Genomic DNA, 115,343 nt, shown 5'->3' on the forward strand with positions numbered 1-115,343 from the left:
CGAACAACTGCTGTGCCTGCTGTATCCGGCGACCGAGATCGAAGCGTTCGCGCTGGACCAACCGAACGACATGAGTTCCGACGTCAAGGCCGCGCTCGCCCCTTTCGGTGAGGAGACCCGCATCGGCGGTGTGCTGGTCGATCTGGTGGAGGACTACCTGCGCCGCTACACCGGGCCCGACGGCGAGCCGATCTTCGCCAGCGGCTCCTATCTCCGCTGCGGCGACGGCAGCCCGCTCAGCGCGGCGCAATCGGCGGTGGAGGTGGTCGACTCCTATTCGATGTCGCTGAGCCTGTGTATCGCGGCGCTGCGGTTCCTGCGCGGATTCCTGCGATTCGTCAGCGGTGAGGTCCGGCGGGAGGCCCGGCAACTGCGCGAGCGGATCCCCGCGGTGATCGAGCAGATCAGCGCACGCCTCACCGCCGCCATGGCGGGCCTGGTCCGCAGTTTCGTCATCCACACCCCCGAGCCGCACACCGAGTTCGGGCAGTCGATCGTCTACATGCTCAACCAGACCCGCACCTCGCCGGACGAGATCATCGAACGGCTGTCCACGCAGCTGGAACGCCTGCGGGTGCAGGCGGCCAACGAGGTCAGGCTCAGCCAGACCACCGAGATCGATATCGCCGACGACGGGCGGCTGTTCGAATGCGGATGGAGTTGGGGCATCGTGCGCAGCGCCGAACCCATCGACCTGGTGCCCGGCAGGACCAGCAGCGTGGCCGGGCACGCCGAATCCCGCCCTTACCTGTATTTCACCGCCGTCGCCCTGGACGGCATCCTCGACCTGTCCTCGCAACGTATCCGGGAACTCGACCTGCTCACCGACGAGCAGCGCGTCCTCGCCGACGCGCTGCAGCTGCGGTTGGAGCTGACGCGCAACTACTGGTCGAGGGTCGCCCGCTTCGGCAGCGGCCGCTGGCCGCTGGAGGACATCCCGTGGCGCACCGCCGACGGCGAGGAATCCGAGTACTTCAGTCTCGTGATCACCGCGATGCTCATCCAGGACCTGGTCTACCGGGACAGCACCGAAGATCTGGCGCGCACGGTGGCCGTGCTCGACCAGCTCGGCCGCCGCGGGCGCATCACAAGCCGGTTCACCGTCGACGACCCGGCCGCGCCGCTGCACTATCCGGGCGTGCGGCTGGGCTTGGCGGGCAGCGAGGAGGTGGCCGAGGGAGTCCAGTTGGTCTGGTACGTGCCGGATTTCGCGACCTTGCTGCTCAAACGCTGCCTGCAAGCCGCGCGCCTGCGCACCGACGTGGACACCCGCGACCAGTTGATGGCGCTGGCCGAGTCCGCGATGGACCACCTCGACCAGCGCGTGCTGCGGGAGGGTCCGGTTGTCGGTCTGTGGGACGACATCGGCCGGGTGGTCGGCGCGGCGGACGCGCTGCCGGAAGGGCCGTCCTGGTTCGTCACCGAGCGCATGATGGAGTGCCTGGTCATCGCGTACAGCACGTTCGAGCAACCCCCGCTGGCGCCCCAGGCGATGGTCGCCCGCGCCGTGGATCTGCTCAGCGAGGCCGAGCATCTGCTGAATCAGGAGGAACTGGAGGTCGAAGGCCAGGACCTGTCGCCGAAACAGGCCGCGGTGAACCGGATCCGGCAATCGCTGGACCGGGCCCGGCGCGTGCTGCGCGAGCGACCCGGCACCGCGTACAGCCTGGCCACACAGGCGTTGGTCCAGCTCGACGAACTGGCGTACGCCCGCCGGGACGCGACACGGTAGGGGGCATCGTGCTGGTGTTCTCCACCTCCGACAAGGGCGGCACCGGACGGTCGGTGACCAGTTGCAACATCGCCTACCGGCTGTGCCGCTCCGGTCTCAACGTCGCCTACGCCGACTTCGACCTCGGCTCGCCCACCGCCGGTGCGCTGTTCGAGATCAGCTCGACCGAACGCGGCGTGCCCCGCGGCGGCGTGCATTCCTACCTGCTCGGCGAGAGCGGAACCGTGGCCCGTATCGACGTCGGCGCGGCGACCGATCGGCCGGAACTGCGCCGCATCGGTCCCAACTCGGGCAGGCTGGTGCTGCTGCCGGGGGACGAGGGCGGCGCCGAATTTCTCACCGACGACGACGCGGTGGTGCAGCGGTGCGTCGAACTGCTGGTGGCGCTGGATCAGGAATTCCGGGTCGTGATCGTGGATCTCAGCGCGGGACGCTCCGCGGCGCTGCAGATCGCGCTGCAGGCCACCGCCTTGCCGCAGTTGCGCGAGCGCACCGCGCGCTGGCTGATCTTCCACCGCTGGACTCGCCAGCACATCCTGGCCGCCGCCGGCCTGGTGTACGGCTCGCACGGATTGCTGAAGGCCGGCGCCGAATGTGGTCACGACCCGGAGGAGTTGCTCGGCTCGGTGCGTTACGTGCGCACCGCGGTACCCGACGCCAATTGGGACGGAGTCGCCCAGCGCCCGGCGCAGGCGGCGTGGCTGCAAGAACAGGACACCGCGTTGCGGCGGCTGGCGACCGCCAAACGACTCGGTACCACGGCGGTGCTCGGCTCCACCCCGATCGAGCCGGTGTTGCAGCGGCGCGAACAGCTCATCCTCGACGCCGACGTCAACGCGCAGATCGCCAACGAGGGCACCGCCCTGGCCTATGCCGAACTGGCTCGCCGACTGATCGACATCGCCACGTGGGAGAGGCTGTAGATGCGGGATACACAGGGCTACAGCGAGGCGACCGAGGAGCCCCGAATCGCTTCCATCCCGTTGTCGCACTTGTCGATCGAGGTCGGGCATTTCTATCCCAACGACATCACCTCCGATATCGAACGGGTCGGTGCGGAGTTCCGCCGCATCGTCCCGCTGGTCGCGGCCTTCGTCGAGTCGGCCAAGGTGCAGTACGGTCCGAACGCCAGGGTGAGCACCTGCTACCTGATCGACGACTACTTCCAGCCCGACACCGACCCGTCCGCCATCCTCGCCAAACTGCTGGCCGCCGCGGAGGAGTCCGGGCTGGTCATCGACTATCTGGCGCGCGAGTCGGGTTGCTGGCGCGCCGCCAGGTTCGTCGACGGTGTGGCGTTCGGTGAGCCGATCCCGGTGGCGGAGCTGGTGGCCGCGCGCATCGTCGCCGAGCCCGCGCCGCCGAGCACCGGCCGCAGGCCACCCACCGCGGAATCGGGGTGGTTGTGCAACGGCCGCCGGTCCTCGGAGGACGAACGCGGCCAAGCCATGCGCCAGCGCAGTTATCAGCCGCCGGAGGAGTTCGGCCGCCGGGAGCACTCGATCTTTCTCGACGTGGAATTGTGGAGCAAGCACGTCGTCGACGGGGTGACGGTGACCCGGTGGTCGTGCCCGTTCCTGGCCGCCGTCTGGCATCTGCTGCGACTCGGCATGCTGCGCTATCACGGTGACGCCGTGGTGGATCCGCAACCATGGCACCGCGAGGACCTCACACCGCGCCGCTGGCACGAGATCCCACCGGTGGTGCAGCTCAACCCGGCCGCGGCGCCCTTCGCCGCCTACAAGACCTTGTCGATGCTGCCCAAGCGATACATCGGCATCGAGCACGCCGTGCGGCTGGTGCTCGACCACCTCGATCTCGACGACGACGTGCTCGAGCAGGTCATCGGCCGCGGCGCCGGGGAGGTTCCGCCCGTGCCGGTGCCGCGCCAGGTCAGCGAGCGGCTCTCCCACCTGCTGCTCGACGGGACCTGACATGGCCGCGACCACGCCTCTGGTCGTCCTCGGTGAGGTGCGCACCTGCCTGCTGCCGTCGGCGACCGCGCTGACCGGTGCGGAGGCCTGCGATCTGCTCGCGCTGATGCCCGGCTGCACGGTGCGGTGGCGGGAGCGGCCGGGCACGCTGGCGGTGTCACCGACCACCGCGGTCGGCGTCGACTGCGATCTGTCGCTGGGCGAGCAGACCGCGCACATCGTCGGCACCGTAGCGACCAGTGCCGTCCTGTCCGGTGGACGCGTGCTGCAGTCCACCGCGCGTACTCAGGTGATCCGTGCGGGCAGTCGGCGCAGGCAGACCTGGTCGCACTACCTCAGCCGGAAGGGCGTGACGGAGGTGATCAGCCGCATACCCGAAAGGGCCACCGCCGCCCAGGCTTTGGCCGAGGGATATCTCACCGGGCCGGTCGGCGACGACACGTTGGACCTGGCCTCCATCAGCGAACGCCTGCTGGCTCGACTGCGCGCCGACACCAGGCTGGACCAGAAGCCGCCGGTGCGAGCCGGAACCACCCGGCTGCGCTGGACCGCGCAGATCGGGGGAAGCGCGGGTCCCGCGGCCGCGCTCTACCTCGACGACGCCGCCCTCCGCACGGTCCGGATGATCGTCCGCGACGAAACGGATCTGGAGGCCGCGCAACGGTTCTGCGAGGACTTGGCCGCGCACGATTGGCTGCTGACCGTGGTCGCCGACGCGCTGGCCGAGGCCGACCGCTTCCCGTCGCACAGCCGGGAACGCACCGATCTGCTGGCCCCGGTGCTGGAAGACCTCACCGGGCTGTGGATGCCGGGAGCCCACACCCCGGCATCGATGCGCGCGTTGTGGCGGGATCTGCAGGTCGATCCCGGGTTGTCCCGCCAGTGGAGCGCCCTGGTCGCGCGGCTGCGGGATCGTATCGCGGTCGCGACGCTTCATGCGTTGCAGCACAAAGCCTTCGACACCGAGTGGTAGCGGCGGAAACTACATCCGGAACCATTTGCGCACCAGCAGCGCGAAGAACACCGACATCGACACGGCGCCCATCCACGCTTCCGCCGCGAACAGCGGCCGGGCGGCCGGGCGCAGATTCTCGGTGTCACCGGGCCCCAGCGGATTGATGAAGGCAGTCACGCAGGTGTAGACGGTGGCGGCCGGGGAGGGGTCGCCGTTGAGTGCCAAAGCGGCGGTCGTGAACAGCAGTAACTGCACGGCCACCCAGCCGAGCAACCACGACGGCCGGTAACCGTGGCCGCACAGCACGTAGGACAGTTGCCCCGTCCAGCGCCGCGGGCCGGGCGGCAGCGCGAGGGTGCGGGCCCTGGCCAAGCGCAGACCGCAGCGATCCTGGGCTTCGTCGTCCTCGTTCATCCGATACAGCGCGGCGCCTCGCCGGTAGGCCAGCGCCGCGTGAGCCGGCAACCCCGCCGCCGAGAGCTGCGCGCCCAGCTGCTCGTACTCCTCGGCCAGCATGGTGTTCTGCCTGCTGCTCAGCCGCAGCGGACCACGGAATTCGATCTCGGCCGCCAGCAGCGCCGCCGGGATCGCGCTCGGCACCCGCCAGCCCGCTTCGTCGGGCGCCGGTTGCCGTGCGGCGGTGTAGAGATGCCGGAAGACCAGGGAGTCCGAGTGGCGCCGGGTACTGGGCGGGTCGTAGTCGGCCAGGATGGCCTCGACATGCGCGGTGAAGCGCTCGAGTTCTGCTTGCTCGGAACGGCGGCCCCGATCGATCTCGGCGGTGTATTCCACTGCGCGCCTGGTGATCCGGGTCGAGACGGATGCGACGAAGGGTGAAAGCTCCCCCATGTCACGAGTCTAGCGGGCGGCTCCTCAGCCGGTATTCGAAAACGTCGCGCGGCTCGCCGGGCCCGAAGTACCTGTCGTCGTGCTCGACGAATTCGAATCCCGCTCGTTTGAACAGGTTGCTGGCGTGCTGATTGTCCGGCCGCACGGTCAGGTACACCACTTCGGCTCCCACCTCCCGGCAGGTTTGCAAGGTGCGGCTCAGCAGGCCCCGCCCGAATCCTCCGCCCTGGTACCGCTTGGCCACCGCGAAGGTGAACAGCAGTGCGCGACCCTTCTTCTCCAGGGTGAGCGCGTACCCGATCACCGTCCCGCCCAGCTCTGCGACCAGCCATTCGGATCCGTGCAGGTCGAACAGCTGGCGCAGCATCAGATACAGGTACGGCTCGGCGAACACCTCGGCCTCGATGGCCGCGATGTCGTCGAGATCGGCGAAGCAGGCCTGCCGGTATTCCGGCTGAGGCGCTTTGGCGATGTTCATCCGCTCCCTATTGCCAGGGCATAAGCCGTCCGATTCCAGCTTAAACGTCATTCACCGAGCGGGGTCAGTGTAGAACCAGCGGAATCGGTCCCCGGCGCAGCGGGTCGTCACGTGTCGCGATGCGCCCTTATCGCTCTGGGCTGCGGGCGAAACCATGTGCGCAGAAATTCCATACTTCGGACGCGGTGATCGGATGCTGCGTCTGCTCGTCGAACGCTCCCGCGGACTGCGCGATGCACATGACGGTCTGTATGACCATGGCTGCCGTCCGGCGCGAGTCGACCTCGGGGCGCAGTCGGCCTGCCTTCTCGGCCGCGTCGATGAGCTCGGTGAACAGTGCCAGCATCGGCGCGTGCGCGACCCTCACATGGTCGGGATGCGAGATCAGCAGCCGCGATGCGAAATCGGTGAACAGCGGCCGCTGCGCCGAAGGGTCCGGCCGGCACAGCTCGAACAACAACTCGACGGCCACCTGGAGCTTGTCCAACGGGTCGATCCGCCCGTCGGCGGCGGCGCGCAGCCGGCCGGACGTGCGGCTCATGGCGTCCTCGGTCAGGGCGAGTAGCAGCTCGTGCTTGCCGTCGAACTGCAAGTAGAAGCTGCGCAGTGATTGTCGTGAGCGGTCCACGACCTCCTGCACCGTGAAGTCCGTACTGCCCTTCTCGGTGATGATCGCCTGGGCGGCGTCCAGGAACCGCTGCACACGCTCCTCGGCGCGCAGCTTCGCGGTGCGTAGCGAGCGCTCGACGGCGCGCTGCTTCCATGCCGGATTCTCGCCCAGGCTGGTCACGGGCGCCTCGGTCCTCGGTCATATGAAGAGAACATGAGTGCACTGTACCGGAGAACGGTGTGCTTCCGGATACTAGAAGCCTTGTTCGCGCCGAGCGGAACTCTCCTTTTCGACGCCGAGAGCAATACTCTGGGCGTCCCTCAGAGTCCGCGCCCGCAGATCACCCGCCGTCGGGTTGCCGATCTCCGGAGTCGGTGGTTCATCGCCACAGTCGCTGACAAGGCATGGGCGGCAAAGCCTCCCGCATATCCTGGTCGATTCGAATGGTCGCCATTCCCCGTTCGCATGCGGCCTTCGCGAACGTGTGGGCTGCTACGGAGTCGGCCCGGTAGTGCATCGGCGGCCAGCCCGGGAATTGGACTGTCACATGGCATTGCATTACTTCGGTCCCGAACGCAGCTGTTCCGACGTTCCGGGGCGCCGCGGCCCTGTCGTTCATTCGCCGTCCAGGATCGGAAGGAGCAGGCGCGAACTGGAGTGCACCGTGTTGACGCCGGCCATGCCGACGGGGGCATGACTGAACAGCAACATGGGCTGGAAGTCTTCCCGATTGTCGTCGCTGGTCAGGATCAGCCGGATGCGATGCCCGCGCCGGAACCGGCGAGCATTGGCTACCAGCGGGATTCGGTAGTCGACCGGCTCGCCCGGAGGGACGGGGATCCGCGCCCGCATCGGGAGCACGGGCCGTCCCGTCTCGCTCGCGTCCTCGTCGACATGGCGCATGCCGGCGCGGAGCCAGCCCTGGGTGATGTCGGCCGCCGCGCCGTCCGGGTCGACGTCTTGCAGGAGCAGGATCCATGCCGTGTCGGTCGTGCTGGTGGTGGCGGTGAGCCGCAGTTCGGGGTGGCCCACCATGTCGATGTCCTCGGGAAGGGGGTCGCTGGTCCAGCACAGTTGTCCGGGCATGGGCTCCGCGCCGTCGGTGGCGTAACGGCGTTCGCCCGGCCGCTCGTCGGCTGTGAGGGACCCGTCGGCGTTGAGGGCCAAGGCGGTGTGCCCGGCCGGCGGAGGCCAGGAGTCGGCGGTGCGCCATTGTTCGGCCCCGGGCAACCAGTAGCGGATGGCGGGGCCTTCGAGAATGCCGGTGTCTCGTCCCTTGAGCCACTGGTCGAACCAGGCGAGGGCCTCGATGTGCATGCTTTCCCATGGCCAGGGCAGGCTGTGCTCCCCGAGCACGGCCATGCGCACGTGCGGGTTGCGCGCGAGGGCATTCCAGGCTTCGAAGAGGCCGGGCAGATGGAGCGGGACGTTGGACCACTCGCCGCCGAGATAGACGGGTATGTCGACATCGGCGAGCAATGCGGTCAGGTCACGCTCGTCCCACCACTCGTCCCGGACGGGATGCTCGGTCGCCACTGCGCGCAGCAGGGCCTCCCATGGGTGTGCCTCGTGGCGGAAGCGGCTGACCAGCCGCAGGCCGCGGGTCGCTTGGACGCCGTCGGTGTGACTGAACCGGCGGTGGACGGCAGGAAGGGCGAGAACCTTGCGCAGGAGGCGGGACAGGCCCTTGCGGTAGAGGCGGTCGCCGTGGGCGGACAGGACGCCCAGGGCACGGAACCAGGGGGTGATGAAAGCCTCGCTCAACAGTCCGTTGTGGTAGGCGGCTTCCCAGGCCTGGACGGTGACATTCCACGGGAACAGGGCCCTGAGGTGCGGCGGGCGCCGGGTAGCTGCCTCCATCTGGGTCATGGCGTAGTAGCTGATGCCGATCATGCCTACGTTCCCGTCGCACCACGGCTGCTCCGCGACCCACTCGACCAGGTCGAACAGGTCCGCGCGCTCCTGCTCGTCGAAAAAGGTGTAGACGCCGCCGGACCCCACCGTGCCGCGAAGGTTGGCGATCACGTGGGCGTAACCGCGCGGCACCCAGAAGTCGCCTGCGCCGGCCTCGATGACGGCCGCGGGGGCGCCCAGGTCCTGGAGTTGGCGGGGATAAGGAGCCGCCGCGACGAGGGCGGGGTACCTGCCCTCCGCGTCGGGCCGGTGGATGTCGGCCAGGAGTCGGGTGCCGTCCCGGACCGGGACCGGCACGTTGTCCTCGCGGGTCGTGCCGTGCACAGCCGGGGACAGGTTGCGGTACCGACGACCGGTGGTCTGGGGTCCGTTGAGCCGGCGCTGACCGGGCTCCACTCCGGCGGCCTCGAATCGAGCCATGACACTCTCATTTCCACATGTACGGAAATTAACTGTTCTCACGGTACGCGCGCCGGCCCGCCGCGGGCAAGGCTAATTCCCATAGTGCGTGAAAATGCCCGGCGGTCGGCGAGGTGTCGGCGAGGAGTCGCTGCCGATCAGGCGTGCGCCGGGACGTCCCCGCCGAGGGGGCCCGTGAGGTAGTGCTGCACAGTCGGCGCGATCAGGTGGACGACCTGCTCCGAGGGGATGTCGGCGATGCGGTCGATCGCCCAGATATAACGTGTCATCGCCAGGCCGACGATCTGTGTGGAGACCAGATCTGCGCGCACCTCGGCCTCGTCGTCGGGAAGGCTCGCCGACACGACCTGCAGGACGAGCGCGGAGAAGACGGAGCGGAGCCGCTCCATGGCGAAGGGCTCGTGACTGGCCGCCAGGATGATCGAGCGCAGGACCTCCGCGGTGGCCGGGTCGTCCCACATCCGCAGCGCCGCCTCCACGAAGGCGCGTCCGCGCTGCTCCAGCGGTACCCGGGCTGCCTCGGCGATGCCCGCACCGAAGGCTTCCGGCGGCTCCAGCGCCGCCTTCAACAGTCCCGACTTGTTGGTGAAGTAATAATTCACCAGGGTGGGATCCACGTCGGCGGCCTGGGCCACGGAGCGCAACGAGGTTCCGTTGTAGCCCCGCTCGGCGAAGGACTTGCGGGCCGCCGTCAGAATGCGGTCCGCCTGCGCGCCACGTTCCCCGCGCGGCCCCCGGCCGGCTCGTGTTGCCATGTCCCGCTGTCCCTCCGTCGGTTTCGTGATCGCTTACGGGTGCCGGGTCGACAAATGATGAGACTTATTTCAGTATAAGGTGAAATTAGACCTGGCTCGAACGAGTTCGCCGAGCGTGGGCAACGAGTCGTTCCTGCCTCGCGCTACCACCGGCCCGGCAACCCCCCCACCACCATCTCGCGCGAGGCGGGCACCGCACCACTGGGGACAGTCGTCGAGCTGGGCCACAATACGTCGCGTGAACGCAACACGCCCCGGTCCTGATCGAAGCCGACCTCGCGGCCAGGCGCCCGCGCCGCGGGCCGCTGTTCCGGACGAGGCGGGGGAGAACCGCCTCGCCCTGGCCGCGACGACCGACGCTCTGATAGCGCTGATCGTCGGATTCGCGTTGTCGCAACGCGTCTTTCATGCCTATGACGGTGTCGCGGAATTCCTCGGCGCGTTCGTTCCGTGCCTGCTTGCGGTGTCGTTCGCCAACCACGTGCTCGGCACACTGCTGTTAGGTGGCAGTTTCGCGAAACTGCTGTTCGGAATGCGGGTATTGCGATGGAAGGACGGCCGGCGTCCACGTGTATGGCAGACGGTCGCACGATGGTTGTTCGGGTTCGTGGTGATCGGACTGCAGTACCTGCTCGAAGGCGCGAGTGTAGGCCAAGCCTGCGGGTTGCGCACGGTGCGCCGAAGCGGCCGGCGCCGCCCGGCGTAGGAATCGGCGGCAAGCCGTCGAAAAGACGCTGCGCCGCAGGCCGAGACTCGGCCCATGCAGCAACGGTCCCTGCCCCAGCACCGCTCCGAGCCCGATGATCAGTGGCAGCCGTGGCGGTGTATATCTCCGGCAGGTGCCGTATTCGCAGGTCGTCGCGACGTGGGGTCTCGGTTCACCGAGCGTCGATCTGGCGGTGCGGCCCGGTGCGGCGCAAGCATCCGGTTCGCCGGACGGGGTCTTCACCAGCGGAGCGGTCGCCGACCGCAACGGATCACCGATCGGCGAGGTGATGTTGTGGGTCGAGAACGGGTGGCTCAGCGGAATCGAGTATGCGTGGTACACGGACGAACGCCCCCGCGCGTTGCCCGAGCCTGATCAGATCGAGGTTCTCTAGCGCGAGTCGACGTTCGGCGGGCGCGTGGCGTCGCCGTGGTCGTATGATGTCGCTGCCACGGATGCCGCCGCGATCACCCAATTGCTGAACTCGCATGCCAGGTGCCATTGGTGCTGGTGAATGAGCCTGGCGGGCAGGGTGGCGGGGAACTGCACCGTCAGCACTGCTTCGAGTGTTCCGTCGCGGTCACGGAATTGGTGGCGGACGCCGCCGATCACCAGGCCGTCGTCCAGCAGGGCATGGCCCGCGATCTGGATGGGATAGTCCGGATCGACGGGGATGGTCAAGGCTTCACTTCTGCTGTAGTCGACGAGGAATCGGGACGCGGCCGGGGATCCGCCGGTGGTCTCGACGACCTCTTGACGGCCGTTGCGCCGCGCCCTCGAGGATCTGCGTGACCCGCACGTAGTAGCGGTAATCGGCGATCGGGAAGATCGGCACGCCCAGCGCCGGGTCCGGCTCTCTCGGCGGCAGGGGTGTGAGCTGGGGCTGGTGCAGGTACAAGTCGCCGCTCGCGATCGTATTCACCTCATCGCGCTCGACTCGCAATGTGCCGTCGTAGTGGACCGGCAGCCCGACCGTCGCGTGCGGCGTCGGCGTGTAGCGCAAGAGATAGCAGCCGGCCCGTAACCGGCGCGGCTGGGGGAACGGGAGGTCTGCCGGCGGCGCGACCGGCCGCGGGACGTCTTCGGTCAGGATGTCGGCGATGTCTGCTCCAGCGACGTAATCGGGTAGAGGCGGCGACAGCACGCGCCCGTCACCCCGGTGGCCCGGCGCGAAGGGCGCCTCCGGCGTGCGGCTTCCAGGCACGCCAGCGCTGCGGTTGACTTGCTCGGTCGACACGATGTCCTCCTCAGCTCGAGACTTGCAGGCATGGCGCCGCACGGCGGCGGGCGACGAATCGGACATATCGAGCAACCGAAGTCGCCCGTATGCTCTTCGGCCCGAAACCGCGAGCGGCGACGCTTTTCAGCTTCGTGACGGCACCGTCGACCAGCACGAGTGGCCGACTACTTGTCTTCACGCCGGGGTGAGCACTGCAGCGGGTAGCGCCGCCGACAAGCCCACCACAGTGAACGGGAGGCGGGTCATTCGATCGGCCGCCTTCGATGGTCGAAGCACGGCAGCAAGTAGTGAGCTACTTGTGATGTTTGGGCTGTTCCGGCGACCTTCCCCGAGGCCCGCCCCGGTCCGGTGGCGCCGGTGTCGGTCTGTTTCCGAGTTCGAGCAGCTTGCGGTGGGCCTGAGTGATCCCCGACGGTGTGTAGTGCGCGATCACGACTCCTTCGTCGTTTTCTCGGTCGTCGACGTGCGCACGCAGGTAATTGTAGGCGTCGGGCAGAAACAGGGTAGGCGTGCCCAAGGTGTGAACCGCGTAGTTGAGCGCAGATTGATCCTCGATCGGCAGCGGACGGGCACGATCGCGCCACAGCTTCGCGGCGAAGGCGAACAACTCTTGGTGCGCGCGGCGATTCGCGATGAACACACCCGCGTTGAAGTACGTATCTCGGGGTAGGTCGCTGTCGTACTCGGGATAGAGCCCGATGAATTGATCACGGACGCAGATGAATTCGTCGCGACCCGCGAGCGCTGTGACCTGCCAGGGGCGCAGCACGACAGCGTCGGAATCCAGATAGAGGATCGTGTGCGCCTCGGCCAACTCGAACAGCCAGAGTTTGACGAAACCGGGGAACGCGTCGCGGGGAAACCCCGCCGGAGCGTGCTCGATGACCCGGAATTCCAGGTCGGTCATGGCCTCAGCGCGCGATGCGCTCAGTCGCGCGGTCTCCCGATAGTCACCGAGACCTAGCATCACCCCGATCATCAATTCGAAGATACTGCGCCGCAACGCTTCAGCGGTAGGGTTGAGCTCGTGAGCGAACACAGTGAGCGAATCGTGTTGCGTAGCGCTTCGCGCCTCGCCGAGCCCGGCTTCGGCGGAGCGCAGTCATGAGCGAACTCCTGCGCTTCCCGACCGGTGCGGACGGCATGGTCGTGGTCGAGGCGGACCCGTCCGACACCGGTGTACAGCGGGTCGGCCGTGGCGGGGTCGTCGAGGTGAAGCGGCGCTTCGAAGATGCTCTGGCCGATATCCAACACGCAGCCGCCGCGGCATTGGCGGTTTTCCGCGACGGCGAGCTGAAACCGGATGGCGTGGAGTTGGAGTTCGGCATCAAGCTCAACGCCGAGGCGGGAGCCGTGATCGCCAAGACTTCCCTGGAGGGGCATCTGACGGTGAAGCTGTCCTGGAATCCGGGAACCTGACCGTCCCCGCATGTGCGCCGTCCGTGCGGTCTCATCGTTCGCACATCGTCAGGATGTGCACGGCACCGGCCGCCTCACCGCACGCGATACCGCCGTCCGGCAGCGCCGCGATGGCGGTGATCCGGCCGTCACCGCTGAAACAGGCGGTTTCCGTCGCCGACCCCATGTCGTAGACGGTCACGCGGTCGCCAGCGGCGATCGCGAGGCCCCGGTCATCGCCCAGTGCGGCGATCGCGCGCACCGGTTCGCTCATTTCGGCGATAACGCCGAGCGGCTCACCGTCGGATATCCGCCAGGACCGCACGGCGCCGTCGCCACCGCAGGTCACTACCTGTTGCCCGACCACGAGAATGCCGGTCAGTAGCGAGTCGTGGGCGTGCTGCTCCCAGACGGGTTCGGCCATGTCGAGGCACCACGCCGACAGTACTCCCGAGACGCATCCGGACAGGATGCGATGCTCGGTGCAGGCAAGGCTGATGACCGGGCCTCCGGTGCCGCGATAGCACCGAGTTCGCTCTCCGGTTCTCACATCCCAGACGCCGACCTGACCTCGCACGCCACCGACCACGATGTGGTGGTCCTCGAATCCGGGCACCGATATGTGTGGGGGCTCGGTCAGATCTATCTCGACTATAGAACCGGCCGGATTCGACATCGCACCGGTCAGGTTCACAAACCGCAGTCCGGCAGTTGTCGCCATGGCCAGATGGCCGGCGCGGACGACGACCCCGCACAACTCCCTTCGGAAGCCTTCCGTGCCGGTGTCGTGCCACGGATCGATCCGGGTGTCGTTGTCCGGCAATGGAAGGGACGAAGCGTCACCGCCTCGGCCGAATACCCGCCAACCAAGTCGAGGTACCTCGACCACTGCCACGGCTGGTGACGCGGTGACCGAGTAACCCGTCCTTCGGCCGGTTCGAAGATCCCACGTGGACATCGATCCATCGTCCGCGGTCACTACGAGTGTTCCAGCGTCGACAACCGTGAGCGATCCGATCCAGGCCGCATGCGTCGAATCCCTCCGCCCTGCTGCCGCTGTCACATCCCAGACCCGCAAGGTCGGCTCCTGTGCCGCGGACACGACGCGAGTGCCGTCGGAACTGAACGCGGCTGAGGCAATCCACCCGGTGTGACCGCGTAAGGCCCGAGCCGGCGATTCGGCCGTGAACCGTTCGCGCAATCGCAGGATGCCGTCGTCGGCACCGGACAGCACGTGACGTCCGTCGGGTGACAAAGCCACCATCTCAACCCACCCGGTATGTCTCCCGAGCTCCACGGTGTCGAGCCCCGGTCCGATGTCCAGAAGCTCCACTGCACCCGAGGCGCTGCCGAGGACGGCGGTGGAGCCGTCCGGCGTCACCTCCAGCGACCACACCTGTCCTCGGACGGGGTTCCGGTCGGCCCCGAGGGACGTCCCGTTGGTGTGATCCCAGCAATGTACGACGCCGTTGTCGGTAGCGAACAGGACATGGCGATCGGTCAGCGCCATGGCGCGTGACTGCACGCCATAGTGGGCGGTGTCGAAACACCACTTCGAGGAGAGATCGCGAACATCCCAGACGCGAAGCGTTCCATCCTCGGATTTCGACGCTATCGTGGTTCCGTCGGGGGCGGCGCGCACCGTGTAGACGATTCCGCGATGGCCCTCGAGCACGCCCTTCGCGGTGGCGGTCGGCCAATCCCACACTCGCACAGTGCCGTCCACCGATGCCGAAGCGAGCAGCGTGCTCTTCGGCACGAGCGCGATCGACCACACCGCGCCGTCGTGACCACGCAGGACATTGCCGAGACTGCCATCTGTCAGATCCCAGACCCGGATCGTGCCGTCGGCGGATCCCGACAGAACCCAGCGCCCGTCAGGAGATACGGCGAGACTCCAGATGCCTCCCTCGTGGCCACGCAGGTGGTATAGCTCTCGGCCATCGTCGGCCAGGTCCCAGACCCTGATGCTCCCGTCCCAGCCACCGGACACCGCGTACCGGTCGTCCGGCGTGAGCACCACCTCACGAACCGAGCTGGTGTGCCCGACCAACGTGAACAACAGTGGGCCGCCCGGAGCGGTCAAGCCGGCGGATCGCGGTCGCAGCCATGGCTCGCCCTCCCAATTCCGGGCGGCCGCAACGAGCTCCTGGACCTGCGGCGATACCGAATCGCCGAGGCGCCCGACAAGCTGCGCGGGGAGCTGCGCCCGGCTTCGAGTCAGGGCATGGCTACTCAACCGCAGGGCATCACCGACCGTAGCGATCGGGTCGGTTCGGGGCAGTAGTCGGTACGCGGCAAGCACTTCCGTCGCATTCGCCGCCCCCAAAACGGCCTGCAGCCAGCCCAGTTGCGTCAACAGACCGCGCAGCTGGCCGATCTCTCCGGCGGCGACGAGGTGATGCGGTAGGGAACGATGAAAATATCCGTCGTCCGGACCGTATTGCCACCCGTCCGGAGCCTGAGCGCGATACGCCGCCACGAGCAGTTGGTGCAACCCGGCCATGTCGGCGACCTGGCGACGCAGATAGTCGATCTGTAAATCGTGCAGGCCGAATCTGTCATCGCCTTCGAACCGGATCAGCGATCGGTCGGCGAGGCGGTCGAGTAGCTCCGTCACATCCAGGTCGTCGAGTCCAGTGCGCTCCCATAGCGCTCGCGCCGCGCTGACAGTGGGTTCGCGATCCGCGAATACCGCCAGTTCGAGGTAGCGCTGCCGGTCGTCCGGGTCAAGGGCGTCCACGCCGACGCTGATCGCGCGAAGCAGATCCGGATAGGGGTAATTGCCGAACTGCTGGGTGATCTTGCCGAGATCGGCCTCCCGCAATCGTCGCAGTACCCCGCGCCAGCGCTCCGATCGACCCGCGACCATAGCACCGGCCATTGCCATGGCCAGGGCGAGATATCCACATTCGGCGGCGATCTCCGCGGCTTCGCGGGGGAGTGCCTCCACTGTGGTGCGTGCCCATTTGGCCAGCAAGGACAGAGATTGGCGCAGGGGGAGTTCCTGCACCTCGAAGCACGATGACCCGAGGCCCCGTGCGATGGCGGCGTCGCGCGTGGTGAACACCAGTCGAGCGGGTGCTTCGACGACATCCAGATCGCCGAGATCCGTCGCGGACCAGACATTGTCTACGACGAGGAGATATCGACGTCCCGTCAGAAGCCGGCTCAGCAGTGCTCGGCCCTGCTGAGCGTCGGCGAAGACCGTCCCGGTGTGCCCGAACGCGGCCGCCACCTGTGCCTGCCTGGTCGGCAAGACCGGGTGGGGTCCGAGTTCGACCCAGACGACACCGTCGGGGAAGTCCGCTCGTACTCGGTCATCGCGGCATACCGCCGCTGTCAGAACCGATTTTCCGGCCCCGCCCATACCGACGACCGCGACGCGTCCACCATCGGACCCATCCCCTCGCAACGCCGAAATGACCGCCTCCACTTCGGACCGAATGACGAACTGGGGTGGTAGCACCGGAACATTCGAGAGCGTGGCGGCCGTGCTGACCGACCGGTCGACCTCGACGCCCACGTCCCGCAGGGTGCGGGTAAGGAGCGAAGTCGGGAGCATGAAACCGATCTTGCGGGCGGCGGCGCGATCGCGCGCGACTACCATGCCGACAACTCGATCGGCTGTCTCGTCGTACACCGCACCACCGCTGAAGCCGGCTTCGATAGCGGAACCGGGCACCTTGACGTCTTCGAGTTGATACCAACCGCCCCTCACACGATCACTGATCACACCTCCGGCCCACAGACCCGCGTCGTGGCCGTCAGGGAAGCCGTACACCCGGAACCGGTGGCCGCGGAGGGTGTCGGAGTCGAGTAGCTGGATCGGCTCGATCGGCGGCGGCGCTGCGAGCGTCAGTACCGCGATGTCACCGCCCTCCACATCGGATACGGGTGACCAGCCGACGACAGCTGCGGACATCGGTGCGATACCGCGGGCTTGCGTGAATTCGACCGACAGATCGGCAACCGGCCGCCGCACCGCCGAGGCGTCCACTCCGGTTGCGTCGCCGACGACGTGAGCGCAGGTCAGGACGAATCGCGGGGCAACGAGGAATCCGGCGCCGACGGTGACACCGTCGGCAGTGCGTACCGCGACCAATGCCCGCCGCCAGTCAGCTCCGCGCATTCCAGTGCTCCTCGTTCAGCTCGCACCATCCGTACCGCAGGTCGCCGTCCACCGTGCAGACGAAGATGTCCAGCCGTCCCGGACGCCCCGAGCACACGGCAGGTCGACCGACCGAGGCGATTCCATCGGTGACGACCTGGACAACCGTCGACGACGCGCCCGCGTCCAGGATGCGCGTCGTCACCCAACCGACCGTTCCGGCCGAGACTCCGAAGAACGCATCGATGCGGCACGGACTTGCCGCGACGGCCACCGGATCGGAGAGTGCCGGGGGCGCAGTCAGCACTTTGTCGCAGTGCCCGGTCCGCCACAGTCGCTCGGCTCTGGGTTCTAGCTGGAGGAGCTGATCATGATGTCGAGCGAAGGCAACGAGTCGATTCTCCGTCGACCCGAGACCGCGGCACCACACCATCGTCGGATCTCCGGTACAGCTCAACGGTTCTCCCGTCGCCGCAGCCACGGCCGGACCGATATCGAAGGTAGCTCGGCCGGGCAGCATGGGTGTCGACGTCCATTCGTGGGCGCGTTCTTCCGGGACGTGGAATTGACGGCGCAGCACCCCGTCGTCACTCCCGCGTGCGACCACCTCCACCCCGTAGAGACTCGTGACTACAGCAGCCGGCTGTCCGACCACTTGGCCGGCCAGGCTTTCCGGCCCCATGAGCCCGATCGGATGTTGATACCAATAATGCTCGAGCATCCCGGCGGCGCCGGTGGCGAACAGATCGAACCGGCCACGGCTCCAGCTGACGGCGCTCGCGTCCGACACCGCGCCTTCGGAACGGACGAGCCGCCACATCCCCCAACAGCCGGTGTATTCGCAATGCCACAGCCGCGTCTCGGCGTCGCGTATGAACAAATCCAGACGGTCCGCACCCCAGCTCACGAGCGTCGGTCGACCTACCGGCCGGGAGGGCACCGCGACGTGTGCGGTGGCGACAATGGTGTCGTTCTCGATGACGAGGTGAAGCAAGTCGTGCTCGGCTCCGAGTACGACCACATCGACACACCGCGACCGCCGCGCCACGGCCACCGGGTCGGCGACGATACCGGTGGCGAGCACCGAAAACGGCGGAACCGTCACCAGCGGAATGTCGTTCACTCCCTGATGATGCTACCGCCGCGCGATCGGCGCAGCGCTGTGGGCGAACTTGTCGGGCGTACCGAAGGTGAAGCGCCACGGAACGCCGGGCCGCTTCGACCACCGGGATACACGACACGGCGACTCGGCCGATCTCCGCCTCCACTGCACTGGGGCTGATCGTGGTCCGGCTTCCGTTCTCGTCGGTGTATCGGCCAGGGGACGGCTGGTGAAAACCTCTGTACTCGTACTGTTTCGGCGGTAGCATCCTGGCTTGGAGAAGCGACTCCGAAGAATCCGTGTCCGGGGAGGACCGTGGATCTGATGACGACCAGCGATTCGATACCTATTCCGCGGCGCACGCTACTGCGTATGGCTGTAGGAGTCGGAATAATCACTGCTGCCGGTTATTTCGGGATAGAGAACGCTGGGCCGGCCTCGGCAACACAGCGCCTGTGGAGAAGGTGTGCGCGTTGTAGTGGACTCTGGTTCTCGGGCAACGGTACGCGCGGTGGCTGCCCAGCCGGCGATATCTTCGACGGCGGCCACCATGAGGATGGAACCGGCGACTACATCCTCAAGGAAGACCCCGACGGCGGACAGGGCCAGTCCGACTGGAGATGGTGTCGGCAGTGCCAAGGACTCTGGTTCGAAGGGAATTTCGGCTTTCACGGAATCTGCCCTGCACCGCAATTCGGTGAGCAACCCGGTCACGTGGCTTTCGGATCCGGCAACTACCGACTGGAAGACGTGACCAATCGAGACGGGGTAGGCGGAGAACAAAAGTGGCGCTGGTGCCGCAAGTGTTCGGGCTTGTTCTACGACGGCAAGACTCCAGCAGCCTCGGGTGTTTGCCCGGCCGACCATCAGCACCACGACATCATCGGGAGCGGCAACTACGTTCTCCGCGCCGCGGATTCCACACGTCTACCGTCGCCGCCCTACTGATCTCTGCGGCTTGCGAGATCGGATCACTCTTCGCGATGGTGACTGATCGGTCCAAGTCGCTATAAGGTCCCACTATGTGCCCCGTCTTGGCGCGGCGGGGGAGCATCACAGAGCGGCGATTCTGGTCACGGCCGCCCGGGTATCTACTGCCTCCTGCGTCGGCATGCCGTGTATCGGCATGCTCGCCTGGACTCGGGCTGTCGCCGCGCAGCCCAGACCCTCGCCGGAGCGTCTGATCCGTCGAACGTTCCGAAAAGGCCGGTGCATGCCGGCTCGGTCCTCCCGCGATGTCGCGTGCCGTCGCTCCGCAGCTGAGTATCCCGAGATCCTTACGATCGACCGGCTTCCGGGGGACTCGGCCTCCGACCGCCCACGATGCGTAACGCGAGGTCCGCGTAGTAATCGCCGATGTCCTCCGGTGACCAGGAACCACCCTCGTGATACCAGCGCGCGATATCGATTCCCAGCGAAAGCAGGGCGGTCGCGGCCATATGGATGTTCGAATTCTCGAACACCCCGGCATCCGCCCCTCGCTCGATCAGGTTCCGGACCTCTCCTTCGATCGCACGCCGGGTTTCCTTGATCTCCTGCTGGTGTTCCGGGCTCAGCGCGGCGAGCTCGTAGTTGATGATCCGGGCGACGGTATGGGCGCGTGCGTGATGGATCGTGAACTCTCTCATCACGGTGATCAGTTGTTCGGCGGGGTCTTGTGCCGATGCGATGGCAGCGCGGACGCGCTCGAGGGTGTCCAGGTGACCGGCGCGCGAGATCTCGTAGAGCAATTCTTCCTTGGAACGGTGGTACACGTAGATCGCCCCCGTGCTCACTCCGGCGATCGATGTGATGTCGCGCGTCGTCGAGCCGTGGAAGCCGCGTTCGGCGAAGGCGACCACCGCCGCGTCGAGCAGCCGCGCTCGGGTCTGGTCCGCGCGGGAGCGGTCCTCTGTATCGGTCACCTGGACAGTATGGCGCTACACAGCGAGCACGAGTTTGCCGGTGTTGGCACCTGTGAACAGCATGTTCAAGGTTTCACCGAAGCGGGCGACACCGCCGTCCACGACATGCTCCCTGCTCTTGATCCTGCCCTCGGCCAGCCAATCGGAGATCTCCGCGACCGCCTCACCGTAACGATCCGCATAGTCGAAAACGACGAAGCCCGTCATGGATGCCCGGTGGACCAGCAGCGACATATACCGCGAAGGTCCCGGAGGGAGTCTTTCCGCGTTGTACGCCGAGATCGCACCACAGAGGACGATGCGGGCGCCACGCCGGAGGTTGGCCAGCGCGGCATCGAGGATGTCACCGCCGACATTGTCGAAGTAGACGTCGATCCCCTCCGGAGCCACCTCCCGCAGCCGCAGCAGGACGTCCTCACTCCGATAGTCGACGGCCGCGTCGAAGCCGAGTTCCTCGGTCAGCATCCGGCACTTCTCGGCGCCGCCGGCGATCCCGATGACTCTTGCCCCTTTGATCTTTGCGATCTGACCGGCGATGCTGCCGACGGCGCCCGCGGCCGCGGACACCACCACCGTGTCTCCGGCTCGCAGTTCGCCGACCTCGAGCAAACCGAAATACGCTGTCATTCCCGGCATTCCGAGCGTCCCCAGCCAGGTCGGACCGGCCGCCGCACGCAAATCGACCTTGTGCACCCCCCTGCCGTCATGGATCGCGTATTCGGTCACGCCGAAAGTTCCGCTGACGGCGTCGCCGACGGCGAAGTCCGGATGCGTCGACTCGACAACGGTCGCGATGTCCAGCGCCCGCATGACCTCCCCGACACCCACCGGCGGGACATAGGAGCGCACGTCGTTCAGCCATCCGCGCATGGCCGGGTCGAGCGAGATGAAATCCACCTCGACCAGGATCTGGCCCGGGGACAGCGCGGGCAGTTCCTCGGTTGTCAGGTTCCATGTGCCCGCGTCGGGCAGCCCCGACGGCCGTTTCGCGAGCCGCACCTGCCGGGTTGTTGTCACGTGATCTCCTCTTGTTCGCCGAACAGATCGGCCCCGAGTTCCGGATCGCTCATCACGGCACCAGCACCGCGACCGTCTCGGCCACGCACGCGGGCTTGTCCGAGCCCTCGAGCTGCACGGTCACTCGGGTCACCGCCTGTGACCCGATCGTGCCCGGCACGAGCGAGACCAGTTCCACACCGGCTCGAACCCGGGATCCGGCCGGGACCGGCGTCGGAAATCGCACCTTGTTGGTGCCGTAGTTGACGCCCATCGACAAGCCCCGCACCGCGTACACCTGTCCGGCAAGCATCGGCACCAACGAGAGGGTGAGAAACCCGTGGGCGACGGTGGTGCCGAACGGTCCGGCGGCGGCTTTCGCGGGATCCACATGGATCCATTGGTGATCCCCGGTAGCTTCGGCGAAGCGATCGATCTGTTCCTGGGTCACCGTGTGCCACTCGCTGTATCCGAGGTGGGTCCCGACTGCGGACTCCAGCTCGGACAGGCCCTGAAATACCTGCACAGCTCTCCTTCCTCGCTTCAGTTCCGCGGGCCGCCGGCCACGTAGATCACCTGGCCGGACACGAATCCGGCGCCCTCGCTCACCAGGAAAGACACGGTGTGCGCGATGTCGGCGGGAGTGCCGGTACGGGCGACCGGGATCTGGGCGGCCATCGCCGTCTTGAGTTCCTCGAAGGAGATGTTCATCCGTGCCGCCGTGGCCGCGGTCATCTCCGTCTCGATGAAACCGGGGGCGACCGCGTTCGCGGTGACGCCGAACTTGCCGAGTTCGAGTGCGAGTGTCTTGGTGAATCCCTGCAGTCCGGCCTTGGCGGCCGCGTAGTTGGCCTGGCCACGGTTGCCGAGGGCCGACGTGCTGGACAGATTCACGATGCGACCCCACTTCTGCTCGATCATGTGCGCCTGCACCGCCCGGGCCAGCAGGAACGAGCCGCGCAGGTGCACGTTCAGGACGGCATCCCAGTCGTCGACACTCATCTTGAACAGCAGATTGTCGCGCAGGATCCCGGCGTTGTTGACCAGCACCGTCGGTGCGCCGAGTTCGGCGGCCACCCGATCGACCGCCCGGGTGACGGCGGCCTCGTCGGCAACATCGACACCGACCGCGAGCGCGCGGCCACCGGCCGACTCGATCTCGTCGACGACCGTCTTGCAGGCGGCCTCGTCCAGGTCGAGCACGGCTACCGCCATACCGTCGGCGGCCAGCCGCCGGGCGACGGCGGCGCCGATTCCGCGTGCGGCGCCGGTGACGACCGCGGTGCGCTGTGTCGGATCGGTCATGAATACTCCTCGAAGATGTGATCGGAAATTACTCAGGGTGTGTAGACCACTCGGCCGACGGTCTCGCCGTCCGCGAGTCGCTGCACGGCGTCGGCGACGTCCTCCAGCCCCAGCCGAGCGCTGACCAGGGGACGGATCGCACCGTCGGCGGCAAGTGCGGTCAGCGCGCGGTGACATTCGGCGACGGCGGCCGGATCCTGGGTGTTGTACAAACCCCAGTGCAGACCGAGGATCGAATAGTTCTTGACCAGTGCGTGATTCAGTGCGGCGGTCTGGATCTCGCCGCCGGCGAATCCGACGACTACGATGCGTCCTTCGAAGGCAACGCATTTCGTGGACCGCTGGTACACCTCGCCGCCGACCGGGTCGTAGATCACGTCGGCACCACGACCGCCGGTTACGTCCTTGACGACGTCGACGAAGTCCCGCCGGCGGCGATCGATGACCACATCGGCACCCAAAGCCTCGGCGTAGGCCGCCTTTTCAGCACCGCCGACGACCCCGATCACCCGGGCGCCCGCGGCCTTGCCGAGCTGGATCGCGGCGCTGCCCACGCCACCCGCCGCGGCATGCACCAGGAGGGTCTCGCCCGCTGACAATCCGGCGCGCCGATGCAACCCGAACCAGCCGGTCTGGTAGCCGATGAACAGCGCGGCCGCCTCCGCGTCGTCCAACGACGGCGGCGCGGGGAAGGTCTGGGTGGCCTCCAGCACGGCGAATTCCGCGAAACCACCGTGGGGCAGCGCCGCGCCTCCGAGCACCCGGTCGCCGACGGCGATCCCGGTCACGTCGGCACCGAGCGCCACCACTTCGCCGCACACTTCGACGCCCGGCGTGAACGGCAACGGCGGCCGGACCTGATAAAGGCCGCGGCACATCAGTACATCGGGAAAGTTCGCCGCGGCGCCGGAGACGCGCACGACGACCTGGCTCGGGCCGGGCTCCGGAACTTCCACGTCGTCGAGCCGGAGCACGGTGCCCGGTTCGCCCAGCTCGTGGACTCGCCACGCCTTCATCCGCGCCATGTCAGACCCCACCGGTCAGCGTGACGCCACCGTCCACGACCAGCAACTGCCCCGTCAGCCAGCTCGCGTCGTCGGAGAGTAGAAACGCCACCACACTGCCGATGTCCTCGGGCACGCCGAGCCGCTTCAGCGGGTAGGCCGCGGCGACCTCGTCCTCCCTGCCGTCGTAGAGAGCGGTGGCGAACTTCGTCTTCACCACTGCCGGGGCGACGGCGTTGACGCGCAGGTGCGGGCCGAGTTCGACCGCTAGTTCCTGGGTGATGTGCGTGAGCATGGCCTTGCTCGAACCGTAGAAGCCGATGCCCGGCGCCGGCTTGAGACCGGCGACCGACGATACGTTCACGATCGCGCCCCCGAAGTCCTTCATCCAGGCCCGGTACGTTTGCTGCACCCACGACAGCGCGGCCAGGCAGTTGACCTCGACGATCTTGCGGGCCACATCCAGCGGCAGATCGACCATCGGCCCGAACGCCGGGTTGATGCCGGTGTTGTTGACGAGGAGATCGGCGCTGCCGAACGTGTCGATCGCGCGCGCGACGGTCTCCGCCTGGTGATCGACGTCATCGGCACGGCCCGCGACGGCCAGCGCGCGGTCCGGCCCGCCGAGTGTTTCCACCGCTTCGTCGAGGGCGTCCTGTTTGCGGGCGGTGATCACCACTCTCGCCCCCTCGTCCACCAAGCGCTGTGCGATGCCGAGCCCGATGCCTCGGCTCGCGCCGGTGACGATCGCTGTCTTGCCTTCGAATCTGTTCATCAATGCGTCCTTTTGTGGAGTCAGCGGTTACGACAGGCGCTCGAGCACCATCGCCATGCCCTGGCCGCCGCCGACGCACATCGTTTCCAAGCCGATCTGCTTGTCATGGAACTGCAGGGAGTTGATCAGGGTGCTGGTGATGCGGGCGCCGGTCATGCCGAACGGGTGACCGACCGCGATCGAGCCGCCGTTGATGTTGAGCTTGTCGAAGTCGACGCCCAGTTCCCGCGCCGAGGGAATGACCTGGGCGGCGAAGGCCTCGTTGATTTCGACCAGGTCGACGTCGTCGATGGTCATCCCGGCTCGGGCCAGCGCCTGTTTCGACGCTTCCACCGGCCCCAGACCCATGATCTCGGGCGACAGCGCGCTGACTCCGGTCGCGACGATCCGAGCCAGCGGCGTCAGGCCGAGCTCGGCGGCCTTGGTGTCGGACATGATCACGACCGCCGCCGCGCCGTCGTTGAGCGGGCAGCAGTTGGCGGCCGTCACCGTCCCGTCGGGCCGGAATACCGGCTTCAGTTCGGCGACCTTCTCCAGGGTGACGCCCGGCCGGGGGCCATCGTCCTTCGAGACGACACTGCCGTCGGGCAGGGTGATCGCGGTGATGTCGCGCTCCCAGAACCCGTTGGCGATGGCGGCCTCGGCGAGGTTTTGGCTGCGGACACCGAAAGCGTCCTGCTCGGCACGGCTCACGCCGCAGAGTTGCGCCACGTTCTCCGCGGTCTGCCCCATCGCGATGTAGATGTCGGGCAGCAGATCCTCGGTGCGCGGGTCGGTCCAAGCCTCGCCTCCCGCAGCGAATTTCTCGGTCCGGCGCACCGCGGCGGCGAATGCGGGGTTCTCGGTGCCGGGCATCCCGTCGGCACTGCCCCTGCCGTAGCGGCTCACGGTTTCCACACCGGCGGAGATGAACACGTCGCCCTCGCCGGCTCGGATCGCGTGCAGCGCCATCCGGGTCGTCTGCAAACTCGACGAGCAGTACCGATTGACCGTGGTGCCGGGCACTCGATCCAGGCCCGCCAGAATCGCCACCACCCGGGCGAGATTGAAGCCCGACTCACCGGCGGGCTGGCCACACCCGAGCATCAGATCGTCGATGCCGTTCGGTCCGAGGGCGGGCACCTTCGCCAGCGCGGCCCGCACGATCTGCGCCCCCAGGTCGTCGGGCCGCAGATCCCGCAAGGAACCCTTGCCGGCGCGACCGATCGGTGACCGGGCGACAGAGACGATGACGGCTTCGGGCATGACTGTTGTACCTCTCGAGCAAGTTACTGAGCGCTTGTTAACCTCCCGCCACCATGCTGGACAGATCGGCGGTGGTCAATACGTCACAGCAGATTCGGACTGTGACACAGAGCACATCTCGGGGGCGAAGGGCTGCGGAGCCTCCTGCGGCACGTTGTGCCCGATGCCGTCGAGCACCCGGTGCTGGTAGCGGCCAGTGAATCTGCCGCGGTAGGCCGGGCCGTCCTTGGCCGCGCCGTCGAAATCACTGGCCAGGGTGATGGTCGGCACCGCGATGGCCGGAGCGGCCGCGAGCTGCTGCTCGTAGCCGTCGTACTGCGATTCGCCCGGTGCCAGTCCGAGGCGCCAGCGGTAGTTGTGGATGACGATGTCGACGTGGTCGGGATTGTCGAACGCCGCCGCGCTGCGGTCGTGGGTGGCCTCGTCGAACTCCCACTGCGGTGAAGCGTTGCGCCAGATCATCGATACCGAGCGCGTCCATGAGATCGACCACGTCGCGGGCGATCGCCGACTGCTGGCCGTTGCGCACGGTCCGCTCGGATCGGAAGGTCGTCGGCCCGTAACCGCGCAAGTAGGGCACGATCACTCGGTAGCCCGCCGTCGCGAGCAGCGGCCCGACGTCGGCGTAGCTGAAGGGATCGTTCACGCGATGCGTGCGAATCCTCGGGGGATGTGTGGGTGTGGCGCAGGCCTGCGGAGAGTCAGCGTGGGTCGACAGGTCGGTCCACGCGGGGAGCATCGGGATCGCCGCTGAAACCACTGTCGGGCTCGCCTCCGGTGCCTGATCTCTCGCCTGCACCTTTTCCTATTCGGCGCGGTTTGGCCATGCGCCGGATACCGGCGGCCGGAGCATCGTCACCAGCTCGTTTCCGCCGCAACGCGTCGAGGTCGATGACACTCCCGCCCGGCTGGGCACTGCCCGGATCATCCGCGGGAGCCGAGTGCTGCGCCGCGCCGGGGTCGACCGGCCACCACCCTGTCTCCCGCTGCAGTTCCGATCGCAGTACGGGCTTGGTCGGTGCGGGGTCGTAGACGGAACCACGTTCCGAGCGCCAAGTCTTGTGGAGACGCTCGCCGGCCTCTTCCGCCACACGCCGCGGGCGTCGCGGTAGTCGGGTGACTTTCGACGTGCCGTCTCCTGCTCCGGGAATCTCCACAGCTTCCAATCCTTCTTCCAGCGTCCTACGCAACCGTTTCAGCTCGTCGAGGAGCCGGCGAATGCCACCGCACCCGTCGCCGCCGCGACCGCCGGAACGCCGAGCTGATGTTCGGACTCCTGGCTGATTGCGTCGCTCACGTCTGTATTCTCCCTCGAGCCGTCCGCCGAGAGCACGCGGCCGCCACGCACCAGCACCCGGTCCAGCGTGCCGCCGGGGATGAGGTCGGTCACAATAGTCACTTCTGTCCGGTTTTCGGGACGCTCGCGGTCGACAGAGCGGCGGCTACGGCGGCGAGGGCGGACAGGAGCAGGAAGGTCGTGGCATAGCCGCCGAGGACGGATGCAAGAGCGGCGGCGGCGAACGGCGCCGCGGCCATGGTGATCATCAGCGGTGCCGCGAGCAGACCGGTGAGGTGCCCGTAGTGCCCGGTTCCCCAGCGGTCGCTGACGGCGGTGGCCTGCAACAGGGTGAACACTCCGCGCGACATGCCGGCGGCTATCGCAGCCGGGATCAACGTCCACGCGGTGGTGAAGACACCGAGCAGCGCGGTGGTCGCGGCGATGGCCAGCAGAATCACCACGGTGCGAGTGCGGATGCTGGTGCGCGCGGCGAACGCGGAGTAACCGATCCGGCTGGCGACCTGCCCGGCGCCGCCGAGCCCGAGCGCGACCGCCGCCAGGCCGTTGCCGAGACCGCGTTCGGTCAGCAGCGGAACCAGGGTGACCACCACCGCGAACGACGCGAACCCCGCGGCGCTCAACGCGAGCGCCAGCGTCAGGAAGCAGCGGCTACGCGCGATCGGGCCGGGATCGGTGAGATGCGCGTGCTCGGGTTCCGCGACCGGGCGGGGTGGCCACGGCAGCCGCAGCCCGAACCAGTGCCCGGGCACGGTGACCACGGCCAGAATCGCCATGAGCACCAAATAGGTCGCCCGCCAGTCCACGTGCGCGGAGATCGTGGCGGTCAACGGGGCGAATACCGTCGAAGCCATGCCCCCGGCCAAGGTGAGCACCGTGAGAGCACGAACCCGGTCGGGGCCGTGCCAGCGGGTCAGCGCGGCGAAGGCGGGGGGATACAGCATCGCTGCCATGGCTATGCCGGTCAACAGCCAGCCGGCGAAGAACCACACCGGGTGCGCTGCGGTCGCGACCACGGTCAGCGCCGGGATCGCCAGGATCGAGCCCGCGCTCATCACTCCACGGGGACCGTGGCGGTCGATCCAGCGCCCGATCGGGATCCCGGTGAGGGCGGCGACGAGTTGTCCGGCGGAGAACGCCGCGGTGAGCGTGGTGGCCGGCCATCCGGTGTCGGTGGTGATCTGCCCGAGCAGCACGGGAAAGGCGTAGAACAGGATTCCCCAACTGGTGATTTCGGTGACGCACAGCACCACCAGCACCCGGCGCAGCCCGGCCGGGGTCACCACCGGCTGTGGTGCGGCGGAAACAGCCTCCATGGCGCGCCCCGGACGAGCTGTCAAGTCAGCCCTCCGTCCGCACGGATGTTCTGGCCGGTGACCCATCGGTTGTCCGGATCGACCAAGAGGGCCACAAGGTCCGCGATGTCGGTGGGCCGGCCGATGCGTCCGAGCGCGGTCATCGCCGCGGCCGCGTCCAGAGCGCCCGGTTGCGCGCTGGAGCGGAGCAGGTCGGTGTCGGTCGGACCGAGGGAGAGGGTATTGGCCGTGATGCCTCGGTGTCCGAATTCGCGTGCGGCGACGCGGGTGAGCTGTTCGACTGCCGCCTTGCTCGCCGCGTAGATCGCTTCCCCGGGACTCGGCCAATGAGTGCCGACCGTGGAGAGGGTGAGAATCCGTCCCCCGTCGCGCAGCCGCGGCGCCGCCTGCTGAAGGGCGAGGAACGTACCGCGGGCGTTCACGGCCATCACACGATTCCACTCCTCGATGCCCGCCTCGGCCAGTGGCGCACTGGTGAACACACCGGCGTTCGCCACCAGGATGTCGAGCCCGACACCGCCCTGCTGGAACGCGGTGTCTGCGGCGGCGAATGCTGCGGTGACCTGGTCGGGATCGCCGAGATCCAGCCGCACCACCGACGCGCGTCCGCCGCGTGCGGCGATCTCGGAAACCAACGTCTCGGCAGCTTCCGACCGCGTGTGATAGGTGAACACCACAGTGGCACCCGAGGCAGCCAACTCGGCTGTGATGGCGCGACCGATACCGCGCGATCCTCCGGTGATCAGGGCGCCGCGACCGGCCAGTGGCCGGGAGGAAGTGGCAGGGGGACTCATCGAAGTGGTCATGCGGGAAACAGTGGCAGTTATAGCGGCACGAATCGCTCCGCGATGGATGAGAGGCTGATCGGCATGGTGGATACCAGTGTCCGGCTTTTGCGGCTGCTCGGTTTGCTGCAGACCCGGCGTTGCTGGACCGGGGTCGAGTTGGCTACTCGTCTGGGCGTGAACACCCGCACGATCCGTGTCGATATCGCCCGGCTGCGTCGGCTCGACTATGAGATCGACGCTACGCCCGGCGTGGCCGGCGGGTACCGGCTCCGGGCCGGTGCCACGTTGCCGCCCGTCCGATTCGAGGACGACGAGGCCGTGGCGGTCGCGGTGGCTCTACGCACCGCGGCGCGCGCGGGCGTGGTCGGTATCGGTGACGCCGCCGCCCGGGCCGCCGCCAAACTGGAACAACTGCTCCCGCCGCGGCTGCGTCACCGGCTGCACACGGTGCAGGCGGCGACCGAACCGGTACTCGATGCAGGCAACCTGGTGGACACCGACGTTTTCCGGGCTGTCGCCACGGCGATCGAGCGCACCGAGATACTCCGATTCGACTACTCCGATCGGCACGCGAAGACCAGTTGTCGTCGAGTCGAACCACACCGGATGGTGCACAGCAGCGGACGCTGGTATCTCGTCGGCTACGACCTCGATCGCCAGGATTGGCGCAGCTATCGCGTCGATCGCATCGACCCGAAGACACCGACCGGGCCCGGCTTCGCGACCAGAGAACTTCCCGGACCGGATCCGGTGACCTTCGTGACCCGCGGGCGGATGGCGGCACTGTGGAGCTACACCGCGCGAGTCACCGTTCACGCGTCCGCCGACACGGTCGCAGCCCGTATCCCCACCGGCATCTGGACCGTCGAACCGATCGACGCACACAGCAGCGCGCTGGAAGCCGGAGCTCAAAGCCCGCAACTGCTCGCGGCGTACCTCGCCGCGATGGACCTCGACTTCCACCTCGACGTCGAACAGGCGCCGGAACTCGCAGCCGCCGTCACCAGAATCGCCGCACGCTACGAGGCAGCTACGCGCAGGACTCGAGCCGGCGCTCGCGACGCGCTCGGGGCAGATACCCGACCAGAGCACCGCTGAGACGCCGCGCCGCAACACAAGGCTCCTGAGGCGCATCGGGCTTCAGATTCCGTGTGACGAATGCGACGAGGCCGTCCGGCACCGGAATGCCGATGTAGCACCCGATCTCGTTCGTGTCTCGGGCCGCGCGATATCGGTAGGCCGCTCGGTCGAATTCCCTCTACCAGACATTTGCGATGCTCCCTCGGTGCCAACTGCTTCCGGGAGCACCGATGCCCCGCCCACTAGCTGGTTCCGGTCACGACCATGACCTCGGTAGCTGTATCGAGCACCGGTTTCCGCCCGGTGCCAACTCCAAAGTGCTGCGTCACAGTGGAAGAGGATCGTTCGGGCGCGGTATGCCGGGCTTCATGCTGATCACTCCGGCGAGCTGGGCCGGCAGCTCGTGCAGCAGCATGTCGATCGGTGTGATCGGTGCGGCTCCATGCAGCTGTTCGTCGATGGTTTCCTTCCGCACCCGTGGTCCGGCAGGCAGCCGGCCGTAGGCGCGGTATCGCCACGTCCAGGATGACCCGCTCGTCTCGGAAGTCCGAGCGGAAGCGGAGCGGTGGCTGGACGTTGACTACGCTGACGCGGTGTCCCAATCCGTGCCACTGACGAGACTTCTCGATGACGCGGGCTTGTTGTCGCTCGAACACCGGCTGCACCTCGAAGAGGTGCTCGGCGCACACGTGTGGGAGGTCGACCTGGAAGGACGCCGGCTCGAATTCCTCGGCGACGAGCGCTCCTTCGTGTGCACCGACGTCCACCTGCTCGGCACCGCCGACGCGGAGACGTGGCTGTGGGGATGGGTCAATCCGTGGGATTACCCGCCGTCGTTGCTGCGTGCCGCCGAGACAGTGCGCCGGTTCGGGTTGCGGTACGGCGTGGCCGAATTGTGTTCGGCCGAACTGCCCGTGGTGCACGGGGGCGCGGCGCCGGAGCCGTATCAGGTGGCCGGCTTGATGGCGGATGCCGCGAAAATCGTATGTGGGCGCTGGAACTCCTACTGCGGGATCATCGACGGCGCGTGCGTCGCGTTTCTCGTCGACCACCCGGCGTTCGAGCTGCCCGCGCCCACCGCGTCGGGCCTCGCTCGCGTCCTGGCCTATGGATTCGGGGCGCTGCCGCTGACCGATCATCGGCGTGCCGTGCACAGCTACCTGACGCGGCGGGGGCTTGTCACCGAATTCCTCGACGACTACCGGTGGCTGGAATTCGGCGGCGACGGTCTCGCGGGGGAGGCCGAGTTCGACGCCTCCGGCCAGATCGCGCACCTCGACATCCGGATCGCCGTGGCGGAGAGTGACTCGCCCGTCGCGGCGAAAACCCAGCCGGCCCCTTCGCGCTGAGCACGGGAGGGCGTCGGGCCCGCCGGTCAGCTCGGCGGGAACTGCTGCTGGAACCAGCCGAGAATCTCGGGCAGTGCGGCCCGCGCGGTTCCGCCGTGGTCGAGGTCGCCCAAGTCGCTCAGCGTGGCATTGCCGCTGCCGAGAGCTCGCAGGCAGTGTTCGGCATTGGGATACGGGACCGCGCGATCGCCGCGGGAAGCGTAGAGGTGGACGGGCACCCGCGGAGTCCAGTCGCAGGTACCGTCGCTCTCGGCGACGGCCTTCGCGGCGGCGCCGCTCGGCTCGGTGGTCAACTGGAGAAATTGCGGGGTCAGCAGTTGCGCGGGGGTGGTGGCCAGCGAGGTCACGATGGTGATCTCGCTGTGGAAGCCGTCGAAGAGTTCTTCGACCTTGTCGGCATAGGGCAGCTGGAAGGCTTCCGCCGGATCGTCGTAGAGGTGGTGGATCCGGTTCATCGAGGTGATCCAGTAGGCGAGGAACAGCACCGCGGCGCCGGGAACGATCCGTCCGTCGAGTGCGGCGGGCGCCTGGACGCGCTGGAGGTCGTAGGGCCCGCTGATCGGGGCAAGGGCAGCGACACCGAAGCCCGGGATCGTCCCGGCGTGCAGTGCCTTGCCGAGGGCCATTGCCGCGTGGCCGCCCTGGGAGAAGCCGGTCACCAGCACGTTCGGGTCCAGCTCCCGGCCCTGTCGGAGCGCCAGCGCACCGGCCGCGCGCAAGAGGTCGGCCGACGCGCTGATCTCCGAGGGCGCGTGGGTGTAGGGATGCGGCCCCGGACCGTTGCCGAGACCCAAGTAGTCCGGTGCGGTCGCCGCGTAGCCCGCGGCCGCGAAGGCGACCGTCCGTAGCCGTTCGGGGAGGTTGCGCGTGTCGACCGAGGGAGCGTCGCTTCTGAGCGTCATGGTCCCGTGCTCGTAGCTGACCAGGCGCAGCCGCCGGGAGTCGGTGCGCGGCAGAACCACCAGGCCGGTCGCGGTGGTCGGTTCGCCCTGCGGGGTGATCGTCCGGTATTCGATGCGGAGGGCGTCGACACCGTTGCGGACGGGGGTATGGATTCCGCCGTTGCCCAGAAGCGTCGCGGTCTCCTCGACTGCCAGCCCCATCAGCGGCGTGGTCGATACGACTTCCCCTCGATCATGCGGCACTTCGTGTTCGGAGTTCCCGCACCCGGCGGCGCCCAGCAGGACGACCACCGCGATCAGGCAGCGCGTCAGACGGTGCATCCGTCGGTCCTCTCGGTGGTGATCGGCTTCGCTCCATCATCGCGCTTGCGCGGCCGATTCATCGAAGAGACCGGCGGGCTACCGGATCGGCGGTCGCGGCAGGTGGCGCCGGAGACGCGCGACCGCGGATGGAGCGACTCGCCGCCGTCGTCCGAAGCGGGGCCCGGTATCAAGCGTTGTGGTACGGACCGATTGCTGTCCGGAACGGCGCACGTCTGTCGACGCCATCCGGCCGGAACTGTCCGGTTGGCGTGGGCAGGCGATGGCGGCTGATCGAGGGTCACTATCCGAGCAGTGGGCATGGGCACGCTACCGGCGAGCGCGACTACCGGAATCTATTTCCGTGCGGCGGCCGCGACGCTGGTCGAGGCCGCGACGGTACTGGCGGATCTCGGATGCTCCCCGGTCGATGTGCCCGGGATTCTCGATCGGCTGCACCGCGTAGAGGACGCGCTCGGCGTGGTCATCGGCAACCTGTCCACTGCTCTGGCGTCCGAGCTTCTGGCCGCCGATCACGCGCCCCTGACCGAACTCGGGCGTGCCCTCGGCCGCCTCGTCGAGCGGACGCGGGCGGCCGCGGCGGACGCCTGCGTCGTCACGGCGGTGCCGGACGAGGTGCTGGAAATCGTGGTGACGATCGGTCGCTGCGCACACCTCACCGCCGCGGCGCTGACTGCCTGCGACCAGCCGCTGCTCGGGTCGTATCGCGCCGAACTGCTGCGTCTGGCGGTGCACGCCGAGCGGACGTTCACCCGGTGCTCGCTGTCGCGGCCGCGCGGCGGCGAGGATCCGACGGCCCGGCTCGGTGGTGCGCTCGTCTCCGTCGTCCACGCGTTTCTGGCGGTGGGGCATGCGGCGGCTGTGGTCATTCCGGCATGAGCGAGCTGTGCCGGAGGCGCTGCCCACGTCGAAAGGTGAGCGCTAAGTGTCCACACATTCTTCTGCCAAATCCGCTTTCAGTCTGGTGAAACACGTCTTTAGTTAGTGGTTGTTCATCTCTTGTGATAGAACTCACTGGCGACACGAAGGGACCTGTTCGAGATGGAACCAACGGCCAAGCAACGCGCGGCGATGAACAGCATTTGCGACACCTTCAACCCGGGCGACGGGTTGACGCTACCGTCGGCGAGCGCGCTCGGCGCCGTCGATACCGTCTTCCAGATGCTGGGACGCAATCCCCGCGAGGCCGAGCAGAAGCAACTGGCCACGCTGCTGAATCTGTGGGATTCCCGGCTGACCGGTTTGCTCACCGGCAGCGGTCCCCGGCGCTTCTCGCGCCTCTCGCAAGAGGAACGGGAACGGGCGTTGCTGCGGTTGGCCGATTCCCGCTTCGAGGCGGTGCGGGTGATCTTCCAGGCGCTCAAGCAAGCGTCGCTGTTGTCCTACAACATCACCCCCGGGCCGTCGGGCACCAATCCGCTGTGGAAGGAGATGGGGTATCCGGCGCCGGACGGGCCGCTGCAGACGGCGCCCGCGCCCGCGCTGACCCCGCTGCGCTACCGCGAGACCACCGAACTCCGGTGTGACGTCGTGGTCGTCGGCTCCGGCGCAGGCGGCGGTGTCGCGGCCGCGGTCCTGGCCGAAGCGGGTCTCGACGTCGTCGTCCTGGAACGCGGAAACTACTACGACGATCGTGATTTCGGCACCGGCGAGCTCGGCGGGCTGCAGCACCTGTACGCGCCGGGCCCGCCCGGCTCCAGTGAAGGTCAGATCACCCTCGTCGCGGGCACGTGCCTGGGCGGCGGGACGGTCGTGAACTGGAGCACGTCGTTGCCGACGCCGCCCGGCGTCCGCGCGGAGTGGGCCGGGCTGGGCGCCGCCCAGTTCGCCGAGACGGAGTTCGACGAAGCCCTCGGGGTGGTGCAGCGGCGGCTCGGCGTCACCGAGCGGCGGTCGGTGTTGTCGGCGCGCGACGGCGTGCTGGAGCGCGGCGCCACAGCGCTGGGCTGGGAAGTGGACACGTTGCCGCGCAACGTCACCGACGCCTGCGATGCCGGTGTGGAGTGCGGCCGATGCGGCTACGGCTGCCGGCTGGGCGCCAAACAGTCGGTGACCAAGACCTGGCTCGCCGACGCGGCCGAGCGGGGCGCGCGGCTGGTCGTGGACGCCGACGTGCGGCGGATCACCGTGCAAGGCGGCCGGGCGCAGGGTGTTTCGGCCGTCACCTCCGACGGCGTGGAGATCGAGGTGCGCGCTCGTGCGGTGGTGGTGGCAGCCGGCGCGATCCAGACGCCGGCGTTGCTGCGGCGCTCGGGATTGCGCAACGACAACATCGGCCGCCATCTGCGCCTGCACCCGGCCGCCGCGGTGTTCGGTGTGTTCGAGGAGGAGATCCGGCCGTGGGAGGGCGGATTGCAGACCCGGATCTGCCGCGAGCACAGCGACTTGGACGGCAACGGCTACGGCGTCATCTACGAGACCGGTCCGATCCATCCCGGGCTCGCCACCGGATTCATGAGCTGGCGCGGCGCCGCGAATCATCGCGCCGCCATGCTCGACTTCGCGCGGTCGAACGCGATCGGCATCATCACGCGCGATCGTGATTCTGGGAGGGTGTCGGTCGACCGCAGCGGTGAGCCGATCGTCGACTACCGGTTGTCCGACTACGACGCCGCTCATCTGCACACCGGGATCGAAGGTGCGGCGAGCATTCTGGAGGCCGCGGGCGCACAGCGCATCTTCTCCGGGCACCAGGCCGGCGTCTCCTATGAGCCGGGACGGCGCGGCTCGCACGCCGAGTTCGCCGCCGCGTGCCGGGCCGCCGGATACGGCCCGGGACAATGCTCCCTCGGCGCGCTGCACATCATGGGCTCGGCCCGGATGGGCGGCTCCCCGGACACCTCGGCCACCAACCCGGACGGCGCCACCTGGGAGGCGGCGAACATCGTCGTCGCGGACGCCTCCTGCTTCCCCACCTCCTCGGGCGTCAACCCGATGGTCTCGATCGAGGCGATCGCCTACATGAACGCGAAACGGCTCGCGGCGCAAGTGGTCTGAGCGGTAACGGACGATCAGAGCGCGCGGATGCCGTCGAGTACCGCGCGCAGCAGGCCCAGATCCGATTCGGGACCGGTCGGCGGCTGGGCCGACCGGATGATGAGCCTGCCGTCGTCGAGCAGGTCGCCGATGAGGACTTTCGTCATCGTCAGCGGCAGGCGCAGGCGCGCGGACACTTCGGCCACCGACTGCGGAGTGCGGCACAATTCGATGATTGCCGCGTATTCCGGTTCGGTACGCCGCAGCGCGGTTCCGGGCGCTGCGTCGACCACCAGGGTGATCAGCTCGAGTTCCCGGCGCACCGCACGACCCCGGCCGCGGGTGATGGCGAAGAGCCGGACCAATGGTCCGGCGTCCTCCTCGTACCAGGAATCGTGCTGATCACTCATGGTTGTGTCGAAGGCTGCGGACGCGTGTCGACCGACAGGTGTGTTCCGACTCGTTGCACCGTCTGGTTCATCTCGTAGGCCACCATACCCATGTCGGCGGTCTCCGACGCCAGCAGCGCCAGACACGCGTTGGCGCCGGCCGTGGTGACGAACAGCACCGCGCGGTCGAGTTCCACCACGGTCTGACAGACCCCGCCCGCGTCGAAATGGTGGCCCACACTGCGGGACAGACTGTGCAGAGCCGATGCCATCGCGCAGAACCGCTCGGCGTCGGCCTTGTCCAACCGGGCCGAATGACCGATCATCAGCCCGTCCGAGGACAGCAGCACCGCGGACTGGGCTCCGACCAGTCCGGTGACCAGCTCGTCGAGCAGCCAACCGATGCCGGTTCCCTGGGAAGTAGTCATCGTCGCCTTCCGAACGTGGGTGGGGGAATTGCGGACTAGTCGAGGTCGGGACGCTTCCGGCGCCCCTGGCGGGTCCCGTTCTCGATGGCACTCATCAGATTGCGTGCTTCATCGGCGGTCCGCTGCCGCACCGGAGCCGCGGCGGGCTGCGCCGTCTCCGTCTGGTCCTCGGCAGATCGGCGGCGGCGGCGGGGCAACGGCGGCCGGGCATCGGAAGCCGGACCGGGATGCGGTGCGGAGCCCATATCGAATCCGCGGGTGTCGTTGTTCGGAATCGGTGCCGGGGATTGCTCGGCGGGGGAGGTGAACCACGCCGACCGTCCCGTCGTCGGCACAGGTCGAGACGGTGTGCTGTCGGGCACCGGTGCCTGCGCGGATTCGAGACGATCGGCGTCGTTCTGCTCGCGTGAGGGCGTCTCCGATTGCAGCAGCGCGCTCGGAATCAGCACCACCGCCCGGACACCGCCGTAGACGGATTCCCCCAGACGCACCGAGACACCGTGGCGGTGAGCCAGTTTCGCGACCACGAACAATCCCAGCCTGGTATCGCTGGACAAGGTCACCACACTGAAATCGGGTGGATTGGCCAGCATTTCGTTCCGCGCGGCGAAGTCGGCCTCCGACATGCCGAGACCCTGGTCGATGATCTCGATCGCCACACCGCGCCCCACCACGACGCCGGTCACCTCGACCCGCGCCTGCGGGGGCGAGAAGGCTGTCGCGTTGTCCATCAGTTCGGCCAGCAAGTGGATCACGTCGGCTACCGCGTTGCTCGATACCTGGGCCTCCGGCAGCCTGCCGGTCTGGATCCTGGCGTAGTCGAGACTTTCCGCGACGGCGGCGCGGACCAGGTCCAGCAGCGGCACCGGCTTGCGCCAGCGCCGGCCCGGCTTCTCGCCACCGAGGATGATGAGGTTCTCGGCGTTGCGCCGGGCCCTGGTCGCCAGATGGTCGAGCTGGAACAGCAGTTCGAGCTGGTCGGCGTTCTCCTCCTGGCGTTCGGCCTGGTCGAGCAGGGCGAGCTGACGGTGCACCACGACCTGGCTGCGATGCGCGATGTTGAGGAACACCGCGTTGACGCCCGCGCGGGTCTTCGCCTCCGCGACCGCGGCCGATACGGCCGCGACATGGGCGCGGTTGAAGGCGTCGGCCACCTCGCCCAATTCGTCGGCACCGAAATCGAGCCGCGCCACTTCGGCCTCGGAGTCGAGACTTTCACCGCGCTCGAGTCTCTGCATGAGCTCGGGCAGCTGCTGGTCGGCCAGTTCCAGTGTGTCGCTCCGCAAGCGCCGCATGCGTGCGATGAAGCGATTGGCCAGCACCAGCGCCGCGACGAACGCGAGCGTCGTGACCAGCAGGACCGCCGCGCCGCCGAGCATGGAGTGCCGTGCGGTCTCGTCGCCGCGCTCGCGAGCGATGGCGTGCGCGTCGTGACTCTGGTCGTCCCACAGTTTCAGCAGGGCCGAACCGACCTGACCGGAAGCCTCCTGCCAAGCCGCGACGTTCATGGGCAACGGTGTGGTGCGCGAGGTCGCGCGGTCGCTCTGGGTTCTACCGGACTCGTCGGAGTCGCTGCCCGCTTCCACCGGCCCCCGCAGCAGCACCGCGTCCTGCATCGCGATCACCTTCTGGTAGGCCGGTCCGCCGGTGATCTCCTGGAGCTGGGCGAGGCGGGTGCCCTTCAACACTCGGGCGGAGTAGGCGACCTGACTGCGGAATTCCCCGACCAAGCGGCTGAATTCGGTCAGTTGCGCGGGCGTGTGCTCCTCGACGGTCAGCGCCACCGCGCCCAACGTGTCCGCCATCGACAACGCTTCCGCCGCGCGCAGCGGCTCCACGCCGTAGCTCAGTTCCATGGCGATGTCGGCTTCCGGCGCCACCCGGGCGGCGAGCGTCGACGCGGCGATGATCGTGCCGATGATCTGGCTGAACGCGCCGAACACCTCGTTCGGCGCGGCCTGCCGTGCGTCTACCCCGCCGCGCAGCGTCGGCACCAGCGCGAACAGCTTGTTGTAGCCCTCGATCTCGGAGGCGGACCCGCCGGGGTTCAGCTTGCGAGCGGCGTCGCCTTTGGCGATGACCGCCGCGAGCGCCGCGTCCGAGCGTTGGCGCGCGGCGGCGAGCCCGCGGGCGACTTCGGTGTCGCCGGCCAGATACAACAGCGACAGGCGGCGCTCCTCCTCGAACGACTGCACCATGAGGATGGCCGGTACCGTCGTGCTGCTGGCCAGCTCCGCCCATTCCTTCGCCGCCTGCGCGGAGCGCACCAGGTAACCCGCCGCGCCCACACCGATCGTGAGCAGCGTGACGCTCGATATCAACACGATCGCCAGCAGCCGCACCCGGACACTCACTCGGCCACGGACGTCACGCCGGCTCGGGCGGATCACTCCCACAGCGGATTCGCGTAGCTCAGACCACTTGCTCACGGCTAGAAAATGCCTACCTCTGACACGGCCCGCCCGACCCGGGCGGCACCTCACCTGTACCCGTCCGAAGAATAACGGAAGCGTAGCGGTTCGATCGCGAATCACACGAATTGATGACCCACAACAAGTGAACCGCAATTATTCCTGAGTTACATAGCGCATCCCGGAGTGCGACCAGAACGGCGCGTGCCGCGCAATTCGCCGAGTAGCCGCGACCGCAGCCCTTGTGATAGGCGAGGTGCTCTTCCCGCATATCCCTGGCTCGAAGCGATCCACTGGTGCTAACTTACCGCCTGTTCTGATCGTTTTCCGAAGTGGTCTCGACGCCGGAAGTGGTTGGCCGCGCTGCGCGATGGACCGGCCCGCGATGTGCGGTTCGCCTGGATGCCCGCGCAGCAGAGTTACTTACCTGTGCGAGCGGGATCCGGGTGATGATATAGCGCTGGTTTCGAAATCGATTTCCCGCTGTTGGCGACATTCGGGCGTCCGGTGGCTTCCCGGTACCGGCGTTGTTCCCCTCCACCCGGGCGTCGGTACCGAACTGTTTCGCCGCGCCGCTGTGCGCGTTGTGCTCAGGCGGCGCACCGTCTCGGGTATCTGCTGCGCGACCGAGGCGATGTGACCGGCGCGGAACAGGTGTGCAGCGGGGTCGAGCCGGCTCAGATGCCCCGCTGCTCGAGCGCGGCGGCAACACAGTGCAGTGTCTGTACGGGATCCAGCCCGGGGGAGCGGCGATTCGGGTGATCCGTGACCTGCTTGCCCGCGTTCCTTTCGGCCCATGGCTCGACGACGTCGGCTGAGCACTCGAGATGGAGGCCACCGGGAACGGTTCCGGTGGCCCGGCAAGTTCGGAAGAACGCGCGGATTCCGTCGATGACGTCATCGATACGGAAAAACGGCACGTGGCCGAGCCGTGTTCGGGGGGTCGCGGGCATCGGATCGCACATCCAGCAGACCGGGGTCTCGCACGCCGCGGCCGCGGCGAACAACGCGGGAAGTGTGTCGAGGGTCCCTGCGACGCCGAGCCTCGGGACGAGAGTGAGCTTGCCCGGCTGCTTCCGCGGGTTCAGCGCTCGGCACAGCAACTCGATGTCGTACGGTGTGGCCGCCGGACCGAGCGCCACCGCGACCGGGTTGCCGACACGTGCGGCCGAACGCATCCGGTCGCGCGCACGGTTACCGGTGTGGTCGCCGATCCACAACATGTGCGCCGAACGGTCCCACCATTCCCCGTGCGGGGCCTGCCGGGTCGGCGCGGCCTCGAACGGCTCGTACGGCTCCCGCGAGATACGCGGGGGCGTCAGCGAAGTGTGCAGTTCGTGTGCCCCTGGTGGCGTCGTCGCGGCGGCGGGCAGCAGCCCGCCGACCGCCCGGAGCAGATCGCGACGCATCGGGTCAGGGCACCGATCCGCCGCTTGGCGGAGCATGGTCACGCATAGTGTGATGGGCAGGCGGTCGCCCGGCCACTCGGCGAGCATCGCGGCGGCGCGCGAGGATCCGGGGTGCCGCTTGGGCGCTCGCTCGATGGTGACGGTCGCTGCGCCCAGTCCGTGCGCCATGACCGCGGCCGTGGCATACATCAGCGCCCGGTGGGTGGCGACCGTCCGGGTTTCGCCGCCGCACGCGGTGTCGTCCCGGCCACCGAGGTGCAGCGCGAAACCCTCTCCGCGCGCCGCCTTCGCCAAAGCGGCTGTCAGCGCGGCGCATTCGGCCGGATGGACCGGTGCGGGCAGAAGCCTCGAACGCCGGACGCGGTCGAGCAGTGGTGCGGATAGCTCGCGCCGCTGCTCACCGACCCCGGGCTCGTGCGCCGCGAAGACCTCTCCCGGCACATCGAGCGATTTCGCCCACGTGGGTTCCGGTTCGTCCGACCACGGCGGATCGTCGCCGGGCGCAGCGGCGTACTCGGGCGGGATGACGTCGGGATTGAACGATTCGCGGATGTAGCAGACCGGTCGATCGCCGAGCAGCATGACGTAGGACCGCGTGGCGCACAGGCGACCGTCGGGCCATCTGATCACCCCGGTCCGCAGCAGCCGCCGTCGCTGGGACACTCCGCGGGAGATCAGGCCCGATCCGATCGGTACGCGCACATCGTCCACGCCGGAAGCGGCCGCGCCCGCACGCACGGCGACGACATAGTTGACGGATGCGGTGACCAAGTCGGCGTTGACCAGGCACGAGCGTCGGACGATGAGGCGATCGGTACCGGACACGCGCAAGACGTCGGTGACGATGTCCGGCAGCCGGGCCGCGGCGATATCGTCTTGGCGCAGTACCCGCACCGTCAAGTCGGTGCCCAGAATTGCCGCGAGCGCGGGCGTGGTGAATCCGTCGCTCGCCAGCAGCGCTCTGGTCAAGGGATGGCCGAACCGGCCGATTGCGTCGTGATTCGGGAAACCCGAGCCACCGGGCGAGCAATCACCCGGTGGCTCGGGGCCGGTGTGCGTAATCGTCACGACCGGCTCCGAGCGGTGGCTGTCACGGGAAACCCGTTGGGTACCGGTGCTAGGAGGTGGTGGCGCCGGCCGCCGTCGGGGGAAGGACGGGGCGAGCCACGGCTGCGACTTCCTCGTCCGTCCGGGGCCGGCCGGTCAGCCCGAGGACCGGCTCGGTCGTGATCCGCAACTGTTCGGTCGTGGTGTCCGCCAGAGGATCACGCCAGTGGTCCCACACGACGGACATGTCCAGGTGACCCATGTATTCGAGATTCGCCGACTCCGCGTGCAGGCGTTCGGCCGCGGAGATGATGGTCTCGGTCGCGGTGCGCGCCTGTGCTCCCGAGGACTCGTCCATGTCGGTGAGACCCGCCATGATCTCGGTGAACTGAGCCTGCTTGGTGTCGCCGCTGTGCCCGGTCGTCAGGGTGCCCGCGTGCGCGAAGTATTCCTCCGAGCCGACGTACTGCTCGTACATGCGCGAAACCAGGACCAGGAATCGCGTATAGGCCCGGCGATAGGCGTGCTCGTAGAAGCCGAGGGCGTCGGACTCGCTCAGTTCGCCGCGCAGGATCGTCGCGATCGCCGCCGCGGCGACCAGGCCCGAGTACGTCGCCAGATGCACGCCGCTGGACAACAGCGGATCGAGGAAGCACGCCGCGTCGCCGACGACGACCCAGCCGGGGCCGCAGAACCGATCGGAGCTGTAGGAGTAGTCCTGCTCCGCCTTGACCTCCGCGACCCGTCGCGCACCGGCGAGCAGCTTGCCCATCGCCGGAATGTCGCCGATGGTCTCCAGGTAGTACGCCTCTCGACCTTGTTCCCGAAGCTTCGGAGCGGCCTTGCGCGCGGAGACGACGTAGCCGACGCTGTGGCGGCCGTCCGAGAGCGGAATGTTCCAGAACCAGCCGCCCTCGGGCGTGGACACCACATTGATCGCACCTTCCGGACTGTCCGGATGTAGTTGTGCGCCTTCCCAATACGACCAGACGGCCACGTTGCGGAAAGCCGGGTGCTGCTGGCGATCGATGACCTGGTGTTTGGCGAGTACGCCGGCCCGCCCCGAGGCGTCGACGAGGAAATCGAACTCGGTGGTGCGCGTCCCGTCGTCACCGTCGACGGTCCATTCGACGGCCGTGGGCCGGTCGCCCTCGAACAGGACGTTGGTCACCGTGGCCTGCTCGATCACCTGCGCGCCCTGCTCGGCGGCGTTGCGGAGCAGCAGTTCGTCGAAGACGTCGCGTTGCACCTGCCAGGACCAGGCTTCCGCGTCCACCAGCTTGGACCAGTCCAGCAGCCAGTCGTCGTTCTGCCACTGGAAGTGGCCGCCCCGTTTGACCTGGAAGCCGTGCGCGGCCACCGCGTCGTAGGCGCCGGAGAGACGCAGGGTCGACAGAACCGATGCCAAGAGGCTTTCGCCGATGTGGTAGCGCGGGAACTTATCTCGTTCCAGGAGGGTCACCCGGACCCCGGATTTGGCGAGCAGGGCTGCGGTGGTCGACCCGGCTGGGCCGCCGCCGATGACCAGAACGTGCGGATTGTCCATAGCGAACTCCCTGGAACTGCCGACAAGGATGGTGCGCCCGCTTCAGCGACGGAAGAACCCCCGGGGCGAGCCGCGGTCTTCGACGCGCCCGGAAAAATATTGCCGCTGATTAGCTATGCTAACGGTGCACGGTCCGATTGTAGCAATTCATAGCGAAAGCTCAATAGTCGCAAGCTATTTGGCAACTGCAAGACTATCGGCGGCGAGATTGCTAAAGGGTTGCCAAAATACCCGCATGAGACGGTTCCGGCTGGCCGCGGGCGGGCGGCGAGAACGGCGAGGTCGAAGGGTGCCGACATCGCGTCGTGTGTGGAAGCCGTTGCGGGGGAGTGATTTTCGCCAGCTCATTGCAGCCATGGCTGGGAAGGTGGGGGGTCTGGGGTAGGCGGCGATGAGCTGAGTCGTACGGTCATCACCCCTCTTTCCCTACGGATTCAGGATACGGGGGACGCTCGTGTCGCACGAGCCGTTCATCCAGAGTTACCCTGCCGGTGGACCGGTCTGCACTCCGGCCAACTCCGGGCGACGGTCCGCAGTAGCGGATCATGTTGCGGCGCGGTTGATTTGCCCGGCCTCGTGACCTGCGCGGAATGGAATGGCGCGGTGTCGGTGGATGGGACACCACGGCGTGATCCCGCGGCATGTGTGAGGGGCTTCGAGTCGGTACCTTATGCCGAGAGGCGCGCTCGGTCCTCGTTCGGAAGGTCGCCAACGGCGACAGGTGGTGGTCGAATTTCGTCGGCTGCGCGGACGGGATTCCGCGGTGCGGTGCTCACATCTCGGGCGTAGAGATGGGGCTCAGTGAGTTTCCGGCGCTTCGTAGGCGCGCAGGAAGGTGTCGACCGCCGCCGTGGCCACTGCGTGCATCTCGGCGGTGGAGATCTTGCGGGTGCCCAGTCGCGAGCGGCCCTCCATCGGACCGGTGATCAGCACGAGGAACTGTTCCGCCGCGGTCGCCGGATCGCACGCGCGCAGGCGGCCGGACAGCGACAGGCGCGCCAGCCGGTCGGCGAGTGCTTCGGCCAGTCGGTCGGATGTGCGGCTGACGACGATGTCGATCAAGTCGGGGAATTGCGCGACCTGGCCGTAGGTCAGCCATCGCAGCGATCGGGACCGCTCCGCGCAGCACACCCGGATCAGCCGGTAGGCCACGTCTTCCAGGGTGGCGCGCAAATCGGGGTCCGGATTGCGCAACCGGTCCACCACGGAGAGATTCTCGGCCAGCACCGCATCGCCCGCGGCCGTCAGCGCGTGCCGGAACAACGTCTCCTTGTCGTTGAGGTGGTTGTAGATCGTCGGTTTGGCGACGCCGGCCTCCTCGGCGATCTCCTGCACGCATGCCTGCGCGTAGCCCCGGCGCGCGAACACCACGAACGCCGCGTCGAGTATCGCCTGCCGCTTGTCGATCCGCCCCCGCGAAGCCCGCTGCCCGACCGGCGATGTCACCTCTGCCACTGTCGCAGTGTAGCGAACCCTCGGCATTGCCTTTTTCCGACTGGTTCAGATTTCTGAACCAGTCACCGATGATTTCTGGCAAGCCGCGGCGTCGTTGGTTGTGGAGTATTCCCGACCTGATCCGAGGAGAATCATGACCGACGACCGTGCTGCCTGGACGGCCGTTCCCGAGTTGCCCGACGTCCCCGAGGTCGCGACGGCCGCTGTTCGCCGTCGCGTCGCACCGGCTGAGATACGGGACTTCTTCGATCGATCCTTCCGGACGCTGCCGCAGGTCGTCGCGGGGCAGGGCGCGACGATCACGGGTCCGGCGTTCTGCTTGTACCGCGTGGAGTCGGCCGCCGAGCTGGATCTGGAGGTCGGGTTCCCGGTCGATCGGGCCGTGCGCCCGGAGCGCGACGTCACGGCCGGTTGTCTGCCCGCGGGCCGCGTGGCCAGGACGGTGCATGCCGGGGGATTCGACGGATTGTCCGCCGCCTGGGAGAACCTGCGGTCTTGGATCGCCGAGCAGGAGCTCACGCCGGGGGCGCTGCGATGGGAGGTCTACCTCACCCGGCCCGCGCCGGACATGGACCCCGCGGAACTGCGCACGGAGCTGAACTGGCCGGTGCTGCCGCGGTGACCCACGTCCACACCGGCCGCAGCGGCGGTCCCGATCACACCGCGCACGGCCACTGCGGCGGGGCGTCGCGACGTTCCCAGTAGTGGCGAACTCCTGGCTATCGATCGGCCTATCCTGCTCGGCAGTGGCCGGATCGGGCTTCGAGCGGGATGAACGCCTGGTCCGTGCGGAAAACTACGTGTTGGACAGGCGATGACGCGACTGGTGCACTTCGTGGGCAGCTTGCCCCCGGCATTGACGACCGATGACCGTGACGTGCTGGAATGGTTCGTACGGCGCAGCCGAGGCCACCGGCTCACCGGTGTACCGCGGGATCTGGATCCCACCTGGGTCGTGGAGTACCTGCGCGCGCGGGACGAACACGACGACGTCTTCGAAGTGGTGCGCAGTGGTGACTTCGCCGACTACGCCGACATGCGCGTCTACGGCCTACGCCGGGGCGCCGTCCTCGAACCTCGCCACGTGGCGATGGACCGCGTAGACCGCATCGGCGCGGCCGTCACCGCGTTTCGCGCGCTGCGGGATCGGCATCCGGAACTCGCCGAAACGAGATTGCAGATCAGTCAACCCAATCCGCTCGACCTGGCGCTGTTCGTGTTCGGCGGCGCCGCGGTGGCCGACGGCCTTCCACTCGGCCGCGCGCTGCGCCACTTCCCTGCGGTCACTCCCGCGCTGCGCAACCTGCCGGTTTTCGTCGAGGCCGTGCTGGCCGAGATGGCCCAGGCCGTCGCGGATCACGGCGACGTGATCACCTGGCAGGTGGAGTCGCCGATCGCTCAGCTCGCACTCGTGAAGGCGGCGCGACTCGGGGTGCGGGCTCCGGTCGGCCTGCTGGTCGCGCGGCAGTTGGCCGGCTTCCTCGAGCGGGCGCACGGCATCGGCGCACAGACCGTCCTGCATCTCTGCTACGGCGACTACCAGCACAAAGAGTTGCTCGCGCCGCGTAATCTCGCGCCGGCGGTGGAACTGTTGAACGCCGTCGCAGGAAACCTGCGCGCTCGCGGCGTGCCGCTCCCACCCGCGCACATCCCTTGCGCTTACGGTGCTCATCCGGCCCCGCTGGACCCGTCGTTCTACCGGCCGTTGCGCCGGCTGCACCCGGACTGGCGCGTGATCGCCGGGGTCGTGTCGCCGGCGGGAGCGCGAGACAGTATCCGCAGCCTGGCTTTGTTCGAAGCAGCCGCAGGCCGGACCGCATACGGTGTGGCGACGGCCTGCGGCCTGGGCCGGTGCACCGTCGAGGAGGCCGAGCGCGCTGCCGCGGCCACGGTCGCGACCGCCGAGGGCGCACCGAGCGAAGTGGCGGGAGCGTGACCGCTCGCAGCCGGTCGACCCGGGGCAGATACGCAGCAGCGTCGACTTCCCCACGCCGCTCGGGCCGGTCCCCGCGATTCTCTCGGGACCTCGGATCACCAGGTCGACGCCGGTGAAGATCGTCCGCTGCTGGTAGCGGGACCGGATGCGCTCACCGGCGAAGACCGTTCGACCGGCCGGAACGCCGGGGCCGGGTAGTTCCAGCACGATCTTCTGTTCCTCGCGCACCGCGCGCTCGGCCTGGTCGAGCCTGCTTTTCGCGGCTCCTACGCGGGCGGTGTGCGTCTCGTTCGCTTTTCCGGCCGATGTTGCGTTTCATCGTTCCTGCGAAGATCTTCGGCAAGCCCGCATTGCCCAGGTTGCGTGCGGCGTTGCTCGCACAGCAGGCGCTGCCGCGGCGGTCTGGGCGGGCCCGGTGTCACTGTGGCTGGGGGCCGAGTCCACGGTGCTGCGCGGCCGCGGGCCGGCAATGGGGGGATTTCACCGGTTGACCGCTCCGCCGCACGGCCAGGCGCGGCGGGTGCTTCATACCAGGCGAACGCTTCGCCGACGCAGTTCCGGTTTGCCGACGCCGACGGCTGATAGATCCAGGACCGGGTCACGGGCGAGGTTGCGGCTCGATCGGATGAGCAGCAACGGCTCCTGCGCCCGGTGCAGCTCCCAAGAACTCCAGTGGCTTACGTCGCAGCAGCGCAGGATCACTATTCTCCGGACCGGCGGGGAGAATATGGTGTGCGGTATGGGTGTACGTGTCGGTGACAGAGTGCGGCTTGTCCCCGACGGTCAGCAAGCTTTCCGGGTACTCGAGATCGTCGGCGCGTTCGCGCTCATCGCGACCGAACCCGACCTGAACGGCGGCAGGCAGTTCGGAGTGCTGACCGCGAGCCTGATCCCGAGCGACGAACAGGCGTGAACGCTCCGGATAGACGGCCGTCCCGGTCCTGTGCGCGTCGGCGTCTGCCGACTCCAGGCCGCGCCTGAGGAGCGGGCGCCTCAATCGGCGTCCAGAACTTTGCGGGCGCGGTGGTAGGTCTCGTTGCGCTCGGAACTGCCGTTCGAACCGCCGTTGATCGTTCGGGTGATGGCGTCGAAGTCCGATTCGTCGGCCTGCTCGTTCAACTTCTCGGCGTCCCAGAACCAGCCCGCCGTGGCGAAGGCGTACTTCGGATCGGCGGCCAGTCCGGGATTGCCGACGAGATCGACATCGAGGGCCTCGCCCGCGTCCCGGTAGTTGTCGCGTCCGGTCAGCTGCATGCCGCCCCGTCCGTGAAAGCGGGCGCCATCACCGGGATGTTTGTTGCCGAGGCTCGGCCCGACACTGGAGCCGGGCCCGTAGTTACGGTTGAAGTACGACGAATCACCGTATTCGGTGAGCGTTTTCAGATTGTCTGTTTCCACTCCGAGCTGGGCGAGGAACGCGGCTTCGCGCTTCGGGGTGTCTATCCCGTAGTCGCGCATTGCCTGGTTGAGGTAGGGACGATATTTCCGCAAGGTCGCAGGCGATGTGCCCGGGAATATGCGCTCCAGTTGCTCCAGAGTCATCGGGCCCATGGTTGCCGCCCGATCGGCGTTGTGCCCGGCCACGGCGGCGAACTTCGTCTCCACCCGCACGAGTGTGGCGACGACTTCGGTCAGCAGCGCCTTGTCCTCGGCCGGCGTCAATTTCTCCGATCGCGCCGAGACCAGCACCGCGGCAGCTCGCAGGATCGGTGCGAGGCGCGCCGCTTCGTCCCTGATCGTCTTGACCAACTCGATGTGGTCTTCTGCCGCGTCTCCCACCTTGCCGGAGACCTTCTTCTCCTGTGCCGTCAGATCGGTGGCGAGCCGCGCCAGCTTTCCGGACTTCTCGTTGTACCGCGTGGTCACGATGGATTGATTCGCGACGTCGTACAGGTCGGCCTCGTCGAGCAGCGCGATCATGTCCGGGATGTCTCGGGTGTGCCCGGTGCCGAGTTGATCGACCATGAGGTCGAATGCCGCTCGGGCGACCTCGATGACCTCGCGCGCCGTGGCGGAGGCTTGCGGTGGAGGGAGGAGAGCCGCGATCTGTTCCCGGGCATCGGCGATCGCAGACGAAGCCGCCGTGCTGGATTCCGGCACGGATGCCTGCCCCGGGACCTTGGCCGGTAGCGCGAGCAGACCGTATCGAGCCCGCCCCCAAGGATCCGCCTCCAACGGATCGAATCGGGAGCCCATGTCCCGATTCTCACATGTCCGGCCCCGCGGTCGTCCCCGCTTGTGACAGGCGATCGGAGCGGCCGCAAGCCCCCGGTGCAAGGGGCATGCAATGAGCCACAAGGGCGGCGCAACCCGTGCCTCGCACAGTGACTTCCATGAACGAGACATGTGAAGTGGTGGTCGTGGGAGCCGGGCCGGTCGGGGTGATGCCGGCGTGCGACGCCGCGCACGTGCACTCACCTTTCGGAGGACAGGGGCTGAACCTCGGCATCGGCGACGCGCTCGACTTGGGGCTGGAAGCCGGCCGCCGTCGTGCGCGGCTGGGCACCGGAAGGCATGCTCGCCACCTACACCGCGGAACGCCATCCGATCGGCGCATGGGTGCTGGATTGGACGCGGGCGCAGGTCGCGCTGATTACGACCTCGGCGGTGGACACCCGTTGGTCGGATCGGCCACTCCCGACATCGAATTGGCCGACGGCACCCGTCTCGGCGAGTACTTCACCGGGCCCGAGGCCGTCCTGCTCGACCTCCCCGATTCGGCCGACCTGCGCTCCCGCGCCGCGGGGTGGGCCGCGCGAGTGCGGGTCGTCACCGCGAAACCGGCTCAGTCGCGCGAGCTCTCGGCCCTGCTGATCCGTCCCGACGGCTGCGTTGCATGGGCTGCCGACCGCGGCGACCTGGACGGTCTGGAGGAATCGCTGGTCCGTTGGTTCGGCGCTCGCACCCACGCCTGACGCTCGTTTCCGACCGTGCCGCTGCCCGGTCGGCGCCGACCGGGCAGCGGCACGGCGGCTGTGGTCCCGCTCCGGGACGACCGCCGTAGCCGTCGCGTACCCCCGAGGGCTGCGTGAGGTGGCATCGCCGGTGCGGTCAACTCAGCAGCCGCTGTTCCAGTTGCGCGAGAACGGCTCGGTTGCGCTGCGCGTCCAAGGCCAGTGCCGCGGCCCAGACGTGCGCGGAGATGACTCCGGTCTGGACGCGGTCGATCCAATCGTGAATGGTGCTGCGCCGGTCGAGGGTATCGCTGTCGAAGGTGATGGGCTCGAGCTCGGGCAGGTGGACATAGCGTAGCTGCGTGATCTCTCTCCCGCGGGCGTCGAAAATGCTCGCGGCCCAGACCTCCTCGGTGGTGGAGACTTCCTCGGATCCGTCGGGAGAGGCGCTCGTCATGTCCGGCTGATCGTCGGTCCCGTGCACGATCGTGTCCGCGGCCGCCTGGTGTGCCAGCCCGAACCCCCACAGTCTTCCGTGCATACCCGCCATCATCCGGCCGGCGATGTCCAGGATCGGAGAACCGGCGACCGTGGGGATGTCATTCGGTGAGAGTTCCGCGAAACCTGCCGCGCTCGCGGAGTCGTCCTCGCCCGTGCCGGTGAAACCCCAGATGTGCACCAGGCCGGTGTCGAGGCTCGGCGCGCTGCTGCGGCGGGTGATCATGGCGGGCAGCAGCATGTCGAGGACGGAGCGGGCCGGATACCGGATGGCCGGTACGGTGTCCGGGCGACGGGTGCTGCTGTTGCGCTTGTGGTTTCGTCGGCCGGACATAAGCTTCTCCGTCGAAGTGTGGTTTCGGACAAGGCATCGACCCGGTGATAGTCAGCGCTGTCAGTGTAGATAGCTCGACCGGTGACATTGTCGACAACCGCGCATACTCGTGCAGTGCGCAGTCCGGTTGTCCGGTGGGGGTTGCTGGGCGTGCCGACACGGGACTGCCTGCGATGCGACCTCCCTATCGGCGTCGGCGGCTCAGCCGGAAAGCCGGTCGTGGGGAATCAGACGCGTGATCGAGAGATCTTCGTCTGGCTACGCCGGGGTTGTGCGAGTGGACCGGGCGGATCGCGTCCACGACGTTCACGCACGTCAGGTGATCGGCCGGATGCAGTCCGTCGGTGCGCCGGAACCGGACGTGCGCTGCGCCTTTCGCGGGCCCCCAGATGATGAGCCGATGGAGACGTACCACAACGTCTCCTTGTCGATCGCGAATTTCTTCGACCGACCGCCGGTCCGGCGGGCTGGTGCGCGGCCCCGAGTTGTCGGCGGAGAGGTCAGGCGGTGCGTTCCAGTGGCGGTGCGGAATGACCGATGGTGGCGCTGGTTTCGCCGATCAGGCGGTGCAGGAAGGCTTCTTGCTGCTGCCGGCCGTGGACGGCGGCGCGGTCGAGCCCGCCGGGGGTCAGGTGGGTATAGGCGGTGCGGACTAGATTGACGGGAATTCGCAAGGCGGGGTACCACGGCGGGACGTAGGCGGGCAGCCCGAGCGTCCGCATCGCTCTCGGCCCGAGGAAGGCACTGCTGACGGACAGATGCTGGGCGCGGGCCAGACGACCGCGCAGCGCGGGCAGGTTGGGGTAGGACCAGTTCAGCGGATCGTCGGCCATGGGCCGGGCGAGCTGGCGGCTGGTCTCGTCGGGGTTGGTGATGGCGGTCAGGCAGTGGTCGAGGATGGCGATGCCGTCGCGGAAGCCGGTGGGCAGCCATCGTTCCTCGACGCCGATGAGCCAGCCCACGTAGCGGGTGAGGTGCGCGGCGGCCGTCAATTCGCGGGGGGACAGGATGACGCCGAGCGCCATGCCGCCGACGACCGGCGCGAGCAGCGCGCCGACCAGGGTGGCGGCCATGTCGGTCTGGTTGATCGGCAGGCCCCATTCCTCGGTGCGCCAGTCGGGCATGGCGCCGACGTGCCGCCGGACCAGCGAGTGGATGAGCCGCACGTGCAAAGTGGAGCGGTAGCCGACGCCGTATCGGTCCATGCCGTTCTCGGTGGACACGTCCATCGCCCACTGCAGGGTTTCGGCGAACCGGCGGGCGGGGCCTTTCTCCAAGGCGCCGGTGCGCAGCAGCGTCTTGTTGAAACCGGAGGCCAGATAGCCGCCGATGAACGAGACGTCGCGAGCGAAGTACAGCCCGTCGATGCCGCCGGAACGGAATACCCGCTCGCCGTCGCGCAACAGGGCCGGGTCGACCCAGGCCGGGGTGTCTTCGACCACGCCGAAGAATTCGCGCAGCGGCGCGGGAGCATCGGGAATGCTGTCGACTCCCGATCGGAGCGCCCGCTCGAACAACGGCCGCGTGACGGCCATGCCTTCGGCGTACATCCACTCGACCAGGCGGTCCATCGGCTCGTCGCCGACGAGGAGGGATTCCCCGAGCAGTTGCCAGCGCTGCGGGGACGGTCTCCCGATGCGCAGCAGCGCGGAGAACGGGCCGAGGCCGGGGGCCTTACGGGGCCGGTCGGGGTGCCGTGCCGGGACGGTCGCGGACGTGGTCATGGGTGAGCTCCTCGTCGGGGCGGGTGATGCCGTGTTCGATCAGCGGCACGATGGTGGTGCGGACGAAGGCGCGGGCGCGCTCGTCGTCGGTGAAGTCGACGCTGCCTCCGCCGGGAGTGAGCAGCAGCGAATGGGCGAGGCGGGCGACGATTTCGGCGACCGGGTACGGGTCGTAGGCCGCGATGAGGCCCGCGGACTGGGCATGGGTGAGCATGCCGACGATGTACTCGATGCCGATGGACACCAGGCGTTCGCCCTGCACCGTGGAGAAGCGCAGCGCTTCCTCGGGCGCGACTCGCAGCAATTGGGTGACCAGGCGGTGGATGCGGGTCTGCAAGAGGACGTACAGCATCGTCTCCTCGATCTGGGCGTCCACGCTGTCGGCGGTGGCGGCGATCGCGGTGACCTCGGCCAGCATGCGGCGGGTCTCCCGGGCGAGTACCGCTTCGATGAGGTTGTCCTTGCCCGCGAATCGGCGGTGGATGGTGATCCGGCTGAGCCCGGCCCTGCGGGCGATGTCCTCGAGGCTGGCCCGGCGGATCCCCAACTGCAGGATGCGGTCCAGTGCGGCGTCCAAGATCCGCTCATCGACGCCGTCGGCCCGCTCCCTCATGAAACAAGAGTAGAATGATTGTTTCATTGAGTCAATGTTGCGGCGCTGCTCGCCGCCACATCATGTCGGCCACGTCCGTGGGCACTCGCGGGGTCATGCGCCGCGGTCCTGGACTTGTCGGCGAATAGGATTGCGCGAGAAGTGAGCTCGCATCGGTGCGGCCGCCGGAGTATGGGAGGGCCGATGACCGTTCTGCGCCGGCGGCGCGGCGTACTGCGCTGGTCTGCCGCGTTCGCGGTGGCGGCGGCGACCGGGGGATGCGCGACCCTCCTCGGTGAGCCCGCGCCGCCGCCTTCTGCCGCGGAGATCGCGGCCGCCCGAAGCGAATTGGCCGGGCTGCCGGTTTCGGAGGTGGCGGAGCGGCAAGTGGCGTCGGTGGTCGAGCAGATTGCGGCCGCCGCGTCGGCGATCGAACCGGGATTGCGGTGGAGCCGCGCGGAGAACCGCGCGCTGGGGCCGTGCTATGGGCCGTACGAGCACACCGGCGGCAGGCGTGTCGTGCTACCGCGCTACCGGGCCGACGGTTCGCTGCCACAAGCGGCATGGCCCGGGTTCCAGGAAACGGCCCGTGTCCTGGCCGCATCCGTCGGCGCGACGGACATGCTGCCCGCCGCCTCGTCACCGGACCGGCACGTCACGTTCGCGGGGCCGGATGCGGCGGCTTGGGACAGCAACACCCAGCTGTCGGTGTTCTCCGACGCCCGGTCCATGACCATCACCGCGACCGTGGGTTGCCGCCTGCCCGAGCAGCCGGGCGGCTGAGCATTCGGCGGCCTGCTCGCGACCAGGGCAGGTCATCCTCGCCCGAGAACCGGAGACATGCCATCTCGGGCGGGACGGGCATGTCGCACAGCCGCCCGGCCGCAGCATGGCGCCGCATTGCGGTCGTGGCAGTTCGAGTCGCTCCCGGCTCTGTCCGCGATGACTGGTCGCAGCCTGTTGGTATCCCACCGCCGCTTCCGGCCGATCGACCGTAGGTCGCGAAAGCCGCCCGAGAGGCTGTTCGAATCGTCAGACCCGCTCGTGAGTTTCGGCATGGGCAGGTGCCTCGATTTCGGTGAGACCGGTCAGGGCCTGTGGCAGCGGGCCATGGTGCAGGACGCCGAGGCGTTGGGTCGCGCGGGTGAGCGCGACATAGAGCTCGGCCGCGCCGCGTGGTCCGTCGGCGAGGATCCGTTCCGGCTCCACGACCAGGACGGCGTCGTACTCCAGGCCCTTCGTCTCCGACGCCGGGACGGTGCCTGGCACCCCCGGCGGACCGATCACGATGCTGGTGCCCTCGCGACCGGCTTCGTCGCGGACGAATTCCTCGATCGCGGCGGGCAATTCGTGTTCGGCGATCTGCCTCGACCATGGCTGGACACCGCATGCGCGCACCGATTCCGGTGGCTGCACGCCGGGCGCGAACTCGGCCAGCACCGCGGCGGCGACGGTCATGATCTCCGCCGGAGTGCGGTAGTTCACCGACAGCGACCGGTAGACCCACCGGCCGGGCACGTACGGCTCGAGCATCGCGTCCCACGATGCCGCTCCGGCGACCGACCGGCGTTGCGCGAGATCGCCGACCACCGTGAAGGACCGCCCGGGGCAGCGGCGCATCAGCACCCGCCAATCCATCTCGGACAATTCCTGCGCCTCGTCGACCACCACGTGCCGGTAGGTCCAATCGCGGTCGGCCGCAGCACGTTCGGCGAGTGCACGGGTGTCGCGCTCCAGGAAGCGATCCGCCAGATCCTCCGCGTAGAGCAGGTCATGGGCGAACAGGTGGTCCTCGTCGTCCATCATGTCCTCGCGGCTGACCAGGATGTCCAGCACGCCCGCCGCGTACTCGGCCTGGGCCGTCTGTTCCCGCTCGGCGGCGCCGTCGTCCGGCTTCTCGCGGCCGAGCAGGTCGACCAATTCGTCGAGCAGCGGCACGTCCGACACCGTCCAGGCATCGCCGACGTCGCGCCCCAGCGCCCGGTCGGCGCCTGCCGCCGCCAACCTCTCCGGGGACACGTAGAGCTCCGCGAGGAGCCCTCGCGGTGTCAGGATCGGCCACAGCTCGTCGAGCGCCGCGGTGAACTGGTCGTTGTCCGCGAGTTCCGCGATCAGGTCCGATCGCACGTTCTCCCACGCCAGGCGGTCTTCCCGGGTCAGCCAGCCCCGGCCGATCCGGGCGATCGCCCGTTCGGTCAGCACCCACGTGACGATCTCACGGAACACCGCACGGGCTTCGTTGTGCGGCAGCCCGCTCGCGCGCGCCTCGTCCCTGGCCCATTCGGCGGTCTCGGCGTCGATGCGGACCGTGACGTCCGTCAGCTCGATCGGCAGTGGGTGTTCCGGCAGCCGCTGCCGGTCGGCCACTGCTGCCGCGAGCACGTCGAGGATCTGCCGGGAGCCCTTGAGCCGGGCGGCATCCGGGATGTCCTCCGCGGTGACGCGCAGACCGGGCACGAGGTCGCCGGTGGTCATGAACACGACGTTCGTCTCGCCCAGCGACGGGAGTACACGGCCGATGTGGTCGAGGAACGCCGGATTGGGGCCGATCACGAGCACACCGTTGCGTTCCATCTGCTCCCGCTGCGTGTAGAGCAGGTACGCGACACGGTGCAGCGCCACCACGGTCTTCCCGGTGCCCGGTCCGCCCTCGATCACCACCACTCCTGGGTGATCGAGCCGGATGATCTCGTCCTGTTCGGCCTGGATCGTCGCGACGATGTCGCGCATCCCCGCGCCACGCGGCGCGTCGACCGCCGCGAGCAGCGCCGCGTCGCCGCGCTCGCCTCCGCCTGGGCGGCCGAGCACCTCGTCGGTGAAATCGATGATATGCCGTCCGCGGGTGTGGAACTGGCGGCGTCTGCGCATGTTCTCCGGACTGGCGGCGGTGGCGACGTAGAACGCGCGCGCCGCGGGCGCGCGCCAATCGAGCAACAGCGGTGCGTACTCGTCGTCCTCGTCGAAGATGCCGATCCGGCCGATATAGCAATATTCGCCCGTCAGCGCGTCCAACCGGCCGAAACACAGTCCGCTGTCCGCCACGTCCAGCCGCTTCGCCTGCTTGGCCAGTGCGCGCACCTCGGCGTCCCGTTCCATCGGCGTCCCGCCGTTCCCGCGCAGCGCGGCGGTGTAGCGGGCCCGTACCCGCGTGCGCTCCGCGTCGAGTCGCGTGTAGAGCCCGGTCACGTAGCTCCGCTCGGACCGCAGTTCGTCCTCGTACCCCTGAGTTGACACAGCCCCTCCTTCTCCCGGCTCGACGGTCGCGCGTGGGTCACGCGAATACGGCTTCTCGCCTGAGCGCGTCGAGCAGCAACGCCGCAGCCAGCGATTCTGCGGCATCACCCGGGTCTTGCCGCAAGCCCCGGGGTGCGCTATAGATTGAGAGTGGAAAGAGGCGTGTACGTTCACGCCGCCGTACGGGCTGCCGCCCTCTTGGCCTCCGATCCGGCCTACTCGATCAAGTTCTGACTCTTCAGCCAGTCATATGCGACGTCGGCGGGATCCTCGCCGTCGATGTCGACGCGACCGTTGAGATCCTGCATCAACTCGTCGGTGAGGCGCTCGGAGATCGTGCCGAGCAGTGCTCGCAGCTGCGGGTAGCGATCCAGGACCGGCGCTCGCACGACCGCGGTGCCGCTGTAGGGCAGGAAGAATTTCTGGTCGTCGTCGAGGACGACCAGATCGAGGTTCTCGACCCGGCCGTCGGTGGTGTAGATCATGCCGAAATTGCACGGGGCGCTCTTGGCCGTGGCCGTGTAGACGACTCCGGCGTCCATCCGCGTGACGTTGCCGGACGGAACACCGTTCGGGTCGTTGTAGGGGATCCCGTATTTCTGCAGCATCGGAATGAAACCGTCCGAGCGGCTGAAGAATTCGTCGTCGACACAGAAGGTCCGGTCGGGAACGGGGAGCGCCGCGACGTCCGACAGCGACCGAACTCTCAGGCGTTCGGCGGTCGGTGTGGACGCGCCGAAGGCGTAGGTGTCGTTGAAGTTGGCCGGCGGCAGCCATTCCAAGTCGTGCTCGCGCTTCTCGATGTCGTGGACGCGCTGCCAGAGTTCCTGCGGGTCGGAGATGGTCTCGGTCTGGTTGTGGTAATTGACCCAGCCAGTGCCGGTGTACTCCCAGAGCACGTCGGCGTCGCCATTGAGCTGGGCCTGCCGCGACGACGCCGACCCCGGCGCCCCGGTCAGGTCGGTGACGTTCGCACCCGCCGCGGCCAGGTAGGTCGCGGTGATCTTGCCCAGCAGCACGCCCTCGGTGAAGCTCTTCGAGGTGACGGTCAGCTTCGCGCCGTCCAGCGGCCGTGCGCCGTCCGGCAGGCGCGCGTCGTGGAACGTTCCGGACGAGCTCACCAGACCGCACCCGGCGAGCGTCGCCACGGCGACGACAAGGGCGGAAACCAGCGTGACCAGGCGGGCTCGCGGCGCTCTCATGAGATACCTCGCGGGGTCGCGGCCAGTTCGACCAGTCTGCCGAGCCAGTCGATGAGCAACGCCAGCAGCCCGACCAGGATCGCGCCGGAGACCAGCAGTTTGGGGAGGAAGAGGGTGACGCCGGTGGTGATCAAGGTGCCGAGGCTGGTCGCCCCGATGAACGTGCTCAGCGTCGCCGTGCCGACCAGGATCACCAGCGCGGTGCGCACACCGTTGAGGATCACCGGCACCGCGAGCGGCAGTTCGACCTGCGCCAGCGTCCGCGCGGCGGAATAGCCGATGCCGCGCGACGCCTCGATGGTGCGCTGATCGACCTGTCGCAGCCCGACGATCGTGTTCTGCAGGATGGGCAGCACCGCGTACACGACCAGACCGACGATGGCCGTGCGGAATCCGGTGCCCAGCCAGAAGGTGAACAAGACGAGCAGGCCGACCGCGGGCGCAGCCTGGCCGACATTGGCGATGTTGACGGCGATCGGTTCGAGTCGTCGCAACGCCGGGCGGGTCAGGGCGATGCCCAGCGGTATCGCCACGACGACCACGATCACGGTGGCCACCACGGTGAGCTTGATGTGCTGGAGGATCGTGGTCTGCAGGTTGTCCCATCCCAGGGACGCCTTCTCCGTGGCCGTGAATGTCGTCGACCGGTACCAGAGGGCGTATCCGGCGCCGATGACGAGGATGATGATCGGCTCGAACCACACGTCGAGCGGCACGCGGCGCAGGCGACTCATGACGGCTCGGCCGATCCGGGTTCCTCGTCGGCGGCGACCACCGGGGTCGGCGCTGGGTCGCTGCCCTCGACATAGGTCGTGTAAGAGGGCTCCGCTTCGTCGTCGCGTCCTTCGGCGAGTTTGTTCCGGATGACCTCGGTGACCGTGCCGATGCTCAGGGAGCCGAGCACCGCGCCGCGGCCGTCGGTGACCAGTGCCGCGCCTTGGCTGGTGGCGAGCATGGCGTCGAGCGCGTCGTTGAGGGTCGAGGAGCGTGCCACGACGGGCAACCGGCGATCGAGGTAGTCGGAGACTTCCGGTTTGGTCGCCACCTCGGTCAGCGCGGGCCACGACCGCGGCCGCCCGGCCTCGTCGACGACCACGACCCAGCTGTGCCCGGCGGCCTTCGCACGGTCGATCACGTCCCGTGCCGGCTCACCGATCCGGGCGGTGATCACCTCGTCGTAGGCGACGTCGCGCACCCGCGACACGGTCAGATACGCCAGCTTCGCGCCGGATCCGACGAACTCCTCCACGAACGGCGTGGCGGGGTCGGTGAGGATTTCCTCCGGGCTCGCGTACTGCTCGACGTGACCTCCTTCGGACAGGATGAGCACCTTGTCGCCGAGCTTGGTGGCCTCCTCGAAGTCGTGCGTGACGATCACGATGGTCTTGCCGAGCTCCTGCTGGATCGCGATCAGGCTGTCCTGCAGGCGGACCCGGGTGATCGGGTCGACCGCGCCGAACGGCTCGTCCATCAGCAGGACCGGCGGGTCCGCCGCGAGCGCTCGCGCCACGCCGACGCGCTGCTGCTGGCCGCCGGACATGTCCTTCGGCAGTCGGTCGGCGAAGGTGCCCGGGTCGAGACCGACCAGATCGAGCAGGTACTCGGTGCGTTCGGCGATCCGCTTCTTGTCCCACCCGAGCACCCGCGGGATGGCGCCGATGTTCTTGGCGACCGTCCAATGCGGGAACAGACCGCCGGACTGTATGACATACCCGATCGACTGGCGCAGCTTGTCGGGGTCCTCCCTGGTGACGTCGCGACCCCCGATGAAAATCCGGCCCTCGGTCGGCTCGATCAGCCGGTTGATCATCTTCAGCGTGGTCGTCTTGCCGCACCCGGACGGGCCGACGAACGCGACGATGTCACCCGCCTCGATCTCGAGGTCGAGGCGTTGCACCGCCGGTCTCTCCTGGCCCTTGTAGCGCTTGACGACCGAATCCAGCCTGATGGCGGCGCCGGTGACCTTGCGCTCCGCCGGCGCCGAGGCGGGCCGACTGGTCACATCATCGGTCATGACAGTCCCTTCGCGATCGTGAGGCGCCCGAGCAGGACGAGCAGTGCGTCGAAGACCAGCGCGATGATGACGATGAGGATGGTGCCGGTCAGAGCCATCTCCAAGGCGTTCGCTCCACCCAGACGGGAAAGACCGTTGAAAATCAGCGATCCGAGTCCCGGCCCGAGGACATAGGCGACGATCGCGGCGACGCCCACGATCATCTGGGTGGACACCCGGATGCCGGTGAGGATCACCGGCCAGGCGATCGGCAATTCGACGGTCAGCAGAATGCGCCATCGGGAAAAGCCGATGCCGCGCGCGGATTCGACCACCGAGGCGGGTACCGACCGCAAACCCACAATCGCATTCCCGATCACCGGCAGCGCCGCGAAAAACGCCAGCATCACGAACGATGGGGTCACGCCGAGGCCGAACGGGACCAGCAGGATCGCCAGCAGCGCCAGCGAAGGAATTGTCAACGCGACGCGGCTGGAGGTCAGGGAGAGCGCCGACACCAGGGGCAGCCGATAAACCGCCACCGCGATGAGCACGGCGACGACGGTCCCGACCAGAACGGTCTGGAATGCCAGGGAGGCATGCTGATACGTGAGAAACGCCAGAACCTCTCCCCGCCCGCGGACGTAGCTCCATAAATTCACGGGATTCCCCTCGTCGGCCGAAGACCTGTCGGTGCCTGTCCGCGCATAGTCGCCCGGGCGTGCGAGCCGTCAAAGAGTAATCGACGCCGCGCATTCATTCCCCGATGGCGCGCGGAGAGCGAATCCTCGAATCGCCGAGCCGTCGCATTCTTCCAGTCGTCACCGGCAAGAAAACAATGCCTCTGCGCAGCACTCATTTCACTCTGAGGCCGGTCTCGGTGCGGCTGCGTGATCGGCGAACATACCAGGGCCCTTCGCTCGAACCTGACGATCGGCTCGTAGGAAACCACGCCCGTACCGGCACGCCCAGTATTACGGTCAGCCGGATCGAAATGCACGATCGGCTTCTCCGCTGCCTGCTCGCGGATGCCGAGCGGAACTCAGGCGCGGGGTCGCAATCCGTCCACGAACAGGTCGAGCAGGCGGCCGGCCTGGTCTCGGCGTTCCGGGCTCTCGGTGGCGAGCGATACCCCGCTGAGGCCGACGAGTACGTCGTCGGGTGCGACGTCCGACCGCAGTGTGCCTGCCTCGGCTCCCGCTCGGAGCAGCGTGGTGACGGCCGTGGTCAGACGATCGCGACTTTCGGAGAACGGGTTGCCGCCGGAGGCGATCAGTGCGCGCAGGGCGTCGCCCATGCCGCGTTTGGTGGTCGCGTAGTCGACGAAGCGGTCCATCCACGTGCGCAACGCGCGGTCCGGCGGCTGGGCGGCCAGAAGGTCGTCGACGGAGTCGCACAGCCGGGTGAGTTCGCTGCGGTAAGCAGCGTCGATGAGCGCCTCGCGGGTGGGGAAGTGGCGGTAGAGCGTCCCGATGCCGACGCCCGCCTCCTTGGCGATGGCATCGAGGGTGACGTCCGATCCGTCCTGCGAGAACGCGCGCACAGCGACCTCGAGCAGCCGGTCTCGGTTGCGACGGGCATCGGCGCGCAGCGGGCGCGGCTCGCCGTGGCGGTGCGTACGTCGATGTGGTGATAGCCAGGGGCGGTCACCGTCTCGCCGTGGCCGCGCCACCCGGTGGCGACGACGACTCCGGCGCCGCCGATGAGGTTGATGGTCGGAGTGGCGAGGTTGCCGCCGGGGTGGGTGCGGTGCCGCGCGAGTTCGGGGATGCGGCCCGACGGACTCGGGCGACGCGCGCCATCGGATTCGTCGGCACACCGGCTACCGCGTAGACCGAAACCCCACTCTGCAGACGGCGCGGCCTACCCGATCACCGCTGGGCATGGCCGAGTTGCTTCTGCGTTGATGATCCGGAGGTTTCGACGGGTTGGACGATCCACCAGGCGACGGTGGTCCATACCGAGGACAGGAGGACCGAGCCGATGATGTCGGTGAGGTAGTGCGCACCGGCATAGAGGCGTTGTATGCCTACCAGCACGGGAATCAGGAGTGCTGCGGCGGTGAGAAGGCGATACCCCCATCGGTTCGCGGTGGCCCATGCAAGCGCGGTGGTGCTCGCGTAAAGCGTCAGTGCGGCGGCGACGTGCCCGGAGGGAAAGCTGGACGTGGGTGGAAGGTGGGGGTCGAGGTGCGGGACCTGGGGGCGGGCGCGATCGATGATCGCAGTGGTGGTGAGAAACAGCGTGATCTCACCCAGCAGTGCGATGCCGAGGAACAACACCGGTCGCCAGCTGCGGAGAACGCCTACTGCCAGTGCGGCGACGATCAGCGCGACCGTCACGACCGCGGTGGTATTGCCGAGTTCGCCGAAGACGTTCAGGACGGAGGTGAGCCTCGGGTCGCGGTACTCGGCGAGCGTGGCCACGATGCCGCGGTCCCACCGCAGGAGCGGGTTGTCGGTGTCGGTGTCGCGCACCAGCATGCCGATTCCGAGGAGCCCTCCGAGGAGCAGCACCCAGGCGACCGCGAGTTCACTCAGTCCTCGCCATGGGTGGGGCAGGGCGGGCTCGTGCCGAACCGGGGTCGGCCGTAAGCCGTCTTCCTCGGTCGGTGGCAAGTCACCGGGTAGGGGGCCTGCGTTCGCTATTCCGGCGTCGCCACGCCATCGGTGGAACGCGACGGTGGCCAGTACGAGCCACAGCGACCCGAGTAGCCAGCCTGCGAGGACGTCGGTGAGGTAGTGCGCACCCAGCGCTATCCGGCTGAACCCGACCGCGGCCACCACGAGGACTGCGAACACGGTCGAGGCGCGGCGTGCGCCTGCTCGCAGGGCGGGTGTGAAAACGAGCGTGACCACGCCGTAGCACACCAGCGAGCTCATCGCATGTCCGCTGGGGAAGCTCCACCCGCCTGGGCTGTGTACCGGAGTCTCCACCGCTGGGCGTATCCGTGCGACAAGCTCTTTGACGACCACGTTGAGGATCAAGCCGCCCGCGCCGGTGAGCGCCACGTAGACAGCGAGTCGCGGAAGCCGGCGCAGCAGCAGCCAGAGCGCGCCGACGGCGAGCACCAGCGCCAGTGTCCCGGTTCCTCCGAGACCGGTGACGCTGGCGAGAACCTCCCGTAGCACCCTGTTCTGCAGCACAACGGCGACCAGGCTGTCGGTGACCGCCTGATCCGCGGTCTGCATCGGTTCCCACCGCGCCCGGACCAGCGCTGTGAGACCACCGAACCCGATACCGACGGCCGCGACGCCCAGAAACGCCGCAACACTGCGGACGGCGAATCGTTCGGCAGCCGCGGTCTCGTTATGAGGGTCCGGGCCAGGGCGGTCGACAGACAAGGCGACACCTCCTGCGATCGTGCGACATCCGCCGTGCAGCGAAGACCTTCGACAGGCTGACGGAGGATCTCGGAGTCCGGATATCGTTCGTTGTCTCCGGTTTCCCGCAACGAGGGGCCGCAATCAATGCGGAATGTCACGGTCGGCCGGCCCACTCTGCCCCATCCTTCGGACGCAGGGTTCCTGCGGCAACTTTCGGCCGAGGGTTGCCCGGCTATAGACCTCGACCTGTGGATTCTCACTGATTCGACCGACTACACCGTGGTGGAGGGGCACGCGGACGGAAGGTTCACCGCTCCCGTGGATCCGGCCGCGAGCATGCCGGCCGACGACCGCTACGTCCGCCGCGCGGTAAGCGTCGTCACTACGGTCGACAATCCGACTCTGTCCTAGGGGATCCGCCGGGAAGCGCTCGCGAAGCGGTGAATCCGGTCGACCCGAGGCCGCCCGCCGACTTGTCGTCGGTTGCCGGGATACCTGTGGTTCGCGTCGAGCAGCGCGGCGTGCGTGAGCCAGGCGTCGTGGTCGGAAACGCTGGTGAGTTCGCCTGAACCATGACCTCGCTCTCCGTCAGCAGTCCCGCCACATGACCTTGTGACCGAGTCGGCCATCTTCGCTTGGGCAGGACGCCCACGGCACAAGAGCACCGGGCACACGTCGGCGGCCGCCACCGAGGTGTGCGAGAGTGGCGTGTCCGAATAGTTCGGGGCACGAGAGTGGGCTGTCGCCCCGAAGGATGGGGAGTTGGAACGTGAGTGTGCCGGAGTTGGTCTACAACGTCGTAGTGGTCGCGCATCTGCTCGGAATGGCCGCCGTGGTGGGTGGTTATGCGGCAGGGCGGCCGCGGGTCTCGGAGGTCATGGTCTGGGGCGCCCGGTTGCAGGTGGTCACGGGGTTGATCCTGGTCGGGATAGCCGAGTCGATCGATGCGCTGGGCAAGGATCCGAACATGGCCAAGATCGGCGTGAAACTGATCGTGGCGATCGCGGTGGCCGCGTTCGCCGAGATCGGGCACGCCGACGAAAAGCGCGGCAAGCCGGTTCCGTGGCTGACCGACGCCGCGGGCGTACTGGCAATTCTCAACGTCTTCGTCGCCGTTCTGTGGTGAGGCGTCCGGCGCCCGGCGCGCCGAACGCCTCTCACGCCTCGAACAGCGATTGCCCGAGATAGCCGCCCGGTGACGCGACACCGGGCGGGACCGCGAATACCGCGGAGCCGATCGGCGTGGTCCACACATTGAGCGCGTCGAACTCCGCCAACCGGCGCTGCACCGGAAGGAATTGGGTGTCCACGTCACGCTGATAGGCGGCGAACAGCAGACCGGAGTTGGAGATCCCGCCCGGCGCGGGCGCGTCGTCGTAGTTGTACCCGCGTCGCAGGAAGCGCTCGCCGTCGTGCGTGTGATGAGCGCGAGCGATGTGCGACGACGGTGGGATGACGGGGATGCCGTTGGCGTCGACGGCCGTGAAATCCGGCTCGTCGAACTCGTCGGTTCCGGTCAACGGCGCACCGTGGGCGATGGTGCGTCCGATGGTGAGTTCCCTTTCTTCCCGGTCGATCTGGTCCCAGGTGTCCAGCGTCATCGCGATCCGGCGGAGCACGCAGGAGGTGCCGCCGGCCAGCCACGGCTGGGTAGCGCCGTCGTCCCACACCAGACGGGCGAACTCCGGTGTGCCCGGGGCGAGGTTCACCGTGCCGTCGACCTGGCCCATCAGATTGCGCGGCGTCCTGCCCGGCGCGGCATTCCGGAAGCCGCGCTGCACCCAGCGCACGGTCACCAGCGACGACACGCTGCGCGACAGCGCACGCACCGTATGCGACACGGCGGTCGTCTCGTCGGCGCACACCTGCAGGAGCAAGTCGCCGCCGGTCCAGGCGGATTGGAGCCGATCGATGACGAACGGCGGCAGCGGCCGCAGCCAGGACGGCCTGCGGTGCTCGAGACCGGCCGCGGGGAACACCGCAGGCCCGAAACCGACTGTGACGGTCAGCCGCGCCGGGCGCTGCGCGAGTTCGGGTTCGGTGTCCGCGAGGGCCGGCAGGCCCTGGGTGAGCCGAGCGGCGTCACCGGTCCAGATCTTCAGCAGTCCGACAAGGTCGTCGCGCCCGACACCCGGCTTCAGATCGAAGGCGACGAAGGCCGCGTGCTCTTGCGGGACGGTCGCGATGCCGGCTTGATGCGGTCCGTGGAACGGCACCGTCGCGTCCCAGGACGACGGATCGGATTTCCGCAGGGCCGTCGCGCCGAGCCCGATCCCGGCGGCGCCGGCCGCGGCGGCGCCGCCGCCCAGCAGACGCCGCCGGTTGATCCGTGCGGGACGCGATCGGTTCCGTTCAGCCACCGTGCGCGGGGGTCTGCGCGCCGGCATGGGATTCGCCGTCCGCGTGATCGGGCACGTAATTCTCCTGGTTGCCGGAGAAGTCGCGCACCTGGGCGGTGAAGGTCGTGGTCGAGCCGTCCTCGAAGGTCAGCGTGACCGACGTCTCCGATCCCGTGCGCAGCGGTCCGCGCAGGTCCATGAACATGATGTGGTCGCCGCCGGGCCGCAGCCGGGTGCGGCCGTGCGCGGGGATGACGAACCCGCCGCGCTTGGGCCGCATCGCCTTCGTCCCGTTCGCGTCGGCGACCACCTCGTGCAGCTCGATCCGGCCGGAGGCGGGACTCGTCGCCGAGACCACGGTGCGCGGGGTGTCGCCGCTGTTGATCAGATCGCCGAACGCAGCCGACATTCCGCTGTCGGCGGCCTTGACCCACTGGTCGGCGATGGTCACCGCAGCGGCCGAGGTGGCGGTGTCCTTCTCCTCGGCCGAGGAGCACGCGGTGAGGAGCAGCGGCACCGCCGCGGCGGCGATCGCACCGCGCAGGGCGCGAGCGGCGCGCGGCGGAGTGAAAGTGATGGCAGGCATGGAAACTCCGGAAGTTCGTACGGTTCGGGGTGGTGCGCGCCGACGGAGGCATCGGACAGTTCTCGGCGTCGACCGATTCGCCGGTGTCGGTCTGGCACCGACCGCTGTCGAGCGGTCCAGCATCAGGCCGGACGCGAATGAACCCCGCTACGCCGATTCCGAGCCGCAGGGTTTCTGTGGCGATCGGATCGCGGGCAGCGGACATCGGACCGTCGAGCGCGAAAGGCGATGCTCGTCGCGCGCGGAAGGCGTCAGCGTAGGAGTGGTGGGCCGCGCAGGCCGGAGCCCGAACTGAGCAGGAGGCGCCGAGGCTGGGGGAGACCATGACCGAAGGCCGGTGAGCTGATCCGGACCGGCGCGCCGGGGCCGTCGGCGAGTACTCGCACCGTGCGGTGGACATCGGAAACCGCACGCAGCACAGCTTGTTCGGCGGCGCGGATGAGCAGCGCGCCGAGCGGAACGGCCGCCAGATGCGTGCCGAGCATCGCCGGGGTCGTGCCCGCATCGTGGTGAGGAGCGGCCGACAGGGAGGAGGCGACGTGCGCGACGGCTTGCGCGACCGCGAGCGTGGCCATGATCCGGCCGACCCCGTGCCGGTGCGGGCACGTGCCGACCAGCACGCCCACCGCCGCACACGCGGCGATCAAGAGGGCGAGTGGGGCGGCTCCGGGTGACAGCGCACCGCCGCCGAGTGCGTGTGCGGCGATGCTCACCGCGCCGGCCGCGGATCCGACGAAGGCGCCGCGCACCCGCGCCGCCATTACCGTCGGATTACGCACCGGCTCATACTACCGCCGGTCGTAGCGGCGGGAAGCGCTGGTTCCGACGCATCGGTGGGGGCTGCGCTCGAACGCTCGGCCACGGGATCGCTCTGCGGTGCACTGCTTCTGACCGGCACGGCGGCATCCCCGTCGAACCGGCGGGGCGGGGATGCGCGGGACCCCGAAGTCGCCGCGAGGCTCAGCTCACACCGTGACGCTCGCGTGCACGAGATTGTGGTCGGAGACCCCGCCGACGTCGTCGACCGATGCCGTCGTGACGGACGCGCCGTGCACGACCACATGATCGATGTGCTGCGACTTCGTGCCCGAGGACCGGGGGCGGGTCGGCAGCGCGTCGGCGACGCATTCGGCGACCACGAAGTCGTCGCCCAACCCGGTGGCGACGGAGGCGCGGTCGGTGTTGAAATCCCCCAGCAGAACGGTCGCCTGCGCCGGTGCGCCGGTGGCCAGTTCGGCCAGGCGGGTGAGTTGGTCGGCGCGCCGCCGGTCACCGGTCACATGGGTGGCGATCACCGTCAGTCCGCCCGCGTCGACGACGAGCGCGCCTTTTCCGCGATCCTGGGTGAAGGATTCGGCGGTGACTTCCCGGCTCGGCTCGGCGGTGAGCACGACGAGGTACTCGCCGCCGTCGAGCAGGGAGCTGGGCATGCGCCGCGGGGTCGGCAGCCGCTGGTACCGCATCGCGTGGAAGGTCCGGTCCGGCAGTGTCATTCGCAGGCTGGCCAATTGGTCGCCGCTGACCTCCTGTAACGCGATGATCCGCTCGGTGCGTTCGGCCACTCGGGCGGTGACCGCGGCGATCCGCGCGCCCTCGTCCGGCCAGCGGGTGGCGACGTCCTCGTACCAGTTCTCGGCGTGGACGCGATGCAGAACGTTCCAAGTGGCCACCGTGATCACCTTCGCGATGGTATGCGACCGGGTGAAACAAGTTGCGGTGCGGGCTGTGCCGGTCTCGGCGTGCTCACCCCGCGCGCTGGATGTCGATACCCTGCTGGAGCGAGGCCACCACGCGATCGAGAATGCGGTGCAAGGCCGTGATCGAATGGTCCGTCCCCAGCATCCAGTGATCGAGGCCGACGCCGAAGGCCGCGAAGCAGGCCGCGGCGGTGAGCTGCGGCCGCGGATCGTCGGCGGATAGCCCGGCGCGGGCGGCGAAGTTCAGTGCCATCGCACGCTGGCGGCCCAGGGCCCCGATGAAGTTCTCCCGGCGCAGTTCCGGGTTGCCGACCAGCAGCTGCCTGGCTCTGCGCGCCGTATCCGCCTGGCGTTCCCGGGACGGGGCATCCTGCTCGTCGAGCAAGAAGTCGCGCAGTGCCGCGCGCAGCGCGGTCAGCACGGACTCGCTCGCCGGGCGCCGGTCGACGGCGGCGAGCAGCTGGGCCATCAGGTCTTCCTCGTGGCTGAAGACCACCGCGAGCTTCGACGGAAAGTGGCGGTGGAAGGTGCGCCGGGAGACCTGCACGGCGTCGGCGATCTGCTGCACGGTGGTCTGCTCGAACCCGTGCGATTCGAACAGTCGCAGGGCCGCGTCGACCAATTCCCGCCGTACCCGCGCCTTTTCGCGTTCGCGCGGACCGTTCACGCCCGTCATGCCCGCCGTCTCTCTTCGCGATATCCGCCAATGATGTCTCAGAGTGACACTTTAGCCGAGGCCGGGCTACAGTGTCTCATCGAGACACCAAGTCTGGAATCGAGAGGTGGCGCCCATGTCGGTGCGACGTGCAGCAATTACCGTGACCATGGCGGCACTGCTTTCGGCGGGACCGTCGACGGGTTCTGCGGTGGCCGACCCCGGTGCGGCGGATGCGGCGCCGGGCACGGTCGCCACCGACCAGGCGCTGCCCGAGCAACTCTGGATCGAGGGCACCGGCACGGCCCGCCGACTCACATACTGGTCCCGGACCTCCGACGACCGGCCGGCGCTGGCCGGCGGCGCGGTCTTCGTTCCCGCGGGCACGCCGCCGAGCGGCGGCTGGCCGGTGCTGTCGTGGGAGCACGGCACAGTCGGCTTGGCCGACGACTGCGCCCCCTCGACCGCCGGTCGCAGCAAACGCGATCTGGACTACTTGGCGACCTGGCTGCGCCAGGGCTACGCCGTCGTCGCGACCGACTACATCGGGCTGGGCACACCCGGCCCGCACGCCTATCTGGACGGGCGTGCCGAGGCGCACGCCGCGATCGACATGGTGCGCGCGGCCCGCGCGGTCGATGGTTCGCTGTCGTCGAAGTGGGTGGCGATCGGGCAATCCCAGGGCGGTGGCGCGGCGGTGTTCACCGCGTCACTGGCCACGCAGTACGCACCCGAACTCGACTATCGCGGTGCGGTCGCCACCGGCCCGGCCTCCAATATCGTGGACGCCGCCTCGTTGCTCGGGCCGGCGCTGCCCCCGGTCGGCAACGCGCACCTCACCGCATATATCGCCTACGTGATGAACGGGTTGAAGGCGGCTCGGCCGGCCTTCGATCTCGACAGCTATCTCAGCCCCGTCGGCAGGCAATTGGCGACCGCGGCGGAGTCGCTGTGCTTCCAGGCGCTGGCCGATCGCGCGCAGGGCATCTCGGTCGGCCAGTTGTTCTCCCGGCCGCTCGCCGACGGTGACTTCGTCGCCACCGCCCGCCCGGTCATGGACGTCCCACTCGACGGCTACGACCGGCCGCTGTTCATCGGGCAAGGCACCAACGACACCGACGTCCCGGCTCCGCTGACCGCGAAACTGGTCGCCGATCTGGCATTGCGCGGCGTCCGGCCGGACGTGCACGTGTATCCGGGCAAGGACCACAGCGCCACCATGGCCGCCTCACTGCCCGACAGCATGCCGTTCGTCGCGCGCCTGTTCTCCTGACCGGAGGCCGGGCCGGGGTTGCCGCCCGGCCCGGCCGGGTGCTCAGGCGCGCGCGGCCGCGGCCGCGGGCTCGGGTGCGGCCGCGCCGACCGGGGGCGCGGCGGGCTTGCGGACCGGAATGGCGAGCACGACCAGCACGGCGAGGGCCGAGACGCCGCACGCGATCAGCAATCCGGTACGGAAACCCGCCTCGGTGGGGATGATGTGCCCGCGGAGGGAGGGCGCCGGCTCGACGCCGAACGCGCCTACAACGTCCGCGCCCTGGAAGGCGTGCTGGCGCAGTGGTCGGCCGAGGACGTCACCGCCTTCGCCGGATTCCTGAAGCGGTTCGACACCGACATCGAACGCATCGACAAGCGTCCGTGGCCCCGGCCGTGAACCTCCGCCCACCCGCGCGGATGCACACGGAATCTCCACAATCGACGCCGGATTCCTCCACAACCGGTGGCTAGGGTTCGGTGCATGGAACACAGCGCACCGCAGGCCGCACGGCGGATCCTGGTGGTGGACGACGAGATGACCATCGCCGAATCCGTCGCGGCGCGCCTGCGAGCGGAGGGGTTCATCGTCGACCTGGCGCACGACGGCCCGTCGGCCGTCACCGCAGCCGAGGCCGCCGACCCCGACTTGGTGGTGCTCGACGTCATGCTGCCCGGGTTCGACGGGCTGGAGGTGTGCCGTCGGATTCAAGCGCGCCGGCCGGTGCCCGTGCTCATGCTCACCGCGCGTGCCGACGAGACCGACCAGCTCGTCGGCCTGGGCGTCGGCGCGGACGACTATCTCACCAAACCGTTCTCGCTGCGCGTGCTCGCCGCCCGGGTACACGCGCTGCTGCGCCGGATGGACCGGGCGGCCGACCGCGAAGGCGCGACGATCCTGGTCGGCGACCTGCGCATCGACGTCGACCAGCGGCGGGTCTGGCGCGCGGACGTCGAGGCGCTGCTCACGCCACTGGAATTCGATCTGCTGGCCCGGCTGGCCCGTCGCCCGCGCACGGTGCTGGCGCGCGAGCGGTTGCTCGAAGACGTCTGGGACTGGTCCGACGCCGCCGGTACCCGCGCGGTGGACAGCCACATCAAGGCGCTGCGCCGCAAACTCGGCGCCGACCTCATCCGCACCGTTCGCGGCGTCGGATACGCGTTGGAGGCGCGATGAACGCCGGTCCCGGCGCCGCCGGGTGGCCTCGGTTGCGGCGAGCGGGCGACCGGATCGCCGAGCTGTTGCCGCGGCCACTGGACCCGGTGAAGTCGATCAAGCTGAAGCTCGCCGTCCTCATGTTGTGTTCCGGCGGTGTCGCGTTCGGATTCTTCCGATTCAAGATCGGCTGGCTGCCGCCGCGCACCACGATCACCGCGGTGGTGATCGCGTTGATCACCTCGCAGTTCCTCGCCCACGGCATCACCAGGCCGCTGCGGGAGATGACCGCGGCCGCGAAGCGGATGGCCCACGGCGACTACACCCTGCGGGTGCGCGCGAGCTCGCGCGACGAAGTCGGGCAACTGGCCGAGGCGTTCAACCAGATGGCCGCCGACCTGGCGGCGGCCGATCAGCAACGCCGTGACCTCATCGCCAACGTCTCGCACGAATTGCGCACGCCCATCACCGCTTTGAACGCGGTGCTGGAGAACCTGGTCGACGGCGTCTCCGAACCGGACCCCGCCACCCTGCGCACCGCGCTGGCCCAGACCGAGCGGCTCGCTCTGCTGGTCTCCGAACTGCTCGACCTGTCCAGCATCGAAGCGGGCGCCCTGCGGCTCGATCGCGAGCAGGTGCCGATCGCGCCGTTGCTGGCCGACGTCGTCGCCGAAGCGGAGGTGATGACCGCCGCGCTCGGACGCGGCGTGCGCTTCCGCACCGACGTGCTGCCCGGCACCGCCCGCGTGTTCGCCGACCGCGCGCGCCTGCACCAAGTGCTGCTCAATCTGCTCGACAACGCCGCGCGCCACGGGCCCGCGGGCGGAGAAGTCCGCCTGGCGGTGCGGGCGTCGCAGGGCGAAGTCGTGATCGATGTGGAGGACGACGGCCCCGGCATCCCCCTCGCCGAACGCGCCCGCGTGTTCGACCGGTTCACCAGAGGCGGTCGTACGGCGGGCGGTGGCACCGGGCTCGGCCTCGCCATCTCCCGCTGGGTGGTCGACCTGCACGGCGGCACCATCGCCGTCGCCGATCCTGGCTCCCGCATCCGGGTGGTTCTGCCCGGCCGCTGACCTGCCACACCACCGACCCGGACCGCCCGAGCGGAGCCGGGGTGATTCCGCACGCCTATCGAAAGAGTGAAACCATGCCTCCAGAACCCGAATCCGCCTCGAAGGCCGCCCCGGCGCCCACGGGGGAGGCCGAGGAAATCGGCCGTGCCCCGCGCGGTGAATACGAGAAATTCGCCACGGATTCCAGCGACGGAACTGCTCCGCCATCGGTATGGGCGCCACCTGGACGGTCGGGGACAGCGGTGGCCGAAGCGCCTGTGCAGACCGCTGTTCCGCCGGTGACCGGGCCGGTGTTCGTTCCCCGTCCGCCGAAGTGGCGCCGGGTGGCCCGCCCGCCCGGCGTGGCGCTCGCCGCATTCGTCTCCGGGCTGGCCGCCGCCGTCCTGATCCACTGGGACCGGCCGGGCATCGGCTGGCTCCTGGCGGCCTGCGTCGCGGCGACGTCGGTCTTCCTCGTCGACCGCAATGCCCGCAAGCGTGTGGCGGTCACGACGAAAGAAGGTGGGGATCAGGCGACATCGATGCCCGGACAGCAGGCGGACACCGGTTCCCCGCGCTGGAAGCGATACGGGGGGGCGGCCGTGGTGGGCAGCGCTGACACTGGCTTTGCTCGCGGTAGGGGCTGTTCGCGCGGCGGGGTGGCTGTTCGCCCTGTGCGTGGTCGCGGCCTGCGTCGCCGCTTCGCCGGCGGTTGTCGGACGCCGCACGGTCAACGGCATCCTCTACGACACCCTCGCGGTCTGGTTGGAGACGGCCGCGGCCGTGCCGTGGGCGTACGCGGGCATCGCCCGGCCGCGCGGCGGGAACGCGACCCGGGCGTGGCGGCTCGGACTGTCGGTGGCGGTGACCGTCGCGCTGCTCGCGGTGTTCGTGCCACTGCTGGGCAGTGCCGACGCGATGTTCGCCGCGTTGCTCGAGACCGTGACCCCGGATGTGGACGTGCCGACGGTGCTGCGCTGGGCCGCACTGTTCGCGGTGGGCTGTCTCGGCGCGCTCGGCGCGCTGTTCGTGCTCGCGGGCCCGCCGCCGCCCGCCACCGCGGCGGCGGGTGGACGGACATTGCGCCGGACGGAATGGGCGCTACCGGTCGGTGCGCTCGCGATCCTGTTCGCGGCATTCGTCGCGACCCAGTTCGTGGTGCTCTTCGGCGGTGACGACTACGTCAAGGAGACGTCGGGCCTGACCTACGCCGAGTACGCGCGCAGCGGATTCTGGCAGCTGTCGGCCGTCACCGTGCTGACCCTCGCGGTGCTGATGGTGGTGCTGCGCTGGGCGGCTCAGGACACCGTCGCCGACCGGTGGTGGTTGCGCGGGCTGCTCACGGCGGTGAGCGTGCTCGCGCTGGTCATCGTCGCCTCGGCACTCGGCCGGATGTGGACCTACCAGCAGGCCTACGGCTTCACGGTGCTGCGCCTGCTCGTGGAAGCCTGCGAACTGTGGCTCGGTTCGGTCTACCTGCTGGTCTCGGTGGCCGTCCTGCGGCTGCGCCGGGCGTGGCTGCCCCGCGCTGTGCTGGGTACCGCCATGGTGACGCTGCTGGCGCTGGCCGTTCTCGATCCGGAGCGCCTGATCGCGCGGGAGAACATCGATCGCTGGCAGCGCGGTAAAGCGCTGGACCTCGACTACCTGGGCACCCTCTCGCCGGACATCCTGCCCGCGACCGATCGGCTCCCCGAGCCGCTGCGCGCGGACCTGCGCAGCCGGCTGCGCGCCGGCCTCGAGGAGGACTCCTGGCAGAGCTGGAATCTGTCCCGCGCCCGAGCGCGGTGAGCGTCCGGGCAATACACTTGTATTATCCCTGATCGTGGGTTATAACTGGCCTGAGTGGGCACTGTTGTCGCTGGCGGGGATCGACCCGCGTGAAGTGCTGCAGGTGCTCATGGGCGCCCGCCGATGGCCTCGGCAGGCGCGTGGCCGGAACGAGCTCGCGGTCCTGACGGTGTGGGGCCGGACCGAGGCGGGCCGGCCGCTCATCGTCGCTGTCCGCCGCGCCGAAGGCTGGCAGTGGGACATCCTGGGCGCGGTCGAGATGACCGAGGCTCAGGTGGTCGAACTCGAGCGTTGGGAGCACGCCGATGACTGACTATCCGACGAACCCGGAGGCCGTCCGGGACTTCCTGTCCGGTTTGGAGTACACCGACGCACCCGTCGCCCCGGCCGAGCTGCCTCCGCCGCTGCGGGCCGAGGACACGGTCACCGTCACCACGTCGCTGCGTATCCCGCTGGAGTTGCACCAGCGGGTCAAGAAGGCCGCCGAGCAGCGCGGCGTCACCATGTCGGCGCTCATTCGCGACTGGATCGAACTGGAGCTGGCCGCCCTGGAGAACGACCAGCCGATCTCACGCGCCGACGCCCTGCGGGCGCTGGCCGCCCTGCATCCCTTGCGGCAGTCGGCTTAGCCTGCCGTCAGCGGTCGTCGCCGGTGAGTATGTCGTCGAGCCGGGCGGCGAACCCGTCGGGTGCGATGTGGTCACCGGGGAACTCGACGAGTTCGAGGCCGAGTTCCTTCGCGAGCGCGGCGTTCGGGAAGCCGGGGAAGGTGCCGCGCGATCCACGACCGGGGCAGAGCACGAGCGGTACTGCTGGATCCTGCCTACCATGGCGACGGCTTCCGGCGGCAACCGCTCGGCCGGCGGCGCCGCGACCCGCAGGCCGATTCCCTCGGCGCATTCCGCCATGGCCGCGGGCATGCCCTCGGTCTTGCTCCGCTCGTGGACGCCGTTTAGGCAGACGTGTCGAATTCGCATGCGAGGCAATGATTCGGGCGTTGAACGACTTCAAAGCGGTTCGGCTGTGATCCCGTTCAGCGCCCGGCGTACCGCGTCTGCCGGGTCGGCCGCGATCACCGTCGCCGCCACCGGATGTCCCTGCGCGTCGCGAATGTCCCAACCACCGAGCGACACCACCGGAATACCGCCGCGCCGCCGCGCGAGAGCGACCTCCGACAGTGTTCCCCATGAGCCGCCGACGACGATCACCGCGTCCGCCGACTCGACGAGGATCGCGTTGCGCGCCTCACCCATATTCGTGAACAGCACCGCCGACAGCCCGGGACACACCGCGCCGCGGTCGGTGTCCGGACGCACGCCGATCACGAGCCCGCCGGCCTCGGCGGTTCCGGCGGCGACCGCCGCCATCACCCCGGAACCGCCGCCGCAGAGCACGGTCACTCCCGCGCGCGCCAAGAGTCCGCCCACCGCGTGCGCCCATTCCGATTCCTGCCGCGTGCACTCCCTCGGCCCGCAGACCGCGACCTGCCGCACCGCCGCCACCTTTCTGTCCTCATGTCGCGGTCCGTGGTGTCACGGCCGGCGCCAAGCGTTCGCGCAACGCCATCGCATCGCGCGGCGCCCGCACCTTCGCGTCGTTGTCGAAATAGGTGTAGACGTCGCATGACCCGGCCCACGAGCGGATCTTCTCCGCCCACATGTCCAGGCCCTCGTCGGTGTATCCGCTGACGTAGAGCTCGTCGTGGCCGTGCAACCGGATGTAGACGAAATCGGCGGTGACCTCTTCCAGCAGGGGATACTTGCCCGCGGCGTCGGCGACGACGAGTGCCACGCCGTGGCGGGCGAGTAGTTCGGTGAACGCCGGGGTCACGAAACTGTCGTGCCGGATCTCCAGCGCATGCCGCATCGGCCGATCGGCGTCGGTGCTCGTGTGCGCGGGGTCGACGCGGTGATCGTGCCGCCGCGCGATCTCGGCGGCCTGCCCGGTGCTGCGCGGCAGCCGGGACAAGAAGGCGTCCAGCACGTCGGCGTCGAAGCGGAAGGTCGGCGGCAGTTGCCAGAGGATCGGCCCCAGCTTGGGCCCGAGCGCCAGCGGGCCGGACGCCAGGAAGTTGGCCAGCAGTTCGTCACCGTCGCGAAGCCGCTTCATGTGGGTAATGAAGCGGCTGCCTTTCACCGCGAACAGGAAGTCGTCCGGCGTCTGCTCCGCCCACCGCTGGTAGCTGGACGGACGCTGCAACGCATAGAACGAGCCGTTGATCTCGACGCTGTCGAGTCGCTCCGACAGGTAGGCCAGCTCGCGCTTGTGCGCCAAGCCCTGGGGGTAGAACGTCCCGCGCCAGGGCGGGTAGACCCATCCCGATGTCCCGATCCTGATCCGGCCCATTCCTCCATGGTGGCAAATCGACTACGCGGATGGGGGCTTCGCCGCCACCTTCCCGATCAGCCATGCCACCACCAGCGCTGCCAGGAACGACAGCAGCGACGCGCTCATCCACGCCTGCGGGGTGAAGTGCAGAGCCTGCCGCGCGTGCTCCCAGAACTCGGTCCACACCCCGGCGTCACCCGGGTTGATCAGTTGATACACCGCGAATCCGGTCAGCCAGGCGGACACCATTCCCCATCGCGCAGGCGCGTCGGGCGCGGTGTTCCACGCCCGGTGGGCACGCAGGAAGAAATCGGCAACCAAGACGCCGAGCAAGGGGACGAACACCGAACCGATCAGCCCGAGGAAGCCGAAGTAGTTCGCCATGTCCAACCGCAGCGCCAGAATCGTGATCAGGGCCCCGAGGCCGATCGAGAGCACCCGGCGGTCGACGCGCGGCGCGAGATTCTGGATCGACACGGCGGTGGAGTACACATTCGCGAATGATTGGTCCGCCTCCCGCACCACGAAGACGAAGAAGAACACCGCCCCGAGGCTCACTTGCAAAAACGGTGCGTACGGTCCGCCGTCGCCGGCCGCGAGCGCCAGCGCGAACAGACCGAGGACGTAGGCGACGATCTGGGTGAGCGCGTAAGCGCCCGCGGCCGCGCCGAACGCCGAGCGGCCGGTGCGGGCATGCCGGGTGTAGTCGGCGGCGACCGGCACCCACGAGATGGAGACCGCCAAGGCGGCGTCGGTGGCGATCCAGAAGAGGTTCCAATCGACGCCGAACGGCCCGCTTCCCTGGGGTCCCGGGTTCGCGCGCAGATCCGGCAGACCGGCGCGGAAGAACTGCGCGTAGAACCAGACCAGCGCGAGCACGACGCCGGCGGTCACGAACCTGCGCAGCAACCGGACCGAGCCGAGCGGCCAGATCGTGAGCACTGTCGTGAGCACGCCCGCGACCACCACGTAGAGCCAGTGCGGGCCGCCGCCGAACAGTTCCTCGGCCGCGTCGCCGATGACGATCAGCTCGAAGGTTCCCCATCCGATCAACTGGGCGATGTTCAGCACGGTGGGCAGGTAACTGAGCTTCGCGCCGAACAACCCGCGCAGCAGGACCATCGCGGGTTGCCCGGTGCGCGCGCCGGTCAGCGCGGCGGCGCCGAGCATCAGTCCGCCCACCAGCGTGCCGAGCACGGTCGCCAGGATTCCGGCCGCGATCGAGATCCGCGCGGCGCCCTCGGCGTTCGGCGCGAGCACCGTGTACGCGCCGGAGAACGCGATGAGGCTGACGCCGAGATTCGCCCAGAACGCGCTCTGGTCCCAGAACGAGAGCACCTTCGGCGCCGGCTGGTCGAGGGTCAGCGGCGCTTCCTGTGGCGCGCTCGCGCGGGTCGACGACATGACGGAAACGCTCTCCCTACGCCGGCATTACCCGGACAGGTTCATGCGGTCGGCGACGCGTGCGGTTTCGCCCTCTCAGCCCGGCCGTGCCCGAGCTCCCGCGGTGGTGTGATCCCGGCGAATAGTACACCCGCGCCGGTTTCCCGTGACAGGGACGAATCGGACGGGGCGGCGTACGGTGGTGTCCACACCGGAGCTCGCCGTACTCGCGATGGACAGCGCGGAGACCTACCGCACCCTCGCGCTGGTCTCGGCCGCGGGGGCGCGCGGGGTGACGTTCCGGTGGCGCACCGGCGTGCGCGCACTCGAGACCACTGACGGCAGGGTGACGGGTGTCCGCCCCGACGACGATGTGTTGACCGCGTATCGCCCGTCATCCGACCGATTTGCCGCTCGGCACCGGCGATCTCGCGCGCCTGGTCCCGGATCGCGTCGAGCACTGGACCGACAAACGGGTGTGCGCCACCGGGCCGGCCCACTGTCAGTGTTACGAGCGCACCGACCTCGTGAGCGCGGACCCGGGACCTGTTCGGCCACAGTCGTTCCGGCGGCTGCCCGGTTCAGCCCATGAGGAAGGACGCGGCGACCCAGGCCAGCAGAACCAGCACCGCACCGACGAGCGCGCCCGGGAACAACGCGCGCCCCTGCCGGGCCGCCATCCCCGAAAGCAGCACGCCCACGGCGAATCCGACGATCCCGCCACCGACCATGATCCAGACGCCCGCGCTGGTGTCGACCCGGCACTCCGGCTTGGACGCGCAGACGCCGCTCGCCATCAGGAACCACGGCGCGAGGACGGTCGACATCGCGGCCAGCGTCGCGGGCAGGAACCACAACAGCGCGCTGACGAGGAGATCCGCGGTGCGAGGTGGCTCGACCGCGCGGGTTTCGGGCTCGCGCATGGGATAGCCGGAGGGGGTCGTGCCTTGGGACACCTGATTCAGGTAACCGTGCATCGTGTCTCGCTATCGCTTGTCGGTGGAGGTCGACCGGGCCGATGGAAGTTATACACCAGGCGCCTACACCTGGAAGTGCTTGTGCCTCCGGCGATGCGAGCGCGCCGTCGGCTCCGTCGTCGTGCATCGGACCTGCCCGCCCGACCCGCGACCGACATCGAATGCTCAGCGTCGGAGTGGGGTTCGAGCGCGCACACGTCGCCGCATCACCGCAGGCGGGCCGCTACTACCGATGCCCGGAATCTACCTACGCGACCATCCTGTGTGTCGATCCGATGCGCGGTCGAGCCGAGGCGGCGCGGCGGTGCACGGCATGGACCGTACGACGATGGCGTCGCCCCGGCCCGCCCGAGCTCGCCGAAGACGCTTCTACTGTGGGAGTCACGCGTTGACCACGCCCCGAAACCTCGACCAGACGACGAATCAGCCCGGCACCCACCAGGGTTCGCCCATCGAACACCGGGGCGAGCGTGTGTCGCTGTACTCCCCGCAATTCGCGGCCGATCCGCATCGCGCCTACCGGGACATGCGCGCCCGCTACGGCTCGATGGCGCCGGTCGACCTGGCCCCGGGCGTGCCGGCGACGTTGGTGCTGAACTATCACACCGCCGTGCGGATCATGCACGACCCGGAGCACTTTCCCGCGGACCCGCGCACCTGGCAGGCCGACGTCCCCGCCGACTGCCCCGTGCTGCCGGTGCTGGAGTGGCGTCCCAATGCCATGCGCGCCACGGGCGAAGCGCATGCCCGCTACCGCCAGGCCAACACCGCGAGCATCAATGCCGTGGACCTGCACGCCCTGCACGAGACGGTGGAGCGGACGGCCGCGGAGCTGATCAACGCCTTCTGCGCGGCGGGCAGCGCGGATCTGGTGTCGCAGTACGCCCTTCCACTGGCGTTCGAGGTGATCAACGCCATGCTGGGCTGCCCGCCGGAGATCGGCCGGGAGGTCGCCGCCGCGACGGCCGCCGTGTTCGACGGGGTGGACGCCGAGGAGGGCAACCGCAGGCTCGGCGCCGCGCTGCTGCGGCTGATCGAACTGAAGCGCGCCGAGCCGGGCCGGGACATCACCACGCGACTGCTGCGGCATCCGGCGGATCTGGACGACGCGGAGGTGATCCACCAGCTCGTCGTGCTCTACGGCGCGGGCATCGAACCGCTGCAGAACCTGATCGTCAACACCCTGCTGCTGATCCTGACCGACGACCGGTTCGGCGGCGACGTCCTTGGCGGCAGCCTGTCCACCCGCGACGCGCTGGACGAGGTGTTGTTCACCGACCCCCCGATGGCCAATTTCTCGGTCACCTACCCGCGCCAGCCGATCCTGATCGAGAACGTGTGGCTGCCCGCTCACCAACCGGTGGTCATCAGTTTCGCCGCCTGCAACAACGATCCGGCGATCAGCGGCGACAACCACAGCGGCAACCGTTCGCATCTGGCCTGGGGCGCCGGACCGCACGCCTGCCCGGCCCGCGACCCGGCCTACCTCATCGCGCAGGACGCGGTCGACCAGTTGCTGGACGCGCTGCCGGAACTGCGGCCCACCGCGCCGGTGCACGAGTTGGCCTGGCGGCCAGGACCTTTCCATCGGGCCCTGGCCGCGCTGCCGGTCGTCTTCCCCGCGACACCGCCCTGGCAGCCCTGAGCCGGGAAACGGTCAGGACGCCGCTTTCGCCGCAAGCCGGGCCAGGTTCGCCGGTCGCGCGAAGGTATCGGCGAAAGCGTCGGCCAGCGTCGGGTCGTGCTGGGCGGCCAGCATCATCTCCTGCATGGCCGGCGGCGGATCGAGCACCGTCGCCGTCCACCGCGCGGCCGGGTGGGCGACGGCCGTCAGCCACGGCGCGGCGGCCCACTCCATCCACGCGCGGTCGTAGGGGCCGTCCGGGTCGTGCAGGATCGCCTCGCCGTAGCGGAGCGCGCAGTGCACGGCGTTGTTGGCGCCCTGTGCGCCGCCCGGGTCCATCCGGCAGACGACGTCGCCTGCGCCCAGCACCGGCCTGCCCGACGGCAGGACGCCGACCGGACGGCGCATGACCGGAGTCACCGCGCCCACCAGCGTCGCCCCGGCATCGGTCGGCTGGGCGTGCCGGAAGCGTTCGGCCAGTTCGACCGGCAAGTGCGTCTCCAGCAGTCGCCTGGCCTGTGCCCAGCGCTGCGTGGGCGTGCCGTGCTGGTCGAACACGTCCAGCGCGCCGCCGGGCCGCGCCTCGAAAAGCAGCATCTCGCAGCGACGTTCTTGCCCCGGCCGCCCGGTCAGGCCCGGGTAGGAGATCACTTCACCGTGCTCGGGCAGCGTGGTGTAGGAGCCGAGGCCCTCCGGGTCCGGCTCGACACCGTCCAGGTACAGCACCGCGAGCCGCCGCAGCGGCGCGGCGGGCGTCGGCCACGCCGGGTCGGCTTCGAAACAGCCGGCGAGGTCACGTCCGGCGCGGGTCACGACGGTGAGGTCGTAGTCGGCGGCGCTGTGCTCGATATCCGCGACGGAGGGCTCGGCGATGCGCAGATCACCGCCTTCGGCCAGGTACTCGCCGAGCCAGCGGGCGAACACCGTCCGCTGATCCACGCTCTGCGCGGGGCGACTGAGCCGTCCGGCCCAGGTGACCACGGTCGTGCGGTCGACGGCCATGGTGAACCGGATGCCTTCGATATTCGGCGCGATCGAGCGCCAGTAACCCAGGCCCAGATCCGCTTCGAGGTCCTGTGTCGGCGAGAATTTGACCTGAGTGCTGGTCACGGTGCCGGCGAGGACCGCATCGGCGTCCCGGTCGGTCACCAAGGTGACCGGCCGTCCGCCGCGCAGTAGTCGATGGGCGAGGGGTAATCCGCATTCGCCCGCCCCGAGTACGAGTATGTGTCCCACCGTCGTGTCCTTCCGGTTATGTGATCGACTACCGCGCCAGCGCAATGGTCCGCGTATAGGTGGGCGCCGCACATCGGTAGAGACTTGCCGATCTTCTCGGGCGACCCGACTACGCTGCACTGTTGTGTCGGTAGGACGTGCGTCGAGTCCGGGGTCCCCACCCGCGAGCGCCAATGATTTCGTGGGGCGTGAGCGTGAGCTGGAGAAGATCGGGATGGCACTGCTGGGCGGAACCCGCCTGGTCACCCTGATCGGCGCGGGCGGCATCGGCAAGACCCGCCTGGCGACCGAAGCCGTGCACCGGTTCCACAAGGCCCGGCGCGTTCCGGTGCACTGGGTGCGCCTGGCCGTGCTGTCGCGCGGCGCCGACGCGGCGGCGGTCGAGGAACTGCTCGCGCGGTCGCTGATCGACGCCGACTTCTCCGGACGCTCGGCGTGGGAGGCGGTGCTGGACACGCTGCGCCGCCGCGACGCGGTCGGGCGCACGCTGCAGACGATCCTGGTGATGGACAACTGCGAACACGTCCTGGACGGCGCGGGGCGGGTGATCGCCGACCTGCTGGAAGCGGCGCCGGGTCTCACCGTGCTGGCCACCAGCCGGGAGGCGATCGGCTGGGTCGACGAGCAGTTGGTGCCGGTGCCCGCGCTGTCGCGGGACCAGGCGCTGGCCTTGTTCCGCGCCCGCGCCGACTTGATCGGCCACACCGTCGCCGACGACGAGGCCGAGCTGGCGGTGGCGGTCTGCCGCCATGTGCACAACCATCCGCTCTACATCCGGCTGGCCGCCGCGCGGCTGCTGCGTCAGCCGCTGCCGATGATCCTGCGGGATCTCAGCGGTGAGGCGAGCGACCGGCGGTTGCGCTGGTCGCACGGCCCCCGGGTCGGCGCGGACGCGCGGCACCAGGGCATTCGCGACGTCATCGCCTGGTCCTACGACCTGTGCCGGGACAAGGAGCGGCTGCTGTTCGACCGGCTGTCGGTGTTCGCGGCAGGCTACGACATCGATCACGAGAACGCCGACCCGGCCGAGGCGGACGTCGGCGCGGAGCTGGAGGCGATCGAAGCGGTCTGCGCGGACGACGAGCCGGGCGGCCTGGCCCGCGCCGAGATCGAGGGTCTGCTCGAGCGGCTGGCGGACCAATCGCTGGTCTCGGTGCATCTGACCGCGACCACGGTGCGGTATTCGCTGCTGGAGAGCGTCCGCTTGTTCGCGCAGCAGCGGCTGGCCGAACGCGATGGCGAACGGGACCGGTTGGTGCGGCGGCACCGCCGCTACTACCGCGACAAGGTGCTGGCGGCGGCAACCGGATGGTTCGGCCCGGACGAACAGGAACTGCTGGATTGGGCCCGCGCGGCGTGGGACAACCTGCTGGGTGCCATGGCCGGTAGCCTCGCCACGCCGGAGGAGGCCGCCGTCGGACTGGAGATCGCCGCCGGGCTGATCGCGTTGCGCAGCCCGTTTCTCAGCGGCTCGCTGCGCGAGTCGCGCCGCTGGGCCGAGCGTACGCTGGCCGCCACCCGGACTCTGGACCCGCAGCCGGTGCCGCTGCAGGTTACGGCGATGTCGCTGATCGCATGGATCAGCCTGTGCCAAGGCCTGCACCACGACACGGATCGGATGCTCGACGAGTGCGTCGCGCTGTGCGTGCCCGACCTCGCCGCCCGGACAGGCTGGCGCGAGCACGACCGTGATCTCGGTTTGCCCGCCCCGGTCGAATTCGCCAGAGGCGCCGAGTTGATGCTGGTGCCTCGCGATGTGCGCGCGCTCGCCGTGCTGGCCCGCGCGCGCGAGAAGTTCTCCGCCGCAGGGGATCCCGGGGGAGCCGCGATGAGCGAACTCTTCGAAGCGATGACGGCCGCGTTGCTCGGCGAATCGGCGCAGGCCTTGGAGATCTCCCGACGGCATCTGGAGCACGCCGAGCGCTCTGGCGCGCGATGGGCGACATCCTGGGCCGAACTGGCTCGGGCGATGGCACTGACCAAGCACGGCGACCCGCAGCAAGCGCTCGCCGTGACGCATGCGGCGCTGACCACCCAGCTCGCGATGCGCGATCAGTGGGGCGTGGTATGGGCCGTCCACATTCGTGCGTGGGCGCTGTCGCGGATGATCCGCGACACCGAGGGCGAACGTTCCGGCGCGGTGACGGAGTGGGCGCGCGAAGTCGCGCGCCTGCTCGGTGGCGGCGCCACGCTACGCGAGCGAATCGGTGTCGACATCGCCAATCTCGGCCCGTTCGCCGTCGAGACCGACATCGCCGCTGACACCGCCCGCGCGGTCTTGGGCGACACCGCCTTCGCGGAGGCGGAGCGGGAAGGCGCACTGCTGCGTTCCGAACTCGGCGAGGTGGCGCAGCTGGCGCTGGGCAACCTGTCGCTGGACCGGCTACCCGTCGAGCATCCGGTCCGGCGCCACCGGCCCTCGCATTGGGAGGACTTGTCGGCGGCCGAACAGGACGTGGCCGTGCTGGCGGCGGCGGGCTGGACCAACACGGCCATCGCCGCCCGGCGCGGCAGCTCCTACAAGACCGTCGACGCCCAGATGGCTTCCATCCTGCAGAAACTGATGATCGGCTCGCGCGAGGACATTCGCGCCCTCGTGCCCGCCGATCGGCAGGACCAGGTTATGGAGGAGGCCGCGCGCAAACCGCTGCGCGCCCGGCGCTCGTGAGCGCCCACCCCGCCGGTGCGCATCCGGTCGTCCCCGCTGCCGGGCCGGGCGGCGTCTCGGCCGTGCCGCCGCCCGGCCCGCTACCGGCCGGATTCGCCGAGGCGGCCGGTGCTCACTCCGCCCGTTTGCGCGCGGTGATCTGAATCCCCGGCTCGCCGGGGATGCGGCGCACCGTCGCGTCGGTGACCGGGAGATCGGCCACCAGGTCGCGGCCGTCCTCCAGATCGATGCCGTAGCCGGCGATGTAGGTGCGGAAGAACGGCAGGCACGCCCGCGCCATCGGCTGCGGCAGCTTCCACCGGTCGACGAAGGCGCGCGCGTCCTCGAAGGTGCAGCCGCGATCGGCTTCGATCACCAGCAACAGGCCGCCGGGCCGCAAGACGCGGAGCATCTCCGCGAGGCCCTTGCGCTGATTCGGCCAGTGCTTGATCGAACCCGAGCTGATCACCGCGTCGAAGGCGCCGTCGGAGAACGGCAGGTCCATCGCCGACCCTTCCCGGAACTGGATGCGGCTGCCCAGCGCCGCACCGCGTTTGCGCGCCCTGCGCACCTGTTGGGGGGAGAGGTCGATGCCGGTCAGCCGCAGCGAGGTCCCGGTGGTGGCCAGGCCGACCGCGAGTTGCCCACCGCCGCAACCGACGTCGAGCACCTGCGCACCGTCGTCGAGCTGGGCGACGATGTCGTCGAACAGGGTCGGGGTCATCTCGCGCACCGCGTCGGAGATGAAGTTGTCGTAGAACCACGAGTCGATCGGGTTGTAGCGCTTGGTCTTGTCCAGCAGGACGGTCATGGCGTGCTCCTAAACGCGAGTGGCGAATTTGATCTTGCGGCCGAGAGTGTGCGGTTGTTGCTGGGCGATGATCGTTTCCTGGACGCGCTCACGGCTGCTGCGCACGATCTCCATCGCCTCCTTCACCGCCACATCGATGTCCATCACGGTGGGGATGTCGAGCATCGAGACGATGGATTCCAGGCGCTGTTCCGGGGTGCCGCGCACCGTCACGACGGGCTGCCCGAGTTCGCTGATCGCATGCAGCAGCTGCCGATCGGAGATGGCGCGATAGCGCTCGTCGACCGGCCGGTGGCCGTCGGGGTCCATCGGCACCTCCACCGGGAGATGGAAGAAGATGTCGTAGTTCTGCCGCGCCCGCTGCCGGGCCATGTCGCCGTAGGCGTTGAGGTAGCGGCGATAGAACGGCCGGCCGGGCAGCGTGAGGGTGTTCTTGACGGCCTTGTGCCAGCGGGACGAGCCGGGGTTGGGGCCGGTGACGAGCCGCGTGGTGCCGTAGACCCACTCGTTGAGCACCGAGCCGTCGGCGATGAATCCGCCTTGGGCGTCGAGGATCGCCTCGGCCTGGATGCGCAGCTCCAGCCTGCGGAAGCCGAGCGCCATCAGCTCGGTGGTGCTCAGATCCTGGAACCGCATGCCCGGATAGAGCTCGGTGACCACCTCGCGAGCGGACGAGGCGTCCACCCGGGGAATGCCGGTCAGCAGGGACAGCGCCGTGGAAGTCGTGGTCTTCCCGGTCGAATACGTGCCGGAGATGACGATGCGTCGATAGTTGTTTCCCGACATGGGAGTGCCTTTCTCAGTGTTCGGGGATGCGCGGGTCAGGCCGGCAGCCGGTGTGCGAGGTCGTAGCGGATCGCACAGCCCGCGAAGTCCGATGCCCAGCTCGAGATGCGCCAGTCGCCGCCGCCGAAGGTGAGGACCATCGAGCGGGCCATGTGGGTGGTCGCGGTGCCGGAGGTGAACGGCGGTGGGGGAGCGGACGCGCGGGCGGTCATCCGGCGCATCCACAGTGTCTCGCTGTCCTTGCGGGCGATGTTGTCCAGCTCGTACAGCACGACTTGGGACAGCTGCGCCAGGATCACCGTCGCGTCCACCAGCGTGACGGAAGGCTGGTAGGCGTCTGCGACACCATGCCAGGGGCCCGCCGAATCCGGTTCCGCGAGAGCGAAATCGGCTTGTGCGCGGCTGCCGCCGTCGGAGACGAGGACGTTGCGCAGATACTGCCCGCGGGCGTACACCCCGCCGTGGAAGTATCCACGCCCGGTCTCGTGCACGGTGCGGCTCGCCGTCCGCGGCGGGCGCGGTGGCGCCGGGAGCGCCACGGTGGCTTCCAGGCTCATGCCGCCGCCCAGCGCGCCGGTGATGCTGATCGTGCTGCCCTCCACCGCGACGACCGTCGCGCTGATCGCGAACTCCGCCAGCGACTCCGTCGCGATGGTCCCGCTGCTGAACTGGACGAAAGGCACCCAGCAGGAGCGGATCTCGCTGTCGGTGAGCCCGAAGCACTCGCGCAGGATCACCTCGAGCAGCCGATAGCCGAAGATCGAGCAGTCGATGCTGCTGACATGGGGGACCAGCACCCGGGTGCTCTTGCGCGACCAGTCGAGTGGGTAATGCACCCCCGCCGTCGCGGTCAGCCGCGGACGGTCCTCCACGTCGCGGTCGACGGTGATGTCGAAGATGCGGTGGGTGATCCGCTTGTACCCCTCGCCGAAGAACCGCCCGTCCCGGTGGCCCAGCACGGTGTCGATGTCGGCGTAGGGGATCAACTCGGTGGACATGTCGCTTCCTTTCATGCCGCGGCCTGCGCGTCGGCGGGCTCGGCGAACCGGGTGACCACCTTGGCGCCGATGCCGCGCAGCGACAGGCCCCTGCTGAGTTCGAGCGCGGAGATCTTGACGTCGAGTTCCTTCTCGGTGCGGGCTCCGAATTCCATCGCCATGAGCGAGTCCATGCCGAGGTCGGTGACCGGCTCGTCGATGTTGATGGCTTCGGTGTCCACGCCGAGCACCACCGCGAGCTGGTCGGCGAGGCGCTGGGCGACGAAGTCGGCGCGCTGTTCGGTCGGGAGCGTCAGGATCTCCGCGCGCAGCGTGCCGCCGGCCTCGCCGGTCACCCCGATGTCGGCGAGCAGTTGGCGGAAGCGCCGGGTATCGGTGGACGGACGCGCGACCCGCGACCACACCGTCCAGTCGATATCGGCCACCACGACCTGGGCGCTGTCGAGGGTCAGGCATTCACGCAGCAGGGCGGTGGCGCGGTCCATGTCGATGGGCAGGAACCCGATCGACTTGACGTAGTCCACCAGCGCCTCGGTCTTGTCGGCCATGCCGCCGCCGCTCATGAAGCCCCAGTTCACCGCCAGCGCCGCGGCGCCGCGAGCCCGCCGCTGGGCCGCGAGCGCGTCCAGCGCGGCGTTGGCGGCGGCATAACCGACCTGCGGGGTGATGCAGCCCAGCGCGCTGATCGAGGAGTACAGCACGAACATGTCCAGCTCGATGCCCGCGGCCTCGACCGCCCGGTCCAGATGCTGCGCTCCGCGGACTTTGGCGAACAATTCGTCGAGCGACTCCCGGGTGATCTGCGGGACGGGCAGGTTGTTCACCACCCCTGCCGCGTGGAAGACACCCCGCAGCGGCCCGACGGACCGGATGCGATCCACCAGGGCGGCGGTCGCGGCGTAGTCGGCGACGTCCACCCGTTCCTCGATCACCGTCACCCCTGCCGCGGTGAACGCCGCGACCTGGTCGCGGGCCTGTGGGGTGGCGGCTCCGCTGCGGCCGACGAGCACCAGTTTCCGGGCTCCCTCGGCGACCAGCCAGCGGGCGGTGGCCGCGCCGAACCCGCCGAACCCGCCGGTCACCAGGTAGCAGCCGTCCGGGTCGATGCGCGGGTAGGCGATCGCGGGCCGCACCATCGGGCATACCTCGCGCAGGTCGAGCACCACTCGGCCGATCTGGTCGGATCGGGCGACGGACTCGAATGCCGCGGCGAGCTCCGACACCGGATAAGCCGTATACGGCAGGTACTGGTAGCGCCCCGCGCGCAACGCCGCGTGGCTGGCCCGCATCGGCGCGCGGAGCAGTTCCGGGTCGTGGGCCAGTGCACGGTCCATGTCGACGGAGAAGAACGTCAGGTTGCGATCGAAGGGCTCCAGATCGATGACCCCGCCGGTGTAGATGTCGGCCTTGCCGATGTCGACGACCCGGCCGAATTCCGCGGCCACCCGGAAGTTCTGGCGCAGGATCTCGCCGGGCGCCGAACTGTAGACGACGTCGACGCCGCGTCCGCCGGTCAGCTCGGCGATCTCGTCGACGAAGTCGGCCGAGCGCGAGTTCAGCACGTGCTGCGCGCCGAGCCCGCGCACCTGCGCCCGCCGCTCGGGCGTGCCCGCGGTCGCGATCACCGTGGCGCCGATGTCCAGCGCGACCTGCACCGCGGCCATGCCCATGCCACCCGCCGCGCCGTGCACGAGCACGGTCTCGCCGGCCCGCAGGCGAGCCAGCGTGCGCAAGCCGAATTCGGCGGTGAGCAACGGCAAGCCGGACCCGCAGGTCAGCGGGTCGTAGTCCGCTCCGGGCAGCAGGCCGTGCGGCATGGTGGCCCCCGCGTCGACGGGCATCGTCACGTATTTGCGAAGGATGTCGCGAGCGCACACCATCATCCGGTCGCCGACCGCGACGCCGGTGACGCCGGGCCCGACGCGCTCCACCACACCGGAGCCCTCCATGCCGACCGTCGTGCCGAAATAGGTGCCGGTGAGCTCCTTTTCGGTGAGCACGCCGATGACCTTCATCGCGTCCTTGTAATTGAGCCCGGCCGCCTCCATCCGGACCTCGATCTCGCCGGGACCGGGCGCGATGCGCTCGGTTTCGCGCAGAGCCAGGTCGGACATCAGCCGCGACTTGGGGATCTCCACGGCGAACGAGGCTTCCGGGTCCGGCAGCGGGGTGGCCCGGTTGCGCTGCTCGAGGTGCGTGCCGAAATTGCGGTCCAGCCGCACCGCCCAGTGGTCGGCTCCGCGCACACCGATCTCGTCGAGCACGCCGTCGCTGAGAACGAGATCGGCGAGCGTCGTGGCCCGCGGGTCCGCGTCGACCAATCGCCAGCCCGCGGCGGGCTGTTCGTTCAGCAGGGCGCGCCGCGCACCCACCAGTGCGCCGTGTGCCACCTGGGCGGTGCTGTCGGCGGGCGTGCACAGCGCGTTCTCGGTGACCACGATCCCGTGCACGTGGACGTGCGGCGCGTCGGCGAGCAGATGCTCGATCGCGTTCGCCACGCGCGCGAGCCAGTAGACGTTGCGCGCGGCGTCGAACGCCGCGCCGAACACGCTGACCACGCGGATGCGTTCGCCGATCGGCTCGCCGTCGGGGGAGCGCAACGCCAGCCACAGGCGCTCGTCGTCGTCGGCGTCGGGGTCGGCGAGCACGACGGTGCGGTCGGCACGGTCGCCCAGCAGCGTGGTCGCCCGGTCGGCCGCGTCGGCGCCGACACACACGGCGACCACGAGCTCCGCCTCGACCGGACGCGCGCCGGTCGGGGCCTCGACGATCTCCCAGATGGGCTGGTAGAACACGCGTTCCAGCTGATGGGTGGCATCGACAGTCGCGCTGACCGGGCGGAATTCGACACCCAGCAGACGCATGGCCACCTCGCCGTTCTCCCCGACGACGGCGATGTCGGCGCGCAGCGGGTCGACCCCGCGCCGGGTCACCACGACCCGTGGGCGCTCGGGCAGCGGGCCCAGCCGCCGCACCCCGGCGATGGCGGCGGGCACGATCGCCACGCCGGTGTCCGTATCCGCGGCCAGCGCGGCGACGCATTGCAGCGCGGCGTCGACCACGGCCGGATGGGCCAGGTGCCGGACCGGCGCGGGTTCCTCGACCGGGGCGAGCGCGGCGACCACCGCGTCCGCGCCGACGACGGCCGAGACGATGCGCTGGAAGGCAGGCCCGTAGTCCAGGCCGCGAGCCGCCAGGCCGCGATAGAGATCCGGGCCCGCGACGGCGGCGGCGTGCTCCGGAGCCTCGACCTCCACGGCGGCGGCGGCGAAGTCGGCTTCGATGAGCCTGCCGTGGGCGTTGAGCGTCCAGGTGGCCGCGGTGGCCGGGCGTGACCGGATCTGGAAGCGTTTGGTCGACTCCTCGACGTTCACCCGCAGCACCGGGACGTCGTGCTCGTCGATCACCAGTGGCGCGACGAACTCGACGGACTCCAGGCCGACGCTGGTGCGCCCCGTGCGCTCGACGGCGGCGCTGAGCGCGGCGTCGAGGTAGGCCGCCCCGGGCAGCACCACATGCCCGTCCACGACGTGGTCGCGCAGCCACGGCAGCCGCGAGACCGACAGCTGCACCTCCCATTCCGAGTTCGCCGCCGCGGTGCGGTCGCCCAGCAACGCGTAGCCGTCCGGTGTGCCGAGGCGATCGAGCAGGGTGACCGGTTCGTCGTGCCAGACCCGTTTGCGCTGCCACGGGTACGCGGGCAGGTCCAGGTGCTCGACGACCGAGTCCGGGCGGCCCGGGACGGTCGAGCCGTCCAGCGAGCCGGCGACATACAGATCCGCGACGGCGCGCAGCACGTTGTTGCGGTCGCGCAGATCGCGCGAGAGCGTGGTGACCGCGGCGCCGATCACGCCGCGATGGATCAGCATCTCGCGGATGTTGCCGCTGAGCACCGGGTGCGGCCCCACCTCGAGGAAGACCCGGTGGCCCGCGTCGACCAGCGCGCCGATGGCGTCGGCGAACCGGACCGGTTCCCGGACGTTGCGGCACCAGTAGTCGGCGTCCCATTCCGTGCCCGCGATCTCGGCGGCGGTCACCGTGGAGTACGTGGTGAGTTTCGCGTCCCTCGGCGCGAGCCGGCTCAGCGCCGCACGCAGATCATCGAGGATCGGGTCCATCAAGTGGCTGTGGTAGGGCACCTCTACCCGGAGGCTGCGCGCGAACGTGCCGGTGGCCGACAAGGTGTCGCGCAGCAACTCGAGGTCCCCGCTGTCGCCGGCGAGGGTGACCGCGCCCGGGCTGTTGACCGCGGCGATCGAGATGCTGTCGGTGCGGGCGAGCAACTCCCGCGCTTCGTTCTCGGACATGCCCAGCGCCAGCATCCCGCCGGTGCCCGCGGTGGTCGCCTGCAGCCGGGCGCGGTGGTAGCTGACGGTGAGCGCGTCCCGCAGCGACAGCGCGCCGGACACGTACGCGGCGGTGACTTCGCCGACACTGTGCCCGACCACCACCGCCGGATACACCCCGTACTGGGCCAGTTCGGCGGTCAACGCGGCCTGCAGCACGAAGTTGGCCGGCTGGGCGTAGGCGGTGCGCATGATCCGCGAGTCGGCCTCGTCGGCGAGCATCTCGTCCAGGATCGACCAGCCCGCGATCGAGACGAATTCGCGGTCGATCTCCCTGGCCACCTTCGCGAACGTGCTGTCGGTGGTGAGCAGTTCGCGGCCCATGCCCCACCACTGCGGGCCCATACCGCTGAAGACGAAGACCGGCTCCACCTCGCCGTCGCCGATGAGCCGGGACGGGGCCCGGCCCTCGCCCGCGGCGAAGGCGCGCAACTGGGCGCGCAGATCGTCGGCGTCGTCGTAGGCGAAGCCGACCCGCAGGGGGTGATGGGCGCGCCGGGTCCACGCGGCCGCGGTGACCGCGTCGGCGGGGTGGCGGTCGAGCGCGTGCGCGAGTTCGTCGGCAAGCGCCCGGACCGCGGTCTCGTGGCGGCCGGAGATCGGCAGGACCTTCGGCACCGGGCGCTCGTCCTCGGCGCGCGCGGGCCGCGGTGGTGCTTCGACGAGGATGACGTGGGCGTTGGTGCCGCCGTACCCGAAGCCGTTGACCGCGACCACGCCTTTGCCCGGCGCCGCGGGCAGCGGTTCGGGCTGGAGCGGTACCCGTAGTCGAAGCTCGTCGAACTCGATCTCCGGATTCGGTGTATTCAATTCGAATTGCGGCGCGACGGTGCGGTGGTGCAGGGTGAGCGCCGCTTTGATCAGGCTCGCGACCCCGGCCGCGGCCTCGGTGTGCCCGAAGTTGTTCTTCACCGAGCCGACCGGCACCGGTTCGCCGCGGCCGTCCACCGCGCCGTACACCGCGCCCAGCGCGGAGAGTTCGATGGGGTCGCCGACCGCGGTGCCGGTGCCGTGCGCCTCGAGATAACTCACCTCGTGCGCCGCCACGCCCGCGTCGTCGCGCACCTGGCGGGCCAGCTGTTCCTGCGCAACGGGATTCGGCACCGGGATGGCCATGGTGCGGCCGTCCTGGTTGACGCCCGTCGCGCGGATGACGGCATAGACGCGGTCGTAGTCGCGCTGTGCCAGATCCAGCGGCTTGAGCAGCACCGCGCCCGCGCCCTCGGCGCGGCCGTACCCGTCGGCGGCGGCGTCGAAGGTCTTGCAGCGCCCGTCGACCGAGAGGAACCGGCCCTTGCACATCGAGATGAACGTCTCCGGCTGCAGCATCGCGTTCGCCCCGCCGGCCAGTGCGATCTCGCACTCGCCGTTGGCGATCGCCTGCACCGCGAGATGTGTGGCCACCAGCGACGACGAGCACGCGGTGTCGACGGTCAGGCTCGGGCCGTGCAGGTCGAGCAGATAGGAGATCCGATTGGACAGCAAGGTGTGCGAGGCGCTCATCGCGGTGTGGCTGGTGATCGCCGAGCGGACCAGCGGCCCGCTGCGCCCGAGCACGTTGTCGAGGATGAAGCCGCCGACGTACACGCCGACGCGGTGACCGGAGACCCGGCCCGCCATGCCTGCGTCGTCGAGCGCCTCCCAGGTGACCTCCAGCAGCAGCCGCTGCTGCGGGTCGAGGATGGCGGCCTCCTTCTGGGCGATGCCGAAGAAATCGGCGTCGAAATCCCACAGCGGCTGGGTGAGAAATCCGCCGCGTCGGGTGTACATACGCCCCGGCGCATCCGGATCCGGGTCGTAGTACTTTTCGACGCTCCATCGGTCCGGCGGTATATCGACGATCCCGTCGCCTTTGCCGAGTAGGAAATTCCAGTAACTCTCCGGGTCGAATACGCCGCCTGGAAAACGGCAGCCGATACCCACGATTGCAATGTCGACCATTGTTTCTCCTGGCCTGAAATGCGGGACCTTGCTGAGCCCCCCGACCGCAGCAGCAAAATATCTGACGAGCTTCTTCGCTCGAATGGCCATGCTATTGCGCATGCCACTCGGGCGTCAATTGCGTTGCCCTACAGTTTCTTCAACTTACGTAACGTCGCCACCAGGGGCGCGTTCGAAAACATCCCGTGCGTGATGTTCGGATGAATTGCGCTGAGATTCATGAGCACGGCGTAGCGCAGACCGTGGTCGCGCCAGTGCGCCATCTGCTCGGTGATCTCCTCCGGCGTGCCGGTGAGGCAGAATTCGCGCACCAGCGACGGCGGGACCTTCTCGACGTACTCCAGCACGGTGCGCTCGTCCAACGTCTGCGGCAGATAGTCCTGCAGGCCGGTGAAATCCTCGCCCAGGGGATGGGTCGCGCCGTGCCTGGTCCACATCTCGCCCGGGGCGCACAAGGTCAGCGCCCGCGCGCCGACGCTCTCGACGAGGGTGTCCACCTCCGCGGGGCGGGTGGCGGTGAGCACGCTGAACACGGCGGCGGGCGCGACCGACAACGGGTCGCGGCCCGCGTCGGAGGCCGCCGCGCGGACCAGCTCCAAGCGGTGCCGGTACTCGTGCGGGCGCTGCGCGAAGCCGGGGAACCATACGTCGGCGTAACGCCCCGCGGCCCGCAGCATCCGCGGCCCGCCCGCGGCCACCCAGATCTCCGGGCGGGTGCCGCGGTACGGCGGTACGTCGAAGACCGCGTCGCGCAGCGGGAAGTGCGGCGAGTCCCTGTTCACCAGGCTGCCGTGGGAATCCCACAGCGCGCGGATGGTGGCCAGCGCCTCTTCGAAACGCCCGACCGGAGCGGTCCAGTCCACGCCGTAGGGCTCGTTGTTGTCCCGGATACCGGTGCCGATGCCGAGAATGGCCCTGCCCCTGCTCAAGTGATGCAGGGTGGCCGCGGCCTGCGCGGTCACCGCGGGATTGCGACGGCCGGCGTCGGTGACGCCGACGCCGAGCCGCAAGCGCGCCAAACGGTTCTGCGCGGCGAGGTAGCCCAGCGCCGTCCACGGTTCGTAGATGCCGTCGGCGTGCGGCGCGAGCCGGGTGATGCCGACGTGCCGCGGCTTCCAGATCGAGGCGGGCAGGATCGAGGGCAGATGGTCGGTCACCCAGAGCGAGTCCGCCCCGCCCGCCATCGCCACCGAGCGGCTGCCGCGAAATTGCAGATCGGGCGCGAACCGGGTGTAGACACCGGAATCCATCACACCTGTGCGGAATTTCGCCATGTTCTTCCTATCGCACTACTTGGGTACTGGTTCGAGAACGGCGCTGGTCTCGGGGATTTCGATACGGTCGTGCAAGCGGGCGAGCCGGCGCGGCGCCCACCAGTTGGCCGCGCCGAGCATGCGCATCAAGGCCGGCGCGAGCACGCCGCGGATCAACGTGGCGTCACTCAGCACCGCCAGGGTCAGGCCGAGGCCGAACAGCTGGATGAACGACACGTGCGAGGTCACCATCCCCGCGAAGGCGATCGCCATCAGGCACGCGGCCGCGGTGAAGATCCGCGCGGTGCGGGCGACGCCGGTCGCCACCGCACGCGTGTTGTCGCCGGAGGCCAGCCACTCTTCCCGGATCCGGGACAGCAGGAACACCTCGTAGTCCATCGAGACGCCGAAGGCGATGCAGAACATCAGGATCGGCATGGTCGGCACGAGATATCCGGTCGGGGTGAAACCGAGCAGATCCGACAGATGCCCCTCCTGGAAGACCCAGACCATGGCACCGAAGGTGGCCGCCAGCGAAAGCGTGTTGAGCAGCAGCGCTTTGATCGGCAGCAGCACACTGCCGGTGAAGAAGAACAGCACCACCACCGTCGACAGCGCGATCACGAAGATCGCCAGGGGAATCTTCGCCGCGAGCGCGTCGAGCGCGTCGACGCTTTCGGCCGCCGCGCCACCGAGTAGCGCCCGGCCCGGCGCGGGGACCGCGCGCACCCGGTCGAGCTGCTCGATCGCGGCGGGGGAGTACGGGTCGAGCCGGGTGCCCACGCGCAGATACGTGCCCGCGTCGCCGCGCATATCGGGCGGCGCCGAGGCCACTTTCAGCCCGCCGGTATAGACGCCCGCCGCGGACAGCACCGACGTGACGTCCGCCACTCGCGACAAACGCTCTGCGTAGGCGGCGATCTCGACGTCGCCGCCCCGGAATCCGGGCACGGCCACGAGCACTCCGGCCATGGCGTTCTCCCGGAAGCCGGTACGCAAGGCGTCGCCGACCTCGTGGCTGGACGCGCCGGTGATGACCCGGTCGTCGGCGGCGCCGAACCGGACGGACAGGAACGGCGACCCCAGCACCAGCAGCAGCGCGACGACCGCCACCGCGGACACCACCGGGCGGCGCATCACCAGCAGCACCGTGCGATACCAGCGGGTTTCGGTGACTTCCACCGGAGCGGGACGCGACCGGCGGCGCAGCAATGCGCGCACGTCGAGTGCGTCGACGCGGGGCCCGAGCAGCGCCAGCGCGGCGGGCACCAGCAGCAGCGTGGTGAACACGGCCGCCCCGAGCACCGCCAGCCCCGCGTAGGCCAGCGACCGGAGGAAATACAGCGGGAAGACCAGCAACGTCGACAGCGACAGCGCGATCACCACCCCGGAGAACAAGACTGTGCGACCCGCCGTCCGCGCCGTGCGCGTGACAGCGGAGCCGGTGTCGTGTCCGGCGGCGAGTTCCTCCCGGAACCGGCTGACCATGAACAGGCTGGAGTCGATCGCGACCGCGAATCCGAGGGCGCTCATCATGTTCAGCGCGAAGATCGATACGTCGCCGACCTCGGTGAGCAGCCGCAGGATCGGCAGGGTCGCGAAAATGTTGAACACGCCCACCGCCAGCGGGATCAGCGCCGCTGTCAGGCTGCCGAAGACCAGGACCAAGGCCAGACCGGTCAGCGGTATCGCGATCGCCTCGGTGATGAGCAGGTCGGTGACGATCTGATGGCTCATCTCGTCGAAGGCCACCGCCTGGCCGCCCGCGCGCACGGTGACGCCGTCGTAATCACCGCTCACCTGGTCGGCGATGGCGCCGGCTCGTTTGGGCGCGTCGGTGTCGTCGCCGGTGACATGGGCCAGGACCAGGCCATCGCGGCCGCCGTTGCCGCGCAGGCCCTGCCGCAGATCCGACGGAAGTTCCCAGTAGGACTGGACCGCGTCGACCTCGCTGCGGCCACGCAGGTTCCCGGCCAGGCGTTCACCGACCGTGCGCGCCGCCGGACCGTCGAGTCCTTCCGGAGCGGTGACCAGCAGCACGAGATTCGGTGCCGCGCCGGGGAAGTCGCGGCCCAGGAACGCCGCGACCTCGGCGGATTCGGTGTCGGACGGGATGTAGCCACCGGATTTCAGGTGGGCGGGCGCCGACCAGCCCAGCCCGACGCAGACGATCCCGACGAGCAGCGCGCCATAGAGGATGGATCGCGGTCGCCCGACTGCCAGGCGTGCGAGACCAGCAAGCATGATGAATGACCCCTTCTCGGATTCCGGCCGTGCGTCGCGGGTGTGGCGGCGTTACTCGGTGGCGCCGGAATCGATGTAGCCGGCCAGCGCCCGCCATTCCTTGGCGTTGCGGATGGCGAGTTCGGCGACGGCCGGGATGCAATGCGGAGGGACGGTGGCCACCAACGCGGTCCACACCTCGCGCTGCATGGAGTGGGTGTGCAACCAGCGCAGCAGGTCGCGGCCTTGCTGGCTGTGCCGCATGGCGGGGTCGCGCGTGAGCTGCTGCAGCAGCAGCGCGCTGCCCTCGGGTTGGTCCGCGGCGTTGTCGTGCTCTGGTGACCCTGTCTCTCGCAGACGTTTCCGGATCGCGTGCGCCGTGCTGATGGACACCTCGGCCGCGGCGGCCAGCGCGCGCAACGGCATGTCCGGCGAGGTGGCCAGCAGCTCGGCGACGCGGCGTCTGCGCTGGGCGCGATCCATCGGCCTGCGCCTGCCGTCGGCGCCGACGCGGATGTTCGACTGCGGAATTTCCGCAGTCGAACGTTGGCGAATCGTGGCCACCGTGCGCGCCGAGAGCCCCGTGGTGGAAGCGATGGCGCGGTCGGACAATTCCGGGAGAGTCTCGATGATCCGCTCGGCCGCCGCTTTGCGATCCGCGAGCGTCAACGGCAGCCCGTGCGTCGTATTCAGTTCGACGCCGCGCAGAAAAGCCTCGGCCTGTGTTCCGTCGAAGAACACGACGTCGATGTGCTCGCGTCCGAGCCATTGCGCGGCGCGCAACCGATGCATTCCGTCGATGACGCGCATCGTGCTGCGGTGCACCAGGATCGGCGGCAATTCGGTATCGCTCTCGGCCAGCCGCGCGATATGCCGGCGATCCTCTCCGTTCGACCGCGGCGAGTCCGCGGGCAGCAGATCGTCGATCGATACGCGATAACGCGCGTTCGACGCCAGTGGCACCACATCGCCGCTCGCCAATTTAAACTCAGCGGACATTTCGAACCCCCAGGGTCGCCCGGAATCAGATCGGTCCTCGATGACCCGATGGCCCATCCCGAACCCGGTTAGGCTTCGACCGACCGATCGGTCACAGCGTAGGTGCGGCCGGTGCCCGACACTAGCTTTTTCAGAAAGAGTGGGGAGACTTCGGAAACATGACAGTCATTGCGGACCCCGGTCGCACGGCACTGCTCATCGCGGGCACCGTGGTAGCGGAACGCGAAGGGCTGCATCGCCTTTCGGTCAACGCGGTGGTCGAGGAGGCCGGGATGGCCAAGGGCACCTTCTATCACCACTTCGTCAACCGCCGTAGCTACGTCATCGCGCTGCACCGCCGCTTCTTCGACGCGCTGTCGCAGTCGGTGGCCGCCGCGCTGGCCGGGATACCGCCGGGCATCGAACGGATCGCACCCAGTCTGGACGCGTTCCTTGATGCCTGCCTCGACGCCCGCGGCACCGAGGCGTTCATGGTCCAGGCGCGCACCGATCCGGATCTGCGCGAGGAGATCCGCCGCCGTCACGAGCTGTTCATCGCCGTGGGGCGGCCGGACATGGTCGCCGCCGGGTGGCCCGACCCGGACGCGGCCTCCCGGATGAAGGTCGCCATGGTCGGTGAGATCTGTCTGGCCGAGCTGACTTCCCGGCGTGCGCGTCCGGATCTGCGCATGGCGGCCGTGCGGATGCTGACCGCGAACCGCACCGGGCCGCTCGGGTTGGAGCCGCCCGAGGACAATGCGACCTAGGCGCCGCTGTACTCAGCGAAAACTGCTCTGCGCGAATCGCTTTCGCGTCCACGCGCCCTCCCGTTCGTTTGCCGGGTGACGGCTGGTGTACGAGAGGCGCCGCGACGGACCACGGTCGCGGCTCGCCACGGCGACGGCATCGATCCCGGCGGTGACGGTGCGAGGCGCGACCGGTCGCGCGAGTGTCTTTCGGCCCTCGCGCCGGGGACGATCAGCCGTGTTCGCGCCTGCGGTGCGGCGCATACCGTCGAGTTCGGCGCTCGGTTGGGTGCTACACGATCACGGGCTCGGGAGGCCGTCATGACAGAACAGCGATTCGACGACCCGCACCACCTCGCCACAGCGAAAGTGGTTGTCGGCGTGGATGGTTCGGAGGGATCGTGGACCGCGGTGCGGTGGGCGGCGCGGTTCGCGGCCGAGCGCGGACGGGACCTCGAGATCCTGCACGGGATGGAGCTGGTGGGGACCGGGTGGGTGCTCGGCGACTACGAGGTCGTGATCCCCTCGGTGCTCGACGCTGCCCGCGAACAGGGACGAGAGGTGGTCGCCCAGGCCGAACGCGTGGCCCGTTCGGTCGCGCCCGAGCTGCGTATCTCGGCTCGCGCGACGAGCGACACCGGAAGGCAACTGTTGATCGAGCACAGCGCCGAGGCGTACGCGGTCGTGATCGGTGCGACCGGCGACGCGGGGACGTTCGCGCACCTGGGCTCGACGCTGCTGGCGGTGACGGCCCATGCGCACGGCACGGTGGTCGTCGTGCGGACCGACCCCGACGCCGACGGCGGGGTGCACCCGTCGGGCCCGGTGGTGGTCGGTGTGGACGGCAGTCCGGTCGGAGACGCCGCGATCGCGGCAGCGTTCACCGAAGCGGCCGAACGCGGCGCCGACCTCGTCGCCGTCCACGTGTGGACCGACTGGGGCTCCGGGCGCTTCGCCGGTGACGTCCACCGGACCGACGCCGAACTCGACAATGTCGAGCGGGTGCTTCTCGCCGAGCGGGTCGCGGGCTGGCAGGAGAAGTTCCCGCAAGTTCGCGTCACGCGGAAGGTCGAGGTGTCCGCTCCTGCGTCTCATCTGCTGTCCTGGTCGAAGGTGGCGCAGTTGCTGGTCGTGGGCAGTCGCGGCCGGGGTGGCTTCGCCGGGATGCTGCTCGGCTCCACCGCCAACACGGTGGTGCAGCACGCTTCGTGCCCGGTCATGGTCGTGCACCCACAGGAGCGGATCAGCGGCTAGCCGCGCTGTCCGATGCGTTCCCGGTCACGGGCAGATTTGCGGCGCAGATCGCCTCGACGAACTCACCGACGGTGGCCCCGGTCAGATGGCGAGCCAGATCGGCCTCGGTGATGATGCCGACCAGCACGCCGTGGTCGGTGACCGGGAGCCGACGGACCCGGTGCTGCTCCATGAGCACCAGGGCGTCGCGCACCTCGGTGCCGGTCTCGACGGTGTGCAGTCGATCGGCGCCCTGCGCCAACTCTCCGGCGGTGGTGGTCTTCGGATTCGCGCCGACGCCGACGACCTTCACCACGATGTCGCGATCGGTGACGATGCCGACGGGACGGCCTTCGCCGTCGCAGATCGGCAGCGCGCCGATATCGAGCTGTCGCATCCGCTGGGCGGCTGCCTCCATGGTGTCTCGCACACTGATGTGTTGTACGTCGGCCCGCATGATCGTCCGCGCGGTGGTCATGATGTGTCTCCTTCCACTCCGGCGGCGTGCTCGCTACGTCGATCATCATTCGACGGCGACGGGGGTACCGACAGAGCAGAAGGTCATCAGGCCGGTCTGGCGCCCGTCAGATGTTCAGCGGAGCGGTCGGCGGGAAGGTGACCGGCAGTTCGGTCAGTGCCCTGTGGAAGGGCCCTGGTCGCCAGCTGGGTGTCCCGTTCGGCAGGTTCGGTCGGATCTCCGGCAGCGCGTCGAGGAGTTGGTCGATGGCCTCTTGCGCGATCAGATAGGCCGCCGACCGCGCCGGGCAGGCATGCGGGCCGAGGCCCCACGCCAGGTGGGAGCGGTTGCCGGTCAGGTCGCCTGCGCGGATCGCGGGATCGTTGTTGCAGGCGGCCATGCTGATGACGACGGGCTGGTGTGCCGGCAGCCAGATGCCGTCGATGAGGATCGGATGGCGCGGGTAGGTGATCAGCAGGTTCGCCAGCGGCGGGTCGTCGAACAAGACCGAATCGATGGCATCGCGCGACGACAGGTTGCCGCCGAGGATGCTGTCGCCATAGCGCTCGTCGGTGAGGATCAGCAGCAGGGTGTTGACGATCAGGTTCAGCTGGAATTCGATCCCGGTGCCGTAGACCTGGGACACGTGGTGCGAGGCCTCCACGTCGTTCAGCCGGGCGGGATGCTGCAGCAGTACCGAGGTGATGTCGCGGTCGGGTTCGGCGCGTTTGAGCGTCACGAGGCTCATCAGCGCCTCCCCGAGCATCTGATTGCCCTTCTCGGCGTCGACACCCTCGAGCAGCGCGGCCGTCCCGGCGGCCACTTGCCCGCCGATCTCCGGCGGGCAGCCGAGCAGATAGTTCACCACTTCGAATACCAGTGGGAACACATACTGGCGGATCAGGTCGGCGGACCCGTCCTGGCAGAAGGAGTTGATCAGCGGGATGGCGACGCCCTCCACGACGGATTGCAGGGCGTACAGGTCGACCTCGTCGATGGCGGCGGTGATCGCGCCTCGGTAGCGAGTGAAGTCGGTCCCGGTGCTGCGACTGGCCATGGGCCGCCATTCCAGCAGGGGCAGGATGGGGCAGTCGGCGGGAATGTTCTTCTGCCAGGCACGTGGGTCGGCGGGGAAGTGCTCGGGATCGTTGAGGATCCGCACCGCGGTGCTGTAGCCGATCACCAGGGTGGCCGGTACCCCCGGCGCCAACTCCACCGGCGCCAACGACCCGTAGCGCCTGCGCATTTCGCGATAGACATGGTGCGGATCAGCCGCGAACTCGGCCGAGTACAGGGGCACCCGCGGGTCGTCGGAATCGACGGGCGAGCCGTGGACTACCGGGCACGACTGCGCCGGAGCCTGAGATCCCAGCGTACTCAAGAGCAAACTCCAAACTTGGTTCGTATGCACTAGCTGACTGCTGAAGCGTCGCTCCCTGCCCGGACACTGCACCGGAGCGAGTTACCGGGTCTGCGCCGGAACCGGTAGATGGTATAGCGCGCACCGACCGGATCCATCACCGCGCGAGGGAATAGGCCTCCCGGCACGTTTTCCGGTACGCGCGGCCGGACTGTCGCCCGGCCGCGCCACCACCAGAATCCGGCGTCAGACGCCTAGCGCGTCCAACGAATTGTGGTCGTCGATAGCCGTGGTGATCCGTTTCAACAGCGTCAAGCACGTCTCCACGGGCTGCATCTTCGGTTGATACGCCGCCCGGCCGATCGTGAACGCCCACGCCGCGTAAGCGAACATCGACTGTTGCCGATAGGCCAGCCATGCGTCGTCGAAGGAGGGCGCCTGACCGTCGAGGGTGCCGAGTTCGTCCAGGTAGGCCGCCAGCAGGTCGCGGTCCCAGGCCCGTCGGTCCTCGGGCTCGCATCCCGAATTGACGGTATAGGCGAAATCGTGCGCCCACCCACCCCGCATGACCACCTGCCAGTCGACGAATCCCATGCGCCCGGAGCCGGTTCGGTAGGTCTGGCCGATGTGCGGGTCACCGTGTAGCAGAGTCTGGGGCAGTTCGTTCGTGGCTTTGTCGATCGCGCGCTCCACACCGGCCCACAACCGCTCCGCCTGTCCGTGCAGCGCAGCGGGCACCACGTCCGCGGCGCGGCGCAGGCCGACTTCGCAACGCTTCTTCATGTCGATGGCGGCAAGGTAAGCCTGCAGCGCCTCGGTGGTCGTCTTGAGGTCCGTGATCGACGGATGGTTCCAGAAGGTGCGGTGCAGCCGGGCGAGATTGCGGACCAGATCTTCGATCTGATCGCGGGCGATCGGGGCGTTCGGCTCGATGAACTGCGCACCGCGGGTCGCGGCGATGTCCTCCATGAGGGCGATCGATCGCCAGGACGCCGGATCGGCGGCGCCCCAGTAGCCGAACGGAGCCTCGATGTCGGCCTGCGGGCGGAAGTCTCGGAAAAAGCGGGTTTCGCCGTCGATCATCTTCCCGCCGCCGAGCAGGATGCGCTGCGAGAAGGCGGTCGTGGTCTTCGCGAACAGTTCGGTGGGCAAGCCCGCCTGCTCGCCGGCGTCGTTGTAGCCGACGCGAATCGCGACGCGAGTGGACGTTCCGCGGCTGCCGTTCGAGGTCTCGTACGAGACGACTTCGGCTGCGGGAACATCGCGGCACAGGACGGCCGTCAGCCACCGCGGTGTGACGGTTTCACCGGACACCGGAACGTCCTCGACGTCCCGGGCTTTCGGCCGGATCAGCTTCTCGCCCAGGATGTGAGCGCCAACTGTGACCGACCGGCCGAGCAACCATAGCTTGTGGTTCATTAGCCTGCCTCGCTTCCGGAGTACGACATGACCGCCCGCGCAGCGGGATCACCGGTGCGCGGGTCCGCAGGACAGTACCGCATGCCATCGAAGCGGTTGAACCGCAAGAGGATTGCCCCTGCGCGGCGAGAACGAGCAGGTGGCCGATGCGGCGGTCAGGGCGGTCCGGAGCTGCGAGGGGTGACCAGCCCGGATTCGTAGGCGAAGACGACGAGTTGGGCGCGGTCGCGGGCGTGCAACTTCGTCATGGCGCGATTGACGTGGGTTTTGGCGGTGAGCGGGCTGATCGTCATGCGGCCTGCGATCTGGTCGTTGGACAGGCCCTGGGCGACCAGCACGACCGCTTCGCGCTCGCGGTCGGTGAGTTCTTCGGATCCGGCGGCGGCGCCGGTCTGCGGCGGCTGGGTGACGTATCGGTCGATCAGCCTGCGGGTGATCGACGGTGCGAGCAGGGCGTCCCCGCGAGCGGCCACGCGCACGGCGTGCAGGAAATCCTCCGGCTGGATGTCCTTGACGAGGAATCCGGCCGCCCCGGCTCGCAGCGCGTGGAAGACGTATTCGTCCGAGCCGTAGTTGGTCAGGATGACGACATGCACCCCGGCGAGCGCGGGATCCGCGGCGATGCGCCGTGTCGCTTCGATGCCGTCGGCGACCGGCATCCGGACATCGATGAGCGCGACGTCGGGCAGATGTCGCGCGGCCATCGCCACCCCCTCGTGGCCGTCCGCGGCCTCGGCCACCACCTCGATGTCGTCCTCGGCGTCCAGCAGCGCACGGAAACCGCTGCGGATGAGCGGCTGGTCGTCGACGAGCAGGACACGAATCATGACGGTCGATCCACGGGAAGTTCGGCGTGGACGGAGAACCCGCCCGCGCTGCGCGGCGCCGCCCGCAGTCGCCCGCCGAGGGCGGTGACTCGTTCGTGCATGCCGAGCAGCCCGACGCCCGGCGCCGCAGCCGCGCCGGGGGTGGCCTTCCCGTCGTCGTCGACCTGGATGACCAGCGTGTCGGGTTGGTAGCCGATCCGGACCGCCGCCGTCGCCGCCCCCGCGTGCCGGGCGATATTGGTGAGCGACTCCTGCACGATCCGGTACGCCGTCCGGTCGACCGCCGCAGGCAGATCGGGGCGCTGTCCCTCGACGGTCAGCGTGGCGTCCAATCCGGTCGACCGGGAACGGTCCACCAGGTCCGGGACGTCGTCGAGTCCGTGCCCGAGGGTTTCCCCGTCCTCGCGCAGCGCCTGCAGCGTCGCCCGGAGTTCCCGTGCCGCCTCGCGACCGGCCTCGCGGATCGCGAGCAGGGCCTCCGGCGCCGGTTCGCCCCGCTTGTGCGCCAGATGAACGGCGACCTCCGCCTGCAGCTTGATCACCGAGATCTGATGGGTGAGCGAATCGTGCAGTTCCCGCGCGATGTGCAGTCGCTCGTCGCCGGCGCGCCGCCGCGCGGTCTCCTCGCGGGTGCGCTCGGCTTCGTCGGCCCGCCGTTCGGCTTGCCGCAGCGCTTCCCCCGCCGCCCCGGCCGCGATCAGCCATGCCAGTTCGAGAGCTCCTCTGGCCTGCGCGAACGCCGCGTCCAGATCGTGCAGGGAAGCCAGCGCCGCGAGCGGCAGACCGGCCAGCAGGAACACCGCCGACCCCGCGGCGATCATCCGATGTCCTGCGCGCACAGCGGCGTAGACGGCGAACAGATACGCGACCGCGGGCACGTCGAAACCGACGGCTTGGTAACCCAGCGCGCACGCCCCGGTGATGACCAGCACGGCGACCGGAGCCCGCCGGCGCGCGGCCAGCGCCAGCCCCCCACCTGCCAGCGCCGCGTAGCCCAGCGGGTCGAGATCCGTGGGAGAGTGCTGCCGGGACAGCCCGGTGGACAACAGGATCGCGGCCACGCCGACGGCGATCGCCCAGTCCGCGATCCGGTCCCTGCTCATGCGTGCACCCTAACCGGATCCGCTCGCCGACGACTCCTGCGCACGCATGATCTATCGCCTACCGCGTTCGCAGTACTCCGGCAGGCCGCCACGACATCCGAGGTAGTCGGATACGGCATCGGGGGCAGCACGAAGTGTCTCCTTGCGCTGGACGACCCGGGCCGCTCCGACGGACATGATCGAGGCTACGTCGGTATTCAGGAAAAGGAGCACCTCGTGTCCGTTAATCATCCCCTCTCCGCCGCAGCCCTGCTCGCAGCGTTCGCACTCGTCAGCCCGGCGACCGCGCACGCATCGGCACAGCCGACTGCCGCCGCGGTCACAACGCTGAGCACCGGTCGTCTCGCAGGCAGTGCGGCGGCCCTGATCGCCCTGCTCGGGGTGGTGATCGGTGCGCTGGCCGTGGCACGCGTAGGTCGATTCGGCACCCGGGCGAGTGACGCCGTCATCGCCGCCGTCGCCGGTCTGACCGGCATGGTCGTCGGCGGGTTCGTCGTGTTCACCGCCGACGGTGGTCTCGGCACCGGCAACGGTCTCGGCGGGGGCGTCGTGGCCATGACGGTCGGGCTGATCGGCATGGTTCTCGGTGGCACGGCTCTGATCCGGCTCCGCCGCGCCGGCTGACGGGACCTCACCGGTGGGTATCCGGCCTCGGTGATATCACGGCCCTCATTAGCATCGATTCGCGAGCAAATCGAGAAGATGCGAGGACGTGCGTTGGCTACCGAACACCTTGACCGCTGGAACGCCCAGGAAGCCGCCGCCGAGGCGATGATTCCCATCATCGGCACCTTGTATCGAAGGAAGGGCGTCACGATTCTGCTGCACAGCCGGTCGCTGGTGAACAAATCGGTGATCAGCATCCTGCGGACGCACCGTTTCGCGCGGCAGATCGAGGGCGAAGAGTTGTCGGTGGACGAGACCCTGCCCTTCCTGCAGGTGCTCAGCGAACTGGACCTGGGGCCGTGCAAGATCGATCTCGGTCAGTTGGTCATGACCTATCGCGCCGACGATCGCGGCCTCTCGATCCGCGAGTTCACCGCGGCCGTGCTGGCGGACGTGACCGACGGCAACAAGGCGCAGTCTCCGGGCCCGAGAGACGTCGTGCTCTACGGGTTCGGCCGCATCGGCCGCCTGGTCACTCGCCTGCTCATCGAGAAAGCCGGATCCGGCAACGGGCTGAACCTGCGTGCCGTCGTCGTGCGCAGGGGAGGCGCCGACGATCTGGCCAAGCGCGCGTCGCTGCTTCGCCGGGATTCGGTGCACGGCCACTTCAACGGCACGATCAAGGTCGATACCGGCAACGACACGATCACCGCGAACGGCAACGTGATCACATTCATCTACAGTGACGATCCGACGACGATCGACTACACCGCATACGGGATAACCGACGCGATCCTGATCGACAACACCGGTAGGTGGCGTGATCGGGACGGGCTGTCGCAGCATCTGCGCCCCGGCATCGCGAAGGTCGTGCTCACCGCGCCCGGTAAGGGCGATGTCCCGAACATCGTGCACGGCGTCAACCATCGCAGCCTGGACCTGTCGCAGCGGATCTTCTCATGCGCCTCGTGCACGACCAACGCGATCGTTCCGCCGCTCAAGGCCATGGACGACGAGTACGGCATCATCCGCGGGCACGTGGAGACGGTGCACTCGTTCACCAACGACCAGAACCTGCTGGACAACTATCACAAGGCGGACCGTCGCGGCCGGTCCGCGCCGTTCAATCTCGTGCTCACCGAGACCGGCGCCGCCTCCGCGGTGGCCAAGGCGCTGCCGGATCTGAAAGCCAAGATCACCGGCAACTCGATTCGTGTGCCCACCCCGGACGTATCGGTCGCGATCCTGAACCTGCAGCTCGAGCGCAAGACGACGAAGGGCGACGTGCTCGAGTACCTGCGTCGCGTTTCGCTCGCCGGGCCGTTGAGCCGCAATCTCGACTACACCGCCGCCACCGACGTGGTTTCCAGCGATTTCATCGGCTCGCGCGCGGCGTCGATCATCGATGCCAACGCCACGATCGTCGAGGACGACACCGCGATTCTGTATGTCTGGTACGACAACGAATTCGGTTACTCGTGCCAGGTGGTGCGGACGGTGCAGTACATCTCGGGCATCGAGTATCCGACCTATCCGCAGGTCGCGCGACTGGACGACGCGGCCGACTCCGGTGTGCTGACCGGGACCGACGCACGGTAACCGCCCGTCGTCGGTGCCCACCGGTGCGTGGAATCGGCCGACGCCGAATGGGGTAGGTTCGAAAAGCTCGATTCGACAGGAGGATTCACCGATGACCGCAGTGCACGGCATGTCGGTCGACGTCCCGACGCCCGATGGTGTCGCCGACGCGTATGTCGCCTACCCCGACGACGGCGCCGCCCATCCGGGGGTGCTGGTGATTCAGGACGGCTTCGGACTGCGGCCCAGCCTGCGGTCGCTGGCGGATCGTATCGCCGCCCACGGCTACACCGTCTTGTTGCCGAACGCCTATTACCGGCACGGGCGTGCGCCGGTGATCGAGCTGCCGGACTTCATCGACCCGGCGCAGCGGCCGGAGATCTTCCAGCAGGTCTTCCCGATGATCCGCGAGCTCACACCGGAACTCCTCCGTTCGGATGCCGACGCGTACCTCGACTGGCTGGCAGCGTCGCCGCAGGTCGCCGCAGGTGGGGTCGGCCTGACCGGCTACTGCATGGGGGCACGGCTGGCGGTGCTGATCGCGGCGATGTTCCCCGATCGGGTTGCGGCGGTGGCCGGATTCCATGGCGGGCCGCTGGTCACCGACACTCCGGACAGTCCGCACCTGACGGTGGGAAACATCACCGCGGAGCTGTATTTCGCCCACGCGGGCGAGGACGACCACATGACCGCGGAACACATCGCCCAGTTCGACAAGGCACTCGAGGCCGCAGGCGTCCGCCACCGCACCGAGGTCTACGAGGGGGCTCAGCACGGCTACACCCAGGCCGATACCTCCGCCCACGATCCCGAGGCCGCCGAGCGGCACTACCGCGAACTGCTGGCCTTGTTCGACCGTAATCTGCGCCGGTAGCCGGGCGGCCCACTGCGCGGGCCGGCGGCGCTCGGCTCATTTCGCCGACCGTGCGTCCGGCGAGTCGCCACCGCAGAAGGTGGGGACTCGCCGGACGTGACGGACCGCGGCGGGGCGGATCACCCCGCCAGATGCGCCTCGATGGCCTCGATGATGCGCGGGCGCAGTTCGGCGGCGCGGATGACGGCGTCGACCGAACCGACCTCGACCGCCCGCCGGATGTCGTGCACGCGGTCGAACTCCGCGGCCACATCGGCGAGCTTCTCCGTCCGGACCGACGACCGGATCTCGTCGAGTTCCGCGGTCAGGGACGCGCGCGCGGTGCCGGATGCGTTCGCGGCGCGCGCTTCCAGATCCCGCACCCGCGGGTCGGCCGCGGTGCGGGTGTCGACCTCACCGGCGAACACCACCGCGGCGGCCGGGGCGCCACCGAGCACCGAGGCGAACGAGCCTTCCACCGCGAGTACGGTCATGTTCGGGTTCAGCGCCTTCGAGAACACCACGAACGCGCCGCCGTGATACCGGGAGATCACGCAGAACACGATGGGACCGCGGAAGTTGACGACCGCCCGCCCGATCTCGGCGCCGTACTCGAGCTGCAGCTTCCGCATCGACTCGGGGGAGCCGTCGAAGCCGGACAGATTCGCCAGGACCACCAGTGGCCGATTGCCGCTGGCCGCGTTGATCGCTCGCGCGGCCTTCTTCGACGACCGTGGGAACAGCGTACCCGCGGTGTAGGTGTCCGGACCGTCGGTGGACGGGAAGCCGCGCCGCGCCACACCCCGCGACTCGATGCCGAGCAGGCATACCGGGATGCCGCCGAGGTGCGCGTCCTGCACCACCGCGGTCTCGGCGTCGGCCATACCCGCCCAGCGTTCCAGCACCGGGTGGTCCTGGTCGGACAGCGCCCGCATCACGGTCCGGATATCGAACGGCTTCTTGCGATCCCGGTTCTTGGCGGCGGAGAAGATCTCACCGACGGTCGTGAAGTCGCTGTCCGCCGCGACGTGCGGGAAATCGGAGACGTCGCGATCGATCGGGTCGCTGGTGCGCGCTCGCCGCGGCGCCTGCTCGCCGGGCGCGATGTAGGTGTGGTCGTAGTGCGACATCAGCACGTCCTGCGCGGCGGTCAGGTTCGGCGCCCAGTACTGCGCCTGCCCGTTGGGACCCATCACCCGGTCGTAGCCGCCGATGCCGAAGTTGTCCTCGGCCGACACGCCTCCGGAGAAGTCCAGCGCCTGCTTGCCGGTGAGCACCATCGCGGAGTCCGGCGTCATCACCAGGATGCCCTTGGTGTGCATGAGCATCGTGGCCTCGGCGTTCCAGTACGGCTGCGCGCCGACATTGATGCCCGCGACCACGATGTTGATCTCGCCACCGTCCTGGGTGAACTCGACGATGCGCTTGAGCGCCGCCGCCACCCAGTCCATGTTCTCCGTGCCGGACTTCATGGAGATGCGGGCGCCTGAGGACAGCGCGTACCACTCCAGCGGCACCTGCATGCGGTCGGCGAGGTCCAGCGCGGCGATCACGCGGCGGCACTCCGGTTCCGACAGCGCGCCCAGCGACTTCGTCGGATCACCGAGCAGCACCACCCGGGTGACGCCCTCCGGATGCCGCTCGGTCGGCGTGGTGACCACGCCGGCGACGATCGCCGCGGTGTTGCGCCCCTTGGGTCGGTCGACCGGCACCAGCGTGTGATCGTCGGCGAGGTCGTACTCGGTGAAATCACCGAGCCGCCCGGTCAATTCGTAGGGGTACACGGTGTTGCGGCTGCTGGCCCGCAGCACCTTCTGCCGGTATTCGTCCAGCGGCTCGACCGGCTCGTCGGACGGTTCGCCGACACTCACCTCGGGGGCGCCGGTGGCGCCGAAGGAGATGCGCACGGCGATCTTGGTCAGCTCGCCGGTCTGCGGATCCCGCTGCCGCGCGATGAGCAGGATCTCCTCCAGCCCGGCGCCCGCGGCGGTCGGCAGCACGTGCCCGCCGAGCATCTCCAGCTCGGCGCGGGTGACGTCGATCGGCGGCCAGATGTACATCACGATGCGGTTGGTGTTGAAGCGTTTCGCCGACGGCCGCTGCGACTGTGCCCGGCGGATCGAGTCCACGCAGGTGGCGATGGTGCTCTCCGCCGTGGGCAGCGCGAGCAGCCTGCCGTCGTGCTCGCGCAGCGCCGCGAGGTCACGCACCTGGGCGAACGCGATGAGGCGGTCGTCGGCGGGGTTCTCCTTCGCGACGCACCGGAACAGGTAGACCTCCTCGTCGTCCGAGGACGGCAACCGGGTGAGGTCGAACTTGCGCAGCCGCTCCATCTGCATCCGCTGCGCGATGTAGGGGTGCAGACCGCGGATCAGCCGCTCCTCGACCATGCCGGTGGCCGACGGGCGGAAGGTGAAGTGGTGGTGCATGACCGCGCCGCCGCTGCCCGCGACCGTGGCGGTGATGCGGTGCACCTGGTTCGGCCACGGGTGGGTGCCGATGATCTCGTGCAGTTCGGCCGCCATCGCGTCGAAGTCGGCGGGCTGGTTCTCCCAGCTGAGGTAGATGTCGGCGTCGATGGACGCGGCGCCGGCGGCCAGCTCGGTGAGCCCGCGCAGCGCGGTGTCCAGCGCGTCGAAGCGCACCGCGGCGGAGACCAGGCTCGAGCCGCCTCGCTCGGCGATCACGAACGTGCAGCCGCCCACCTCGTGGGTGCGAACGTCGGTGAGGCCCTTGTTGCCGTAGTACCGGCGGGTGAGCACCTCCAGCATGACCGTGTGGTCCGGGTAGCCGCGCTCCAGCCGCTGGCCGAGCAGCCGCACCAGCGGTTCGGTGCTGCGCACCATGTCGGAGATGCGCTCGGCCCGATCGGCGGCGCCCGGGTTCGCGTCCAGATGGCGCAGATGCCTGCGGACGTTGGTGTAGACGCGGGCCCGGTTGCGCCGCAGCAGCGGCTGGCCGTACCAGGCGAACACCAGGCCGCGGGTGAGGTCGGCGATCACGGGGAAGCGCACCTGCGTCGTGGCCACGAGCCGCTCCAGCACGAGACCGACGGGCTCGCGCAGCGCCCGGTCCGGCACCGGCTCCTTCAGCCATTCGCGCAGCAGCGTGGTGATGACCTCGACGGTGTCGGACGGACGTTGCTGGGCGAGGAAGATCCGGAAGACCGCGGCTTCCAGGTCGGGGGAGCGCTCCAGCTCGGTGACCCCGTAGTGCTCGAGCGCCTTGGCGAGTTTGGCCCGGTAGGACTCCGGCAGCCCGGCCCGCTCGACGTCGAGGCTCTGCAGATAGGTGTGGAAGTATTCGCGGGCGCTGTGCACATGGCCTTGGCCGCCGTCCTCGTCCCACGACCAGTTGTGGGTGAGTTCGGCGAGGTCGGCGAACACCTGCACGAGCTCGAGTTCCTCGGCCAGCGGCCTGCGGTTGTCCGCGATGGCGGCCCGGCGCGCGGCGAGGTAATCGTCGAGCACCCGGCGGTCGTCGTGCGGGTCGACGTCGAAGCCGAGCAGCAGACTGCGCAGGTCCTGCTGACCGCGGGCGGTGCGCTCGTGCGGCTGGGTGTGCGCGGGCTCGCCGGGCAGGTCCAGCTCCACGGACTCGCTCACCGCGGTGTCCTCGGCCTCGTCGTCCTCGGCGAGCGGCTCCAGCCGCAGCAGCGGCGCACCGGTCTCCACCTGGGTGCCGACGGAGACACCGCACTCCTTCAGCCGGGCGCGGAACGGCGCGCGCAGCACCGTCTCCATCTTCATGCTCTCCAGCACGAGCACCGGCGCGCCCGCCTCGACCTCGGCGCCGACTTCCAGCGGTGTCGCGACGACCAGCGCGGGAGCGGGGGAGCGGACCACACCGCCCTCGTCGCGGCTGATCCGATGGGTCACACCGTCGACGTCGATCAGGTGGATCGGCCCGTGGGTGCCGGTGGTCAAGCGGTAGCGGGTGCCGTTGACCACGATGTGGCCGGTGTGCCGATCGAAGCGCTCGAGATCGACGTCGGCGGTGCGGAGGTCGCCGCCCGCCTCGATCCCGATCCGGAACCGATGGGCGCCGATGCGCGCGACGCGCACGCGGTAGCCCGCGCCGCGCAGCTTCAGGTCGAGCGGCCTGCCGCTCTCGTGCTGCACCTGAGGACGTCCGCCGGACGCGGTGGACAGCAACCGGTGCCGCTGGACGCGCTCCTCCTCCTCGTAGGCATCGATGGCGGCGGCGGCCAGCGCGACGGCCGAGTGGCGGTGCGAGACCAGTCTGCCCTCACCGCGGACGCGGTCGATCCAGCCGGTGTCGGCGCTGGCGTCGATCACCTCGGGCTGGTTGAGCAGGTCGAGCACGAAACTCTTGTTCGTCGCGCCGCCCTCGATGACCACCCTGGTCTGGGCCACCGCCCGGCGCAGCCTGCCCAGCGCTTCGTCACGGTTACGGCCGTAGGCGATGATCTTGGCGATCATCGAGTCGAAGTCGGCGGGAATCGTGTCGCCTTCGCTGACGCCGGTGTCGACGCGGATGCCCGGTCCGGCCGGCAGGTCGAGGCGGGCGATGCGGCCCGGGGCGGGCGCGAAGTCGCGGTCGGGATCCTCGGCGTTGAGCCGGGCCTCGATGGCGTGCCCGCGCTCGGCCGGAGGTTCACCCTCGAGCTTCCCGCCCGAGGCCACCAGCAACTGGGCGCGGACGAGGTCGAAACCGGTCGTGGACTCGGTGATCGGGTGCTCCACCTGCAAGCGGGTATTGACCTCGAGAAACGCGAACAGCTTGTCGCCGGGGTGGTAGAGGAACTCGACGGTCGCCGCCCCGCGATAGCCCACCGCGATCGCCAGCCGCTCGGCCGAGGCTTTGAGTTCGGCGGCCTGCTCCGGGCGCAGCACCGGCGACGCGGACTCCTCGATGATCTTCTGGTTGCGCCGCTGCACCGAGCAGTCCCGGACGCCCAGCGCCCACGCGGTCCCCTGACCGTCGGCGATGACCTGGACCTCCACGTGCCGGGCGCCGGTGACCAGCCGTTCCAGGAAGACCACGCCACTGCCGAATGCCCGCGCGGCCTCCTGCCGGGTGCGCTCGTAGGCGTCGACGAGTTCGGCCTCGTTCGTGATCACCCGGATGCCGCGACCGCCGCCGCCCGCGGTGGCCTTCAACATCAGCGGATAGCCGATCTCGGCGGCCGACGCCAGCGCGGCATCCACGGTCTCGACCGGGCCGCGGCTCCACGGCGCGACCGGCACCCCGACCTCCTCGGCGATCAGCTTCGCGCCGATCTTGTCGCCGAGCTTGCGCATGGCCTCCGGACTGGGACCGATGAAGGTGACGCCGATCTGCTCGCACAGCTCCGCGAACGCCGGGTCCTCCGCGACGAAGCCCCAGCCGACCCAGGCGGCATCCGCCCCGGTGGAGACCAGCGCGCGTTCGAGCGCCTTGAGGTCCAGGTACGGGCGCTCGGACGCCGGACCCAGGTCATAGGCGATATCGGCTTCCCGCACGAACGTCGCGCTGCGGTCCACATCGGTGTGCAGCGCGACGGTTTCGATCGGCAGCGCGGTCTCCGCAGCCAGATCTCGGACGGCGTGGATGAGGCGCATGGCGGCCTCTCCTCGGTTCACGATGGCTATGCGGCTGAACACTCGCCGGTTCCTTCCTCTCTAAGCAGTGGCCCGATCGGGCGAGGCTCGCGAGCCCCGGTCTCGCGTAGTGTGCACCTTTATCCCAGATATCTACATAGCGTGCGGGTGTTACCCGCACGTAGAGTTCGAAAAGCCTCGCTCGAGGCGCCTGTGGGCGGCCGCATATCCGGATTATCACAGCCGTCGGCATTCCGCGCCCGGCCCCGCGACCCCTGCGTATCGTTCCTCTCGCAGTGTGCACGTTCTCTCCTGAGCAACCACGCAGTTTCTGCTCGCGACCGCTCGGACAGCCCGTCCGGGACGGTGACCGATCCAGACCGCACGGAACCAGGACAAGGAGATCGTCATGAATGCGACACGCCTCGTTCGTCTGGGCCTTCCCCCCTTCCTCGCTGCCGCGGCGGCGTTGTTGTTCTGTCCGCCGACCGTCTCCGCGCAGGAGATGTGGAGCTACAACTGTTCGTCCCATTCGCCGGTATGGGAGGGCAGGGTAACCGCCATGGACTGCACGGCAGCCAACGGCGCGCCGATGAGCGGAGAGATCACGCAGCCGTTCGTGGTGAACGGCGGCGAGGTGGTGAGCTGCACGTCCGGATGGGCGCACCTTCCCGACTTGATGGCCAAGGAATGCGGACCGGTGCCGACGCAGTAGCGGATCGAGCGGGTCGGAAAATGGGCCTTGTCGATTCCGGCAAGGCCCATTCTCGTCCGGCCGTCGGGATCACGGGTGCTCAGCGGGTCGAGTGGGCGCAGGATGACGTCATGACCATCACCGTCGAGGACCTGGCGCACCTGCACCGCTGCGTCGAACTGGCCCGGGAGGCACTCGAGGACGGGGACGAGCCGTTCGGCTCGGTCCTGGTCTCGGTCGGCGGAGACGTGCTCTTCGAAGACCGCAACCGGATCAAGGCCGGTGACCCGACCCGCCATCCCGAGTTCGAGATCTCCCGGTGGTCAGCGGCCCACCTGCCGCCTGACGAACGTGCCGCCGCGACCGTCTATACCTCCGGCGAGCACTGCCCGATGTGCGCGGCGAGCCACGGTTGGGTCGGCCTCGGGCGGATCGTGTACGCCGTGTCCTCCGGCCAGTTGGTGTCCTGGCTGACGGAGTGGGGCATCCCGCGCGCCCCCGTCGCGGCGCTGCCGATCACCGCGGTCCTTCCGGACGCCGTGGTCGACGGACCGGTCGCCGAGTTCGCCGACCCGATCAAGGCTCTCCACCGGGCACGCTTCCGACGGTGCCGAGGTGGCGACGCCACCGTGCTGCTTCCGCGCTGTCGTCGGCAGTGATCGGCGGCGCGTTCATCGCACGTCGCTCTACGCTGAGTGCATGGTCACCATTGTCGGCGGAGGAATCGCGGGGACCGTCCTCGCCGGAGCGCTTGGGCGAGAGGGCATTCCGGTCCGGGTGTACGAAAGCCAGCCATCGGTCGGCGCCGGTGCGTTCCTCGTACTGGACGATCGTGCGCACGCCGCGCTGACCGGTCTAGGCGTGCGCGCCGACCGGCTGGAGGAGGTCGCTCATCCGGTGGACGCCCTGCGGGTCGAATACCAGCCGGGCGAAGCGCGTTTCGGGCCGAGCCGTGGTCATCGGCTGTACCTGCGTGCCGAACTCATGTCGGTGCTGACCGAATTCGCCGCTACCACAGCGGCGGAATTCCACTACGACACCGCGGTGACCGATATCGACCAGGGCGTGCTGTTCAGCGGCGCTGCTCGGCTGTCCACCGACGACGTCGTCATCGCGGCCGACGGCATCGATTCCCTCGTCCGCCGCCGGATCGAACCGGGGCGAACTCCCGAGTACGCCGGGCAGATCGTGTTCTACGGCCGCACCGAACGCGCCCAGGCATTACGCACCAAGAGCACGGTGTTGCATTTCGACGGCCGGATCGGAGCGGACGGCCGTCCGGTGGGCGCATTCGGCCACTACTGGGACGAAGGACTTTCCGTCTGGTTCGCCAGAGTCACCCGCCCGCCTCTTGCCGCCCGGGACCTCGGATTCCATCCGGTAGCGGAGTGGACCGAACTCATCCGAACGGTCGCACCGGGCATCTCCGATGTGGTGGAGGGTCTGCTCGCGGAAACCGTGACCGTGCATGTCTCGAATGCGCGCAACGTCCCCTTCGCCACCGCGGCTTCCCCGCAACTCCCGGTGATCCTGTGCGGCGACGCCGATCACGCCATCACACCCGCCGAAGGAGTCGGCGCGCGGGACGCGATCGAGGACGCGGCTGCCCTCTTCCACGCGCTGTCCACCGGTTCCTCGCCCGCGGATGCGATGGCGGCCCGGCGGCGACAGATCGCCGCCGACCGGGAACGGGTAGTTCCGCCCTATCGTCGCGCCGAGAACTAGACGTCCTACCGCGCCCGGACGTGCTCTGACCTGCCTCATGAACCTCAGCGCGCCGAGGAACGGCATGGAAGCGAGCATCGCGCGGCCGAATATCACCCGGCACTCGACCCCTAACGGTGCGGGAGACAGGTACCAGGTGGCTGAGCGGTGCGTTGGCAGCGGAGCGGCTCGGCGATGGATTATCGTCAGGACCCTTGGGGAGATGCCGGGTGTCCATGAGGGGCAGTCCGCAGTCTGCCTCGGCGTTCAGTGCTGACCTGAAGTGCGATGTCAGGGAGGATTCGTGGACATTACCGAGCTGATTCTCGATGACCACCATGAACAACGGCGGCTGTTCGCCATCCTGGAGCAGATCGATCCGGCGCAGACCGACGTGCTCTCCGCGATCTGGGACCGGCTGGCGGCCTTCCTCGAGTTGCACGCGCAGGCGGAGGAGGAGATCTTCTACCCCGCGCTGCTCCAGGCGGGTATCGCGGCCCACCGCGCGGGCGGGGTGGAGAGCGAGACACTCGACGCCATCCACGACCACAACGAGATCAGGGACGCGATCGCCGAGGTGGCGCGTCATCAGGTCGGCACCGATGCCTGGTACGCGGCCGTCGCGGCAGCGAACGCGGCCAACAGCGATCACATGGCCGAGGAAGAACGCGAGGGCCTCACCGACTTCCGCCGTCTGACCGGGCTGGCGCGCCGCCATCAGCTGGCCGTCGCCTTCGCCGCGTACGAGGCGCGGAACTTCGCCGGCGTCGAGCCGGTCGACAAAGATCCCGTCGGCTACGTCCACGCGGCAGAGAAGAAATTGCGGCCCGCCGGGAGTGGATCGCTGAACGTCGGCACTCTGAAACGGAACTGACCAGCAGGGGCGCCGGTTCGATCGGCTGTCCCAGTGGCGGAGCTAGGGCCACCATCTGTCGTCCTCGTCGTGGTGCCTCCATGGCAGCTCGAGGTGGCCGGGGTCCACGAGATTCGGCAGATCAGAGATATCGCTGTCGTCGCGGGCGGCGGAGTGTCTCCACTGGTGGGTCTTGCCCCTGGAGATACCGTCGCTCAGCGAGAACAGTATCGCGAGCGTCAGCACGACCGCAGTGATCATGACGAGGCGTGGGACACCTTCGATGCCCGGCCAGACGCGATCCATCCCGGTCGCGGTCAGCACGCACGCCCCTACCGCGAGGAAGCTGGGCAGGATCTTGCCGTGATTGTCGTCGATGAATCCGGATTCGGCCAGCCAGCGGCATCGTCGGGCGCTCATCGGATGTGT

The 115,343-nt window shown here is 68.9% G+C and carries 102 protein-coding genes, 1 pseudogene and 1 riboswitch (2 of these 104 cut by a window edge); of the genes and pseudogenes, 37 read left to right on the top strand and 66 right to left on the bottom strand.

The genetic code is table 11. From position 1 onward, the window contains the following. The 4 genes in view from ACWEKR_RS03690 to ACWEKR_RS03705 are tightly spaced (at most 8 nt apart) and all read left to right on the top strand, a layout consistent with a single transcriptional unit that may run on beyond the window. Positions 1–1,732 carry the 3' portion of an SCO2524 family protein gene (locus ACWEKR_RS03690; protein WP_452353132.1) on the top strand. Its footprint begins 119 nt before the window's first position, so only the last 1,732 of its 1,851 coding nucleotides appear in the window; its start codon lies off the left edge, out of view; the stop codon is at positions 1,730–1,732. An 8-nt stretch (positions 1,733–1,740) separates the two neighbouring features. Further along, a complete protein-coding gene (locus tag ACWEKR_RS03695; RefSeq protein WP_452353133.1) occupies positions 1,741–2,655 on the top strand; it encodes an SCO2523 family variant P-loop protein in 915 nt (304 codons plus the stop codon). Next, on the top strand, positions 2,656–3,666 hold the full coding sequence (locus ACWEKR_RS03700; protein WP_452353134.1) for an SCO2522 family protein: 1,011 nt from the start codon (positions 2,656–2,658) through the stop codon (positions 3,664–3,666). Position 3,667: 1 nt separating this feature from the next. Continuing rightward, positions 3,668–4,639 carry an SCO2521 family protein gene (locus ACWEKR_RS03705; RefSeq protein ID WP_452353135.1) on the top strand — a complete coding sequence of 324 codons (972 nt, stop codon included), beginning with the start codon at positions 3,668–3,670 and terminating at the stop codon, positions 4,637–4,639. A 9-nt stretch (positions 4,640–4,648) separates the two neighbouring features. On the opposite strand, the gene ACWEKR_RS03710 is transcribed toward ACWEKR_RS03705, so the two are convergent. From ACWEKR_RS03710 to ACWEKR_RS03730, 5 genes are all read right to left on the bottom strand, one after another. Next, positions 4,649–5,470 (bottom strand): hypothetical protein, encoded by an 822-nt coding sequence (locus ACWEKR_RS03710; protein WP_452353136.1) that lies wholly within the window; start codon positions 5,468–5,470, stop codon positions 4,649–4,651. A 1-nt stretch (position 5,471) separates the two neighbouring features. Further along, positions 5,472–5,948 (bottom strand): GNAT family N-acetyltransferase, encoded by a 477-nt coding sequence (locus ACWEKR_RS03715; RefSeq protein ID WP_452353137.1) that lies wholly within the window; start codon positions 5,946–5,948, stop codon positions 5,472–5,474. 127 nt (positions 5,949–6,075) lie between these two features. Further along, positions 6,076–6,738, bottom strand: coding sequence for a TetR/AcrR family transcriptional regulator (locus ACWEKR_RS03720; RefSeq protein WP_452353138.1), 663 nt, complete (start codon positions 6,736–6,738; stop codon positions 6,076–6,078). Between the two features lie 435 nt (positions 6,739–7,173). After that, a complete protein-coding gene (locus ACWEKR_RS03725; RefSeq protein WP_452353139.1) occupies positions 7,174–8,892 on the bottom strand; it encodes a CocE/NonD family hydrolase in 1,719 nt (572 codons plus the stop codon). A gap of 137 nt (positions 8,893–9,029) precedes the next feature. Beyond that, the gene (locus ACWEKR_RS03730) at positions 9,030–9,647 is read right to left on the bottom strand and encodes a TetR/AcrR family transcriptional regulator (protein WP_452353140.1); all 618 of its coding nucleotides are present in this window, start codon (positions 9,645–9,647) and stop codon (positions 9,030–9,032) included. A 238-nt stretch (positions 9,648–9,885) separates the two neighbouring features. Here ACWEKR_RS03730 and ACWEKR_RS03735 point away from each other — a divergent pair, with 238 nt between their 5' ends. Both ACWEKR_RS03735 and ACWEKR_RS03740 read left to right on the top strand, forming a co-directional pair. Continuing rightward, a complete protein-coding gene (locus tag ACWEKR_RS03735; RefSeq protein WP_452353141.1) occupies positions 9,886–10,353 on the top strand; it encodes an RDD family protein in 468 nt (155 codons plus the stop codon). Between the two features lie 133 nt (positions 10,354–10,486). Then, a complete protein-coding gene (locus tag ACWEKR_RS03740; protein ID WP_452353142.1) occupies positions 10,487–10,747 on the top strand; it encodes a hypothetical protein in 261 nt (86 codons plus the stop codon). On the opposite strand, the gene ACWEKR_RS03745 is transcribed toward ACWEKR_RS03740, so the two are convergent. From ACWEKR_RS03745 to ACWEKR_RS03755, 3 genes are all read right to left on the bottom strand, one after another. Then, positions 10,744–11,034 carry a hypothetical protein gene (locus ACWEKR_RS03745; protein ID WP_452353143.1) on the bottom strand — a complete coding sequence of 97 codons (291 nt, stop codon included), beginning with the start codon at positions 11,032–11,034 and terminating at the stop codon, positions 10,744–10,746. The two genes, ACWEKR_RS03740 and ACWEKR_RS03745, sit on opposite strands and share 4 nt — an antisense overlap. Positions 11,035–11,038: 4 nt before the next feature. Beyond that, positions 11,039–11,656, bottom strand: coding sequence for a hypothetical protein (locus ACWEKR_RS03750; RefSeq protein WP_452353144.1), 618 nt, complete (start codon positions 11,654–11,656; stop codon positions 11,039–11,041). A 229-nt stretch (positions 11,657–11,885) separates the two neighbouring features. Next, on the bottom strand, positions 11,886–12,572 hold the full coding sequence (locus tag ACWEKR_RS03755) for a glycosyltransferase (RefSeq protein ID WP_452353145.1): 687 nt from the start codon (positions 12,570–12,572) through the stop codon (positions 11,886–11,888). Positions 12,573–12,697: 125 nt separating this feature from the next. Here ACWEKR_RS03755 and ACWEKR_RS03760 point away from each other — a divergent pair, with 125 nt between their 5' ends. After that, positions 12,698–13,012 carry a CU044_2847 family protein gene (locus tag ACWEKR_RS03760; RefSeq protein ID WP_452353146.1) on the top strand — a complete coding sequence of 105 codons (315 nt, stop codon included), beginning with the start codon at positions 12,698–12,700 and terminating at the stop codon, positions 13,010–13,012. 31 nt (positions 13,013–13,043) lie between these two features. Here the strand turns inward: ACWEKR_RS03760 and ACWEKR_RS03765 are convergent, their stop codons facing one another. Both ACWEKR_RS03765 and ACWEKR_RS03770 read right to left on the bottom strand, forming a co-directional pair. Continuing rightward, complete coding sequence (locus ACWEKR_RS03765; RefSeq protein WP_452353147.1) at positions 13,044–17,123, bottom strand: NB-ARC domain-containing protein; 4,080 nt, start codon at positions 17,121–17,123, stop codon at positions 13,044–13,046. Further along, positions 17,110–18,225 (bottom strand): hypothetical protein, encoded by a 1,116-nt coding sequence (locus tag ACWEKR_RS03770; protein WP_452353148.1) that lies wholly within the window; start codon positions 18,223–18,225, stop codon positions 17,110–17,112. The genes ACWEKR_RS03765 and ACWEKR_RS03770 overlap by 14 nt, the downstream gene beginning before the upstream one ends. A 303-nt stretch (positions 18,226–18,528) precedes the next feature. Between ACWEKR_RS03770 and ACWEKR_RS03775 the strand changes: the two genes are divergently transcribed. Beyond that, complete coding sequence (locus ACWEKR_RS03775; RefSeq protein ID WP_452353149.1) at positions 18,529–19,152, top strand: hypothetical protein; 624 nt, start codon at positions 18,529–18,531, stop codon at positions 19,150–19,152. A 329-nt stretch (positions 19,153–19,481) separates the two neighbouring features. On the opposite strand, the gene ACWEKR_RS03780 is transcribed toward ACWEKR_RS03775, so the two are convergent. The 11 genes and pseudogenes from ACWEKR_RS03780 to ACWEKR_RS03830 all read right to left on the bottom strand — a co-directional run bounded on the left by ACWEKR_RS03780 (position 19,482) and on the right by ACWEKR_RS03830 (position 28,852). Beyond that, positions 19,482–20,108: a TetR family transcriptional regulator gene (locus ACWEKR_RS03780; RefSeq protein WP_452353150.1), complete on the bottom strand. Its 627-nt coding sequence runs from the start codon at positions 20,106–20,108 to the stop codon at positions 19,482–19,484. A gap of 15 nt (positions 20,109–20,123) precedes the next feature. Continuing rightward, entirely contained in the window at positions 20,124–21,125 is a 1,002-nt protein-coding gene (locus ACWEKR_RS03785) for an NADP-dependent oxidoreductase (RefSeq protein ID WP_452353151.1), read from the bottom strand. A 52-nt stretch (positions 21,126–21,177) separates the two neighbouring features. After that, on the bottom strand, positions 21,178–21,630 hold the full coding sequence (locus tag ACWEKR_RS03790) for a MaoC family dehydratase (protein WP_452353152.1): 453 nt from the start codon (positions 21,628–21,630) through the stop codon (positions 21,178–21,180). A gap of 17 nt (positions 21,631–21,647) precedes the next feature. Next, positions 21,648–22,409 (bottom strand): 3-oxoacyl-ACP reductase FabG, encoded by a 762-nt coding sequence (fabG, locus tag ACWEKR_RS03795; RefSeq protein ID WP_452353153.1) that lies wholly within the window; start codon positions 22,407–22,409, stop codon positions 21,648–21,650. Positions 22,410–22,441: 32 nt separating this feature from the next. After that, positions 22,442–23,425 (bottom strand): NADPH:quinone oxidoreductase family protein, encoded by a 984-nt coding sequence (locus tag ACWEKR_RS03800; RefSeq protein ID WP_452353435.1) that lies wholly within the window; start codon positions 23,423–23,425, stop codon positions 22,442–22,444. A gap of 10 nt (positions 23,426–23,435) precedes the next feature. Then, positions 23,436–24,191 (bottom strand): SDR family oxidoreductase, encoded by a 756-nt coding sequence (locus ACWEKR_RS03805; protein ID WP_195089412.1) that lies wholly within the window; start codon positions 24,189–24,191, stop codon positions 23,436–23,438. 24 nt (positions 24,192–24,215) lie between these two features. Beyond that, positions 24,216–25,433 (bottom strand): acetyl-CoA C-acetyltransferase, encoded by a 1,218-nt coding sequence (locus ACWEKR_RS03810; RefSeq protein WP_452353154.1) that lies wholly within the window; start codon positions 25,431–25,433, stop codon positions 24,216–24,218. A gap of 75 nt (positions 25,434–25,508) precedes the next feature. Then, positions 25,509–26,103 (bottom strand): annotated as a pseudogene (locus ACWEKR_RS03815) (alpha/beta fold hydrolase); the annotation flags it as partial. A 525-nt stretch (positions 26,104–26,628) separates the two neighbouring features. Further along, entirely contained in the window at positions 26,629–26,823 is a 195-nt protein-coding gene (locus ACWEKR_RS03820) for a hypothetical protein (protein ID WP_452353155.1), read from the bottom strand. A 5-nt stretch (positions 26,824–26,828) separates the two neighbouring features. Next, positions 26,829–28,046, bottom strand: coding sequence for an MFS transporter (locus ACWEKR_RS03825; RefSeq protein ID WP_452353436.1), 1,218 nt, complete (start codon positions 28,044–28,046; stop codon positions 26,829–26,831). Between the two features lie 20 nt (positions 28,047–28,066). Further along, complete coding sequence (locus tag ACWEKR_RS03830) at positions 28,067–28,852, bottom strand: SDR family oxidoreductase (protein ID WP_452353156.1); 786 nt, start codon at positions 28,850–28,852, stop codon at positions 28,067–28,069. 63 nt (positions 28,853–28,915) lie between these two features. Here ACWEKR_RS03830 and ACWEKR_RS03835 point away from each other — a divergent pair, with 63 nt between their 5' ends. Beyond that, positions 28,916–29,932 (top strand): helix-turn-helix transcriptional regulator, encoded by a 1,017-nt coding sequence (locus tag ACWEKR_RS03835; protein ID WP_452353157.1) that lies wholly within the window; start codon positions 28,916–28,918, stop codon positions 29,930–29,932. 307 nt (positions 29,933–30,239) lie between these two features. On the opposite strand, the gene ACWEKR_RS03840 is transcribed toward ACWEKR_RS03835, so the two are convergent. After that, positions 30,240–30,389 carry a hypothetical protein gene (locus ACWEKR_RS03840; RefSeq protein ID WP_452353158.1) on the bottom strand — a complete coding sequence of 50 codons (150 nt, stop codon included), beginning with the start codon at positions 30,387–30,389 and terminating at the stop codon, positions 30,240–30,242. 118 nt (positions 30,390–30,507) lie between these two features. Here ACWEKR_RS03840 and ACWEKR_RS03845 point away from each other — a divergent pair, with 118 nt between their 5' ends. Then, a complete protein-coding gene (locus tag ACWEKR_RS03845) occupies positions 30,508–31,263 on the top strand; it encodes a DUF6882 domain-containing protein (protein WP_452353159.1) in 756 nt (251 codons plus the stop codon). 26 nt (positions 31,264–31,289) lie between these two features. Here the strand turns inward: ACWEKR_RS03845 and ACWEKR_RS03850 are convergent, their stop codons facing one another. Further along, positions 31,290–32,486, bottom strand: coding sequence for a hypothetical protein (locus ACWEKR_RS03850; RefSeq protein ID WP_452353160.1), 1,197 nt, complete (start codon positions 32,484–32,486; stop codon positions 31,290–31,292). A 300-nt stretch (positions 32,487–32,786) separates the two neighbouring features. Here ACWEKR_RS03850 and ACWEKR_RS03855 point away from each other — a divergent pair, with 300 nt between their 5' ends. After that, positions 32,787–33,365 (top strand): hypothetical protein, encoded by a 579-nt coding sequence (locus ACWEKR_RS03855; RefSeq protein WP_452353161.1) that lies wholly within the window; start codon positions 32,787–32,789, stop codon positions 33,363–33,365. 162 nt (positions 33,366–33,527) lie between these two features. After that, on the top strand, positions 33,528–35,483 hold the full coding sequence (locus tag ACWEKR_RS03860; protein ID WP_452353162.1) for a GMC family oxidoreductase: 1,956 nt from the start codon (positions 33,528–33,530) through the stop codon (positions 35,481–35,483). A 14-nt stretch (positions 35,484–35,497) separates the two neighbouring features. On the opposite strand, the gene ACWEKR_RS03865 is transcribed toward ACWEKR_RS03860, so the two are convergent. The 6 genes from ACWEKR_RS03865 to ACWEKR_RS03890 all read right to left on the bottom strand — a co-directional run bounded on the left by ACWEKR_RS03865 (position 35,498) and on the right by ACWEKR_RS03890 (position 44,147). Beyond that, positions 35,498–35,872: a DUF742 domain-containing protein gene (locus tag ACWEKR_RS03865; RefSeq protein ID WP_452353163.1), complete on the bottom strand. Its 375-nt coding sequence runs from the start codon at positions 35,870–35,872 to the stop codon at positions 35,498–35,500. After that, positions 35,869–36,279: a roadblock/LC7 domain-containing protein gene (locus ACWEKR_RS03870; RefSeq protein WP_195089227.1), complete on the bottom strand. Its 411-nt coding sequence runs from the start codon at positions 36,277–36,279 to the stop codon at positions 35,869–35,871. The genes ACWEKR_RS03865 and ACWEKR_RS03870 overlap by 4 nt, the downstream gene beginning before the upstream one ends. 35 nt (positions 36,280–36,314) lie before the next feature. Then, a complete protein-coding gene (locus ACWEKR_RS03875) occupies positions 36,315–38,708 on the bottom strand; it encodes a nitrate- and nitrite sensing domain-containing protein (protein WP_452353164.1) in 2,394 nt (797 codons plus the stop codon). Between the two features lie 659 nt (positions 38,709–39,367). Then, entirely contained in the window at positions 39,368–41,167 is a 1,800-nt protein-coding gene (locus ACWEKR_RS03880) for a 3-deoxy-7-phosphoheptulonate synthase (RefSeq protein WP_452353165.1), read from the bottom strand. A gap of 49 nt (positions 41,168–41,216) precedes the next feature. Beyond that, a complete protein-coding gene (locus ACWEKR_RS03885; protein WP_452353166.1) occupies positions 41,217–42,692 on the bottom strand; it encodes an NAD(P)/FAD-dependent oxidoreductase in 1,476 nt (491 codons plus the stop codon). A gap of 798 nt (positions 42,693–43,490) precedes the next feature. After that, positions 43,491–44,147, bottom strand: coding sequence for a TetR/AcrR family transcriptional regulator (locus tag ACWEKR_RS03890; RefSeq protein ID WP_452353167.1), 657 nt, complete (start codon positions 44,145–44,147; stop codon positions 43,491–43,493). 133 nt (positions 44,148–44,280) lie between these two features. Between ACWEKR_RS03890 and ACWEKR_RS03895 the strand changes: the two genes are divergently transcribed. The 3 genes from ACWEKR_RS03895 (at position 44,281) to ACWEKR_RS03905 (ending at position 46,996) form a co-directional block, all read left to right on the top strand. Beyond that, the gene (locus ACWEKR_RS03895) at positions 44,281–44,769 is read left to right on the top strand and encodes a GyrI-like domain-containing protein (RefSeq protein WP_452353168.1); all 489 of its coding nucleotides are present in this window, start codon (positions 44,281–44,283) and stop codon (positions 44,767–44,769) included. Between the two features lie 192 nt (positions 44,770–44,961). Then, complete coding sequence (locus tag ACWEKR_RS03900) at positions 44,962–46,083, top strand: hypothetical protein (RefSeq protein WP_452353169.1); 1,122 nt, start codon at positions 44,962–44,964, stop codon at positions 46,081–46,083. Between the two features lie 739 nt (positions 46,084–46,822). Further along, the gene (locus ACWEKR_RS03905) at positions 46,823–46,996 is read left to right on the top strand and encodes a hypothetical protein (protein ID WP_159846831.1); all 174 of its coding nucleotides are present in this window, start codon (positions 46,823–46,825) and stop codon (positions 46,994–46,996) included. An 80-nt stretch (positions 46,997–47,076) separates the two neighbouring features. Here the strand turns inward: ACWEKR_RS03905 and ACWEKR_RS03910 are convergent, their stop codons facing one another. After that, positions 47,077–48,279 (bottom strand): glycoside hydrolase family 19 protein, encoded by a 1,203-nt coding sequence (locus ACWEKR_RS03910; RefSeq protein ID WP_452353170.1) that lies wholly within the window; start codon positions 48,277–48,279, stop codon positions 47,077–47,079. A gap of 137 nt (positions 48,280–48,416) precedes the next feature. Between ACWEKR_RS03910 and ACWEKR_RS03915 the strand changes: the two genes are divergently transcribed. Then, positions 48,417–48,998 carry an aromatic-ring hydroxylase C-terminal domain-containing protein gene (locus tag ACWEKR_RS03915; RefSeq protein ID WP_452353171.1) on the top strand — a complete coding sequence of 194 codons (582 nt, stop codon included), beginning with the start codon at positions 48,417–48,419 and terminating at the stop codon, positions 48,996–48,998. 136 nt (positions 48,999–49,134) lie between these two features. Here the strand turns inward: ACWEKR_RS03915 and ACWEKR_RS03920 are convergent, their stop codons facing one another. From ACWEKR_RS03920 to ACWEKR_RS03930, 3 genes are all read right to left on the bottom strand, one after another. Next, positions 49,135–49,809, bottom strand: a complete 675-nt coding sequence (locus ACWEKR_RS03920; RefSeq protein ID WP_452353172.1) for a hypothetical protein — start codon at positions 49,807–49,809, stop codon at positions 49,135–49,137. Positions 49,810–50,309: 500 nt separating this feature from the next. Further along, the gene (locus tag ACWEKR_RS03925) at positions 50,310–51,533 is read right to left on the bottom strand and encodes an oxygenase MpaB family protein (protein ID WP_452353173.1); all 1,224 of its coding nucleotides are present in this window, start codon (positions 51,531–51,533) and stop codon (positions 50,310–50,312) included. After that, entirely contained in the window at positions 51,484–52,146 is a 663-nt protein-coding gene (locus ACWEKR_RS03930; RefSeq protein WP_452353174.1) for a TetR/AcrR family transcriptional regulator, read from the bottom strand. Before ACWEKR_RS03930 ends, ACWEKR_RS03925 begins: the two co-directional genes overlap by 50 nt. Before the next feature lie 183 nt (positions 52,147–52,329). Between ACWEKR_RS03930 and ACWEKR_RS03935 the strand changes: the two genes are divergently transcribed. Then, the gene (locus tag ACWEKR_RS03935) at positions 52,330–52,908 is read left to right on the top strand and encodes an LppA family lipoprotein (protein WP_452353175.1); all 579 of its coding nucleotides are present in this window, start codon (positions 52,330–52,332) and stop codon (positions 52,906–52,908) included. Between the two features lie 249 nt (positions 52,909–53,157). Here ACWEKR_RS03935 and helR read toward each other — a convergent pair whose 3' ends face one another. The 7 genes from helR to ACWEKR_RS03970 form a co-directional block, all read right to left on the bottom strand. After that, entirely contained in the window at positions 53,158–55,359 is a 2,202-nt protein-coding gene (gene helR, locus ACWEKR_RS03940; RefSeq protein WP_452353176.1) for an RNA polymerase recycling motor ATPase HelR, read from the bottom strand. A 215-nt stretch (positions 55,360–55,574) separates the two neighbouring features. Then, entirely contained in the window at positions 55,575–56,561 is a 987-nt protein-coding gene (locus ACWEKR_RS03945) for a glycine betaine ABC transporter substrate-binding protein (RefSeq protein ID WP_452353177.1), read from the bottom strand. Then, the gene (locus ACWEKR_RS03950) at positions 56,558–57,295 is read right to left on the bottom strand and encodes an ABC transporter permease (RefSeq protein ID WP_452353178.1); all 738 of its coding nucleotides are present in this window, start codon (positions 57,293–57,295) and stop codon (positions 56,558–56,560) included. Before ACWEKR_RS03950 ends, ACWEKR_RS03945 begins: the two co-directional genes overlap by 4 nt. Then, positions 57,292–58,575: an ATP-binding cassette domain-containing protein gene (locus ACWEKR_RS03955; RefSeq protein WP_452353179.1), complete on the bottom strand. Its 1,284-nt coding sequence runs from the start codon at positions 58,573–58,575 to the stop codon at positions 57,292–57,294. Before ACWEKR_RS03955 ends, ACWEKR_RS03950 begins: the two co-directional genes overlap by 4 nt. After that, a complete protein-coding gene (locus ACWEKR_RS03960; protein ID WP_159846867.1) occupies positions 58,572–59,216 on the bottom strand; it encodes an ABC transporter permease in 645 nt (214 codons plus the stop codon). The genes ACWEKR_RS03955 and ACWEKR_RS03960 overlap by 4 nt, the downstream gene beginning before the upstream one ends. Positions 59,217–59,596: 380 nt before the next feature. Continuing rightward, positions 59,597–60,145 (bottom strand): TetR/AcrR family transcriptional regulator, encoded by a 549-nt coding sequence (locus ACWEKR_RS03965; protein ID WP_452353437.1) that lies wholly within the window; start codon positions 60,143–60,145, stop codon positions 59,597–59,599. A gap of 280 nt (positions 60,146–60,425) precedes the next feature. Then, positions 60,426–61,898, bottom strand: coding sequence for a phosphatase PAP2 family protein (locus tag ACWEKR_RS03970; RefSeq protein WP_452353180.1), 1,473 nt, complete (start codon positions 61,896–61,898; stop codon positions 60,426–60,428). A 126-nt stretch (positions 61,899–62,024) separates the two neighbouring features. Here ACWEKR_RS03970 and ACWEKR_RS03975 point away from each other — a divergent pair, with 126 nt between their 5' ends. Then, positions 62,025–62,291 (top strand): hypothetical protein, encoded by a 267-nt coding sequence (locus ACWEKR_RS03975; RefSeq protein ID WP_452353181.1) that lies wholly within the window; start codon positions 62,025–62,027, stop codon positions 62,289–62,291. A gap of 412 nt (positions 62,292–62,703) precedes the next feature. Next, positions 62,704–63,006, top strand: coding sequence for a hypothetical protein (locus ACWEKR_RS03980; RefSeq protein ID WP_452353438.1), 303 nt, complete (start codon positions 62,704–62,706; stop codon positions 63,004–63,006). 31 nt (positions 63,007–63,037) lie between these two features. Here the strand turns inward: ACWEKR_RS03980 and ACWEKR_RS03985 are convergent, their stop codons facing one another. The 5 genes from ACWEKR_RS03985 to ACWEKR_RS04005 all read right to left on the bottom strand — a co-directional run bounded on the left by ACWEKR_RS03985 (position 63,038) and on the right by ACWEKR_RS04005 (position 67,178). After that, positions 63,038–64,240 carry a Dyp-type peroxidase gene (locus ACWEKR_RS03985; RefSeq protein ID WP_452353182.1) on the bottom strand — a complete coding sequence of 401 codons (1,203 nt, stop codon included), beginning with the start codon at positions 64,238–64,240 and terminating at the stop codon, positions 63,038–63,040. After that, complete coding sequence (locus ACWEKR_RS03990) at positions 64,233–64,805, bottom strand: copper chaperone PCu(A)C (protein WP_452353183.1); 573 nt, start codon at positions 64,803–64,805, stop codon at positions 64,233–64,235. The genes ACWEKR_RS03985 and ACWEKR_RS03990 overlap by 8 nt, the downstream gene beginning before the upstream one ends. Before the next feature lie 251 nt (positions 64,806–65,056). Next, positions 65,057–65,584 (bottom strand): hypothetical protein, encoded by a 528-nt coding sequence (locus ACWEKR_RS03995; protein ID WP_452353184.1) that lies wholly within the window; start codon positions 65,582–65,584, stop codon positions 65,057–65,059. Between the two features lie 186 nt (positions 65,585–65,770). Continuing rightward, positions 65,771–66,475, bottom strand: a complete 705-nt coding sequence (locus ACWEKR_RS04000) for an endonuclease/exonuclease/phosphatase family protein (RefSeq protein ID WP_452353185.1) — start codon at positions 66,473–66,475, stop codon at positions 65,771–65,773. Positions 66,476–66,548: 73 nt separating this feature from the next. Beyond that, positions 66,549–67,178: a TetR/AcrR family transcriptional regulator gene (locus tag ACWEKR_RS04005; protein WP_452353186.1), complete on the bottom strand. Its 630-nt coding sequence runs from the start codon at positions 67,176–67,178 to the stop codon at positions 66,549–66,551. A gap of 115 nt (positions 67,179–67,293) precedes the next feature. Between ACWEKR_RS04005 and ACWEKR_RS04010 the strand changes: the two genes are divergently transcribed. Further along, positions 67,294–68,430, top strand: a complete 1,137-nt coding sequence (locus ACWEKR_RS04010) for a lipase family protein (protein WP_452353187.1) — start codon at positions 67,294–67,296, stop codon at positions 68,428–68,430. A 42-nt stretch (positions 68,431–68,472) separates the two neighbouring features. Here ACWEKR_RS04010 and ACWEKR_RS04015 read toward each other — a convergent pair whose 3' ends face one another. Continuing rightward, entirely contained in the window at positions 68,473–68,601 is a 129-nt protein-coding gene (locus ACWEKR_RS04015) for a hypothetical protein (RefSeq protein WP_452353188.1), read from the bottom strand. 33 nt (positions 68,602–68,634) lie between these two features. Here ACWEKR_RS04015 and ACWEKR_RS04020 point away from each other — a divergent pair, with 33 nt between their 5' ends. The 6 genes from ACWEKR_RS04020 to ACWEKR_RS04045 all read left to right on the top strand — a co-directional run bounded on the left by ACWEKR_RS04020 (position 68,635) and on the right by ACWEKR_RS04045 (position 73,036). Next, entirely contained in the window at positions 68,635–68,808 is a 174-nt protein-coding gene (locus ACWEKR_RS04020; protein ID WP_452353189.1) for a hypothetical protein, read from the top strand. An 84-nt stretch (positions 68,809–68,892) separates the two neighbouring features. Then, positions 68,893–69,585 carry a response regulator gene (locus ACWEKR_RS04025; RefSeq protein ID WP_452353190.1) on the top strand — a complete coding sequence of 231 codons (693 nt, stop codon included), beginning with the start codon at positions 68,893–68,895 and terminating at the stop codon, positions 69,583–69,585. Further along, complete coding sequence (locus tag ACWEKR_RS04030; protein WP_452353191.1) at positions 69,582–70,637, top strand: HAMP domain-containing sensor histidine kinase; 1,056 nt, start codon at positions 69,582–69,584, stop codon at positions 70,635–70,637. Before ACWEKR_RS04025 ends, ACWEKR_RS04030 begins: the two co-directional genes overlap by 4 nt. Positions 70,638–71,243: 606 nt before the next feature. Beyond that, positions 71,244–72,407, top strand: a complete 1,164-nt coding sequence (locus ACWEKR_RS04035) for a DUF4153 domain-containing protein (RefSeq protein ID WP_452353192.1) — start codon at positions 71,244–71,246, stop codon at positions 72,405–72,407. A gap of 34 nt (positions 72,408–72,441) precedes the next feature. Next, positions 72,442–72,720 (top strand): hypothetical protein, encoded by a 279-nt coding sequence (locus ACWEKR_RS04040; protein ID WP_452353193.1) that lies wholly within the window; start codon positions 72,442–72,444, stop codon positions 72,718–72,720. Next, a complete protein-coding gene (locus ACWEKR_RS04045) occupies positions 72,713–73,036 on the top strand; it encodes a ribbon-helix-helix domain-containing protein (RefSeq protein WP_063022683.1) in 324 nt (107 codons plus the stop codon). Before ACWEKR_RS04040 ends, ACWEKR_RS04045 begins: the two co-directional genes overlap by 8 nt. Before the next feature lie 7 nt (positions 73,037–73,043). Here ACWEKR_RS04045 and ACWEKR_RS04050 read toward each other — a convergent pair whose 3' ends face one another. The 5 genes from ACWEKR_RS04050 to ACWEKR_RS04070 form a co-directional block, all read right to left on the bottom strand. Then, positions 73,044–73,208, bottom strand: coding sequence for a hypothetical protein (locus tag ACWEKR_RS04050; protein ID WP_452353194.1), 165 nt, complete (start codon positions 73,206–73,208; stop codon positions 73,044–73,046). Between the two features lie 206 nt (positions 73,209–73,414). Next, on the bottom strand, positions 73,415–73,900 hold the full coding sequence (locus ACWEKR_RS04055) for an SLOG cluster 4 domain-containing protein (RefSeq protein WP_452353195.1): 486 nt from the start codon (positions 73,898–73,900) through the stop codon (positions 73,415–73,417). 19 nt (positions 73,901–73,919) lie between these two features. After that, positions 73,920–74,753 (bottom strand): DUF72 domain-containing protein, encoded by an 834-nt coding sequence (locus ACWEKR_RS04060; protein ID WP_452353196.1) that lies wholly within the window; start codon positions 74,751–74,753, stop codon positions 73,920–73,922. Positions 74,754–74,774: 21 nt separating this feature from the next. Beyond that, the gene (locus ACWEKR_RS04065; protein ID WP_452353197.1) at positions 74,775–76,139 is read right to left on the bottom strand and encodes a purine-cytosine permease family protein; all 1,365 of its coding nucleotides are present in this window, start codon (positions 76,137–76,139) and stop codon (positions 74,775–74,777) included. Beyond that, positions 76,136–76,251, bottom strand: a riboswitch (TPP riboswitch). Its footprint overlaps the gene before it by 4 nt. Positions 76,252–76,699: 448 nt before the next feature. Then, complete coding sequence (locus ACWEKR_RS04070; RefSeq protein WP_195089319.1) at positions 76,700–77,095, bottom strand: hypothetical protein; 396 nt, start codon at positions 77,093–77,095, stop codon at positions 76,700–76,702. A gap of 388 nt (positions 77,096–77,483) precedes the next feature. Between ACWEKR_RS04070 and ACWEKR_RS04075 the strand changes: the two genes are divergently transcribed. Beyond that, a complete protein-coding gene (locus ACWEKR_RS04075; RefSeq protein ID WP_452353198.1) occupies positions 77,484–78,740 on the top strand; it encodes a cytochrome P450 in 1,257 nt (418 codons plus the stop codon). A 12-nt stretch (positions 78,741–78,752) separates the two neighbouring features. Here the strand turns inward: ACWEKR_RS04075 and ACWEKR_RS04080 are convergent, their stop codons facing one another. Then, positions 78,753–79,955, bottom strand: coding sequence for a styrene monooxygenase/indole monooxygenase family protein (locus tag ACWEKR_RS04080; RefSeq protein ID WP_452353199.1), 1,203 nt, complete (start codon positions 79,953–79,955; stop codon positions 78,753–78,755). Positions 79,956–80,136: 181 nt separating this feature from the next. Here ACWEKR_RS04080 and ACWEKR_RS04085 point away from each other — a divergent pair, with 181 nt between their 5' ends. Continuing rightward, complete coding sequence (locus tag ACWEKR_RS04085; RefSeq protein ID WP_452353200.1) at positions 80,137–82,623, top strand: helix-turn-helix transcriptional regulator; 2,487 nt, start codon at positions 80,137–80,139, stop codon at positions 82,621–82,623. 112 nt (positions 82,624–82,735) lie between these two features. Here the strand turns inward: ACWEKR_RS04085 and ACWEKR_RS04090 are convergent, their stop codons facing one another. The 7 genes from ACWEKR_RS04090 to ACWEKR_RS04120 form a co-directional block, all read right to left on the bottom strand. After that, on the bottom strand, positions 82,736–83,413 hold the full coding sequence (locus ACWEKR_RS04090; protein WP_452353201.1) for a class I SAM-dependent methyltransferase: 678 nt from the start codon (positions 83,411–83,413) through the stop codon (positions 82,736–82,738). A gap of 9 nt (positions 83,414–83,422) precedes the next feature. Further along, positions 83,423–84,199 carry an ATP/GTP-binding protein gene (locus ACWEKR_RS04095; protein ID WP_195089327.1) on the bottom strand — a complete coding sequence of 259 codons (777 nt, stop codon included), beginning with the start codon at positions 84,197–84,199 and terminating at the stop codon, positions 83,423–83,425. A gap of 35 nt (positions 84,200–84,234) precedes the next feature. After that, positions 84,235–85,197 (bottom strand): AvrD family protein, encoded by a 963-nt coding sequence (locus tag ACWEKR_RS04100; protein WP_452353202.1) that lies wholly within the window; start codon positions 85,195–85,197, stop codon positions 84,235–84,237. An 11-nt stretch (positions 85,198–85,208) separates the two neighbouring features. Further along, positions 85,209–91,484 (bottom strand): SDR family NAD(P)-dependent oxidoreductase, encoded by a 6,276-nt coding sequence (locus ACWEKR_RS04105; protein ID WP_452353203.1) that lies wholly within the window; start codon positions 91,482–91,484, stop codon positions 85,209–85,211. 128 nt (positions 91,485–91,612) lie between these two features. After that, positions 91,613–92,758, bottom strand: coding sequence for an LLM class flavin-dependent oxidoreductase (locus ACWEKR_RS04110; protein ID WP_452353204.1), 1,146 nt, complete (start codon positions 92,756–92,758; stop codon positions 91,613–91,615). Between the two features lie 15 nt (positions 92,759–92,773). Next, the gene (locus ACWEKR_RS04115) at positions 92,774–94,981 is read right to left on the bottom strand and encodes an MMPL family transporter (RefSeq protein WP_452353205.1); all 2,208 of its coding nucleotides are present in this window, start codon (positions 94,979–94,981) and stop codon (positions 92,774–92,776) included. A 51-nt stretch (positions 94,982–95,032) separates the two neighbouring features. Then, positions 95,033–95,959 carry a ParB/RepB/Spo0J family partition protein gene (locus ACWEKR_RS04120; RefSeq protein ID WP_452353206.1) on the bottom strand — a complete coding sequence of 309 codons (927 nt, stop codon included), beginning with the start codon at positions 95,957–95,959 and terminating at the stop codon, positions 95,033–95,035. A gap of 158 nt (positions 95,960–96,117) precedes the next feature. On the opposite strand from ACWEKR_RS04120, the gene ACWEKR_RS04125 reads away from it, so the two are divergent. Together ACWEKR_RS04125 and ACWEKR_RS04130 are read left to right on the top strand one after the other, a co-directional pair. Beyond that, complete coding sequence (locus ACWEKR_RS04125; RefSeq protein WP_452353207.1) at positions 96,118–96,705, top strand: TetR/AcrR family transcriptional regulator; 588 nt, start codon at positions 96,118–96,120, stop codon at positions 96,703–96,705. Positions 96,706–97,005: 300 nt separating this feature from the next. Further along, positions 97,006–97,938: a universal stress protein gene (locus ACWEKR_RS04130; RefSeq protein WP_452353208.1), complete on the top strand. Its 933-nt coding sequence runs from the start codon at positions 97,006–97,008 to the stop codon at positions 97,936–97,938. Here ACWEKR_RS04130 and ACWEKR_RS04135 read toward each other — a convergent pair. The 5 genes from ACWEKR_RS04135 to ACWEKR_RS04155 all read right to left on the bottom strand — a co-directional run bounded on the left by ACWEKR_RS04135 (position 97,928) and on the right by ACWEKR_RS04155 (position 103,083). After that, positions 97,928–98,395, bottom strand: coding sequence for a CBS domain-containing protein (locus tag ACWEKR_RS04135; RefSeq protein ID WP_452353209.1), 468 nt, complete (start codon positions 98,393–98,395; stop codon positions 97,928–97,930). The two genes, ACWEKR_RS04130 and ACWEKR_RS04135, sit on opposite strands and share 11 nt — an antisense overlap. A gap of 106 nt (positions 98,396–98,501) precedes the next feature. Then, on the bottom strand, positions 98,502–99,755 hold the full coding sequence (locus ACWEKR_RS04140) for a cytochrome P450 (protein WP_452353210.1): 1,254 nt from the start codon (positions 99,753–99,755) through the stop codon (positions 98,502–98,504). Between the two features lie 225 nt (positions 99,756–99,980). Then, on the bottom strand, positions 99,981–101,153 hold the full coding sequence (locus tag ACWEKR_RS04145; RefSeq protein WP_452353211.1) for an aminoglycoside phosphotransferase family protein: 1,173 nt from the start codon (positions 101,151–101,153) through the stop codon (positions 99,981–99,983). 155 nt (positions 101,154–101,308) lie between these two features. After that, positions 101,309–101,980, bottom strand: a complete 672-nt coding sequence (locus ACWEKR_RS04150) for a response regulator (protein WP_452353212.1) — start codon at positions 101,978–101,980, stop codon at positions 101,309–101,311. Next, a complete protein-coding gene (locus tag ACWEKR_RS04155) occupies positions 101,977–103,083 on the bottom strand; it encodes a sensor histidine kinase (protein WP_452353213.1) in 1,107 nt (368 codons plus the stop codon). The genes ACWEKR_RS04150 and ACWEKR_RS04155 overlap by 4 nt, the downstream gene beginning before the upstream one ends. A 216-nt stretch (positions 103,084–103,299) precedes the next feature. Here ACWEKR_RS04155 and ACWEKR_RS04160 point away from each other — a divergent pair, with 216 nt between their 5' ends. From ACWEKR_RS04160 to ACWEKR_RS04170, 3 genes are all read left to right on the top strand, one after another. After that, positions 103,300–103,707 carry a DUF6223 family protein gene (locus tag ACWEKR_RS04160; protein WP_452353214.1) on the top strand — a complete coding sequence of 136 codons (408 nt, stop codon included), beginning with the start codon at positions 103,300–103,302 and terminating at the stop codon, positions 103,705–103,707. Between the two features lie 93 nt (positions 103,708–103,800). Beyond that, positions 103,801–105,288: a glyceraldehyde-3-phosphate dehydrogenase gene (locus ACWEKR_RS04165; RefSeq protein WP_452353215.1), complete on the top strand. Its 1,488-nt coding sequence runs from the start codon at positions 103,801–103,803 to the stop codon at positions 105,286–105,288. Positions 105,289–105,379: 91 nt separating this feature from the next. Next, positions 105,380–106,141, top strand: a complete 762-nt coding sequence (locus ACWEKR_RS04170) for a dienelactone hydrolase family protein (protein WP_452353216.1) — start codon at positions 105,380–105,382, stop codon at positions 106,139–106,141. A gap of 119 nt (positions 106,142–106,260) precedes the next feature. Here the strand turns inward: ACWEKR_RS04170 and ACWEKR_RS04175 are convergent, their stop codons facing one another. After that, a complete protein-coding gene (locus ACWEKR_RS04175; RefSeq protein WP_452353217.1) occupies positions 106,261–111,726 on the bottom strand; it encodes an ATP-binding protein in 5,466 nt (1,821 codons plus the stop codon). Positions 111,727–112,072: 346 nt separating this feature from the next. On the opposite strand from ACWEKR_RS04175, the gene ACWEKR_RS04180 reads away from it, so the two are divergent. The 4 genes from ACWEKR_RS04180 to ACWEKR_RS04195 all read left to right on the top strand — a co-directional run bounded on the left by ACWEKR_RS04180 (position 112,073) and on the right by ACWEKR_RS04195 (position 114,935). Continuing rightward, positions 112,073–112,378: a hypothetical protein gene (locus tag ACWEKR_RS04180; RefSeq protein ID WP_159846990.1), complete on the top strand. Its 306-nt coding sequence runs from the start codon at positions 112,073–112,075 to the stop codon at positions 112,376–112,378. A 110-nt stretch (positions 112,379–112,488) separates the two neighbouring features. Next, positions 112,489–113,016, top strand: coding sequence for a nucleoside deaminase (locus ACWEKR_RS04185; RefSeq protein WP_452353218.1), 528 nt, complete (start codon positions 112,489–112,491; stop codon positions 113,014–113,016). Between the two features lie 40 nt (positions 113,017–113,056). Then, the gene (locus ACWEKR_RS04190; RefSeq protein WP_452353219.1) at positions 113,057–114,082 is read left to right on the top strand and encodes an FAD-dependent monooxygenase; all 1,026 of its coding nucleotides are present in this window, start codon (positions 113,057–113,059) and stop codon (positions 114,080–114,082) included. Between the two features lie 283 nt (positions 114,083–114,365). Beyond that, positions 114,366–114,935: a hemerythrin domain-containing protein gene (locus ACWEKR_RS04195; RefSeq protein ID WP_452353220.1), complete on the top strand. Its 570-nt coding sequence runs from the start codon at positions 114,366–114,368 to the stop codon at positions 114,933–114,935. Between the two features lie 42 nt (positions 114,936–114,977). Here ACWEKR_RS04195 and ACWEKR_RS04200 read toward each other — a convergent pair whose 3' ends face one another. Beyond that, a protein-coding gene (locus ACWEKR_RS04200) for a M48 family metalloprotease (RefSeq protein WP_452353221.1) crosses the window boundary here: on the bottom strand, positions 114,978–115,343 show its 3' end. The gene runs 1,071 nt beyond the window's last position; only the last 366 of its 1,437 coding nucleotides appear in the window; its start codon lies off the right edge, out of view; the stop codon is at positions 114,978–114,980.

This window comes from Nocardia sp. NPDC004573 (assembly GCF_053602135.1).

What these genes read in the sequence shown, in the direction of transcription:
- ACWEKR_RS03700 (WP_452353134.1), top strand. Translation starts at nt 2,656, where the DNA reads ATGCGGGATACACAGGGCTACAGCGAGGCGACCGAGGAGCCCCGAATC.
- ACWEKR_RS03705 (WP_452353135.1), top strand. Translation starts at nt 3,668, where the DNA reads ATGGCCGCGACCACGCCTCTGGTCGTCCTCGGTGAGGTGCGCACCTGC.
- ACWEKR_RS03710 (WP_452353136.1), bottom strand. Translation starts at nt 5,470, where the DNA reads ATGGGGGAGCTTTCACCCTTCGTCGCATCCGTCTCGACCCGGATCACC.
- ACWEKR_RS03715 (WP_452353137.1), bottom strand. Translation starts at nt 5,948, where the DNA reads ATGAACATCGCCAAAGCGCCTCAGCCGGAATACCGGCAGGCCTGCTTC.
- ACWEKR_RS03725 (WP_452353139.1), bottom strand. Translation starts at nt 8,892, where the DNA reads ATGGCTCGATTCGAGGCCGCCGGAGTGGAGCCCGGTCAGCGCCGGCTC.
- ACWEKR_RS03730 (WP_452353140.1), bottom strand. Translation starts at nt 9,647, where the DNA reads ATGGCAACACGAGCCGGCCGGGGGCCGCGCGGGGAACGTGGCGCGCAG.
- ACWEKR_RS03750 (WP_452353144.1), bottom strand. Translation starts at nt 11,656, where the DNA reads ATGTCCGATTCGTCGCCCGCCGCCGTGCGGCGCCATGCCTGCAAGTCT.
- ACWEKR_RS03755 (WP_452353145.1), bottom strand. Translation starts at nt 12,572, where the DNA reads ATGATCGGGGTGATGCTAGGTCTCGGTGACTATCGGGAGACCGCGCGA.
- ACWEKR_RS03760 (WP_452353146.1), top strand. Translation starts at nt 12,698, where the DNA reads ATGAGCGAACTCCTGCGCTTCCCGACCGGTGCGGACGGCATGGTCGTG.
- ACWEKR_RS03765 (WP_452353147.1), bottom strand. Translation starts at nt 17,123, where the DNA reads ATGCGCGGAGCTGACTGGCGGCGGGCATTGGTCGCGGTACGCACTGCC.
- ACWEKR_RS03775 (WP_452353149.1), top strand. Translation starts at nt 18,529, where the DNA reads ATGACGACCAGCGATTCGATACCTATTCCGCGGCGCACGCTACTGCGT.
- fabG (WP_452353153.1), bottom strand. Translation starts at nt 22,409, where the DNA reads ATGACCGATCCGACACAGCGCACCGCGGTCGTCACCGGCGCCGCACGC.
- ACWEKR_RS03800 (WP_452353435.1), bottom strand. Translation starts at nt 23,425, where the DNA reads ATGAAGGCGTGGCGAGTCCACGAGCTGGGCGAACCGGGCACCGTGCTC.
- ACWEKR_RS03810 (WP_452353154.1), bottom strand. Translation starts at nt 25,433, where the DNA reads ATGCCCGAAGCCGTCATCGTCTCTGTCGCCCGGTCACCGATCGGTCGC.
- ACWEKR_RS03825 (WP_452353436.1), bottom strand. Translation starts at nt 28,046, where the DNA reads ATGGAGGCTGTTTCCGCCGCACCACAGCCGGTGGTGACCCCGGCCGGG.
- ACWEKR_RS03830 (WP_452353156.1), bottom strand. Translation starts at nt 28,852, where the DNA reads ATGACCACTTCGATGAGTCCCCCTGCCACTTCCTCCCGGCCACTGGCC.
- ACWEKR_RS03835 (WP_452353157.1), top strand. Translation starts at nt 28,916, where the DNA reads ATGGTGGATACCAGTGTCCGGCTTTTGCGGCTGCTCGGTTTGCTGCAG.
- ACWEKR_RS03850 (WP_452353160.1), bottom strand. Translation starts at nt 32,486, where the DNA reads ATGCACCGTCTGACGCGCTGCCTGATCGCGGTGGTCGTCCTGCTGGGC.
- ACWEKR_RS03855 (WP_452353161.1), top strand. Translation starts at nt 32,787, where the DNA reads ATGGGCACGCTACCGGCGAGCGCGACTACCGGAATCTATTTCCGTGCG.
- ACWEKR_RS03860 (WP_452353162.1), top strand. Translation starts at nt 33,528, where the DNA reads ATGGAACCAACGGCCAAGCAACGCGCGGCGATGAACAGCATTTGCGAC.
- ACWEKR_RS03865 (WP_452353163.1), bottom strand. Translation starts at nt 35,872, where the DNA reads ATGAGTGATCAGCACGATTCCTGGTACGAGGAGGACGCCGGACCATTG.
- ACWEKR_RS03870 (WP_195089227.1), bottom strand. Translation starts at nt 36,279, where the DNA reads ATGACTACTTCCCAGGGAACCGGCATCGGTTGGCTGCTCGACGAGCTG.
- ACWEKR_RS03885 (WP_452353166.1), bottom strand. Translation starts at nt 42,692, where the DNA reads ATGGACAATCCGCACGTTCTGGTCATCGGCGGCGGCCCAGCCGGGTCG.
- ACWEKR_RS03895 (WP_452353168.1), top strand. Translation starts at nt 44,281, where the DNA reads ATGACCGACGACCGTGCTGCCTGGACGGCCGTTCCCGAGTTGCCCGAC.
- ACWEKR_RS03900 (WP_452353169.1), top strand. Translation starts at nt 44,962, where the DNA reads ATGACGCGACTGGTGCACTTCGTGGGCAGCTTGCCCCCGGCATTGACG.
- ACWEKR_RS03905 (WP_159846831.1), top strand. Translation starts at nt 46,823, where the DNA reads ATGGGTGTACGTGTCGGTGACAGAGTGCGGCTTGTCCCCGACGGTCAG.
- ACWEKR_RS03910 (WP_452353170.1), bottom strand. Translation starts at nt 48,279, where the DNA reads ATGGGCTCCCGATTCGATCCGTTGGAGGCGGATCCTTGGGGGCGGGCT.
- ACWEKR_RS03915 (WP_452353171.1), top strand. Translation starts at nt 48,417, where the DNA reads ATGAACGAGACATGTGAAGTGGTGGTCGTGGGAGCCGGGCCGGTCGGG.
- ACWEKR_RS03920 (WP_452353172.1), bottom strand. Translation starts at nt 49,809, where the DNA reads ATGTCCGGCCGACGAAACCACAAGCGCAACAGCAGCACCCGTCGCCCG.
- ACWEKR_RS03925 (WP_452353173.1), bottom strand. Translation starts at nt 51,533, where the DNA reads ATGACCACGTCCGCGACCGTCCCGGCACGGCACCCCGACCGGCCCCGT.
- ACWEKR_RS03930 (WP_452353174.1), bottom strand. Translation starts at nt 52,146, where the DNA reads ATGAGGGAGCGGGCCGACGGCGTCGATGAGCGGATCTTGGACGCCGCA.
- ACWEKR_RS03935 (WP_452353175.1), top strand. Translation starts at nt 52,330, where the DNA reads ATGACCGTTCTGCGCCGGCGGCGCGGCGTACTGCGCTGGTCTGCCGCG.
- ACWEKR_RS03945 (WP_452353177.1), bottom strand. Translation starts at nt 56,561, where the DNA reads ATGAGAGCGCCGCGAGCCCGCCTGGTCACGCTGGTTTCCGCCCTTGTC.
- ACWEKR_RS03950 (WP_452353178.1), bottom strand. Translation starts at nt 57,295, where the DNA reads ATGAGTCGCCTGCGCCGCGTGCCGCTCGACGTGTGGTTCGAGCCGATC.
- ACWEKR_RS03955 (WP_452353179.1), bottom strand. Translation starts at nt 58,575, where the DNA reads ATGACCGATGATGTGACCAGTCGGCCCGCCTCGGCGCCGGCGGAGCGC.
- ACWEKR_RS03975 (WP_452353181.1), top strand. Translation starts at nt 62,025, where the DNA reads ATGCGGAATGTCACGGTCGGCCGGCCCACTCTGCCCCATCCTTCGGAC.
- ACWEKR_RS03980 (WP_452353438.1), top strand. Translation starts at nt 62,704, where the DNA reads ATGGCCGCCGTGGTGGGTGGTTATGCGGCAGGGCGGCCGCGGGTCTCG.
- ACWEKR_RS03990 (WP_452353183.1), bottom strand. Translation starts at nt 64,805, where the DNA reads ATGCCTGCCATCACTTTCACTCCGCCGCGCGCCGCTCGCGCCCTGCGC.
- ACWEKR_RS04005 (WP_452353186.1), bottom strand. Translation starts at nt 67,178, where the DNA reads ATGACGGGCGTGAACGGTCCGCGCGAACGCGAAAAGGCGCGGGTACGG.
- ACWEKR_RS04010 (WP_452353187.1), top strand. Translation starts at nt 67,294, where the DNA reads ATGTCGGTGCGACGTGCAGCAATTACCGTGACCATGGCGGCACTGCTT.
- ACWEKR_RS04025 (WP_452353190.1), top strand. Translation starts at nt 68,893, where the DNA reads ATGGAACACAGCGCACCGCAGGCCGCACGGCGGATCCTGGTGGTGGAC.
- ACWEKR_RS04030 (WP_452353191.1), top strand. Translation starts at nt 69,582, where the DNA reads ATGAACGCCGGTCCCGGCGCCGCCGGGTGGCCTCGGTTGCGGCGAGCG.
- ACWEKR_RS04045 (WP_063022683.1), top strand. Translation starts at nt 72,713, where the DNA reads ATGACTGACTATCCGACGAACCCGGAGGCCGTCCGGGACTTCCTGTCC.
- ACWEKR_RS04060 (WP_452353196.1), bottom strand. Translation starts at nt 74,753, where the DNA reads ATGGGCCGGATCAGGATCGGGACATCGGGATGGGTCTACCCGCCCTGG.
- ACWEKR_RS04065 (WP_452353197.1), bottom strand. Translation starts at nt 76,139, where the DNA reads ATGTCGTCGACCCGCGCGAGCGCGCCACAGGAAGCGCCGCTGACCCTC.
- ACWEKR_RS04070 (WP_195089319.1), bottom strand. Translation starts at nt 77,095, where the DNA reads ATGCACGGTTACCTGAATCAGGTGTCCCAAGGCACGACCCCCTCCGGC.
- ACWEKR_RS04090 (WP_452353201.1), bottom strand. Translation starts at nt 83,413, where the DNA reads ATGACCGTCCTGCTGGACAAGACCAAGCGCTACAACCCGATCGACTCG.
- ACWEKR_RS04095 (WP_195089327.1), bottom strand. Translation starts at nt 84,199, where the DNA reads ATGTCGGGAAACAACTATCGACGCATCGTCATCTCCGGCACGTATTCG.
- ACWEKR_RS04100 (WP_452353202.1), bottom strand. Translation starts at nt 85,197, where the DNA reads ATGTCCACCGAGTTGATCCCCTACGCCGACATCGACACCGTGCTGGGC.
- ACWEKR_RS04105 (WP_452353203.1), bottom strand. Translation starts at nt 91,484, where the DNA reads ATGGTCGACATTGCAATCGTGGGTATCGGCTGCCGTTTTCCAGGCGGC.
- ACWEKR_RS04110 (WP_452353204.1), bottom strand. Translation starts at nt 92,758, where the DNA reads ATGGCGAAATTCCGCACAGGTGTGATGGATTCCGGTGTCTACACCCGG.
- ACWEKR_RS04115 (WP_452353205.1), bottom strand. Translation starts at nt 94,981, where the DNA reads ATGCTTGCTGGTCTCGCACGCCTGGCAGTCGGGCGACCGCGATCCATC.
- ACWEKR_RS04120 (WP_452353206.1), bottom strand. Translation starts at nt 95,959, where the DNA reads ATGTCCGCTGAGTTTAAATTGGCGAGCGGCGATGTGGTGCCACTGGCG.
- ACWEKR_RS04125 (WP_452353207.1), top strand. Translation starts at nt 96,118, where the DNA reads ATGACAGTCATTGCGGACCCCGGTCGCACGGCACTGCTCATCGCGGGC.
- ACWEKR_RS04130 (WP_452353208.1), top strand. Translation starts at nt 97,006, where the DNA reads ATGACAGAACAGCGATTCGACGACCCGCACCACCTCGCCACAGCGAAA.
- ACWEKR_RS04135 (WP_452353209.1), bottom strand. Translation starts at nt 98,395, where the DNA reads ATGACCACCGCGCGGACGATCATGCGGGCCGACGTACAACACATCAGT.
- ACWEKR_RS04145 (WP_452353211.1), bottom strand. Translation starts at nt 101,153, where the DNA reads ATGAACCACAAGCTATGGTTGCTCGGCCGGTCGGTCACAGTTGGCGCT.
- ACWEKR_RS04150 (WP_452353212.1), bottom strand. Translation starts at nt 101,980, where the DNA reads ATGATTCGTGTCCTGCTCGTCGACGACCAGCCGCTCATCCGCAGCGGT.
- ACWEKR_RS04155 (WP_452353213.1), bottom strand. Translation starts at nt 103,083, where the DNA reads ATGAGCAGGGACCGGATCGCGGACTGGGCGATCGCCGTCGGCGTGGCC.
- ACWEKR_RS04170 (WP_452353216.1), top strand. Translation starts at nt 105,380, where the DNA reads ATGACCGCAGTGCACGGCATGTCGGTCGACGTCCCGACGCCCGATGGT.
- ACWEKR_RS04180 (WP_159846990.1), top strand. Translation starts at nt 112,073, where the DNA reads ATGAATGCGACACGCCTCGTTCGTCTGGGCCTTCCCCCCTTCCTCGCT.
- ACWEKR_RS04185 (WP_452353218.1), top strand. Translation starts at nt 112,489, where the DNA reads ATGACCATCACCGTCGAGGACCTGGCGCACCTGCACCGCTGCGTCGAA.
- ACWEKR_RS04190 (WP_452353219.1), top strand. Translation starts at nt 113,057, where the DNA reads ATGGTCACCATTGTCGGCGGAGGAATCGCGGGGACCGTCCTCGCCGGA.